Origin of the sequence: Providencia sp. PROV252, assembly GCF_033676005.1 — a bacterium.
In the GTDB taxonomy this organism is placed as follows: domain Bacteria; phylum Pseudomonadota; class Gammaproteobacteria; order Enterobacterales; family Enterobacteriaceae; genus Providencia; species Providencia vermicola.
Window position 1 is genome coordinate 57,672 of sequence record NZ_CP096295.1, and the last position, 109,646, is coordinate 167,317.

Genomic DNA, 109,646 nt, shown 5'->3' on the forward strand with positions numbered 1-109,646 from the left:
TCCGCTGCGTCGAGCGCACGGCACAGCCGCGCCAGGGCATCCAGGCCGATACCCGCCTCGAAGGCCGCGCGCACGAAGCACAGCCGTTGCAAGGCCGCATCGTCGAACACGCCGTAGCCGCCCGTGGTGCAGGCCACCGGCCGTAACAAGCCGCGCACCAGGTAGTCGCGCACGATATGTACGCTCACCCCAGCGTTATGGGCCAGTTGCGATACCGTGTAGGCGCTCATCGCACACCTCCTTGTCCTCACCCGGCGCAGCAGGAAAGCTGCTTCACATCCTTGTTGAAGGTCTGCGCCGCGAGCTTCAACCCTTCGACCATCGTCAGGTAGGGGAACAACTGGTCGGCCAGTTCCTGCACCGTCATCCGGTTGCGAATCGCCAGTGCGGCCGTCTGGATCAGTTCGCCCGCTTCCGGGGCCACTGCCTGCACGCCGATCAGTCGTCCGCTGCCTTCTTCAACCACCAGTTTGATGAAGCCGCGCGTGTCGAAGTTGGCGAGCGCGCGCGGCACGTTGTCCAGCGTTAGCGTGCGACTATCAGTTTTGATGCCGTCATGGTGCGCTTCCGCCTCGCTGTAGCCTACGGTCGCCACTTGCGGGTCGGTGAACACCACGGCCGGCATCGCGGTCAGGTTCAGGGCCGCGTCACCGCCGGTCATGTTGATCGCGGCGCGAGTGCCGGCCGCTGCCGCCACATAGACGAACTGCGGCTGGTCGGTGCAGTCGCCTGCGGCGTAGATGTGTTCCACGCTTGTACGCATGCCGGGGTCGATGACGATAGCGCCTTGCGGGGTGAGCGTGACGCCCGTCGCATCCAGTGCCAGCTTGCGTGTGTTGGGCGCGCGGCCGGTGGCGACCAGCAGCTTGTCGGCGCGCAGTTCGCCGTGCGCCGTGGTGAGCACGAATTCGCCGTCCCCTTCACCATTGATATACGCGACCTGGCTGGCCTGGGTGTGTTCCCTCACCTCGATGCCCTCCATGCGGAATGCGGCCGTGACGGCTTCGCCTATAGCTGGGTCTTCGCGGAAGAACAGCGTGCTGCGAGCCAGGATCGTCACCTTCGCTCCGAGTCGGGCGAACGCCTGCGCCAGCTCCAGCGCCACCACTGATGAGCCAATCACGGCCAGGCGCTTAGGAATCGTCTCGCTGACCAGCGCTTCAGTGGAAGTCCAGTACGGAGTGTCTTTCAGGCCGGGAATCGGCGGCACGGCCGGGCTCGCGCCGGTGGCGATCAGGCAGCGGTCGAATGCCACCACGCGCTCGCCGCCGTCGTTGAGTTGCACGATCAGGTTGCGATTGTCCTTAAAGCGGGCGGAGCCGTGCAGCACAGTGATCGCCGGATTGCCCTCCAAGATGCCTTCGTACTTGGCGTGGCGCAGTTCATCGACGCGGGCCTGCTGCTGGGCCAGCAGCGCCGTGCGCTGGATGGTCGGCGTGGTAGCGGCGATGCCGCCATCGAACGGGCTTTCCCGGCGCAGATGGGCGATATGGGCGGCGCGGATCATGATCTTGGACGGCACACAACCGACATTGACGCAGGTGCCGCCGATGGTGCCGCGCTCGATCAGCGTGACACGTGCGCCTTGCTCGACGGCCTTCAGCGCCGCTGCCATCGCGGCCCCGCCGCTGCCGATGACGGCGATATGCAATGCGCCGCTGCTACCCGTCTTGTCGTTTCTGCCCAGCAGATCGCGCATCTTGTCGAGCAATCCGCCCGGCGTCGAAACTGAGGGGGCATCGGCCAGCGTGGCCCGATAACCGAGTCCAGCTACAGCGGCCGTCAGCGCGTCGGGTGACGTGCCGACCTCAATGGCGAGCTTGGCGCTGCCCTTGGCGTAGGAGACATCCGCTGATTGCACGCCGGGCACTTTCTCCAGGGCGTCCTTGACATGCACTGCGCACGAGTCGCAAGTCATGCCGGTGATTTTGAGAGTGCTCATACCATCGTTCCTTATTCGTGTGGGCCGCCGTGTCGCACGGTCAGCCGTCTTTCACAAGCGCTTGGCGGGGAGTTCGCAGCCGTCCGGTCCGCAACGGCGATGCGCCGGCGACACGAAGTCCCAGATCGACACCCCAATCATCAAGGCCAGGCCGACGTACATCAGGTTCGCCGTCCACCAGTTGCCGAGCAGCCAGACCGTGGCCGCAAACACGATGGCCGGGCCGATCATGCCGAGCAGACTGCGCAGCCATTGCCGATGACTGAACCAACCCAGCGCGTTCGCCAGGAAGGCCAGCGCGGCAAACAGCGGCAGCAGGCGGCTGATGAACAGTCCCTCGTACTGGCTCAAGAAGCCCAGCCCGATGGCCGCGCCGAAGCTGGCGAGGGCTGGAAAGCAGGCGGCGCAGCCCATCGCGGAAACGACGCTGCCGAGCGCGCCGGTTTTATCGGCAATGCGTGTCATCAGTCCCATGAAGCGGCTCTCGCTGTTGTCGTTGGCTTGCTGGCTCACTGCTTGACGCTGGACGGATAGCCGGCGTCTGCGGTGGCCTTGGTCAGCTTCTGTACGCTGGCCTTGGTGTCGTCAAAAGTGACGACGGCCTCGCGCTTCTCGAAGCCCACATCGACCTTGCTCACGCCTTCGACCTTGGAGAGCGCTTTCTTGACTGTGATCGGGCAGGCGGCGCAAGTCATGCCGGGAACCGCTAGCGTGACGGTCTGGGTAGCGGCCCACACCGGGGCAACAGCGGCGGCGAGGGCAAGGGAGGCAAACAGTTTCTTCATGATGAACTCCTGGTTAATAGAAAAATGGAACGACATAGGGAAATCCAAGCGCGACCAGGACCAGCACGGCCACGATCCAGAAAATCAGCTTGTAGGTGGCGCGCACCTGCGGAATCGCGCAGACCTCACCTGGCTTGCATGCCTGCACGGGCCGGTAAATCCGCTTCCAGGCGAAGAACAGCGCCACTAGCGCCGCGCCGATGAACAACGGTCGATAGGGTTCCAGCACCGTCAGGTTGCCGATCCAAGCACCGGAGAAGCCCAGGGCGACCAGTACTAGCGGCCCCAGGCAGCAGGTCGATGCAAGAATGGCGGCCAGCCCGCCGGCGAAGAGCGCACCGCGCCCGTTTTGTGGTTCAGACATACGTTGGCCCTTTTGAATTTGGATTGGATAGCGTAACCTTACTTCCGTACTCATGTACGGAGTCAAGCGATATGGAAAATAATTTGGAAAACCTGACCATTGGCGTTTTTGCCAAGGCGGCCGGGGTCAACGTGGAGACAATCCGCTTCTATCAGCGCAAGGGCCTGTTGCGGGAACCGGACAAGCCTTACGGCAGCATCCGCCGCTATGGGGAGGCGGACGTGGTTCGGGTGAAATTCGTGAAATCGGCACAGCGGCTGGGGTTCAGTCTGGACGAGATTGCCGAGCTGTTGCGGCTCGACGATGGCACCCACTGCGAGGAGGCCAGCAGCCTGGCCGAACACAAGCTCAAGGACGTGCGCGAGAAGATGGCCGACTTGGCGCGCATGGAAACCGTGCTGTCTGAACTCGTGTGCGCCTGCCATGCACGAAAGGGGAATGTTTCCTGCCCGTTGATCGCGTCACTACAGGGCGAAGCAGGCCTGGCAAGGTCAGCTATGCCTTAGCGTGCTTTATTTTCCGTTTTCTGAGGTGCCCCCTAATAGTGTTCTTCCATTTCGGTAAAAATCCCTACCATGGATTCCCACTCGTCCGGGGGGTAATGACTCCAACTTATTGATAGTGTTTTATGTTCAGATAATGCCCGATGACTTTGTCATGCAGCTCCACCGATTTTGAGAACGACAGCGACTTCCGTCCCAGCCGTGCCAGGTGCTGCCTCAGATTCAGGTTATGCCGCTCAATTCGCTGCGTATATCGCTTGCTGATTACGTGCAGCTTTCCCTTCAGGCGGGATTCATACAGCGGCCAGCCATCCGTCATCCATATCACCACGTCAAAGGGTGACAGCAGGCTCATAAGACGCCCCAGCGTCGCCATAGTGCGTTCACCGAATACGTGCGCAACAACCGTCTTCCGGAGCCTGTCATACGCGTAAAACAGCCAGCGCTGGCGCGATTTAGCCCCGACGTATCCCCACTGTTCGTCCATTTCCGCGCAGACGATGACGTCACTGCCCGGCTGTATGCGCGAGGTTACCGACTGCGGCCTGAGTTTTTTAAATGGCGGAAAATCGTGTTGAGGCCAACGCCCATAATGCGGGCGGTTGCCCGGCATCCAACGCCATTCATGGCCATATCAATGATTTTCTGGTGCGTACCGGGTTGAGAAGCGGTGTAAGTGAACTGCAGTTGCCATGTTTTACGGCAGTGAGAGCAGAGATAGCGCTGATGTCCGGCGGTGCTTTTGCCGTTACGCACCACCCCGTCAGTAGCTGAACAGGAGGGACAGCTGATAGAAACAGAAGCCACTGGAGCACCTCAAAAACACCATCATACACTAAATCAGTAAGTTGGCAGCATCACCTTGATTATATTATTGATAATAATAAAAACCTTATCCCTATCCAAGAAGTGATGCCTATCATTGGTTGGAATGAACTTGAAAAAATTAGCCTTGAATACATTACTGGTAAGGTAAACGCCATTGTCAGCAAATTGATCCAAGAGAAACAACTTAAAGCTTATGATGATGATGTGCTTAAAAACTTACTCAATGGCTGGTTTATGCATATCGCAATACATGCGAAAAACCTAAAAGAGCTTGCCGATAAAAAAGGCCAATTTATTGCTATTTACCGCGGCTTTTTATTGAGCTTGAAAGATAAATAAAATAGATAGGTTTTATTTGAAGCTAAATCTTCTTTATCGTAAAAAATGCCCTCTTGGGTTATCAAGAGGGTCATTATATTTCGCGGAATAACATCATTTGGTGACGAAATAACTAAGCACTTGTCTCCTGTTTACTCCCCTGAGCTTGAGGGGTTAACATGAAGGTCATCGATAGCAGGATAATAATACAGTAAAACGCTAAACCAATAATCCAAATCCAGCCATCCCAAATTGGTAGTGAATGATTATAAATAACAGCAAACAGTAATGGGCCAATAACACCGGTTGCATTGGTAAGGCTCACCAATAATCCCTGTAAAGCACCTTGCTGATGACTCTTTGTTTGGATAGACATCACTCCCTGTAATGCAGGTAAAGCGATCCCACCACCAGCCAATAAAATTAAAACAGGGAAAACTAACCAACCTTCAGATATAAACGCTAAAAAGGCAAATGCACTACTATCTGCAATAAATCCGAGCAGTACTGCCGTTTTTTCGCCCCATTTAGTGGCTATTCTTCCTGCCACAAAGGCTTGGAATACTGAGTGTAAAAGACCAAGACCCGCTAATGAAAAGCCAACCATCATGCTATTCCATCCAAAACGATTTTCGGTAAATAGCACCCACACCGTTGCGGGAATTTGGCCTATCAATTGCGCTGAAAAATAAATAATCAACAAAATGGGCATCGTTTTAAATAAAGTGATGTATACCGAATTCGATTGCGTCTCAACCCCTACTTCGGTATCTGTATTATCACGTGTATTTTTGGTTTCACGGAACCAAAACATAACCACAAGGAAAGTGACAATATTTAGCAACGCAGCGATAAAAAAGGGACTATGCGGTGAAATCTCTCCTGCAAAACCACCAATAATAGGCCCCGCTATTAAACCAAGCCCAAAACTTGCCCCTAACCAACCGAACCACTTCACGCGTTGAGAAGCTGAGGTGGTATCGGCAATGACCGATGCCGCGACAGCCCCAGTAGCTCCTGTGATCCCTGAAAGCAAACGGCCTAAATACAGCATCCAAAGCGCACTTGAAAAAGCCAGCAATAAGTAATCCAGCGATGCGCCTATTAATGACAACAACAGCACTGGGCGCCGACCAAATCGGTCAGACATTTTTCCAAGCCAAGGAGCAAAGATAACCTGCATTAACGCATAAAGTGCAAGCAATACGCCAAAGTGGTTAGCGATATCTTCCGAAGCAATAAATTCACGTAATAACGTTGGCAAGACTGGCATGATAAGGCCAATCCCCATGGCATCGAGTAACGTAATTACCAATGCGATCTTTGTCGAACTATTCATTTCACTTTTCTCTATCACTGATAGGGAGTGGTAAAATAACTCTATCAATGATAGAGTGTCAACAAAAATTAGGAATTAATGATGTCTAGATTAGATAAAAGATTAGTGTTGGGTGGTTTAGTTGGCGGCCCTGTTGCCCGTCATCTTTTGAAAAAGGTCTCTATTCCTAAAACAACCGAGCAAGAGCGCGACACTATCGTTGAAGCTTTTGAGCAACCAAGCGTCAAAAGAAAAATCAATGCAAATAACGTTATTGAAACCATTTCAATGCTGATTATCTGTATTGTTGTTGGTGGCTATATCAGTGCATTGTTTAAAGATACTTTTCTGCAACTGCCTACTTTTGTCTGGTGTTTATTTGTCGGTATTATTATCCGTAATACACTGACTCATGTATTTAAACACGAAGTGTTTGAGCCGACCGTCGATGTATTAGGTAGCGTTGCTTTATCGCTTTTCTTGGCAATGGCGTTAATGTCATTAAAATTTGGTCAATTGGCAAGCATGGCAGGGCCAGTATTAATTATCATTGCTGTACAAACTGTTGTCATGGTGCTATTTGCCTGCTTTGTCACCTTCAAAATGATGGGCAAAGATTATGATGCTGTCGTGATCAGCGCGGGTCACTGTGGCTTTGGTATGGGAGCAACACCAACAGCAATTGCGAATATGCAAACAGTCACAAAAGCATTTGGACCATCACATAAAGCTTTCCTTGTCGTTCCTATGGTCGGTGCCTTTATTGTTGATATTTCAAACAGTATCTTAATTAAAATATTTATTGAAATTGGTACATACTTTACCTAATAGCTACACACTACTCGGCGTACTTCTCCTAACAATTTATTATAGGGCAGTATGCCGAGCCGCTTTCTTACCCCGTATATTCCCCTAGTCAATCTATTTAGCTTGCACGTTTACGAATTAATTCTCGTGACAACTAAACCAAAATTTGAATTATGACGAGTATATCTGATTATTTATACTTTATTCGTTAGAATAGTCCGTAGAAATAAATAATCAGTAGGCTACATGGAATGAAATTAAGACATCTCGATATCTTTTATGCTGTAATGACTTGTGGTTCCTTAACGCGTGCGGCTGAAGTTTTACATATTTCTCAACCCGCGGCGAGTAAAGCACTCAAACATGCTGAGCACTGAGAGATCCCCTCATAATTTCCCCAAAACGTAACCATGTGTGAATAGATTTTGAGTAAGCAGGGTTGCAGCCACGAGTGAGTCTTCCCTTGTTATTGTGTAGCCAGAATGCCGCAAAACTTCCATGCCTAAGCGAACTGTTGAGAGTACGTTTCGATTTCTGACTGTGTTAGCCTGGAAGTGCTTGTCCCAACCTTGTTTCTGAGCATGAACGCCCGCAAGCCAACATGTTAGTTGAAGCATCAGGGCGATTAGCAGCATGATATCAAAACGCTCTGAGCTGCTCGTTCGGCTATGGCGTAGGCCTAGTCCGTAGGCAGGACTTTTCAAGTCTCGGAAGGTTTCTTCAATCTGCATTCGCTTCGAATAGATATTAACAAGTTGTTTGGGTGTTCGAATTTCAACAGGTAAGTTAGTTGCTAGAATCCATGGCTCCTTTGCCGACGCTGAGTAGATTTTAGGTGACGGGTGGTGACAATGAGTCCGTGTCGAGCGCTGATTTTTTCGGCCTTTAGAGCGAGATTTATACAATAGAATTTGGCATGAGATTGGATTGCTTTTAGTCAGCCTCTTATAGCCTAAAGTCTTTGAGTGACTAGATGACATATCATGTAAGTTGCTGATAGGTTTCCAGTTTTCCGCTCCTAGGTCTGCATATTGTACTTTTCCTCTTACTCGACTTAACCAGTACCAACCCAGCTTCTCAACGGATTTATACCATGGCACTTTAAAGCCAGCATCACTGACAATGAGCGGTGTGGTGTTACTCGGTAGAATGCTCGCAAGGTCGGCTAGAAATTGGTCATGAGCTTTCTTTGAACATTGCTCTGAAAGCGGGAACGCTTTCTCATAAAGAGTAACAGAACGACCGTGTAGTGCGACTGAAGCTCGCAATACCATAAGCCGTTTTTGCTCACGGATATCAGACCAGTCAACAAGTACAATGGGCATCGTATTGCCCGAACAGATAAAGCTAGCATGCCAACGGTATACAGCGAGTCGCTCTTTGTGGAGGTGACGATTACCTAACAATCGGTCGATTCGTTTGATGTTATGTTTTGTTCTCGCTTTGGTTGGCAGGTTACGGCCAAGTTCGGTAAGAGTGAGAGTTTTACAGTCAAGTAAGGCGTGGCAAGCCAACGTTAAGCTGTTGAGTCGTTTTAAGTGTAATTCGGGGCAGAATTGGTAAAGAGAGTCGTGTAAAATATCGAGTTCGCACATTTTGTTGTCTGATTATTGATTTTTGGCGAAACCATTTGATCATATGACAAGATGTGTATCTACCTTAACTTAATGATTTTGATAAAAATCATTAGGGGATTCATCAGGACAAAGCGCCGAGCTATGGTGCAGCGATCACCGAATTGAAGCGCGAAGGAAAGCTGGACCGGGAGACGGCCCACCGGCAGGTGAAGTATCTCAATAACGTGATCGAGGCCGATCACGGAAAGCTCAAGATACTGATCAAGCCGGTGCGCGGTTTCAAATCGATCCCCACGGCCTATGCCACGATCAAGGGATTCGAAGTCATGCGAGCCCTGCGCAAAGGACAGGCTCGCCCCTGGTGCCTGCAGCCCGGCATCAGGGGCGAGGTGCGCCTTGTGGAGAGAGCTTTTGGCATTGGGCCCTCGGCGCTGACGGAGACCATGGGCATGCTCAACCACCATTTCGCAGCAGCCGCCTGATCGGCGCAGAGCGACAGCCTACCTCTGACTGCCGCCAATCTTTGCAACAGAGCCTCCGTCGCCATGCTCACCTCGCTTTGGTGCACACGAGTATTGAGCATAGTCGAGATTGGTGCAGATCACTTCTGATATTGAACTGTCAGGAGCTGGCTGCACAACAGCCATTACGCCCAATCAACTGGTGCAGTCGTCTTCTGAAAATGACACATGGCATCTGACATCAAGTTAGGGTATGCCTCAATCTGACGGCTGCGAACCGCCAGGGACAGGCGCAATGTCAGATTCTGTCGCGGCCTTGGCGCGTGCCTGGAAGCGTTCATAGCAATCCAGCCCGCAGAAATGTTCGACGTATTCCGCGCCTTCCGGGGTGAAGGCGGCATCGAGCGGAATTTCTTTGCAGCATACGCAGCAGGTGGTGCAACTGGCAGTGTTCGGGGCGTTTGCGTTCATGGTGGTACTCCTCCAGATTGGTAGCGAAGCTCAAAGCTGCCCACTCTCGGCTGGCTGGGAAGCGGTCATGATCTTCCCTTGAAGGCCCGCAGCAGCCGCGTCACAGACAGGACAAACAAGCCGGTCAGCGTGAGGGCTGCAATACCCCAGTGCTCCCCGATGAACGCGCCGGCCGTCGTGCCGGCTAGCACAATGGCGAGAATCGGCAAATGGCAGGGACAGGTGAGCACGGCCAGCGCGCCCCACAAGTAGCCGGTGATCGGTTTGTGCGTCTCAGACGGCAAGTGCTCTGGGCTGTTCATGGCAGACTCTCCGCGTGCTGTGCCGGTTCGGTTGGCATGGCGGCCAGTTGCATTTCGAGGCTGGCCAGGGCCTCGCGCCGACGCTCGACGAGTTGCCGCAACACGGCAAGCTGCGCAGACGCACCGTCACCGTCCGCAGCATCCAGCGCCCGGCACAGCCGCGCCAGTGCGTCCAGGCCGATACCCGCTTCGAAGGCAGCCCGTACAAAGCGCAGCCGTTGCAACGCGGTGTCATCGAACAAGCCGTAGCCGCCCGTGGTGTACGCGACCGGCCGTAGCAATCCGCGCAGCAGGTAGTCGCGCACGATATGCACGCTCACCCCGGCATCAAGGGCCAGCCGGGACACTGTGTAGGCGCTCATTGAACACCTCCTTTTCCTCATCCGGCGCAGCACGAAAGCTGCTTCACGTCCTTGCTGAAGGTCTGCGCCGCGAGCTTCAGCCCTTCGACCATGGTCAGGTAGGGGAACAATTGGTCGGCCAGTTCCTGCACGGTCATACGGTTGCGAATGGCGAGCACCGCCGTCTGGATCAGTTCACCCGCTTCCGGGGCCACCGCTTGCACGCCGATGAGCCGTCCGCTACCTTCCTCGATGACCAGCTTGATGAAGCCGCGTGTGTCGAAGTTGGCAAGCGCACGCGGCACGTTATCCAGTGTTAGCAGGCGACTGTCGGTCTCGATCCCGTCGTGATGTGCTTCCGCCTCGCTGTAGCCCACGGTGGCGACCTGCGGGTCGGTGAACACCACGGCCGGCATTGCGGTCAGGTCCAGGGCCGCATCGCCGCCAGTCATGTTGATCGCCGCACGAGTGCCGGCCGCTGCCGCCACATAGACGAACTGCGGCTGGTCGGTGCAGTCGCCGGCCGCGTAGATGTTCGGGCTACTGGTGCGCATGCCCTTGTCGATGACGATGGCCCCCTGCGCATTGACGGCTACCCCCGCCGCTTCCAATGCCAGGCTGCGCGTGTTCGGTGTCCGGCCGGTGGCGACCAGCAGCTTGTCGGCGCGCAATTCACCGTGCGTGGTGGTCAGCACGAATTCACCGTCCATATGGGCGACCTGGCTGGCTTGCGTGTGCTCCAGCACCTCGATGCCTTCGGCACGGAAAGCGGCTGTCACCGCCTCGCCGATGGCCGGGTCTTCACGGAAGAACAAGGTATTGCGCGCCAGGGCCGTGACCTTGCTGCCCAGCCGGGCAAAGGCTTGCGCCAGCTCCAGCGCCACCACCGACGAGCCGATTACGGCAAGGCGTTCGGGAATGGTGTCGCTCGCCAGGGCCTCGGTGGAAGTCCAGTAGGGTGACTCTTTCAAGCCCGGAATCGGCGGGACCGCCGGGCTGGCACCCGTGGCGACCAGGCAGCGGTCGAACATCACGACGCGCTCGCCACCCTCGTTCAAACTAACGATAAGGCTCTGGTCGTCCTTGAAACGCGCTTCACCGTGCAGAACGGTGATGGCTGAATTGCCGTCCAGGATGCCTTCGTACTTGGCATGACGGAGTTCTTCGACACGGGCCTGCTGCTGGGCCAGCAGCCGCTCGCGCAAGATCGTCGGCGGTGTGGGTGGCATGCCGCCGTCGAATGGGCTTTCCCGGCGCAGATGGGCGATGTGGGCGGCGCGGATCATGATCTTGGACGGCACACAACCGACGTTGACGCAGGTGCCGCCGATGGTGCCGCGCTCAATCAGCGTGACCTGCGCGCCTTGCTCGACGGCCTTCAGTGCTGCCGCCATCGCGGCTCCACCGCTACCAATGACGACGACCTGCAACGGGCGTTCGTTGCCACTGGGCTTATCAGCGGCCCCTATCCAGCCGCGCATCTTGTCGAGCAGGCCGGCGCGGTTGTCCGTCGGTGGCGCATCGGCAAGCGTTGCCTCGTAGCCCAGTCCGGCCACGGCGGTAGTCAGCGCATCCGATGACGTGCCCGCCTCAATGGCGAGTTGCGCTGTGCCCTTCGGATAGGACACCAGCGCCGATTGCACGCCGGGCACTTTCTCCAAGGCTTCCTTGACGTGAGCCGCGCACGAGTCGCAGGTCATCCCGGTGATTTTCAGGGTGGTCATGTATTTTTCCTTTTCTGTGGTGGCTACGGCTGTTGCCGTCAGCCACGTTGTTCTGGCAATTCACAGCTGTCCGGCCCGCAGCGGCGATGTGCTGGCGAGATGAAATCCCAGACCGACACCCCAACCATCAAGGCCAGGCCGACATAGAGCAGTCCACCGCTCTGCCAGCCGTAAGCCCGCATTAAAAACACCGCTGCCAGCACCAAGATCGGGCCTATCGTGCCGAGCGCCGTGCGTCGCCACTGTCGATGATTGAGCCAAGCGATAGCATTGGCGAGTAACGCGATGCCGGCGAACATCGGCAGCAGGATGCCAATGAATAGCCCCTCGTACTGGCTCAAGAAGCCCAGTCCGATGGCCGCGCCAAAGCTGGCGATGGCAGGAAAACAGGCGGCGCAGCCCATCGCGGAAACGACGCTGCCGAGCGCGCCGGTTTTGCCAGCGATGCGCGTGATGAGTCCCATGTGTCGCTCCCGAGTTCGGTTAACGGATCAGCGTTTGAGGCTGGACGGATAGCCCGCGTCCTCGGTCGCCTTGGTCAACTTCTGGACGTTGGTCTTGGCATCGTCGAAGGTGACGACGGCCTGGCGCTTGTCGAAACTTACGTCGGTCTTGCTCACGCCCTCAACCTTGGAAAGCGCGTGCTTGACAGTGATCGGGCAAGAGGCGCAGGTCATGCCAGGCACGGACAGCGTGACGGTCTGGGTGGCGGCCCACACGGGGGCAACAACGGCAGCGAGGGCGAGGGCGGCAAACAGTTTTTTCATGATGAACTCCTGTGATTAATAGAAAAATGGCATGACGTAGGGAAATCCGAGCGAGACCAGGACCAGCGCGGCCACGATCCAGAAAATGAGCTTGTAAGTAGCTCGCACTTGGGGAATCGCGCAGACCTCACCCGGTTTGCAGGCTTGCGCCGGGCGGTAGATGCGCCGCCAGGCGAAAAACAGCGCGACCAGCGCTGCGCCGATGAAGATCGGGCGATAGGGTTCCAGCACCGTCAGGTTGCCGATCCATGCCCCGCTGAACCCCAAGGCGATCAAAACCAGCGGCCCCAGGCAGCAGGCCGACGCAAGAATGGCGGCCAGCCCACCGGCGAAGAGCGCGCCGCGCCCGTTTTGTGGTTCAGACTTTTGTGGTTCAGACATACGCTTGTCCTTTCAAATTTGGTTTGGATAGCTTAAGCTTACTTCCGTAGTTATGTACGGAGTCAAGCGATATGCAAATTAATTTTGAGAATCTGACCATTGGCGTTTTTGCCAAGGCGGCCGGGGTCAATGTGGAGACCATCCGGTTCTACCAGCGCAAGGGCCTGCTGCCGGAGCCAGACAAGCCCTATGGCAGCATTCGCCGCTATGGCGAGGCGGATGTAACACGAGTGCGGTTCGTGAAATCGGCCCAGCGGCTGGGCTTTAGCCTGGACGAAATCGCCGAGCTACTGCGGCTGGAGGATGGCACCCATTGCGAGGAAGCCAGCGGCCTGGCCGAGCACAAGCTCAAGGATGTGCGCGAGAAGATGGCCGACTTGGCACGCATGGAGGCCGTGCTGTCTGAACTGGTGTGCGCCTGCCATGCGCGGAAAGGGAACGTTTCCTGCCCGCTGATTGCGTCACTGCAAGACGGAACGAAGCTCGCTGCATCGGCGCGGGGGAGTCACGGGGTGACTACGCCTTAGCGTGCTTTATTTTCCGAATTCTGAGACGACCCCAAGTAGCTTTAGTGACGGGAGGCTCAAGGGGGATAGGGCGTGAGATAGTGCTGACGTTAGCTAAAATGGGCGTGTCCTACGTAGGGATCCATTGCGGTAAAGACCAGGAGGCGGCAAAATCTGTCATTCACGAGGTCCACCAGCTGGGTGCCGATGCCGATGTCTTTACTGCGGACTTTGCAAGTCATGCAGGGCAGGAAGCATCCCAGCTTTGGCAGAAATTCTTCCAGCGCATTCAGGAAAAAGGTTATCAAGGGATTGATATTCTGGTTAACTGTGCCGGTGTCGCGCCTTCTGCTTCAATTACTGAAACTGAGCCTGCTATTTATAATACAGTCATGTCTATCAACGTTGAAGCGCCGTTTTTCTTACTAAAAGCAGCGATACCACACATTAATGTAGCAGGGCGCATCATCAACGTATCGACGGTTTTAACCCGAGTTGCCGATCCCCAACGAGCTATTTATGCGGCATCTAAGGGTGCGATAAATACGCTCACGTTATCGCTGGCACGCGAATTGGGCTCTCGTGGTATTACGGTGAATGCTGTTGCCCCTGGTGTTGTTGATACTGACATGAACAGCGGTTGGCTACACGAAGCACAGGCTCAAAAGATGGCGTCTGAATTCTCGGTATTTTCACGCGTGGGTAAACCTAACGACATTGCCGAGGTTGTGTCATTTTTGGCTTCAGAACGAAGTCGTTGGATTACAGGGCAGGTCATCGATACGTCCGGTGGTTCTTGTATTTAATACGTTATTCAACCAGCCGTTTGGCTGGTTGTTTTCTTATAGGCCAGGTGAAACCGATGCTTGAGCGTCTTTCTCTTCTGCGGCTGTATCGCCATCTTTTTCAACGGGCAATTGCTTAAGGCGTTTTATCAGAGTTGGATCCACTGCATCTAAAATGCCAATGCTGCTGACCGTGTAGGTATCAATCTGCATCCATGCGGCGCGCATATCGCACTCACTCTTCACATCACTTTTCGCGGCGCACCAGATAAACTTACCATTAGATTTAGTGCTGGGGTCACCGTATTTTTCGATCGCGCCAGCGACCAGACTGTCAGGGTTATTGAAGGTGTACCGAATAGCCTTTACAAGGCTTTTATCTGGCGCTGCTTCAGTGTCATCAATCAGCTGCACAATGACCTCTTCATTACTGTTTGCCCAGGCCATTCCCGTAACTTTGCCATCACGGCTTTGCGTTCGTACACCATTGATGTTTCGTTGCTCTGCGTGTTTATTCGCAGCTTCAAGCGCGTCATTCAAATCCATTCCCAGGCGGATGCCCGCGACGCTAAATTGACCAACATCAACAGAGTGGATCGGTTCCGGTTCTGGCTTTTCTTCAGTGGCAGGCGGCTTCGGAAGATTATCCTGTACGTTGGATCCATAGAGGCCGCCATCATAATTGGGTGATTCATAGGCTTGCGTGTCGGCATCCTCAAGGATCGTGAAACTGGCTTGTGCCATCGTTGAATTAGCTAAGCCAACCAGCAAAACCAGCATTGTTTTCTTCATCAAAGCAGTCCTCATTATGAATTTTGAAAACCATAACATTGACGTGAAAACCGGAGTACAGAAAAGGGCATCAAAACGAGGACCTTAAATATTCGCTATACCCAGTGCGGCCACTACCATGAGGAACTTCATACCACCGATAGGCATAGCTCCATGAACTACGAAAACGCAATCAATCATCTCAAAAACACCCTTTATCAGGCAGGTTTATTGCCAAAAGCCGAGTCAACCGCAACGGAGTCCTTGATGCGTCAGGCTGCGAGGTTGTTTGATCAGGCCGCTGATATGCTTGTGAAGGTGGCCGAAGAGCACCTGAAAGCCAGTCAAGCCCATAATGGCGATCTGAACAAGGCACTAAGCGATGTGCTAAATTTCGAAGCCATTGCCGAGATGCTGGATCAATACCAACTCGAAAGCGATGCCCGTGACGCGCTGGAATCGCCCAAAAAGAGTCAACTCGTTCCCTCTGGGTTTACCTTCACCGATACAGGGCTTCATGGCATTGCAGGAAAGATAGTGGCCTATGTCCGTGAACAGGCCAAAGGTCAGGCGCTCACCGCGCATGTTTGGCCTTACCGTCATGATGATAGCCACATGCTCAGCTGCGATTTTCACTCGAAAGAAAGCGACCTGGTCATTCCTTTGTGCATCACGGCAGGACAAGAGCAATGCGGTGACCCCATTGACGAACCGACGGTTTATGATCTGCCCGAGGCGTTGCACTTAGCCGGTATCATCATTCGTGCCGTGAAAGCGGATATTGAAATTGGCCGGTATTTCAACGAGACAAACCCTGCGGTATTGACCCGACCGCTACAGCATCGTCAAACCAATGGCCCCATCCATCTCTGGGAGGAAAATCATGCTTAAGCCTCAGATCCCGCTATGGGTTCGTGCAACCGCCTTTGTTCGTGAGCACCTTTCCTTCATCGCATTGGCCGGGCTCCTCCTCTGGTCCCTCTGGGGATGGCCTGCACCCGATACTGCGACAGGAGCAACAAAAATAATCGTTAACCTATTAGGTCTGGCGATGCCTTTGGCTGTGGTCTGGTTAGTGATCAGCACTTTTATGCGCACTACGACTTTCGATTATCTCGGCTACTTCGGTAAGCTCGTCTACGATATCGTTTTGCTGGTGATCGTTTTTCAGCTGGTCTGCCGTTTTTTCGCTCAGGTCCAAGGTGAGATTAATGGCGTTATTGACGGGGCACTACGTGACCCGGAATTGGCGATTAGTGCAGTGGTAAGTTTTTATCTTGTCACCTTTGTTTACCGGTTATGCATACGCAATTCAAAAATTCAAACGCAACATATCGAATATGGGCGTTTTTCTGCCCCCCTTCGCCGATCAGAGGCCTCGCTGAAACTGACAGCAATCCATGAATGCGGCCATGCCCTGGTCTATGCCCTTCAGAATACTCATCCGGAATTCATGCGGGTTGCCATTACGCGTGAAACACGCGGAACTGTACTACGTCTGGGCTATATGGAAAGCAACGTTGCGCTTGATGGCCGAGCATCACGCGATCAGCTTTATTGGCGAATGTTGTTGGCACTCGGAGGCTCCGCTGCGGAATTGGCCGTCTATGGCAAGCAATTCGAAGGGTCGCAGGAGGACATGCGTTCATGGGGTGAGCAAGCGGACCGTTACCTTCAGAACGGCTTTGGCAATGTGCTACTGATCGATGACGGTAAAGACGAATCTCTGCGACATAACATCGCCGCCTTTAATACCCTTCATGCCGAACAGATCACTATCATAAACCAGTTCATGCGTGACAACGTCACGTTATTAACGGACATGGCTGCTGAATTACGTCATACCGGGGTCTTGGATAAGCCCGCGATAGAAGCGTACTTGCAGCGCGTGACGATAGGGGCAGGGGTGCCTACTTTTGTGATCACGAACTGATGGTGAAATACGGTCGCTGACTGGTGACCATTTTGCCTAAAAATCACGACATCATTTTGAAAACTGTTATTTTGCGAGGGGGATTATGCGCCTGAATGTTTGAATCAGCATCGCAAACTTACATCATTTCGTTCCCTGAATGTGCTGTGCCACACTATGGGAGCCACAACTAACAGGAACAACTCATGACCCAATCACTTCAACGCAAAAGCCGAGATTTACGGCGACTTCAGATTGAGCCAGGTCGGTATGAGCTGGTGGAGTCAGGAAAAGAATCGATCTTCGATCGAGTGCGCGCAGTGGTCGCTGTCGATGAAGAAGGCATTATGCAGATTAATGCCAGTGACGTGGCCGTTGGGATGTGCGGACTGACAGGTAGAATTGACGACCTGATCGCACGCTATAACAACGGTCATCGTTTTATTTAACCAAGCCCGGAAATGAATAAAAAAGCACTTTTTTCGGTATTGCTAGTATTGGCGCTAGGCGCTGGCTTTCTTGGCTCTTCAGTCGCCCACTGCGGTGAGCCAGTCAGTATAGACAAACCGTCTTTACCCCAGTGCTGGGTAAGCTATCAAGGCCTCACTTTTCTGGCCGGGTGTTAACCCGGCTTTTCTTTAATACCACCTATTAATAGGACTACTAATCGACATGAAAGGCCAAGCAAAGAAAGGCGGCGAAGTTGGTGTAAACGGTGAACACTATAAAGGTGGTCAGTTCATGCCAGGTAGCTCAAAGACAAAGAAAGGTGATCGGGCATCGAATGGCGGGCCTTCTTCCAGACCTAAACGACAACTCATTGAGCCTGGTGTGTTCGTCGAAGTTTATGAGGGAGAAAAAACTATCTTTAGCGGAATTACGGCTTTTGTCGTCGTTGAAAATGGGGTTATTCGTCAATCTGCCAGCGATAAAGCGGTCGCTAATTATGGTCTTACTGATACTTTGCCGGTGTTAATCGAACGATTCAATGCGGGTGAACGGTACCGGTGAGGGGAGTCCCTCACCGACTTCGTCATAACAGTTACTATCTTATTTTTTTATGAATGACAAATAACAGCGCCAGCAAAACTGGGGTGCCCAGATATACATAAGCCAACGTGTTTTGGTGGTAGGCGCGTAAATCCTCCACGAAAGCACGCCAAACGGTAATAGGTTCATTATCTCCCATCACCATGTAGTTGTATGTAAAGCTTGAACTAAACCCGAAATCAAAGACGGCCAAGCCTAAATAAAATAATAAAACCAACAGGATGGTCAAAAACCATCTTAAAAACGTTCTATTTATCATAAGTGCTACCTAATACCCCTCCACCCATTTCTCCACCATCAAAGCTTGTTGCTTCTCCACCAATTTGAGCTGACGATGTGGCAAATTCAAAAATTTGAATCATTGTCCCTTTATCTGATGGCGTAAGATTGTCAATATTTGGGTACTGTTCATGAAAGACATTTGTTACTTCAATTACATCAAGCTTATTAAAGTTATTTTTCTTACCATTCAAATAACTCTGGAATGAAACAGGCACCGTGAACGCCTCTTCTCGCTCGACCGGATACTGCGTTCGTATTGGAGTGTAACTCTCTTCAAATATACGTGTGCCAGATTGCTTCAACCCTTTCACTGTATGAGTTGTGCAATTATTACCTGAGACATCATAAACATCTATAGACCTTCCGTTTCTACGAGTCAACTCACCTGCTTTTTCAGGTAGGTTAGGTATGCTGCCTGATTTCCAAAGGTTATTAAAATAAGTTTCTGTTTTGTCTGTGTCCGCATCTGTTATTTTAAAAACCCTTGCATTCGTTATATATAACTCATCTCTGATGTATTTTCGAGCATCCTCACCGGTCATATATAAAAGTATTCCATCACCCGTTAAAGTTAATGGTCCTGGCGTTCCGTAGCGACCGTATGAATATAATGAGACTTTATTATTTTTGTGGATTGTTATAAATGAATGGCCTGAACCAAATGTTTCCGTCCACACAAAAACGCCATCATAGAGCAAGTTATCTGAAACCCTGCATTCACCATTTAAAGGTGCTGGCGCTACGGGGTTGATCCGACTGCCAAAGCTGGTTCCCTGTGAAGGTGTTGATGGTGCTGGGGCTTGAGTTGCAAAACGACTTGGCTGGGCTTGTGCTGCTACACTATGAGCAATAACCTTGTTAGAACCTGCCGGACAGCCGCATTGTACAATTGAGTCATGTACGGCTTGAAGTTTCCCATGATTTAGAAAACCTTGCTGCCCAGAAACAACGGTGCCTGTCTGTCCACATTTCGGGCATTTTGTTGTCGGGTCACCCACTCTTAATGCTTTTTTATTAAAGCACGTTACAGTTTCTATGGTTGCAATACATGTTGCACCGGTAGTTGTTTTGTCGCCATTTAAAGCCATTGCCTTACCCATAATGATGGGTCTTACTCCAGACATAACACCTCCAATGTGTGATATGGTAGTGATATATAATTAATTAACGAAAATAATATATTAATACCAGACATTGATCTAACTATAAATAATCTAATCATTACAATACACCAACTTCCCATTTCCATTCCTGCCAGGAATTTCGCCGAGCGTACACCTCATGCTTTACTTGTGTAGGTAACCATTCATAACCGATCTAATTATTATCAGAGAGATTTATGAGCACTAAAGCAAACAACCTTGAATTACTGTACAACGCCTGGCTGTCCCGTTCGGTATCCTGGGAGTTCGGTAGTGAGGATGAGCGGAAGGCCCAATGCCGTGATTGGGCTGAGTCGTCTTTAGAAAGCATCTCTGATGCCGAAGAGTTTGAGCAGGATGAAGCTGATTACATCGTGGATGACGAGCTCACGCACTGGACTGAATAACTTCGCCTAACCCCTTCGTCACCGGACGGTCTGATGTGACAATGAAGGGGTAAACAAATCAAACAGGCAAATCGTTATGACCAGCACGCCCCAAGACGAACTGAGCGCTATCGCACTGTTCAATGACATTGGCCGAGATGAAGTCACTGCTCGTTTCAATGCGCTCAGCGCAGCAGCGCAAGCGCGCTTCGATGAGAGCTACCGTATCCACGGCACCATGCCCGTCGGTTTTACTGCTCTCAATTTTATGACCGCTGATGAACGGAAGCAGCGCCACCAGCTCTTACTTGCGATTCAATTATGCACCGATCCCCAAGCCGAAGCGCACGCCCGCATTAAAGCCCGGCGAGCCGCATTGAAAAGGAAAAACCATGTCGTCACCACTGGGTAAACTTCAGCACGCGTTGCTGCACGATATCGTTAACCAGCAGGATGGAGAATGGTGGCCGGGTTGCCCACTAACCGTTCAGACACTGAGCCGGAGCCGGATCATTCTTGACGCATTGGTGGCCCGGCAACTCCTGAAGCATAAAGGCAGCTGTCATTATGAGGTCACAAGTCTGGGTCTGGAAATTGTCTCTCAGAGCAGGCATGAGAAAGCGCGTTAAACATCTGGATTTGAGCGCTGTTTTACAATAGAGTAAACATAACGAATAGGTGGTATATGTCTCATCTTACTGGTGTCATTTCGAGTGTGATTCAGGAGCTCGATACAGTCGGCGAAAGGATTAATTCAGCCATTAGTGAAGCCTCTTCCGACGCAGAAATTCAATTGCTGGAGGATGCGTTAATCTCACTGTCTGAAACCAGAACTCTCCTGCAAGGCAAAACGCCGGTAAGCCAGGTTAACGCCAGTGTGACCCGGATCCGCCCATTACCATAACCAGCCTAATATTGCTTGAGGTGACCAAAGATCATGTCAGACCAACTACCTGCAAACGAAACTGAGCCACTGGTGACGAAAGCTAAAGTCCCTTCAGCCCATCTGGAGACGCTATTTAACTACCTGGTTAAATGCATCAAAGAAGAGGGCGCTCCACCAACTTACGATGATATCGGTAAGGCCCTGGGTTATTCAAAGGGGCTGGTTGCCCGGCGTGTGAAGCAGCTGCATGAGCAAGGCCGTATCATTATAGATGGAGAGAAAACCACGGCCAGAACGATGCGTATTGCTAAAGGGCAGGGCTATGATGAACTGACTGATAAGGTGTACCTGACAGAAGATCGTAAAGCCATTATCAAAGCGGTGAAAAGCATGATGAAGCGCACCGGCATCGGTCCTTCTATCAATATGCTGGCGCATGAGCTCGGCTTCTCGAACAGCAAAACAAAACGCCACGTTGAGTACCTGGATAAAAACGAATTACTCCGGTACAGCCCCGAACTGGGTGAAGTTATTGCCACTGAACCAGGTGACTACGAGCCAAAGCCGAATGCGTAGTGGTGGGCTCTACTTTCGATTTTTCCACTATGCTCTGCTGATCAGTCTGTTGTTTGGATGCATTCTTTTTGGCAAGGCGCTCATCTCTATCTACTGGCCGAGGTATTGGGTTCCAGCTGATGCCTGGTATGCCTTCGGGATAGCGCCGGGTGTTTGGCTCGCGACTCTGATTGGGCTGATTATCTTCATATTCCTCTCATCGCTTTATCGCTATTTCGGGGTATTGGTGATGACTACCTGCATTGCCTGTGCAGGGATCGCCTTTTTCGTCCTCAATTCGTAGCGCTTTCCCTCCGCTCGTATTGAAAAAACGCCTTTTCTCCTGAATTATGGAGCTCTTTATACGGGCCATTCACATGCCGTGGGGGTGTGAGATTGTGCTGATAATCTGCGCCTAAAGCGGTATAGGGCGCATCCAACGAGGGTATCCGATGAAATCTAAAATCCTGGCGCTGGTGGGGGCGCTAATCATTTTAACCGGCAGCGCATTTGCTGCGCCACAGTTTGACCCAAACACGGTCTACGCCGGGAAGGCTGGGCAGGCAACCAAAGAATCAGTGCAGCAAGCCGAGCCTGGTGAAAAGGGCAGTATTACGGTTCTGCGGCTGAACAGCTACGCGCACCTGGGTGAGTTTAACATTCCAGAAGGCACGCCAAAAGCAAGCGTAGAGCGATTCAACAATAAGGTCTATGTACTGTCCGAAAAGCCAGACAAGCGCCTGGCTGGATTGTGGATCGGCCGTGACGCTAATGGCAGAGAAGGTCTTTGCGGTTACATCAACAACAGCATGCGCATTCAAAAATGTTATTTTATTTTTTATAGAGAAAAGTGACATCACGCCCCTCTTGGGGCGGTTTATGAATAGAAAAACAGTTACTTATATCAAATACTGTCTTTTAACGTTCTGGCTTTTTGATGTAGCTCGTTAAATGATTTGTCTTCATTCAAAAGATAGATCACAATATTTCTTAAATATTTCACTTTAACATATTCGGAGTAATCATATAATGACTTAATAAAAACACAATCCTTCATTGTTGTTTTATATTTCAATTCATTTTTTTCTATAACCAAATTAGATCCACAAAAATAATATGATAAAAAACCATGAAACAATAAATTAAAGTTACTGAAAGAATCAGGCTTATTAACGGAGGAAGTAAATTCACGAAATGTATTCTCTTGTCTTTTGATAATCTTTTTGTATTCTTCCTTTTCATTAACTTCGCTCTCTGGCAAAGAAAGCATTAATTTATTAAAATAAGTAGCCCCTGTACAAGTTTCTTTATTTACCATATTCACTAGCTTATCTTTTATTAGTTGAATATCAGGGGCGCAGAATTCAGTTATAGCTTTTTGAAAAGTTTCAGCAATATCCTGGTTCTTATAAACTTTAATTTCATTTCTTAATTCGAATGGATGTGCAAATGAGCCGTCACGCAAATTTTGAAATTCACGTATTGATTTTATGCGTTTTATAAATTCAAAAATCTTCAACTCACTCTCTTCTTTAGAAATTCTTGTTTTCTCGTCTTTGACTACTTTTGTATATTTTATATGTGTTTCTGCTAATTTTTGAAATTGGATAATCAACAAACCAACGAAAGGCTCTAGCTTCATTCTTGAAACACCCTTTGGGTTAGATGATGGGCTTTTAATTCCGCCATCATTGTCAAGTAGCGCTAGGCTAGCATAAATCGAAGATATGTTAATTATGGTGTGATAAATAGAAGTTAAAGATAGGTAATAATTTAATCTGTTTTCATATTTACTAAACTCCATCAATAAGTCATTGCCTTTGTTAGACATCCTTAACAGCTCAGTTATTTGAGAAAACTTAGAGTTTGAATAATTCGCAATCATTAACTCTAATATTTCTTGTTCATCAATATTTTGCATCACTAAAATTCACCTTATTGAATTGACATGCATAATTTCACCTTAATTTGCAACAGCGCCACCATTTTTTTTATGTACTCCTCCTTGACATGCTTAATAAAGATATTTTTATTTATAAATGAACTTGAGAGGCTTTATGCTCAAAGATGCAATCCAATTCTCTTACCATTCGGTAACGTTACATCGATAGAAAGTTCACCGCCTAAAGCTTTAATGTAGCGCTTCAGAGTTGAAAGCTTCGGATCGTTATCAACATTTTCAAGCTTAGCAATAGAAGGTTGCGAAACGCCCAGTGATTGAGCTAGCTCAGTTTGAGAAAGTTTCAGTTCCTCACGAATTTTAGCTAGTGTGATTTCACGCCGGATTTCTTCTGCTCGGTCTTCAATTTTTGCCAGCGTTTCGGGGGATTGTTTTGCAAGTAGTTCATTTAAAGTGGACATGTTATTTCTCCTGCTCTAATAAGTGCGCTGCATATTCCGCATCGGCCATCTTGATTAATTTCTTGTAGAAACGGGTTTCATCTTTTCCTTTCTTATCACCGGCACATAACACAATGCCACGACGAATTGGGTCAAATGCGAAACACGCTCTAATCGGATGACCACCAACCTGAATTCGCAGTTCCTTCATGTTGGGAAACTGTGAGCCCTTCAGGGTGTCAACTTGAGGGCGTCCAAGATTGGGGCCATCCTCACGTAAAATCATTAACACTGCCAACACTTCAATCTGAGTTTCCTCATTTTGCTCTTCGAACCAAGAATCAAAGAGATCTCTCGTTAATATTTCCCACATAAATATATATAACCTCCGAGTTATAATGAATGATATAACCTGGAAGGTATATTGTCAATTTAATTAATGTCCGATATGTTATAATATTTCGGACACTTGAAATTAATAATAAAATAGTGTCTATTAAGTCGATTATTTTAATTAATAGACACTATATGTCCGATAATGAATTAGGAGACACATTTTGCGTCTTTTTGGTTACGCTAGGGTATCCACCAGCCAACAATCGCTTGACATTCAGAAAAAAGCGTTAATTGATGCTGGGGTTGCAAAGCACCGTTTATTTACCGATAAAGAATCGGGAAGCCATATTAATCGCGAAGGATTACAGTTACTCAAAGTTAAAGTTGAGATGGGTGATATTATCCTAGTGAAAAAGTTAGACCGGCTCGGCCGAGACACCGCAGACATGATCCAACTAATAAAAGAATTTGACTCAATGGGTGTCGCTGTTCGATTTTTGGATGATGGCATAAGCACGGAAGGTTCAATGGGAAAGATGGTGGTCACCATTTTATCAGCAGTTGCTGAAGCGGAAAGACAACGAATCCTTGAACGAACAAACGAGGGGCGGCAAGAAGCATTACTCAAAGGTGTTAAATTTGGACGCAAACGGTCGGTTGACCGTGAACGAGTTTTAGAACTGAAGGCAAGCGGGTTAGGCGGTACTGTCATTGCCAAAGAAATGCAGATTGCGCGTTCAACCGTTTACAAAATTATCAATGAGAAAAGGAGTGGGATAACATAGAGAAATAGATAGCTAAATGACACAAAATAATTTTCCCCACATGAAAACATGTTATAAATGTGTAATATATGGGATTTGATTCTTATCCAATGGGTATTCAATTATCACTAATTACTTTGGAGGTTGTTTTATGGCGTTTCCCCCAAGAGCTGTTCGTCTTAATTTGTTTTTCGAAAAACTTCTAGCTCACCCCCCTGTTGCTGATCGTAAAGAGGCGCTCTCTCTGCTGGTTCGTATAATGGCAGAGGTTGAAGATTTTTATGGTCTTCCTAAAAATGATTTCACTACTCGCATGGGGGTTTTTCGTCCACAAGAAAACAATCCAAATGATTGGAAAGATCTTGATTCCGACCCTTGTTATTGGGATGACTCTCTAACAAAAACTCATCGTACTATAGTGTATAACAACGGCAGAATCATTATTAAAAATATAAAGAGTAATCCAGCTGTTGTGGTGCTAGATAAATCCGGGGCATAGAACGCTTTATATGAATATTTAGTACAGGCCAATATTTAAAATTGATTTGTGATTTGCCGTAGCATCGAGCACAAGTCAGTGCTAGTACAATTTAGATTCTACAAAGAATCTTTTGAATTGCCCCTTAAGTTTTTAATATCCAAGCTAGCGACGTCGTAAAACGAGACGCAATAAAAGGCGCTCGTTTTGTCCTGCTTTTCTCTTCGTCAACTTCCCAACCGATCGTACCATCCTCTCAATTCCGTACAATATTTCAACTATCCGTAGGAGTTGGTCTGATGGCACGCAGGAAGGTTTTATCGAATATCGTTGACCGCCTGGGTAAACAGTATTTGCCCGAGGTGGATGCAGTCAAAATCGCACTTGAGCTTGAGGCAAAACACTTGTACTTACGTGCTGCTAAGCAGTGGGGCGTTGCGATGCAGGAAAACCCCAGTCATGCCGAGTACATCGCGGCTCAACGTTTTCGCTGCATAGAACTATCCAACGCCTACCATGCCAGGCGGATCGAACTTAGCAACATTCACAACGACATTACGTCAATCCATCAGAAAGTCGAAGCGGCGTATGTACGCCTCTGTGTGAAAAGCAACTCTTGCCTGTAACAGATCTGATTTATTTCGTCACCGGGATCACTGCCCGTAAAATTTTTTTATCGCCCAAGGGCGCAACTAACACAACCAGAGAGGTTCTATGTCCACTTTACTAAAAGACTTCGTACTCATGGCGCTGCCGCACCGTGAATGGTCCTGCGAGGCCATTCATTTTCGCGTCAAGCTGTGCCCTGAGCCGGGGAAGTTGGGAAATAAAAATCACACTTACTTCATCCTGGAAGACCTATATGGATTTGACACCAATGAAACGTCGTTTGTCGTGTTCACAAAAATCCTTTTGCAGCGGTTCCCGCACCTGCCACCCAATCGTGTTCACATCCTTATCCATTGCCGAGACATGTCAAAATCTCTGGGCACCAAGGTGTTGCGGTACGATTTAATGCGCGACGAAGATCGCCAAGTCAAGTTGGATAAAAAGCCGGAAGACGTATCGGAGAAGTCGGGCTACGTCTCGATGTGTACCTTCTAACTTTCAACGTTGTATCGGAGGACCTACCTTGGCCGCACCTTATCATCGTTCTGTAGGCTCACCACTATTGATGGGCGCAAAAACCATTCAATTCGGGTCGCATAAAAAAGTGTTTTTCCCTGATTACGATCAGGCATTGATTGTTGCCACCAGCATGACGGCTGAACACCGGTTCCCGATGTGGATTTACAAGGCGCTGCACAATCACCATGCCGGATATTTAATCGCGGGTCACGGGTCGCATACACTGGAAAAACCAGATTCGGCATTACAGTCGAAGCAAATTGACCAGATGCAGTACCGAGATAAATTACCGACACTTTTGGAAAGCAATGCTGTTCGGCCAAGTGCGGTGTCGCGTATTGCCATCCGAAATAACGAGTTTTTGCAGTGCCATGCACGAGTCTCTGAAGCAGACATTATCACCTGGAGCATGATGCAGGCAGATCCGGCGCTGATTTTCAACGTCAACCCAACGAGCAGTCCCGCTGAGGCAAAAAAAATCAGCAATCGCATTAAAGCAATGCTGCAAAATGCCTTGTACTGTCAAACAGCTGTCCGCTGGCTTAACAATTATAACTTCGTGGTAGCAATGCGTTGGGCGGATGATGACGGGTTGAGCCCAAGGCATAAAGTCGAAAATGGCTGGTGGATCCTGAGTGCGCAAGAGCAGGGCTCGCACGGGGTTTCGCCCAAATGTGAAGATGTACAGAAAAAAGCAAACGACCGTTAACCGAAGAGGACAACATGAAAACTGAACAAATTGACATCAAATTGTACCTACAACGTCAAAGCTCCTGTGGGTTGTTGAAGTTCACACGTCTGATGGACTGCATCCTCACACCACCGCTTATCTCCTTCCTTATCATGGCGTTGCTGTTTTCTATCGCTCACCTGATCATCATGCCGAAAATTGTGGATGAGCTCTTATTCATCCCGTTGTGCTTCTTTACCGGGGGCTGTGTCTGCTTGCTGGCCTTTGTGCATTTGTACTATTCGTGTGTGTTTCCACGCCTGTGCCCGCTGCTGGAAGTAAGTGAAATCGAGGCGCTTTGTTCCAAAACGTTCAGCGTATACCAAGAAATGGGGTGTTCAGAGTCAATACAAAAGTCGGGTATTGATTACCTCGACACTCTGATCAGGGAAGGGATCCCAATGAATTATCGCCACCGGCGAAAAATTAACGCATTGGTCGAGGCGGATGAACGTGATTCCAAGCTGAACGCCTTGAGCCAGACATTCGAATCTGCCATTGAAAAAACAAAACGGTCGTATAGCCGCCCCTAAATATCGTAACGCTCAGACCGTCTAACACGAACGGTTTGAGCGCTCAAAGAGAGCATGATGAATATGGATAAGACAGACATTCAACTGTACCTGCAACGGCAGAGTAATAGCCGTATGCTGAAGGTCACTGTGTTTATTGAAAATATCCTCTTGTCGGCTGTGCTGACGCCAATGTTATTTTTTGTGGTCTTGTATGGCTTTACTTATTTATGTACCCATCTGGTCGGTTTCGGTGACTCAGAATTTCACCGTGTAATGGATCTGGCGGGGTACTACGCGCTGGGTTGTGGTAGCATCCTGGTCTTAACTCGTCTGTTCTTCTATGGGGCTTTGCCTAAGTTCAAGGCTCTGTTAACAGTCAGTGAAATTGAATTGCTTTATACGGTGTCTAAGGATGCCTACGACAAATTGGGCTATGGGCCAGAGGACGAGCGTCCCGCCATTGACTATCTCAATGCAGTTGTCATGTCCGGCGTGCCGATGAGCGCGGTGCATACCCGAGCCGTGGATGCCATGCTTTTCCGGGCAAAAAAAGAAAAAGACAATCACGATGCTCGCCTTAAGATGGAAAAAAATATTAATTCGCTGACTGACAGTATTGCAAAAACGGGTCTGACTCAGGATACACCTTCGTTAGAACACCCAGACCACTAACATTGCGAAAAAGGTGCTAACGTAGTCAGTGTGCTTTTAAAGACTTCGCATTTGACTAACGTCTTAACTCAGCCCCAGGGCAACTGTGTCATGAATATCAGTGAGATTTCGGGTAAAATAGCGCTGTAAACAAAAGAGAAATATAGGCAATACTTGACGTTATGAACCAAACAAAGACGACCTTAAACCAAATGAGCGCGCACCTTGCCTGGTGTGCGCTTACCGCATTGGGTATTGCCAAAAGAGATGGCCGTGCTAACGGAAATATACAAGAGCACCTTTTTCTCTTCGAATGGTTGAAGCAGGCAATGCGTCAAAAGCGTTTTCACAAGGACGTTGCCCCTGACTTGCGCTGGCTTATCAGCCAAGGTGAGAATCACCCCACCAATGCCAAGCTGAAGGAAAAGCTTCAATACTTGTACGACAGCGGGACTGGCAAGCTGACCACTCAAAACGACTTGTATCGGCTGACAACGATCTTGGGTACCCTGTCTCAAATGGGCTGGCCGTACTCACTGTTAACGGAAGTGGAATGGCTGAAGATGGACGCGGCACGATTAAATGCAAATACGGACTACCTACGGATCAGAAAAGCCTCATTAGACTCCGGTTTCAATAACGACGGCACACAAACCGACCCAGTCGAAGTGGTGTTAACAGGGAGGGTGGACAAAGTGGAGTCGCTGCTGGCTTCTTGCTGTTGGGGCCTATCCAATACGGAATTGGCGCAAAAGCCGTTTTATCACCTGCTCGCGTTACCGGATTAGCGCTAAGCGCTGCACCATTTTCACAAAAGAGAGCCTCAATAAAAGGCTCTTTTTTTGTCTTAAAACCCCCTCATTCTGCTGCCCTTTTAATTTCGTCAGTCAGTGCCTCAGGGTTAACCTGTCAGTAATACAAGCACAGGGGGCACTATGTCCAAATTTAGAGGCAGTATTACACCCGGCACCGAGTACAACGAGTCCCTTTCGCATTTCCTTGAACAGGAAGCGAGAGCGGGTCATATCTCGTTAGAGGGCATGCGCCGCGTTACCATGAAGCGTAATTTGGCCGGAACAACTGCACTGATCACGGGAATGACGATGGTGAGCGCTGGGGCCAGTTTTATAGCGATGGGTGGTGTAATGCCATTGTTGACACTGATAGGCGCAGCTTCCGCTGTGATGGTCTCAATGATCGCATTAGCGCGTTATCCTGGTGGACTGTTTTACCAAATCTCCGCGATTGAAACCCCGTTTACGCATGCAGCTTTGCTTCGGTTCGCGGCCAGTGGTGCGCCAGAAGACGTCATTCGTGAACTCATTGTACTGCTGAACAAGCAAGAACACGTCTCTTATGCACAAGTTCATGATGTGACTTGGTTCTGTAGTCGCCAGGCCAGTGGAATTGCAGAAAGCCACCTTTTCCATGACCGTTACACACTGATCCGGAATCGACTGGCTTTGGAAAGCCGGAGGGCAGGCTGATGCGGAGCTTGTTTATTCTTCCGTTTGCTGAGCTTCAACACATTGCGGCATGCGCACTGCGTTACCCGCTCATCTCTCGACGTAGTCTTTTGTGCTGCCTTAGCGTGATGTGCGTTTTCTGCCTTTGCTGGTTCTCTCTGGCCGGGTTTGAGGAAACCTCGTTGACACAGTCAACGCTATTGGGTGTCGGCTATATTTGTGGGGCTACATCCGCTATCGGTTGGGGCTTGAAAACCTCTGAAATGTCACACAATGCTCTGCGTATTGGCTTCGGTGTTTTCGCGATCATTGTTCTCTTGCTGAACATTGCGGATAACGGGTTTATTCGTGCCGTACACCTGCTTGCGGAAGGGCAATTATATTCACAGACCAACCGAGCTTCAGTGATGATGGCGCTGCGGGATATGTTACTGATTAACGCCGCTGCCAGTCTTAGCCCGTATGTCTTTTGGATCGGGTTGATGTGGATTGAGTTTCGCAACTTCCGCCATAATGCAACCTTTCGGACACATGCGCTATTGCGTATGGTCGCCAACTACAAGCTGGTGCTTTATCAGATTTTCATTGTGGCAGGGGCATCGTTGAGCCTGCTCCTATTGACCACCTGGACAGTGTTGCCGTTCATGCTTTCGCCGCTTATGACTGTCTGGGTTGCGCTATTTGTCTTCTTATCCATCTATCGCATTGAAAACGGATCCCCTCCAGAGTTTATCTTGCACGGCATTGCCACTGTAGGGCAGGTGCGCCGATGAAACTACCCTCGTCATTCTGCGCGCGCCTGCGTGTTTTCATTCAACTCGGTAAAGCGATCTGCACGAAAGGAGTGCTGAATATCATGTTTGACTCTCAATCATTTTCACCAATGGCGGATGACGCCAACCACAATCCAATTCCTACTGCGAACGTTTGTTGGCATCCCGTGGGCACCAAGGGGGAAGGGTTACCAAGCACTCCCGGCGTGTATCGCTTCCGTGTCCCGATGGAATCCAAGCCGGAGGAAACAGTTGAATTTCTGGCGCAGTTACGCTGGCGTAAACACGGTGTGCATCACGTCTTGATGCCAACCTTTGAATACGTACTGGACGATGAATTCATCACCTTGCCAGAAGGCACCCACTGGCGTCATCGCATGCCGGGTGATCCGGAAATGTTAGGTGCTACACAATTCCCGATCGCGCCAGAAATGGCAGACGGTGCAGCGGCATGCCCGTTCTGCCACCAACACCCCGTCATTGCCGGTGAAAAAATCAAAGAAGATGACGGCGATCGGTATTACACCCACATCCCCTACAAATTTAACCGATTCTGGTTCACCTGCTGCGAGTGGATAGGCAAAGCCCCGCGCCCAAGCATATCTGCACTGAAGCACGACTGGAGCCAACGTTAAGATGAAATACGCCAACCAGTATCTGGAGAAGAGCGTGCGTCCTCACTGGGCTAACGCCACTTTCACACAAAAAGTCTATCTGACGCTCTTCATGTTGTGGTTCAAAATCATGATGGCGCGAAATGGTGCGAAGCAGCAATATCGAAAACGTGGGTTACTGTCTGTTGCACTCTGGGCCAGTGCCGTCGGGTTTGTTGTGCGGGTCATCACCACTGATGTAGACAGCTGGCATTCACTGGCCGCGTTGTTCCTGTCGTGCATGATGTTATGCCTGATTGCGTTTGCAACACTTTGGACGCTATTCACAGCATTTATTCTACTGTTCAATTACACGTTAAGCTGGTGGGCTGGCTGGGTATATCCCACCAGCCATACCGAAGCTTTCATAACTATAGCGCAGGTGGAAGACGAGAACGCTCGTGCCGCTGCGCAGGCATATATCATGGCGTTTAGCCATCGCACAGTCACCCAGGTCACTATCGCGTTATCAATGATGTTTGCGGCAGATCAGGAGGTCAATGCCCAATGAGTCACTATGCTGACCACATGATTAAACACAACCGACGTTTCGGTACGCATGATGGTGTGGAATGTAGCTTTACCACTTACCTGCCTCACCAGCCTGAGTTCGCTTCGCCTGACAGCAACGATATGACGGAAGCTGAAATTGCCGCGTGCGTTGAAGCCTGGATGAAGTGGCTGCATTGGGAGGTCTATCCCGAAGTACATTTAAAACACCACGGAAAGCGTCCTGATTTTGTTGCCACGAAAGGTCCTTTTGTACAGGTCATTGAGTGCAAAAAAGCGATCGGTTTGCCGGTACTGGAACAAGCTATGGCCTGGTTCTATCCATATCGCAATAACAAGGTAGGCCTTCCCCATCTCATCTATGTGGCCTGTAAGAAGTCGTCTGCCCGCCGAGACTTTCCATTGTTACTCATGCGTCAGTGGGGTATCGGTTTGCTGGAAGTTGAGAAGTCGCCTTCACGAAAACTGCGTTATGACGGAGTCACCGAAAAGATCAGTGAAGCCCATTACTCTCTCAGGGTTCAGCTTGAACCTCGCATGGTTCCTGGCTCTCGTCATCAAGGGAAAATCTTGCGGGCTCAGCTTCACGACGATATGCGGATCGCCGTTGCGGGCACCACAGGCACGGGACAATTTATGACCGACTGGAAACGCACCATGATCCGTATTGAAACGTTGATGGGGGATGGTAAACAAAGGCATGTTGCTGAGATTGTTGACTGGTTAAACGTCAACGGTGGCTATCACTGGGCGAGCCGGAGTAGTGCGGTCAGCGGCATAAACACGTCATTGATGCGCCAAGGCTACGAATGTGAAGCCTATGGTTTTGAAGGTCGCGGCCATCGGTGGAAATTCGTTGAAGGAGTAACCCAAAAGGTCCTGAAAACTTCGTCACCCGAATGACTCGTGATTAACTCTCTACATACGAACTAACACTATCGTTGAGGTATCTCATGACATTTTGGCTGCTCAGTATTATCACACTACTGGTGCAACTCAGTTGGATTGCCATTTCTCCAGACAGCTATCATTCCTGGGCTTATATCCCTTGGATTGCTGCTGATTTGGGCATTGTCGCCTGGTACTTTTTTCGTCCCCATTCTGCGGACGTTTAATGCTGAGCGTCCTGCGTAATTTTTGTATCCTTCATCCGACCACCTGAGAGGTTGCTCATTTGCTAACGTTCATTGCTGCATTGCTGAGCATTACCTGCCTGACATTTTTGGGGCTGTCACTTATGCCTTATTTGTGCAGTCGGGCAGATGGCCTTGTCATGCGCAGGCGTGAAAAAGAGTGGTCATTTCTCTGTGGCTTAATTGCTCTGCTATCCGGCACCGGGGCCTACAAGTTGGCCGCTTACGTTTTTATGATCGGTTAGATGTTTTAAGGGGGTTACAGTGGTTTGGATTTGGGTGGGACTGGGCGCACTTTTTGGCATTATTGAGCTGTTCACATTGACTTTTTTTGGCCTATGGATGGCGCTGGCCGCGATAATTCCAGCAGCTATCACGCTGATTGCTCCTGATGTGAGTTTGCAGTGGCAGATTAGCATTTGGTGCATTGCAACGGTGTGTTGTGCGTTTTTCTGGGTGAAGTTCTCACGCAATAAGCCGAAGCGATACGTGGAAGAACCATTGATCGGCGAGGTCGGTCAATTGGCATTTGCGTTACCGGAAGGTGGGGAAAGTGTGATTTTGCTGACAAAGCCGGTTCAGGGTAACCAGCAATGGCCGTGTAAATCACAAGAGGTGCTGCCACGCGACGCTCGTGTCAGAATTGTGAGTGTTGGTAGTGGTGTTGTTTTAGTCGCCGCAGTGACTGCGGAATAACGTTGATTGGATAGGAAAAAAACATGATTGGACTTATCAGTCTTGCTGTTGTTGTTGTGTTTCTCGGTATCACGCTGTACCAGTGTGTGCGCATCGTGCCTCAGGCGGACCAATGGGTGGTCGAGCGCCTGGGTAAATACCATACGACGTTAAATCCCGGACTGAACATCCTGATCCCGTTTTTGGATAACATCGCCTACCGTATGTCGGCGAAAGATCAGATGATCGAAGTGAAAGGCATTGAAGCCATCACAAAAGATAACGCCATGACGCAGGTTAATGCGATTTGTTTCATTCGCGTCGCAGATCCGAAAAAAGCTGCCTACGGGGTTGATAACTTCAACACCGCCGTGCGTAATCTGGTCATGACCACGATCCGCAACGCCGTTGGTGGGATGGAGCTCGATGAGACGCTGACCAACCGTGACGAACTGGCCGCACGTTTACGTCAGAGTATGGACGTGCAGATGGTTGATTGGGGCCTAAGCCTGCGTACTGTGGATATTCAGGATATTACACCTTCCGACTCAATGCTGAAGTCAATGGAAAAGCAAGCTGCTGCGGTTCGTGAACGCAAAGCGACCGAAGAGCTCGCGGCCGGTAATAAAAATGCTGCCATTATGGAGGCGCAAGGCAAGAAGGAAGCCATGATCCTGGATGCAGAGGCGAAGCAGCAATCGGCTGTTCGCGAAGCTACTGCGCTGGAAACGCTGGCTAATGGGCAATTCAAAGCTTCGTCGAAATTGGCTGAAGCACTCACGATTGAGGGGGGGCGCGAAGCAATGAGTTTCCAGTTAGCGAACAACTATATTGAGACTCTCTCTGTGCTGGCAACCAGCCCTAACGCGAAAGTGGTGGCTATGCCCGCTGATTTGGCGCAAAGCGTTGGTGGTCTCATCAATGCAGGTTCCCTGATGTCTGTCGGTTCTGCTGTGTCCAAATAACCTCAATCGGCCATCACTTTGGTGGCCTTATCAGAAACGAAAGCCCGAGTCTGGTTCTCAAAATCTGTAAAACGAAACACAGACTCTGGCTCTGAAAATGGCGTAACCACATGAATAAATTAATCATTTTACCTCTGGCTTTTTTTCTGGCAGGATGTTCAACCACGTTTGGGTTATCACTGGATGAACGCTACCAATCTGCCTATGAAGAGGTGGTTACGGATCCCAGTTCTGACAACATGACTCGATATATGCAGCTGAGCAAAGAGGTCGCCGAGCGTGACATGCGAAAAGCAACTGCGGCCGCTGAATCTGCAACGCGTGAAAGCGATAAAGGCTTCACTGAATATTTCAAACAATATGGAAGCGAAAGCTTCAAGCGACAAAAAAGATAAGGACTCCCATGACTACACTAACTTCAAATGAATTCAACGCTGGCGCTCTGTGGGCTGCTTATATTTTGATGTCCACGACCCGCGACACCGCCAGTGCGGCTGAAATTTTAAGCCGCATCCCAAACCTTCATTATCTGGCAACACAAACCGCTGAGAAAGAACTCGTGTCGCTACGTGAGTTTGTCCTTAACGAATTGCCTCTGGGAACAGGGCACGGCTTTATCCGCATTGCTTACGGTGCCGAAGGTATCGGTAACGAAATCATTGATCTTCCGGCGAGCGGCGATGTCGATGAGCTGGTTGCAGCGCCTGGCGATACGCTACGATGGGTGGTGTACGGAGTCAGTGCTGACGGCGCTAAGCATGCGCTTATCTCTGCCATCGATATTCCTGATATTGCTCAAAAACATGCTGCGGAATTGGCATCACAACTCCTATAGCAATTGCGCCTCACCAGTGAATGCAATACAGTTAGCCAGCACCACTATTAAATATAAAAAAAGTGTTTTACCTCGTTAGACATAACGATCACCATGCCCGGCTTCCGGGCTTTTTTTATTTTCCTTTCCCTAAGAATGTTTCTGGAAAAGCACCCCATTTTGTCCCCCTTAAAGGTTTGTCATCTGACGCACATCCGTAAAATAAAGATGGTAATTCAGTCAACCATCAATACCAGAAGGATAGTCGTATGGCACAACGTGGTGTTAACAAAGTCATCATTGTCGGGAATCTCGGCCAAGATCCCGAACTCCGTGCAATGCAAAATGGTGGCTCTGTAGCCAATATTTCAATCGCAACATCTGAAACCTGGCGTGACAAGCAGACGGGTGAGCAACGAGAAAAAACAGAGTGGCATCGCGTTGTTTTCTTTGGAAAATTAGCCGATGTTGTTGGTGAGTACCTGCACAAAGGCTCGCAAATATATATCGAAGGACAACTTTCCACGCGTAAGTGGCAAGACCAAAGCGGCACGGATCGCTACACGACTGAGATCGTAGTCAATCCGGCTTCTGGTGGCACTATGCAAATGCTCGGTTCAGCCCCTGCCAGCGGGCAGCAACAGAACCAGCAAAACCCCCGCCAGGCAAATAATCAACCGAATAATGCACCTGGCGGCCAGCAAGGAGGATGGGGTGCTCCGCAACAAAATTCGCAACAGCACAGCCAAGGCGGTTGGGGTGCGCCAAATACCGACGACCCACCATTCTAACATCCACCATCGTTCCGTTATGCAGCCTTCCGGGCTGCATTACTGTTTCTATCTCTCGGAGTCTGACATGAACGAAATACAGGCATCACTGAATGCCATTCTCAACAACGGTAGTATCGGCCAGGCACTCAGTTACGCGGGGATTGCTGTGGCAGGCTTTGCTGTTGCGTCATTGCTGTTTCGTAGTGTGATGATGGTCATGCTGGGGGCGGTTGCTACATTCTATGTATTCTTCCTGAATACCCCTGAAGCGGCACTGGATAAGGCTACCGCAGCATCTTCCCAGCTGGTTACGCAAATGGCGCAGGCCAGTGAATGTGCGGCAGGCAAGATTGAGCATATCCGTAACATTGGTGTTGTGATCCGCAATGGTGACGTTTTAACCATTGCCGGAGATTGTGGATTGTTGCCGAGATAAGGTGTTTCGACAGCGGTTAAACCGGTGGTAGCATTCTTGTGTTACCACTTTTCACTCGCAGATATCACTGATTAAGAAATAAATTCTGCCGTAAATCAGAGAGGCTAAATTGAAAGCGTTCTTCAAAAAATTAATTTCATCGTTGTCTTGGGGAAACAAAAACAATAACACGATGGATGCCAAACAGCACCGCGATACCCTGTACCACATGCGACATGGCCGCGCGCCAGTGCATACGCATCCCGCTGATATGGAAAATCAGCATGATTGACCCAAAAACAACTAAAGCCCTGAATGAACTCGCGATGGGCGCTCAACACCATGAACATACCCTCCTGGCTGAAAATAGCCATTTAATGGAGGTTTTTATCTCGGATCCCCTGGAGAGAGGCTTTACCAAGTTCTTTTGGCGTCCCGAGTTTGGAAGCGACCGAACAAGAAGGGGAACGCTTCTTGGCTTGCGTGAGTGAGGCTTGGGCAACTCGGTATAACGCGAAAGCCCAAGAAACACTGTCAAAAAAAATCGCCGATAACAGTTCGACTGAGAATGACAACCTGTATCTGCTGACAATGTTCTATGCGCTACGCGGCCTGCTGGATAACCTGCTGCCGTTCATTGACTTACACAACTACCAACAATTTGAGCCAGAAGGCGCATTGGCACTTAACGAAATCGTTAATGGATTTGAGGCTGTCACCAATGGTGTTATCACCACTGAAAAGGTGAAGACTGACGTGTTTAGTGCTGGTGTTGAAAATGCCATCATGGCGCTGAATGAGCAAAAGCACATCCTTGCCAATAAAGGGCAAGATACCCGTGGCATTGAGCAATCCATAGGGATTATCAAAGCCTCACTACGTGGAGACAGATCGAATCCAATGCCAGGCCAACGTATCAATTAGCCCCTTGGGCGTAACAAGTGGAGAAATAACGTGAAAAACGGACAGTCTACGCACTCAATGACGACTAAAAAGCTACGCCGGAAGCTGTCCGGATACGGCCTTCGTGGTCAGTTTCTGAAACAACGGGTCCGCGATATCATCGCTGGGCCTCAATCTGGTAGTGGTGGTGATCGTGAATTTGCCTTCGGCTGGTCGCGTGACCAAATGGACAGACACATGCGGCGAGCGCTGATAGGGAAGGGCTACCGCGTGAAGTTTCAAGTCGATAATGCCGAGCGTGTAATTGATAAGCAAGCAGCTTTATTACCAGCTCGTCGTCGCAGTGTTATTTCCATTAGCCGTCGTTATTTAGGTTAGCCTTTGAACCGGCACGCCCTGTGCCGGTCTTCTTTTCCTCATTCGTCCTCGCACCCTTTGCGGATAGTCTCTGCCAATTCAATGCCAATCTCGCTTAATGTGTACGCGACTTTTAGTGAGCGTGGGTCACGGTACTTGAGCAACAGCCTTCGCTCCACCAACGTTCTACAAGATATGCGCAAATTGGGGCGTTCTACCTCACGGGAACGGCCTTTGTTAAGGATCGAGAAGATGGCTGTGAAAGGAATTGGATTGCTGTTACGCGCCCTAATTTTAAGCAATACGTACATTACGTCTTGTTGTAACGATGAGTTCCGGTGTTGCGTGGTGTTTTCCATGTTTACGCCTAATCATATACGATATGAATAAGCTATCTTTAGCCTGGCTCCATGTCATCGTTTTTAGTCCTCGTTTTGTTGGCCTTTTCGGGCGAGTGGAAATCATGTCCGTAGTAGGATCGAGCTACCCGTCTGGGTGAACATTAACAAGGTGAAAAAACATGTTTAAACGTATCCGTGGCGTACCATTTCTGGCCGGAGCCATTGCCGCATTGTGTATGACCAGTGCCTTTGCTGAAATTCCTACCAATGCGAGTGGGCGACCTGTTGCCGGAAAATCAATGGCAGAATTCCAATCCTACAAAGCCAGCTGCCCTGAGTGCTTACAGGTTGCTCAGGACATTATTAAAATGCGCACCCAGCATTGTCAGCAAGCTGGTGATGTGGATCAGACTATCTTGCAGGACCCGATTTATCCCTACCTCAACGGCATCCGCGTCATGCTTGCCAATCGTGGGGGGTACAACAGCCCCATGTACACATCCGCACGCCAGGTATTCGAAGCCAACGTTAACTGTGAAAACAGCAGCGACTGGGTTGAACGCAGTCAGAAAGTTATCGAAAACACCTTTAGTGGCCCCAAGTAACCCAGCCAGATCATCAACCCGCTAAACCAGCGGGTTTTCTACGCAAAAATTTCGTGAGCCATATCACCCACGTTATGCTATCTCAAATTATCCAGAAGGACACACCATGAAAGACCCATGCTTATTGAACCTGCGGCAGTTGTTCATACAGGATCTGCAATCGCGCTTAAACATCAACCACGCCACGGCCGCTGAGCTAGTAGCCGCAGGCTTTGTCGATGATGATGATGACTCTGAACGTATCGACCTCAACGTGGAATGGAATGCCTGGGTCCGCTGCCACCATGCTCGCCTGAAACAACCGGCATCGCAATTGCTGACACCCGAAACGCATTCCGCTATCGCTACGATGCGTGCGTTGGCTGACGAATTTCGCGAGCACTTCGAAGAGCATGGCGAACATCACCATGCCGTCATCGCCCTGTATGACCGGGCAGACAGTGATTTTGGCTATGAGAATGTCACGCACCTAATTGCGGCGCTGGATCGTCTGGTGGAGCACATCAACCAACCCGTCGATTTATCTTCTGACAGGGTCTATACCGCACAGGTCGCGGGGGCAGTTGCCGCCTATCGTCAAACCGTTATCGCCGCATTAGATGCGGTGGGTAAACCTTGGTCAGCATAATGCTCGCGTAGGTGAGTGAACTTTTTTCAACATCAGCAACCGGAGTAATTCATCATGAACATGAAGTCGATTTTGAACCAAACACTTGAGACGCTGAAAGAGAAAGGGGTCTGTGCTGACAATCTGCGAAAAGTCACGGCCCCCTCAGAGCTCATCACACAGCTGATCTCAACGCTGGCTAACCTGTCCGGTGATTACAAAGGCAGCTATTCCCCGGCTCCTGACTATCAAGGTTTGTTGCGCCAATTTAATGCCCTCCAGCAACTGAACGTCTCATTCGGCAAGCAACTGACTTTCTACCGTGAAAAAGCCAAGCAAGACAGAGACAATCCGGCTGAACTCAAGCGACTTCAAGATGAAGTTAACCCTGAGCGTGGGGCTAACGAGCAGTTGACAGCTGAAAATGAGCGCCTTCGTGCTGAACGACTGGAAGCGGATGCGGAAACGGAAAGACTCAAGGCGTTGGTGCTGACGCTGGGAGGGAACCCAGAGGCATGGGAAAGGAATGCACTATGACCGTTAATTCAGCGGCTGATCTGGCAATTACATTGAACGTCAGTGAAGCCGAAGCAACTCAGTTTGCACTCACTACTTGCCATCTTATGTTACAGCAGCCTGAATTACTGGCCGGGGATATTCTGCATTTTGCACAGCACGGAGCCTGGCTGGAGAATACAGATAAGCCCCTGCTCAAAGGTGAACCCGATACAGAAAGTGTGTTGATGGGGATGCGCGTTCTGATCTACAAATTGGGTAAGCACGAAGGTCCTAACGGTAAAGCCCGCCAGATGTACGACATGATGCGGCGGCTCGGATATTTTACTATGGCGGATTGTCTGCGTTAACAGAAGGCGATGGGGTCAAGTGACCCCATTTATTTTGTGAAGCCATAATACTTCACTTATCCTAAATAACTCGCTGTTTTGCTATTCGTCACCAGTTTGGGTCGAGGTAGTCTAATTATGACTACTTACTAAATTATAGGGATCCGACATGACCACAACTCTGAATCAGCAAGCGGCACCAAAGAAGCGTACCTTCAAAGATCTGCCAGGCTTCGACATCTCTGCAAATGACATGCTGCGTATCATCGATGCGCCTTGCATGATCATTAAGCGTGGTAACGTTCAGTTCAAAGTATTGGAAATGTTGACCCTGACCCTGGTAGGGGACAACCTGAGCGCGCTCGGTGTTGATTACAATACCGGGCAAGTGATCTCCCGTGGAGTGGTCCATAAAGCCAACGGTGATATGGTGGCCTCTGTACCTGCAACCCATATCAGCACCTTGTTCCGTAACATGAAAGGTGAAGAAACCGTGAATGTACGATGCGACCAAGACCGAAATCGCCTCATCATTCGTACCGGCAAAAATGCTTACAACATTCCTCTGTGTATGGACACAATCCCGGTTGTAGACGAGTCCGATTTGACAGCCAAGTACAGCATCACTTTCCCTGCCAATATGCTGCATCGAACCTTGCAACGTGTCATGCACTCTGCGGGTAAGAATGACGTTCGCCATTACATGAATGGGGTTTTCCTGAGTCTGGATAAAAATACCTTCAACGCCGTCGCGACCGATGGGCACCGAATGTCTGTAATGACTCAAGACGTACTGTTTACGAACGAACCACAAGAAGAGATCGTGACACCAGTAGCCCCTGCATCTCTGTCTGGGACTTCTTCTGGGGTCATCCTGCCGATCGAAGTATGTCCTATCCTCATGAAGTTGCTGGGTGCAAACCAAGGAAATTTCCGTATTGACTACAGCGAAAGTTACCTGACCTTTAACCTGGGTGATGTCACCTTGGTCTCCAATCTGATTAATGGCAGCTATCCCGATTGGCATCGTGTTGCAGGTGTTGTTAAGCACAATACAGAGAAGTTCAGCATAAATGCCTTGGTGCTCCGTGACGCATTAAGCCGTGCGCTGCCGCTCATCAATGCAGGCGCAGTCAGTAAGAATGCGAACAGTACAGGCGTATTCGTTTTCAAAAGTAATGCGCTGATGATTAAGTCCCCTAATCAAAACCTGATCGAGTGCAAGGAAGTGCTGGATATCGAAAAAGTGGCAGGGGAGCAGGAAGACAAAATTGAAATCGGCATCAACTGCGAATACCTGCTTCGCGCACTGAATAGCTTGATCTCACATTCAGACGAAGAAACAGAAATAACTGTTGCCCTGAAAGACACGGTAACAGGGTTGGAAATCGGCTTCGGCGATGACTGCTGCGACATCATCATGCCAGTCAGATTCTAACAAGTCGCACTAACTGTTTGTTTTGTTAACCAAAAGCAATCGCACGTCAATCGTGCAAAGCTGCTGGCATTTCCCACTGAAAAACAACGACAAATTGACCGCCTTTTCGAAGGGAATGGGAAACGTCAACGGTTATGATGAGAGCACTTTCTCCCGCATGGGTAACATTTATTTTTCAAAAGTTACCTCTTGCTCCACCAGCAATAAAGAAACTTGAGGATTTTACGTGGAACTGAAGCAATACCATGAAGAAGCCCTTCGCACCGAATCGGTGATCCCTAACATCAGCGGCGTGAGTGTGCCTCACCTGTATCTGTTGTTGTCAGCGGCTCACTCACTGGGTGAAATGCTGGACCAGTTTAAAAAAGGTATTTTTTACCGTAAACCGATTGACATTAATCGCTTTAAAAAAGGCCTGGCCGACCTGCAAGACCTGATCGGCACGCTTTCGCCGGAGTCCATTTCCGCTGATGAGCTGCATGACGACACCAACACCATGATGATGACTGGTTTTGACGGCAAAGCACACAATATCGGCCTCGGTTCCCTGGGTGCAATCGACTCGCGCATTCTGCATGCCTCTCTGGGTGTGTTTACTGAATCCGCAGAAATCTGCAAAGCGCTGGTGAACACGATTGAAGGACAGTCGCTGGACCTGGTTAACCTGTCTGAAGAGTTCGGCGACCTGAACTGGTATAGCCTGGGTGTTTTCCCATCGGCCTCCGGTATCCATTATGGCCGTATTCTGGAAACCAATATCGTCAAGCTGGCCGTCCGTTATCCAGAGAAGTTTGAAGCGTTCCTGGCACACGATGAGAACCGTAATCTCGTCGAAGAGCGCAAAGCGTTGGTAAACGGCATCAAGTAAGCCTTATCCATTCATGTGGGCAACGTGGGGTTGCCCGCTTTCTATGGTGAAATAATGAATACAGTTCTGAAGTGGGTTGGGGGTAAGCAAGGCGTCATGGCTCAGCTGAAGTTGGCGCTGCCAAAGGGTGCCCGTCTGATCGAACCTTTCTGTGGTTCGGGTGCAGTGATGATGAATACCGCGTATTCAAACTACGTACTGGCTGACATCAACGCCGACGTAATCAACACTTACGACACCATCCGCAACGCTGCTGAAAGCGTTATTGCTGCACTGTCTGAACTCTATGCTACGTGCCGTACTCGCGAACACTACGATGCGATCCGTAAAGAATTTAACGAACGTACAGCTGAGCCAGTCCGTATGGCCGCGATGTTCATCTACATGAACCGCCACGGGTATCGTGGTCTGTGCCGGTACAACAAGCGTAAAGGGGAGTTTAACGTACCCTGGGGCGATTACCGCAAACCCTATCTGCCAGAGAAAGAAATCCGCTACATGGCTGACCGCCTTGCAAATGTGGATCTGCTTTGCGCAGGCTATGAAGAAACGCTGAAACTGGCCGGTGAAGGTGACGTGGTCTACTGTGACCCGCCTTATGTCAATCCGGGCAAATTTACAGGTTATCACGCAAGCGGATTCTCTGAAGCCCAACAACGCGAGCTGGTGGGCATTTTGAATACTCTGCCGGAGAAAGGGGTGCATGTGGTGGCTTCCAGCCATGATGCCGAGAACATCCGCGAGATGTATGCCGGATTCGCAGTTAAAGGGTTTTCTGCCCCACGCAGTGTTTATAACGGAACGGGGGAAGGGAAAAAGGCGAATGAAATTATCGCTATCCGTCGGGCTGTATCTTCCGGCAAGACCTCAGCATGACCGTGCCGGTGTTTGAAATTCCACCGCTCAAGGATCCTCTAACTGAGCGATTCTGCGATGAAATTGCCATCATTCACCGGTATGACCCTGCTGAAGCTAGTCGCCAATACCTTGAATTTATCAAAGACAACAATGTGGTGTATTGGGTGCAATTGGCTATTCGTGACCGCATCCAGTACCTGTCAAAACAAAAATCAAAGGGCAAGCCCCTTCTGATTAAAAATCATAGTGAGGGAGCTATGCCTCTTTTTCGTCCCAAAAGTGTCGTGGTGTACCGCATCACCCGCCAGATTGACTTCAGTAACATCACAGAACAACTGAAACCCTTCATGTTTCAGCCGTGCGGCCCGCAGGATATGGCGCGCACTGGTTGGGTCAGCCCGCTGGGTGAAGAGTACGAAGAGCTTACTCACCAGGCGAATGGCCTCATTCTGCTGACTCAGCGTAACGAGAGCAAAATCATTCCTCCGGCCACGGTAAAAGAGCTCGTGCGCCAGCGTGTGACCAAGCTGGAAAAAGAGCAAAATCGTCGTCTGAAACGCACAGAAATTTCAGCGCTGAACGACCTGGTGCTAGGGGAATTGCTACCCAAAGCACTGAGTAAATACGCCAACATGAACATGTGGATTGATCCCAAATCCCGGCTGATCATAGTGGATACCACCAGCTTTAAACGCGCTGAAGACGCGGCAGCGCTCCTGCGTAAAACACTGGGCACTCTGCCTATCATACCTTTCACGTTAGAAACTCCGGTTGAGCTGAAGCTGACCGAGTGGGTTCGCTCTTCCGAGCTGCCTCCAGGCCTGGCGTTGTGCGATGAAGCGACCCTGGAAGCTATTCTGGAAGACGGTGGCGTTGTGACGACAAAACGACAAGATCTGGTTTGCGATGAGATTGCTAACCACATCGAAGCTGGCAAGTTGGTCACTAAGCTGGCGATGAGCTGGATGGAGCAACTTAATTTCGTCATCAACGACAGCTTTGTCATCTCAAGGCTGAACTTTGCTGACGCCCTCATTGAGCAAAACGATGATATTGATCGTGAAGATGAAGTGCAGAGGTTTGATGCAGACTTCGTTTTGTTTACCGGAGTCATTATGGAGCTCCTTGATCAGTTAATTGCTGCGTTCGGCGGGGAAGCTAAGTCCTCAACTGAAGCTGACGGGGGTGACAAAGAGGAAGGCGATGAAAGTGGTGAGGCGGCCGATAACAGCGAGCTGGATGACGACGAATAACGTGTAACCATACCGGGTATGAATTAGGTAATCGAAACCGAAGGTAACGTCTAATGCTTCGTTGGACTGAAGAACAGCAACGCGAATACGAACAGAGAATGGGCCGGAGCGCGAGTTCAAAATCGGTACCAAAGAAAGACGTGCAGCCTGTAACGCCCATCCAGCAAAGCCTTGAGTCTGCACCCGCAGAGTTGACAGCAAAGCTACGGACCCAAGCGCTGGGGCGGTTGCGAACGGGCACAATGAATAAAACAGAAGCACGCTACGCCGAACATCTGAAATGGCGTATGCATGCTGGTGAAGTCGCCTGGTTCAAGTTCGAATCAATCAAACTGCGCCTTGCCGACAAAACAACGTATACAGCGGACTTTTTCGTCATGCTGACCTCGGGTGATCTGGAGGTGCATGAAGTGAAAGGGCATTGGGAAGAGGACGCGAGAGTCAAGATAAAGCTTGCAGCAGAACACTATCCCTTCCGTTTTCTGGCCGTGAAATGGCTCAAAGATGAGGGAGGTTGGAATTTTGAAGACTGATCTCCGTGGTACAACAAGGAAAATCCATGAGCGTAACTGATAGCGTGGTAAAGCAATTTTTCGAAACCTGGTTCTTATCCACGGAGCGCAAGAAGCGCAATGACGATACTTGGCAACCGCCCGTCGAGGGGCAAATGGATCCCTCCATGTATCACGTTCGCAAGGATGCGGCCTATGAAGCGTGGTTTGCCCGCAGCGATTACCCGCTGTTGAGTGCCAAAGCCATGACTTTGCCGGAAGAGATGTATCGATATTTGCAGAATGTCCGCAAAGCGCGTGAAGCCGAAATTAATAAAGAGCGCCCGCCTGCGGTACTGCGGGACTTGGGCGTTTCTTCACTTAGGGACCTGGCTGACTACCTGATCCGCAACGACATTGCGGACAGGCCGGTATAACAGGAATTACTCACCAAGACAGGCACGGGGGTGCGTCATGTCTTTCAAGATGATTGGATTGGCCGTATTTATTGCAGGTGTATTAGGGTTGGCCTACTTACTGTTTTTTACCGGGAAGTCGGAAAAAAAACCGGGCGGCGAAAAGGGGAGCCGGAAGCCAACGCTCGACGAGTTGTTTCCCATTGATGCCGAAACGGGTGAGCGAATTTATCAAAGGGAAGATCACGAAGGCGTGATATCCAGTGATGACGAACTGACTCCGGCCATTTACGTTGGGTACAAACGCCATAAATTTATTCTCCCGCGCGATGCCAGCAATCTGTACTCTCGCCTGATTGAGATGTTTGCCGACCAATATGCGGTTGCACCACGCGTCAGAGTGACCGACATTATTCAGGCCGAAGAAAAGGATTTTGAGAGCCAAAGTCTGGACGTCAAAAGTGCCATGCAGTTTATGTCGCGAATGAACTTTAACTTTGTTCTAAGCGATGTGCATAGCGGCGAAATTGTACTGGTCATGCTGACTGAAGAGCGACTGGCCGAATCTGAGAACAGTGCATTTCTGATTGGCCTGCTCAGCCACCTGAATATCCCGCTCTACCGCTACGAGCGCCTGGCAGATATCAGCGATAACGATCTCGCGATAGATATATCGGAGACCATCTCCGACGGTCAATTCGAATAAACCAAATGAAAGCCCGACTTGTTCGGGCTTTGTCGATTCTGAACTACTGATATCATGTATTTGTGAGATCACTTAAAGGGGGCGTGGAATGTCTCAATCCTATAGATATTGGACAGGTAACCTGTATACCGGATCCACGGTATTCATTCAGCACCAGGACGGTCATCTTTCCAAAGGTGAGGTCGTTAATGTTGCCGAACAACGGTTCATTGTTGCTGGCATTTCCTCTCCCTTTGATAAATTCACAGCAACCAGCATAGAAGGCGTTGTTGCACTACCTGATGAGTATGATGTCCGCGAACGCTATAGCATTCAGCGGCAGCGGGATTATCTGACACACCTGGATATATCGGCGCTTTCTTCTCATCAGATCAAACATCTCTATGCAGGTTTGCATCTCGCAAAGCGTGCTGGTGGAGGTGTATTGCCTGGCATGCCGATCGTTGAAACCCCGGAAGGGATATGTAGATATATACAAGAATTAAACCTAAGCACCTTGAGTGAAATTCAAGTGATGTACATGTTGGCTGGCTTAAAAATTGCCACGAAAAGTTAAAAAGAGGTTTTTATGACTACTCCTGAGCGGCCTCCTAAAAGAGCTCCGCGCCGTAAAAAAAACACGCGCAAAAAGCAAAAACACTGGTCGTACACAATTACGTCAAGGGAGTTCCTGATTGCATTTCTTTTGGTCTTGCTTGTGGCCGGGCTTTCCGTGATTTATTACTTGCGTTCGACAACCTTGATCACCACCTGGGATGTTGGCACGGTCACGCAGCCTGTTGTTCGAGCCTCAAATGAAACGGGCACTGGTTTGAAGACTGATTTCCAGACCACAAAAGGCCAATTTACTGTTCAGCTACAGATCTTCCCCAATCCGGGTCTGCCGCTTGAATTGCGCCAGTACCATCGCGGGAATTTCAAACTTTGCTATTTGATGGGTGACTACGAATATCAGTCTGGAAATGCCCTGTGCTTTGACATCCCGACAAGTGATGGCCTAACCATGAGCAGCAAATTGTAGTACCTGGAAAATTCAGTCAGCGGCACAAGCCGAAGTAAAATCGGCATTACAACCATTCCTGAGGAAGTGAAAATGAGCCAGTCACTGATAGCGCAACGCATTCATACCCAATTACCACCGAACTCGGTTGAGGGAGCTATTCAGGCGCTTGAAAATGTAGCCTTGCGATCGGGCGCGGACGTGTTAACTGTGACCATAATGCGCAACACGACCTACGCGAAGTTGGAAGAATACAGCGATGTGTTATCTCTTTCGCCAGAGCGGATCCTTCAGTCACTGGAGGGTATTCGAGGTCATGATGCACCGGCTCAGTTCTATAACGAGCAGCGTCTGCCGGAAATTTGCGATGCTTATATCTGGCCGACCGCTGAAGACTTTCGCGAGGCCCTCATGGAAGGCGGCTCTACGCCGGTATTCCTTTGCCCGAACTGCAATCAAGAGTCCGATCATGAAAGTGAATGCACCGCGCTGATCACGAATAAACGTGGTATACGCGTAAAATGTGGCTGGATCTTAAACCCGACCTCAGATACTCTACGTAACAGTATAAAAATACTCATACAAGCAGAGTTTTTGAACAACCTCCAGCTCCATCATACGTTTCGCCCCAAAGGAGTCGCTCTCCCGACGCGGGTTTGTTTCGATGAGTTCGGTGAGGATGTTGAAGACGACGTGTGTTGAGAGATAATAAGTAGTACCTCATTTTAATAGATGCCTCGTTAGGACGAGGCTTTTTTTTTGACTTTTTCCCTTCGTCAGCGGTTAGTCCCACCGGATAATAATTCTATTTCCAGTGAGGTACCCCATGACAAGTTTAGCCATCTACGAACCCAACCCCGCCACTGAATTTCAGCCGATACTTCCTCTGTATCAAGCTATAGATGGTCATCATGCCGGTATAACCCCACACGAAGGGTTTCGTCTGTTCAACGCACTTACGCAACTACTCGCAGAATACCACGATGCACGTAGCGAAATTGACTCATTGCACCTCGTCGTTATGGGTAAACGTCATAGCCAGGCATTTCGTTATTTTACTGACGGATGTAACAACTCGATAGGGACAACATTGGCCGTTGATTGTCTGTTTGATCTCCAGCGAGCTACCTGCGCATTGGATGAGTCCTTCTGGCAAAAAGTATTGGATCTCACTGGTGTACGTAATTTTATGCCAACCGCCCGGAAAGACGAGTGGTACAACACGCTTAGGCAGTGGCGCAAAGCATCTCCAGATCGACTTGCCGCCCTACGGCCTGTTGCCTTCACAGAAGAGAATGTGCTCGCCACTGCAAAAAGCCTGACCACTGAGAAAAAAGATTATTTCGCAGAAATGGTCGAAGGCGTATTCAAAAAACTGTCAGTGTTTCACAAAACTAACAAGGCTCAAGGTTTTAGTCCGAAGATGGTGATCACCAATTGCCTGCCATGCCGCGACTATAAACGCGGTTATGACAATATGGATTACCTCAGCGATCTGCGTAAAATCATCGGCCTCATGCAAGGCCGTCCTGGCGCTGAAATCGTGAATAAGTGGGCGTTGGAGCAATCCCTCAGCAGTAACGTGGGAGAATGGATATCGGTAGACGGTGGCGCGCTGACCTGTAAAGGCTTCCTTAACGGCAATGTACATATTCAGGTCTCCGAGACTGTTTGCGATGACCTCAATACGGTACTGGCTTACCGTATGCCAGGCCTCATCCCTCAATTCAAAGAGAGAGGAAAAACCAACAAGGCACCTCGAAACACGCAATACACGGGCGATTTAATTGATTACCGGATTGCGTTCCCAACCTGCACAGAATTGGCTGAAATGGCCCGAAACAACCAACACAGTGCGAAGCAATATGGTGCGGCTCCATTTACTATCGTGATGCCCCGACCATACCAATACACCGACTTGGTAAAAAAGGAACTTGATAGTATCTTCCGTATCCTTGGCGCGGTGGAGGTAAAGCCTGAAGTCTACGAGTTTGAATTCTGGCCGATGGACGCGTTTAAAGCGATCGCAATCAGTGGTACCTTGCCCGACCAAAAAACACATCAGTTCTACCCTACAACGGGGGACCTCCAGAAAGCGGCTATGGACGAATGCGACCCGCGTGAGGGTGATACTTTACTTGAACCCAGCATCGGCTTTGGTGCGCTACTTCGCAATTTGCCAGAAGGTGTTAAGGTGATCGGGGTCGAGGCAAACAATGTCGCAGCCATGTGCTCTCGCTTGCGCTGGGATACCCACCAGCAAGATTTCCTCAGTACCACGGTAACGCAACTGGGCCTATTTGAGCGTGTGTTAATGAATCCTCCATACTCCGACAATCGTTGGAAATTGCACCTACAGCATGCGCAGCAGTTTGTTAAGAGTGAAGGGCGTATTGTGGTTATCTTACCTGGAAGCGCTACTGACGAAAGTATTCAGGCGTTGATAGATCGTGAGTGTGATGTACATCAGGTCGGCCAATATGAAAATGCCTTTGAAGGAACTGGAGTGCAAGTTAGACTATTTACTATTGATTTCCATTAATATTCTCGGCCGTTAATGGGATTTGCCATAACGGCCGCACTGGTAAACCTATGAGTAAAACCGACTACGTTCTCCGAGCATTATCAAAAATTTCACACAAGCGCTGGGAGCACTACATCATTAATAGAATCTTTCACAAGTTGGATGATCCGCAGCTTGAGTTCGTTTGCCAGCAGTGCATCCGTAAGGAAGGAGAATCTGGAAAGATTTACCTTGCTGATCTGCTTTTCCCTCAACTTAAGCTGTATCTTGAGATAGACGAAGCACACCATGACAGCGATGATGCAAAAAAGGCTGACGGTATTCGTCGGTTAGATATTTTGGAAGCGACCGGATTTATTGAAAAACGCATTCCGACCAATAACCTAACCCTGGATGCCATCAATCAACTCGTTGACGAATTTATCCAGTTCGTCAGGGATAGAAAAGCCCAGCTGGAAATGCAAGGTTTGTTCCTCTCCTGGGACTATGAAGAACGCTATACTGCTCAAAAACATATTGATGCAGGTTTCCTGGAGGCGGGACCTTACGCTGTATTCAGATATCATCGTGATGCTTTACAGTGCTTTGGCTATGGAGATAAAGGCCACCATCAATCAGGAGGCTGGCGATTACCCAAAGCCGCTGTAGAAGCAATAGGGTTGACCGGGGATGTGATGGTTTGGTTTCCACGTTTATACAAGGCAGGAGAATGGGATAATTCACTTTCCATTAATGGCGATCTGATAAGGGAAGAAAGCCTTAATCCTGAGCGTAACTATAAGGAAACATGGTGTTACCGCATCGTAATGGCTCATTCGCGCGATGAACTGAATCGAACGCTATATCGATTTCTGGGGGTTTTCACCCAAGACGAGTCTGAATCAACTGAAGGCGTTAATGTTTTCAAGCGGGTAGATACACGCGTGAAGGTTTTTTCAGGGCAAAAATAGCACCGCGTTTTGTCGCCCATTTTACTTCGTCACAGGTTCACCTCATCTTAAAATGACGTCACACATAGGCAGGCATGTGGGTTCCAATGCCTGCCTTTTTTTATCTGCTGTTCATTTTTCTTCAGGACAATAGCGTGACTCAGTTTGTAAATTTGCGTGGAAAGCGACTGGCTTTCTCAGCCAATGAATCAACTTGCATTCCTCCTGGTGCTTCAGGCCTTATCTACCCGCAAGGGGCAGGGTTTATCATCACCGATGAGCAGGGGGCTGAAAGACTCTTCATCGAACATGACAAAGCCACAGGTATCTCCTGGTTCTTGAAAGTTGGCCGTCGTGGCGTTCGTCGCTGGTTTGAGCCGACTAACGATGAAACGCTCTATCATTTTGGGTTAGATGTTCTCGACTATAGCGCCTCGATCATTCTTGCCGGTCGTGTCCACCAGCAGTGTAAAAAGTACCTATCAATGACAGCCTCGAAATAAATCATCCTCCATTCTGCGTTGAAATTCTGAAAGAAAAGGAGGTCATTTCGATCTCCTTTGCATTCTTTGTCAGCAGTAGTTGCATGAGACAATTAACCCATTCGAAACCATTTAGGAAGAGTCATGGGTAACTTTAAATATTGGTTAAAGCTGGTGGTATACCGCTTCACATTGAGCAACGAAGATCTGGCCCAGTGCCTGGCTGACCGTCAGAGCATGGACGAGTTTCGCCGTAAAGCCTCGGATGTGAAGCAGCGTATGAAACTGCATGAACTCGCCGGGGGGCGTTGCAATGAAGATGGTGGGGAGGGAGTCCCGTTAACATTCCAGGGCGTTACTCTTAAGGCCTATCGTCCTGCCGAACGGACCGCCTTGCTCTCAACAACCTCTAACTCCAACGTTGTTGACCTCAATACCCGCCGAAAGCGCCGTGACCTCACCAATGTTATTTCCCACGCTTCGCCTCAAAAGCGTTGCGGCCAATAACCAACCTTCAAATAAGGGATGTCCAATGTCCAAAATGCGACACGCGAAAGTTAGCACCCGTTCGATCAAATCCATTTTCACCGAAACGTGTAAATCCTTTTTGAGCCCTTACGGTTTGCTCATGTTGATAGTCCCGACCTTTATCGGCGGAGGATTGCTTTCTTTGCTAATGCAGCGGCTTTCTATGGCCGATATCGGCTTTTTTATCCTCCAACCTGTTTTCATCACCTCGCTGGTGATGATGACCCTGACACAACAGAAAATCACGGGCAAAAGACTGCCATTTAAAAATCACATTCGGAACCTGATTGTGACTTTGTTTACTGGCCTTATTGCCACACTCTTGCTGGTATTTGTGCTTTGGTGCCTCAGCCTCTACATGCCGACAGCCAGCGCTGCCGCAAGTAATGCTCAAGTACCAGTACCGTTATCAACCCCTCCAGCCGTTCAGTCCCAGGGGTTCTTTTCATTGTTCCCAGTCTACTTCAACATGTACAGTCTGGTGACGTTCACGACCTTGCTCGTCCTGCCAATGATGATCATGTTCGTGGGGGCTGTAGTGTGTTGTGAAGGGGCGTTGTTCAGCAACTTCAAGGCCGTCGTCTTGGCCGTGTTCCGCAATGTCAGCATCATGATTGCCACTTCCATGCTATCCCTTGCCATGTTCGCACTGTGGTCGTACACGTCACTTAATAGTGACTGGCTGGTTTACACTGCGATCGTGCCCATTGCGCTAATCACTGCGGCTATCCATCGCATTGCCGTGCTGGCTTTACCCGTCGAAATGAAACCGTGAGGTTAACAATGAAAAGTTCTATCGCTATATTCATCGCGGTGCTCTCTCTGGGGTCTATTCCGGCTCAATCTGCACCTTTGCCGAAAGAATCCATAGGCGAAATTGCAGGCTCGCATGGCGCTGTACTCGCCGCAATCGCACAGTGCCGAGCCTACATTGAAAGCCCCAGTTCGCGCGGCAAAGAAATTGCCCGACAAATGCAGCGGGCGTTATCTAAAGCGCTAGGTGCTGAACAGGATTCTGATGAAAGGGCGCAGGCAATGACCGACTATATGCAGGAAACCGTTGAGAAATACACCGGCCAGCTAAAAACTCAGTTCGATGAGATCGGCGCAAGTTCAGATTTTCGTCGCGAGAAATGCGAGCAACTGATTGCCGGGAGCATTGCGCGTGCTGAACAAATAGACATCAAGCACGGGGTTAAATGATGATGTATGTGCTGATCGCGGCTGTCCTGATCTTGGTCCGTTTACTGTATGTTCAGGACAATAAAAACCGCGATTATCAATGGAAAATCACCAATGAAATGATAGTTAAGAGTGACGCTCTTAGTATCGTGATATCACCACATCACATTGGTGCGATGCCTGTATTGATCAGGGCATTGGTGAGAAGCCTTGAACACAACCGTGCTGCGGCCACGGCTTATCTACAACTTAATATTCCAATCAGCCCTGAAGCCAATGTCGCCGCATGTGAACTTCGATACGCGCAGGCCAGCGCTAAGCAAGCCCTATGTCGTGTCATCCTGTTGCTTACTGAATTGGAGAGGAAAGGGCAAATAGTTCGTCGGCTGGTGGACGATTTTCGAGCAACGGATTTGGATGCCGATGATGTCTTTACCGCTTTGGATGAACGCTACCCCTCTGATGAGCAACACACACCATTCATGCGTTTAAGCGATGTAATCCCAGGGCACTGGAACATAGGCGGTCAGCAATGAATAAGTTTCGCATTACCCATACATACGCCACCCGAAAAGATGATTTTTACGCAATAGAAACCATGATGAACTTGCACCAGGTGGATCTGGCTGTTGCTTACCTTCAGTTCATGCACTTCAACCTGCCGACCTTCAATTTCCTCAATGACGGGTTATGTGAATTGGATGTCATCGTGTTAATGCACCGTATATACGGCGCAAATATCATTACTGACCGCACTGCAATCAAGGCAGAGGTTGATCTCTATGTGAACTGGGAACATCAGTTAAGTCGCATTCATAAGACACTTCCTGAGTTACACGAGATAGCAAGGCCCGGCGTAAATGAAGGTATCCTGTTCCACCTGTGGGAAATGGGTAATCGGATCTTGCCGATGCTTAAGCAAACCAACCAGGCCTTGTACGATGAAGCCCTTCTTCAACTGCCACGTATTGATAGAGTGCTCAAAGGAACCTCTGTTGACCCCGCATGGGGCTGGGAATCTTTCGATGGCGAACGATGTGATGGTAATCTATATACCAAGCAGTCAACCCCTGACTTCCTTGTGAGGCTTTTTTGATGAATCGCCTAAGTGAGTTACCAAAAGGCGCTTTTTGGCCGCACTTGCTTGATGCTATTCGGCGCGATGTCTATGCCCAATTTGGTGGTGTTCTGGCCGTCCGGCAAGATGAAGTCAAGCGCGGCGTATCAACACCAGAGCTGGCTGCTACGCTGTTGAACGAGTACGCTTCCGGCCTTTGTATGTCTCTCGACATTGTCGGTGTGGAGCACGATTTACCACGAATGATGGCCGAGGCGGTCCGCAGTATCGACCCTAACTTCATGCTCAACACTACTCGCCGCTGGAAAGGTGCATCGATTATTTATACGGAACAGAAATGAACATTAAAAAATTGTTTGCCGTTAAAAAACCTTGCGCAAATTGTCCGTTCAGAACGACGGGAGGGATCCCGTTGACAGAGGGCCGTCTGGATGACATTAAGCGCACATTGCTTTCTTCTGATCAGGAGGTTTTTTTCTGCCACAAGACAACCTACCAGGGCGGTGCTGAAGACAGAGAGGAAGGGCAGTATCAGTCTTCAGGCCGTGAATCCTATTGTATGGGAGCAATGGCTTGGCTGTATGCAAATAACCAATTAAATCTTACAACCCGATTAGGTCTCCTTCTAGGCAACGTTGCCATTGACGAACTGGAAGTCGCCACAAAGGTCATTAATACCACTGCCCCATAAAAACTACCCTGTTGTGTAGGTTAAACCTGTAAGAATTGGCTATATGCTTTGAGCGTCCTAGCCAAAACAACCATCTCACAGGTTTAACGATGAATTTCTTACATCATGCATCTTCCGCACCGCTATGTAACAGCACTCAGCACGTCTTAGATAAACTAAACATGCATCACAGGGTTGTTCAAATGAGCGATTCCGATGGTGTAATGTCTCTATTCAGTGAACATCCCATTTCTAACAATGTCATCTATCACTCCCTGGGGGAGTGCTCAGACCCAGAGGCTGCATTTTTAAAACTCACGACTCAATTTCTTGAGCTTGAGCAGGCAGGAAAAACTGTTCTGAGCCTAATTCACTCAGACAATCTACCAGCAGTAGCCGCAGCGCTGAATGCCGGACTCAGTCCCAGTGGATTGATAGCGTTTAAAGATCCCAGGGGCGCTGATATCGATATTGTTGAACTGCATTATTCCAGCGCTAAATCTGGTCACGAATCCTTCACTCCATTCCCGCAAGAAGGCCTTACCGATGGCGTGGTAACGCTACGCATTTCAGCCCGACCCGATGGGCATCGTATGTTCCAAGACCACTACGACTCTGTCACTCGTTTTTGGTCTATCTATCCTGACATCCCATTCTCTCAGTTTGATAAAGACTGCCGTCTGGCAGGCCTATATTGGCTACTGGGGGAAAAAATGATGCTGTCTATTTTCGAAAATGAGACACAAGAATTAATTGGTCGGATCAGCCTTCGGCCTGTAGTGCCACCCAAGGTTGGTGATGTTGGCTACGGCGTTTTTTCAGGGTTCAGAGGAAAGGGGTATGCATCTCAGGCCCTGAAATTGCTTTCTGAGTGGCTGATGACTGATGGAGGATTTAATCGCCTTGAATTAGGAGTTAAACCCGAAAATGTGGCCTCCAAAAAAGTCGCGCTCAAGGCAGGCTATGTACATGAAGGAGTCAGTAAACACAGACTAATTAATCAAGATGGCACTTTCAGTGACCAACTAAGTTACGTCAAAACCAAACTCTGAAACACCAACCTTTCAACATAAGAGAATACCATGAAAGAAGATTTCCTTAGCTATATTGCATCGCGTGTAGATGGTGAGTGCGTTGTCAGGGCAAAACGGCTACCAGATAACGTCAGTGCTTTTCGACGTAGAAAAATTAAAGGCATTTTACGTCCAAACTCACTCATAGACCTCCAGCAAATAGTGATAGGTGCAAGTGAGTTTCCTAACACCCGGCTGCATCCTGTCAGCATTGGGTACAACTGGGGCCTGGGCTCTAGGGAGGATGTTGCGGACGGTAGCTACCTTGTTGAGTTACAAAAATTAAATGCAGTACGGAAAATTGATACAGACCAAGGCTGGGCAATTATTGAGCCTGGCGTGACCCAAGGCGAACTGTCTGAGCTGTTAATCGGCACCCAAAAAATGTTGAACATTACAGCATCTTCCGCTCACTCCAGCTTCCTCGGCAATGCCTTGGACAGAGGGGTGGGACTTCGTCATCAACGAACTGAAGACCTTGTCGGCATTGAAGTCCTGTTGCCGACGGGAAAAATCATCCGTGTTGGCTGGTGGCCCGGAAGTGTTGAAACGCCTATATACCCGCATGGTGTAGGCCCCTCATTAGTGCAGTTTTTTACGCAATCTAGTTTTGGTGTTGTTACGGCAGGGGTAATAAAACTACATACCCGCCCTGAAAGTACACATGTAGTCCGATTTAACTTCAGCCGAAAGTTGCTTTCACCAGCAATACAAACATTGAAGAAATGGGTGGCTAACGGCCTGAGTAGCGGCGTATTGAAGATCTATGACACCACGGCCAACTCAACCTATGGCGGTAGTGACGGATTATATACCGTTCACTTGTGTGTGGACGGTCTATCTGACGATGTCTCGCAACGAATCGGTTTGATTAAAAAATTGTGCGAATCTTCGCAGGTATTTACAAATGTGACATCGAATTCGGTAACTGAAGGTAATTATCCTGGGCCTGATGTGATCGCTAATTTGGTTGAAGCTGCCCATGTTGGCGATTCATCCCTAAATGACACTCTGCTTAGAAAAACGCTGGGAGCTAGACACGACAAAGTTGATACAGGTGGCACTGGCTGGATCTTTTTCCTTCCGTTGATTCCTTTCACTGCTGATGCGCTGGAAATGGCCTATCAGCTAATTGATGAAGTTCACAACGAAACCGGAGTTCTTTGCGGGGCTACGATCAACGCCCTTAGTGGTGATGTCATAGACCTGGTTGTCTCAATCGCTTTTAAGAAAAGCGAAAAAGAGTCGGCAGATTCATTGACCGCTTTAAGTAAATTACATGAAAAATTTACGGCGCAAGGATTTATCCCTTACCGGCTAGGTGTTGAACATGCCAAGTGGGCGGATCCAATTACTCCTGGTGTGGGTGAAAGAAGCTTTGTTCGTGAATTAAAGCAATTCATTGACCCCAATAACATTATCAGTAATGACAGATATTTATAGGTGATCGCAATGCACGCAATCTCATTCGAATCATTGTTACTTAATGCAAAAAAGCTGGCAAAGGAAGTTTCAGCTGAAGGTGGTGTACTTGAAGAACAGCGCCGACTACCTCCCCATATTGTTAACAAACTCAGGGAGATTGGCGTATTCAGGATGAATTTCCCATTAGGATGGGGAGGGCTGGAATTAACCTCACCTCAGCAAACCCAGGTTATCGAGCAACTGGCTATTGGTGATGCTGCTGTGGCTTGGTGTGCAATGATCGGCAGTGACTCAGGTATTTACTCAGGCTTTATAGATGAGCCTGTGGCGCGTGATATGTTCACCGTTGACTCGATTACGGCAGGCTGGATACATCCTCAAGGTAAAGCAGAGATAGTGCCTGGTGGATATCGTGTTTCCGGCCGCTGGCGGTTTGGCAGTGGCTTAAGTCATTGCGATATACTCAGCGCAGGGTGTTTCGTTTATCAGGATGGTAATCAGGTCGTTGATCGCCACGGAGCGCCAATTTGGCGGGTTATGATGGCAAAACCTGATGAGTACGAATTACACGATAACTGGCACACGACTGGTCTTGCCGGAAGTGGAAGTCGTGATTATGGTGCCAATAACATGTTCGTTCCCTACGAGCACAGTTTTAGTTTCAATGAGCCTTATCGCAAAGGGCCTTTACACGATGTTCCTGATGCTATCCTGCGCAACATGGCAGGAATACCACTCGGGATGGCGCGTGCTGCTCTGGACTATGCGATCAGCCTTGCTGAGCACAAATACGACCGCTCACTGTCGGTTTCGTGGAAAAAAAGTCCACGAGTGCAGGCGGTTCTTGCACGGTGTGAAATTGAGCTCTATAGCGCACGATGTGCCGTTTATTCATCACTGAATGAGCAATGGGATGGCCTTGTAGGTAAAGAGCCGCTGAGCAACGCTCACCGCATTACAGTTGCCCTGGCAAGGCAACAAGCATTCAAGGTTTCCCGTCAAATCATCTCAACCATTTATGACTTGGTGGGCGGTGCTTCGATATATAAAAACGAAACACCGATGGATAAATGGTTGCGCGACAGTTACACCATGAATCAGCACGCTGTTGCCAGTGAGTCTATTGTTCAGCAGTGTGGACAATTTCTACTAAACAACCATTCAAACAACCTGTTCATTTGATGTTTATTGGCTGGGTCATCCCCAGCCTTTAACGTGAGGCAAAAATGGTAACGGCAACTGTATCAAGCATGAGAGCTCTAAACTCTTACATCTATCGTGTAGTGATTCGACTTGAATCTGAACTAAATTATCAGCCCGGTCAATATGTTCAGGTTATTCTAAATTGCGGCCGATCTGGGTATTTTTCGATAGCTTCTCCCGAAAACTCAGGTGAGGTGATCGAGTTACATATCGCCGACACAAGGAAGCATGATAGTTTTCTCAAAAAACTAAAGGTCGGTGATGACGTTGTTGTTGCCGGGCCTATGGGGAACGCCTGGCTTCGTTCAGACAGCGGTAGGCCTGTCATCGTTCTGGCCTTTGGTTCTGGTTATTCTTATGCTCGCTCTATTTTACTCACTGAAGCAAATAAAGATTCGGAACGAAAGATAAGTTTTTACTGGGGTGTTCAGAATGAAAATGATTTTTATGAAAGAGATATTCTGGAGTCTCTACCTACGCGATTTACAGTGAATTTTCACCTGTTGAATCAAGCGCCAGGCTTCCCGGACATTATGAGTGCTTTGCTTGTGAAGTTATCAAATGCACATGCTTGCCTGGTGGATTACGATGTGTATTTGGTTGGTAAGCGGGATTACTGCTTGTTTGTTAGGGGCGAGATTTGTGAAAAACTCAGCGCGCTGCCCGAGCGGGTGTATGGTGACTCTTTCTGAAGCTATTTCTCCACTTAAAAATAGCCAGAAGTCTTTTTTAACGTAGTTATGGCTTGTCTCATATTGCTAGAATTCAATTTGGTTAGGATATTCTTAACGTGAAATTTTATAGTGTTCTCAGAAATTGATAGAGTCTGAGCGATCTCTTTGTAGGTTTTTCCATGTCCGGACAGTTGCAGCACCTGTAGTTCCCTGCTGCTAAGGATGTGTTGTTCTATTTCAGCCACTTCATTTTTTTTGGTTAACATCATCTCATGTAGGGTTATGATTTTTCTATATATATTATCATTTATTGGATGATGAGGTCGCTGGAGTTCGCTGGATGAATTGTCATTCCAAACACTAAAGGCCACTACGTTATCCATGTGGTCATGCAAAGGTATTGTGTATCCATTCAGTACACCAGGAATGGCATGGTCGGATATCTGAATATTTCTGACATCCTGATATGGTTTGCTACCAGCATCAGCCCAGTGAAAAGGCTGTATACTTTTTTTAGCACATGTCATGATAGGGTCTATGTGATGATATGATAGTTTTTCGTATCTAACCTGCCAGTGTGGTGGAAAGTTCGAGACGATTACGGAACCACCTTTTTTGCTTTTAGGCTGGACCGCATAGGAGAAGCCTTTGCATCCTAGCGCATCTGAAACCTTCAAAATTTGTTCAATAATATCAACGTCATCCAAGCTAAATAACCGTTTCACCGTAACCTCAGAGTACACAGCTATGACTACTCTTAGGATACCCGTCGTTCATTCAAAAATCATCATGATCTATGATAATGAAAGAATTCGTTACTTCTGAAAATTGATTTTTTTAGAATATTCAATTCTAATAAAATGTTCCTAAAAATATTTTGTTAGGTTAAAGTTCCGCGAGAATTTCAATTATGAATAAAAATAAATTTCAACTATGTGACATTTCAGACCAGATCCTATTGTCATTAAATGCAAAACCTCCGCGTAGAATCAGTCTAACCCAACAAGTTGAAAATCGTCTAAAATGCGCCTTAATTCTGGGGTTTCTTGCTCCAGGCCAAAAGATGATCACCAAGGAAATTGCAGAATCTTTAAACATGAGCATTACTCCTGTAAGAGAAGCACTGGTAAGGCTTTCTTCGTATGGAGCGTTACATGTTTCACCTTCCCACGCTTTTTTGGTTCCGGATATTCATCCTGATCGACTTATTGAATTGATGGGCATACGGAAGATGCTAGAACTACCCGCCATCACTCGTTCAATAAATATCATGTCTGACGAAGCGCTTAATTCACTGGTGGAATTGACGCTCGAACTCGAAGCGGCACACTTGTCGGGGGACATTAAAACCGCCGTTCAATTGCATTGGGCGTTGAGACTGCGGATGTTTACGCTTTCTGATTCCCCTGAGCTTATGGCGTTGATTACACAGCTTTGGGTAAGTGTGGGGCCTAGCTTCCACTTCCTCTATGAAACAACTTCCTTAGAGGAATGGCCTAAATATTATTATCCTTTGCGCGATGCTCTTATCAACAGAAATGCAGATCTTATAATTAAGATATTTACGAACTCCATCGACAGTGGTATGAAATTGTATATGGATATTCACGGGGAAGGTTGAGGTGATGCGGTTACTTGAATTCATTCATTACATGTACCGCAACCAAAAAAATAAGCTGCTCATCGCAATATTTATAATCGCCTTAATCATAGTCCGACTTGTTAGTCTGGGTGTTGATGCTACGACATTGCTTGGCTTCATACTTGGCCTTGCCTTTTTAATGTTAATGGGCAGGCAAAAGGCCGTAAGGACAATCGTTATATTGGTTGGTATGCCTTGTATTTTACTCGCTACCATCGCAGGCTATCACCCCCCAGAAGGATATCAGAGCAGCATTTCAGGCTTTGTCGCGGGTGGGTTTATCATGCTTCTGTATCGCGAGTATATTCTTTACCGGAATACCATCACAAAATAGCAACTAGACAATCATTCGCACCTGAATAATAATACTGTATATATTTACAGTTATTCAAAAGGTGGCGTTATGCAATTTTCATTATGTGAATTACCAGCGGGGATAAAACTGCCTTTTTTCGAGGCGCTCATTCCCGCAGGCTTTCCCTCCCCAGCCGCTGATTACGCCAAAAAAAACATAGACTTAAACGAATTATTAATAACACACCCGGCGGGAACCTATTTTTTGAGGGTATCAGGTACATCAATGATCGACGCCAATATTAGCGATGGTGACATTGTTATCGTAGACAGTAGCCTACAGGCGCATGACGGAAACATTATCATCGCTTCCATAGATGGCGAATTTACTATCAAAAAACTCCAAAAAACGCCGTATCCAGCACTTATCCCGATGAACCCAAGTTTTTCTCCAATTCCTATAGCTGATTGGGCTGAGTTCACCGTCTTTGGGGTTGTGACCTACGTTATTCACAAAACGTTATGATGTTTGCTCACTGCGACATTAACAGTTTTTATTGTTCGTGCGAGTCTGCTTTTAACCCGCGCCTCCAGGGCTTACCTATTGTTGTTCTGGCAAATAATGACCATATCGTAATCTCACGTTCAAAGGAGGCAAAGGCGCTGGGTATTAAAATGGGGGCTCTGTACTTTGAAAATGCAAATTTCTTTAAAAAAAACAATGTTCAAGTCTTCTCTTCAAATTACACCTTGTACCAGGATGTATCAGACAGAACTATGTCTGTGTTATCCACTTTTGCAGATGTCATGGAAGTATACTCAATAGACGAGGCCTTTCTGATCGTGCCAGAAAGTAAAAGGTTAGGGGGGTACGAGGAATTTGGCCGGGCCATCCAAAAAGACATTTTGCAAATTGCACATGTTCCTATTGGCGTTGGTTTTGGTCCGACAAAAACACTCGCCAAGCTGGCTAATCATGCGGCAAAGCGCTGGAGCAAAACCGGGGGCGTAGTCGAATTAAGCCAAAAAACCAGACAAAGAAAATTGATGTCATTATTACCGGTTGATGAGATTTGGGGGGTGGGTCGTCGCATTTCTGCCAAGCTGCGTATGATGGGCATTAATACCGCGTTAGAGTTGGCTGATGCTAATATCGCTACGATCCGAAAAACCTTCGGCGTTGTCGTTGAAAGGACGGTTCGTGAGCTCAACGGTGAGTCCTGTATTGAAATAGAAGAAGTGCGAAAAGTTAAAGAGCAAATTATTTCCTCGAAATCTTTTGGCAAAAAAGTTCAATGCTATGACGAAATGCACCAGGCAATTTGTTCCTATGCAGAGAGAGCGAGTGAGAAATTGAGGGCTGAAAAGCAACTGTGTGGCGTCGTCAGTGTATTCCTTGGCACAAGCCATTATTCGCCAGGCCCTTTGTATAGCAATCGGGCTACTGAGCGTCTGGTGTACGCTAGCGCAGACACAAGAGATATCATTAATGCCGCAGTTAAAGCTCTGGGGGCAATTTGGAGGGAAGGGTATCAATACCACCGAGCAGGCGTGATGCTGTCTGATTTTTCCGGTTCAAATGTTACTCAGTTCGACCTTTTTTCCACCGCCAAACCTTTTAAAAGAAGTGAAGAGTTGATGGCTCTATTGGATAACATGAATCGATCTGGAAAATTCAATATTGGCTTTGCTGGAAAAGGATGTGACCCATCCTGGGGAATGACGCGCGGCATGCTGTCTCCGGAATATACAACAAACGTCAATGACCTCCCGATTGCGAAGGTGCGTTGATCGTCAGGAAGGCATTGAAAAGGGTGCTTGCATCACCGAACATGGCAAAAGAAAGAGAAATGTGGGGGAGATAACTCCCCCACAAGACTACTCGTTACAGGAAAGAGTAGCTTGAACCACTGTATTTCCGCTGCTTACACTCAAAGAGCAAAGCCTATCTCGCATTAGCAGAGAGAAACACAAAACCGTAATACATACGGCAATCAGCCTAATAAGGGCAAACTTGGTCATTCCTCTTGACTCCTTTTGTTAAAGGAGGCAGAATCAAATTGCTACGTTTGGAGACTGCCTCGAATTATTGTCATATATAATTCGGGGCTTTCGTCTTTTTGGAACTTGCAAATGCTCGAACCAAAATGATTCAAGCACCCAAATCCATAATAACAGACTTTTACTTCCCACAAACATCTGATCTCATTAATCATCAGTATGACGAATGACCTCACCATCTGCATCTTCACCAGACGGGATATATAAATTTGGAATAATAAAACGGCGGTCCAGTTCTGGCTCTATCTCTGGCGCTTTACTTGTGGTTGCAATGACTATATTTGCAGGTAACAATGGATGCTTTTGAGATATGTATTCCTTTGCGTAACCGACGACTGCGGGATGGTAATCTAAACCAAATCCAGAGAAATTATCAGCCAAAAAATTTGCCCACGGCTTGCCTAAGCCTGGTAATTCTTTGGATTGATTGGAAGTAAATCTGCTAGTGCCTTTTAGGAGGGAATAAACAAAAGCAGCTGGTAAAGCAAACGAACCAACTGAGTGTTCCGGGTCTCCTCCATTAGCACTTGAAGTAAGGCTTACGTCGTATAGTAATATGTTGCTTCCCCATGAGTGGTGTACTATCCTGCCCAATTGATTGAAGTCAAAAGCTGAGTATCCTGTAGGTTCTTGTCTTTCATTTAAATACATTTTTTTTGCTTCGTAGTAAATTACCCCCTCGATGGTCACCTCATTAGATAAGATTACTTTAATAAAAAAAAGTACGTCCCCTGAAGCTGTCTCAGCCTTGCCTTTTTGCTTATATGACTCCCAAACAGTAGATTGGTTTTGCGATTTCCATTTCAATTGCTTCCCTAAGCTACCAATGGCATTCAATGCGTTCGTTGTTATCTGATTTTCATCCCAAGAACCATTTTTATCGGTTCGTAGTGCATTAGCTAAGACATCCTTAATAGATTTATCAGCTTCAATGATCCAGTCGTTTTTGTTTAATTCCGTCATTTAATATCCATATAAAAGTAGGTTAAAAGTGTAAGCTCATTGCTGTGCTTTGCTGTCTAGCGTTGCGTAATAGCCCGCGCCAGGCAGTGTCTCGGAAAGCTTGCGGTAATGAGCTAATCTCTCACGGAAATATTCTCTCAGGTGCTCTGGCTGCTCCTGTTCAACTTGAACATCAAGCACTTGCTTATTTAGTCGCTCTTTATAAGCAACGGCTGAAGCAGCAAGGTCAACATTAACCTTGTCCATTTCTTCTTTAGATAATTCCGCTAAGTTGTGTCCCATGTCGTGCCTTTAATTTAACGTCTAATCCATCGATCATAATATGGTTAAAGTATAAGTCTATGCACATTGAAAGATAACAAGATGCGTTGGCTCTCATTTTCATCTTTCAATTCCATTTCTGACACTTTGAGGTTCGAAATCTCCTCAGGAAACCCAATTGTTAAAATTGTTAACGCGATACATATAATGAGGATTATGTTAAATAAGCCATTGATTTATAAAGGCATTTCGCGATTATAATTTTATGCGTTCCTGCCCTACTCGTCTACTTGCAGGTTAATGCAAAATTACACAATGTTGAGTCACTTCAAAAAAAAGAGAGCAAACGCTCTCTTCTTTTCTTATTATCGAGTAGATATCAGATTAGTTAAACCACTCTGGATTCCTGGCTTTATCCATCACAAAAATCTGTTCAGTGCTCTGCATGACATCGTTCGGTGTCAGCATTAACTCATCGTGGCGCACGATAAATGGCCGAAGTCTCACTAGGCCATTTTTCTGGCTATAGATATTCATGACTGCGTGCATGCGTTCGCCGGGTGAAATCAAAGTGAGCCATTGGCGATAAGCGCCAGTGTTTTTGATGTAATTCACTAACGCAAAGCTGAGCGCGCCAGCATGCTTTTGCGATAATGCTTTTTTCCTACTTTTTTTAATGAGCTGAGCTATTGCCTCCACATGAGCCCCAATGGGCACATCAAGGTTTGTGCGCGCTGAATCAAAGTCCCGCTGTCCAATGGTCACCAAATGCACCTGATCATCTCGGTAGTCCCGCAGATAAAAAACATGGGAGGTAAACGGTGTTGAGTGAATGTGGTCTCCCAACTGCCAGCCAAATGCATTTAAGTTCGCGGCGGAAATCTGTTTATCAATTATTGCAGTCATTCTGAGCTCCTTCTGTACGTTAATACAGAAATGGTAAGCCCGCCCAGTCGCCTGACGAAATCACTTAACCGAGATCATGCGTAATAATTCAAGAAACAATGTCTGGCTTTTGAAATGCCCAATTAGCCAAGAAAGGCATTTATCCAAAGAGGATAAACCAATTTTGTCACAAAGGTTGGATGAAACGGCTAGTTTTATCGGCGCTTTTCAGTTGTGCGCACCATCGAGTGATTTGTTAAATTCTGGTTAATTTGTGCCCACATTGCACATAGGTCATTCATGCTGCATAAACGCGACCCACGGTGGTAAAAATGCAAATTATACTGAGCAAATATATACTTGCTGTAAGCAATGGAAAAATCGTGACAATTTTATCACGCATTTTCGCTTCAAATGTTCATTCGTGGTTTATGCATTTTTTGACCAAAAAAAGACTTCCATCTAATTCTGAAGAATGTATGATTTAAATCAATGCAAACGAATGTGAAGCATTGTATGTCTGGGTGGGGATCCAGTGTGGGGGGTGACTTTTAACGAGTCACCCCCTTTTTTACGGCTTAAACCTCACTCATATTCCATTAGTTTTTATGCATAAATATGCAATTACTAACACGCTGTTAATTGTACCGAAAAGGACAGCAAAACAGGGTGCTTTTCCGTTGACCCTTATTTGGCAAAATCTATACCCTACAGGGAAAAGGTAAGGATTTGATTGACTGGAAAAACAATGAGCGAGAGCAACGAAGCAAAAAGTTACAAGCACATACAATTAATGCAGCGCATTACGAAAATGTCCACGGCTGAAGATTGGGAAAGTGCCCGTACTGAATGGTCATTACAGCAAGTTTTTCGGGCGCAGATAGCTGACCAGTGCTTGTGCGGCCATCAGCCAATCATAAAAATCTGCGTTATCAAAAATAAAACGAACAACAAGGCTGCAAGAGTTGGGAACTGCTGCGTCAATAAATTCATGGCTCTGGGTTCGGATGGCATTTTCAATGCAATTGATCGGATATCAAAAGACGGTACGAAAGCAGCCAGTCGAAAATTGCTTGAAATGGCATTGGCTCAATCCGTGATTACCCCCTGGGAATTTGAGTTTTACCTGAGCAACATCGACAAGCGGAAGCTAACGCAGAAACAACTGAAAACGCGTGAGTCTATCAATGCCAAATTAGCAGACATGGGTGAAGAAAGTCGTGCGCTGGTCTACGGTGCAAGTCACATCCAAACCGCATTCAATCAGAATGTCATCAACCAGTGGGAAAAGGACTTCGCATTGCGGACCTTTCCTATGAAAAAATTAACGGTCAAACAGCACGCGATACGAGCTAACATCCAAACCAAAATGATGCAGGCCGGGATTTCCAAAGCGCTACCGGAAACCACCGCAGAAGCGCAGGCCCTCGCAAAGGTTAGTGCCACCCCCTTCTGTGTCATTTCAGATCCTGAACAACTGGTAGTCAAATTGGCCGAGGCACGGGAAAAGGGCTATATCTCCGCCTGGGAAAAAGACATTTTTGAACGCAAGCATAACACTAAGGGATTCAGCACAATCGCTGAGCGTGCGGCAATCCTGCGTGTCAGAGCGGCTATACAGCGTCTGTTGAATGAGGGCTAATCCGTGAGCCCACATCACCTAACCATTCCACCAGCCCGACCTTCATTAACCGAGATTGCCCAGAAGGCAAGAATTATACTCGACGGGTTACTAGCACACTGCAATGTTTCCTCAACCAAGGGAACCTGTCTATATGCCAGTTTGATGCTGGCCGCAATGTTAACCCGAGGCGGCTATCCGACACGGATCCGTGGAGGTGATGGGTACGCTGACGGAGGGTTATACACATCATCATCTCAGCACGGCCATTATTGGTGTGAAGCAACTGCGGATAATGCTGACTTTATTGTTGACCTGACTGCGGATCAGTTTGGATTTGAGGTCGTGGTTATAAAGCGAGCAAATGCAACTGATTGGCCGAGATACATCCCCGGCTGCCAGGCAACCGTTGACCTGCACGTTAGCTTAAATCTAGAGGGCTAATCCAATGATGCCTTTGAAATTTAAATCAAGCTTTTTGATCGCCATTTTATCCACAAATTCTGTACATAACCCTGTGCAAAATAGGTCACAAAATTTCGATAGTGACTTGCCCTCGGTTAAAATATCAGCACTGTAGTAATCAAATAGGACCTCAACATGACTCAAGAGAACATCGCGTGGTCGATTACTGACGAACTCAAGCTTGTGAAGGGGCTGAAGGATAACTACTCTTTTACAGCCTTATCGTCAGTCATCGGTAAGGATGTGGAAGAAATTCAACGCAAGTGTATCGCGATGGATTTGTACATTGCCACTTGTGAAAACATTGATGACCTCAGCCAGATAACCCTGGTGCCAAATCACCAGGTCGGTATTGCTTGCTTGGGTAAAACTATGTCCGGCATTTATCGCAATCTGACCGAGATGGGATGGGCTCCACAGGTATGGCGTGGAGAGCAATCACTGCGGTCGCCTGAGTGGTGGACATCACGCCCTGCTCTTGCGTTTCGTTATAACGACGATGCTGACGCGCCTGCTCGCCGAACAGTTCACTTGCTCAATAACGGTAAGCCTTGGACTCCAGAGGATGTGGGCATGATGCTGACAGCTCTGTCTCAGCGCCCCAGTAAGGATGCACTAACGCAGGTACTGATGCGCAGCATGTCTAATATTATTCAACAGCTCTCTATCATGGGTTTGGTTCGTGTCGGAACTGCTGAAGACTCAGGGGAGGCCAAGGTCTGGATGTGCGCAACTATCCAGCCACGAGTGCTGTCGAAAATGCGTTATTTTGACGTGCTACCTATGTTGCACAATGGCTGGCTCATTGATGGTTTGCAATTAACAGCCCCAACCTGGTGGTCTGACGCAACCCAGATCACCGACCTGATTCCAGGCTCCTGGCCGCTGAAAGCTTCAGTCACAGAAGCCGATACACCAGTTCGGTGTAATGAGCACATGATGGCCGCTGCAACCTTGTTGAAAGCAGTGAATGCCAAACGACAGGCTATTGATACCGCAGCACCTCAACCCCCTCCTCTGGCTGAAAAAAACGCCACCCCCGCAGCTTCGACACCACCTACATCCACTGAAAAGCGCCAGCCAGCACCTGCTCGTGAAAAAACGCGCAACGGTAAATTATGGTTCGCTGGCAACTATAAATTCCTATTCACTTTACTTGGGGAGCATCATTCGCCAGACGTGATAGCCAAAAAAATGGATCGGACAGCAGGTGCAATCAGCTCACGCATTCAACTCATCGGCCTGACACGTTACATTAAAAGTGAGATTGAAGGTGAGAAAGGAACGGTCTGTATTGTCGATGAAGTTTCCATTGACACGCTACGCAAACAACCTGACTTTGTTAAAGATCAGCTGATAGGTGCTGGCTGGAAAGAGAAAGGAAACTTCCTATACTCACCTGACTGGTGGCTCAAATACCCCCACCAGCTGGGATGATCCAACAAGAAAAGGCAACCACATGGTTGCCTTTTTATTACCGACGTGTCAGTAAAGCTCTCCTGACGTTAGCAACAACACATCACCGACGATCGGCCCTTCCAGGCAAACATGTTCCTCCAGCAAAGTGGTGGCTCGTTGATTCAAACCCAGCTCGCTGTGTTTCGCGTCTTCATTCATGAGAACACGATCATAGACCACACCATTCAACGTGATGCCCTGACTTAGCTGAGAAAACTCAGGGTACCCTTTCAGAACGCTTTGAACGAATACAGGGTCAAGAAGCCCTTGCTCATCAGCCTTGGTGACTGTGGTATCACTCTGGCCGGTTCCTGCTCGGATAATCAATGCCATTAAAACCTCTGCGTTGGTAAGAGCCTTAATTATCTCATGGCACTGTATGGAGCCAGATTTTTTTCCCCCTCGTTTCGCTCTCCTTTTCTGTGTTTTTGTCAGAATGCCCGTGTTTAAATTGGGAACTGCCTACGCTGCCCGAAAGCGTTAAACGCCAGCCGGGTATGGACCCATTTTGACTGGAGAAGAAAAATGCCTAAGCTCGACTTGTTTGATGTGCTGATGATTGGTGGTGGAGTTGCCTTACTGGCTGGTCACTACATTTGGTCAAAATTCTTTAAGAAGCCGGATGATGAGGGAAAGGATTACGCCGAACCTCCGGCTATTATGTCAGCGGCCTCTCAAGCAGAAGAGGAAAACGATCACAACAAGCACTACCATTAATCAAAAGCCCCGGCAAAACCGGGGCTCTTCGTTTCTATGAATTGTGGTTCACGGCTGCGTTCTCAGTTGCTTCAGCAAACGCAGATTTCTATTTGCGAATCCAGACAACGTGATGAGTATCATTGTCATCACAAGTAAAGCACAGTTCAGTATTCGTGATATTCCTGCGATTTCAGCCGACTCCTGATACTTCACTTCAATGCTTGGTTTGGCATCATTAACAATGCTTGGCTCAAGTCGCTGGGCCAATTCATATAATCGATATGCCAACTCGCTATCCACAAAATAATTATCCCTCAAAATGCGAACACTGAGGGCTGCGACTCGGCTCGCTTTATCCAGAAGCTTGTTAGCTTCCTTCTCGTCAGAAGTGTTCTGCGCGGCCACAGCCAGAGCCTGAACCAATGCCACGCTTATGGACATCGCACGACGAGCGTCACCCGCAGCATAGCCTGAACGTATTTCACCTTCAAAAGCGGTAACCGCATTTGTATCATTGCTCCCCTTTTCCATCGCATCCTTCAGGATAAGGCCAACCCCTGGGTATTCTGTCGTGATCGCGCTCAGTAATTCATTAACCTCACCGGCAGGAATAAGTATTTCAGTCCGTACCGAAGTGGCGCTAGGTAACGATTTTGGTTCATCATGCGTCAGGATTATTGTTGAAAAAATGACACCGGCGACAGGCGCAATGATGATGAGGTACGATGCTTCTGACTGCATTATCGCAATCCCTACCACGACAACGGCCAATGCAACTAAAAATGGAATACTATACGAAAGGTATTTTTCAATAACCCCGCCGATTGTGACAAATCCCCCTTCTATCGACGCCCCTGAACCGAGAGACAAATTAACAGGTTTATTGATCGCCATAGCATGGAGTGTATCCAGTTCAAACTGTTGCATCCAACTGAATATCCAGACGAAACCCGCAAGCAGCAACAGGATGCAACCCGTCAAAAACAATCGATTTCGCTTGTGTTGAATACGTTTTTCAGTCGAGACAATATCTGGTTCTGTCTTAACCATTCCCCCCTCCGGACACTAAACGTTAAATGAGATGGCCGAATAACTCGGCCTATGATGTAACTGCTAAATTATTCCGCCAGTTCCAAAAGCAGTTCACGGCGGTGCTTCTGCCAGGCGTCTGTACGTTCAGATAGGCGAGCGTAGTGGCCTTCGCTTTCACGTTGGATCCGTTTAATCTCGCGCGCGGCACCGCCGATGGTGTTTGAAATGTGCTCCAATGTTGACTCATCATACACCGGGCGATGTCCTTCCCGTGCAATTCGGATGGAGCTCTCGCTGACCAAGTCTGCCTGGTGTCTCGCCTGCGCATTAACGACATCGCCCACTGCCTGAACCAGCTTTGAACGGTTGTTACTTTGTGTGGCCTGATCCACCAGCAAGTGAGCGCGTTTGGCAGATGGGAGTGTTACACGCTTGATGGTTTCAAACTGGTCAAGCATGTTGAGGTTATTTCGCTGCATCATTCGGATCATGGTCAAATCCTCAAAGCATTTCTGCTGCGTCATGATGATATCTACTTTGCGTTTTTTCAGTACGGCCAGCTGGTGGTCGATATTACTGACTTCCAAAGCAAGCAAATTGTTTTCTGGGTCGCTCTTCAATGCCTTGCGGCGCTGTTTCAGGGTGGCTTCAATATGCTCTATCGCGAAACCTGCGGCCACAATATTAATGCCCGACTCATGCACTTCGGCCAGCACTTCCTCATACAAAATGTCGAGGTTATTGTTGTGACCAATGAGATCAGTCGAGATGCTGGTGATGTCTTCCGTCAGTAAGCTGACTTGGTTTTTAACGTTGTCAAAACGGTCATTCGCCCGATGAGCGAGTCGAAGTGCGCGCGTCGCGTAGTACCCGAGCACTGGGATTTTCAGTAACAGCTGCTGCACCTTGCCAGGCTGTACAGACGTACTGATATCGCGAGCAAGTTCAACGATTTCATTCAGCCGCTTGCCGTCCTTGCCTTGGTTATAGACATGAACGTTTTCCAACAGCTTATCCAGATAGGCACCATCGGGTGATTTGCTGCGGCCAAAGTTATGTGCGCTCCTTGGATCGCCCAGCACAAGGGTGTTTGCGACGGCAGCGACCTGATCGCGCTGAGCTGGGGTGACGGCAAACTTTTCAGACTCTTTGTTCAAAATAATCTGATCAGCGGTGACAGTGATTGTGTTGGTCATATCAGCTACCCTTTTTAACGTTATCGTTGCGTTTGTTTACCAACGTTCGAAAACGCTGTTCGACTTGCGGATCTATCTCGATATTGGCCGCTCCACTTCGCAGTTGTTTTATTTGGTGATGCCAGATAGGGATTGCACTTTTCACAACCGCATCCAGAAGGTCTACCTCTGTTGCGGCAGAGTGCAGCAACATCCCTACCTGAACCTTATTCATTTCTGAAGAGGCTTTGGTGACTTCCAGATTAAGGATGCGTTGAGCTAAGCGGGTCAGTCCGTACTCCAACTGATCTGATAGCCCCTCCCCACTTTCACGATATTGGGCTATAAATGCCCGGCCTTCTTGGATGTAAGCGTCCAAAGCTTCAATGTCACGCGTATAGATTTGCTCAAGCGCCAACAAGATATGCACGCCTTTTTGCGCCTGCTCCAGTATCAATGGGGCTTGTGCCACCAGCCGATCGACACGACGACAATTCATGGTGAACTCAATCATGCGTGTTTCTTTTGACCCCGTCAGGGCATCCCAGATGCGGGACAGGAATCCCGTCTTGCGCTTGAAGTACACCGCAGGGTCACAAGCCTCAAGGTGCTTTACCAAGAGTGCGCTTGTTTCGCTGATTTTCGTATCTTCAGATCCCGATTTCATGGCTTCTTCCAGCGTCATTTTGTTACCGTTGAAATCAAGGATGTCATCGGAATGGGACAGTAATTTGGGACCAAAGCTAACAACGCCTATCGCGTCATTGACGAACGCGGGTAATTGCCGAGCAATCAGGCTGGTGGACATGCGCACTCCTAAAGAACAATAGAATCTACCTTCAAGCTATCACGACAAATTTGCTGACAAAGAAAATGAGGTCAATTTTTATCAGTAATAAGCCCCCTTTTTTTCGTCTTCGTTTTGTCGATGAAAAAACTCAGTCACCGGTTAGGTGTTCGGTATCCTGTCCGCATCCATAAACAGGAGGAAGCTATGCTCCGATTCGTACCATTGATGATCTTGACTGGCCGCCTACGGCTCAACCGCGTATTCACGTTACTGACTGACGGTGCTGTTTCTGTTGCCTTTTGGTTCTGTTTATCGGGGGAATTAACTTGGATTGTCCCAGTCGGTTTGCTGGCTCTTTTCTTACTGGTTTTTGCGGTGATCGGGTATCGCTGTTATTACCTGCCGGTAAAAACGAATCGGGTAATCCGTGTACGCTTTAGTCGTGATGACCAATTCGTCAACTTGTCCCTCATAATCATGGAAGGAGGCGAAGAAATAGAGTATCCATTGGCCGTAAAAATGGCGCAAGGTAGCGCATATCACTTCTACCTGTTGTCAATTTACATACGCCTGGCTGATTCACTCACTCGTTACGCGCGTTCTTTGAAGGCGGTGCATTCATGAATGGGCTCGGTATTTTATTTGTCGGGCTGGTGGCAGTTTTGGGCCGAGATGTCATCAAACGCCGAAAACCGCAACCCTGGCTTGTGATCGCCCTTGCCTTGTCCGTGACGTTGTTTGTCAGTGATCGGTGGATAGGCTCAATCTACAGCGTCCCTACGGGCTCCATGCAGCCCACCTATAAAGTAGGTGACTATGTTACGGCGGTCAGGCTGGGGGAATTGCTGGACGATGGCCGATTAATGCGCGGCGATGTAGCTGTGTTCAAGGCTCCTTCAGTACCTCGCACGCTTTATACAAAGCGCATTATCGGCATTCCCGGTGATGTGGTTGAATTTGACACAGACAAAACGTATCGAGTCAATGGTAGGGTACTGGGGCAAAAAACCGAAGAAAAAGGTGGTTTCCTTGTGTTCTCGGCCTGTGATGAGCGCACTGGTAAACCGTACAGATTTGTGATCGATACACACGCTGCTTATGTACCAACAAAAGGTCGCTGGGTTATTCCTGAAGGCTATTACTTTATGGCCGGGGACAACCGTGATCACTCATGGGATAGTCGTTACTGGGAAAACCCACCTGGCACACCAAAGCCTTTGCGAGGATTGGTCCCGCATGACCGGATTCATGCCCGTGTCATACACACATTGTTCAATTTTAATCCGTTCAACAATTACGATGCGCTCGACGTACAAATGGCAGTGATCCGCCAAGGTGCAGATGGTGCGCGAAAATGATGATTGAAATCTTCTACCAGACAAAATCACCTGAAATGGTGGCTGAATTCGCTCGTGCCGTAGAAGCCTACAATGAGTGGAGAGCTCAGACTCTGGCTGTCTGTGAACGGCTTGGGTTCATCAACTTTTCAGGACCAGACTTCTGCGTACCTGAATATTTTTTCCGCTCACGTTATGAACACATCCAAAAAGTGACCGGCTTTAAGTTGGCCGGGGATGATTCCCTTTTGGCTGAGACTGATCACATTCCCTATGCCTTGCGTCATGACAACCCTGCTGGTGAGGCTGTCTCTCGTGAGCTAATGCAATTAGCTGTAAATGCTTTGACTGCGCTAGGTGTTGATTGTGCGCTATACGGTGAGCCTGGTGCAATGGGATATCAACGCGCTATCTGCATGATGCTGGGCATTAATCAGCGCGTCACGGCAGGGGCTGTCATTGGTTTTTCCCAAATATGGGCAATATCTGACGAGCAAGGAAACTTCTCTCTCGTTTGCTCCATTCCCGTGAATGCCCGTGAAGATACCATGACCTATGAACTACCGGATATGCCTGAAGGCTGGGAGGATATATCGGCTCAGCAGGTAATCCACTTATTCAATAACCACAATTCCATCGTCATGAAGGAGTAATGCAATGAAATATCTGTCAGTTTTGATGGTTCTAATCCTTGGGGGGTGCGCTAACGTCGGGCCGGGAAAGCCGATGCCTGTGACACCTCTGTCAGCCCCAGCGCAACAGAAAGCGCCGAGCAAAGAGGTGACGACGGATCCAGTGACGGAGCTGGATGCACTACAAGTCTTATTTAACGAAGGGCTCGCTGAGGATGCTCAGTATGAAAGCGCCCGATTTATTGAGGGGAGCAACCAAACCATGATTATCGCGTCTGTCCTAAATGTCCCCTGCCAAATGGTTTTTCGGTTTGTTGAAGCAACGAACGGGGATTTTTGGATCCCCAACCAAATCGCATGCGATAACCAGGATGCTATGGCTGGGTACGTGCCTGCGGCCGAAACTGGAGTGATTTCGTCAGCGGATCTGCCGATGATAAACTCGGCACATTCAAATGACTAAGCTACTTTGTTGAGGTTTATATGGTTTTGCGTGTGGTGAACTACGTTTTAATGTTAATGATAGCTGGTGTTTATGCCCTGGCTGTATATGCCAGTAAGAATGAGGCCGAGCTCTTCCACATTATCGGTGTTGGAAACATGGCTTTGTTCTGTGCCGCTGTATTTTTGCTGGCCCGCAAAGAAATTTACTACATCTGGGCAACGTATGTCTTATCACTAGTGGTTTACTATGCTGTCATTTCACCATACCTACCTCTCATCCCTGAAATTGTCGTTTACGGCACGCCATCCGTAGTGGGGTTGATTGCCGTTTACGACATCGTGATTCTAAATTCCAATGAGCTGTCGGTGAGGGCCAAGGCTCGCCGGGCTTGGCCTAAAAAACGAAAATAGGTGCAGTAAATGTCGAAAGGAAAGAAACGTCAGGTTACACCCGAAAAGGCAATGCGGATCCGCTTCTATGGTATGTCGGGCCTGATTATAGTGCTCAATACGATTTTTGCGGGGAGCTCGAAAATTCAGCTGATTTCCTTTCTGCTGACGTTGTCCATTTTCCTGTTTTTCACGTTCTCTGGGCGGGTTGTTGTCGGAACGTGGTTCAGAAAAGAAAATTGGCGCACTTTAAATGCCCCTCAGACCACATTGCTATTTCGTGTCTATATCGGGCTTCCAATCGCGGCAATCACGGTCCTTCTCTATGCTTATGGGTATCAAGGTGCCATCAGCCAGGCGATTGTCGATGTGTTGTTCCCGCCCGGTGAGAAGGTTGAAGACAAAATGGTCTCTGTCATGAACCTGCTCCATGCCAAACTACCGCTGCTAGTGGGTGCTTTCCTTTTCTATATCGGCTTGTGTTTCTTTGTTGGGACGGTCGTTAAATATCTTCAGTTATCGGCTTCAGGGCGTGCGCTTGGCAAGCTAAAAGGAGTCGTCAATGCACGTCAGGTCTTAGAGCGAATGACGTGGGATCAGTTCGAAAAAGTGGTTTGCAAGTTCTTCGAAACTAAAGGCTATCGCGCCCGTGTTACTCAGGCTGGCGCTGACGGTGGTGTGGATGTTGAGCTTCAGGGTTTCGGCCACCGGGAAATGGTGCAATGCAAACACTGGAAAACAAACCGTGTCGGTGTTGCTATTGTCCGCGAAATTTACGGTGTGGTGCTCGCAGACGGCTTTCACCGTGGATTCATTATTACGTCAGGCCTGTTTACCGATGAAGCATGGAAGTTCGCTCAACGCGAAAATGTGAAAGGAAAGGTTATTTTACTCGACGGTACACAACTGATCGAAATGATTAAAGGGAATGGAGAGTTAGAACAGAATCCCCCTAAGTCCCAAGCAACCACTCAATCCATTGATGCGAAAGAGCCGTTGTGCCCGGTATGCGGCGGAAAGATGGTTCTTCGAAAATCTGGCAAGTCAGCATTCTTTGGTTGCTCCCTATTCCCAGACTGTCGTGGTACCCGCGAACTGTAGTCGTTCACCTTTTCTTTCATGGAGCGCCGTTTAGTCGGCGTTCTTTTTTTATATCCACTCCATCTGAAAAGGGAAGCAAAACGCAGACCTTTTCGCCCTTCTGAATTTCGGCAGCGGAAGCAATGCCGTTATAATCACCAAGCAATCCAACCAGGCAGTGAGGGTAACACTGTTGGTCATGGGCTCCGTTCTGCGGGGTTTGTTAAATAGGCTGAACTGCGACGGGGTAAACATAACGAACGTTGCAGTGATCGGTAATGTGCATGAATGAATTTGAGGGGAAATAGATGACTGAGAAACGCGGCACTGGCGCTGAATACGGTCAGGAAATTTTGCGTGAACGCTCTGCGGAAGCGGACACGCCTGAACCAACGAAGAAAGTATCGAAGAAGACGGTGCTTTCCGTGATCGTAGCGGCCATTATCGCAGGGGGTGCGATGACGGCTGTTATTTTAACGAGCGATAAAACTCCGGCTGAGAAAGTCGAAGCTATGTCGGTTAATATCGGTAACGACGGTGTTGCGCTGACTGATAAAGTCAAAGAGGACATTGAGAACAGCGGCACTCAAGCTCATGAGTCTGAACTGACTAATGCCGAAGCCGTAACAACTGATAGCAAAAACGAGCCGCAAACGCCCGCGTTGGAAATTGCCGAACTGAAGAAGAACAGTTTGCCTGAAACTAAAACTCCGGTTGAAGCCGAAGTGGTTGAGCCTGTTATGCCTACGGCAGAAATCCTTCCGGCTGAAGATGTCGTTAAGGCAGAGCAATCTGCTCCAATTGCGGCCAGCAATGAGCGGGAGTATGACCCGGCCAAGTTTGGGATCGCTGAGGAAAATTCACCTGAAGCCGACGTTTCCCCTTCACTGGGCGGTGACGTAAAAGCGGCCCCAGTGGCTGAAGAGCAAGCGAAGGCTGAACTGCCAGCGCCTGAGCCAGTACCAACTCCTGTACCAACTCAGGCGGCTGAGCCTGCACCAGCAGGCTCACCAGAACCTATCCGACCGGAGCGCGTTGAGCTCCCCGCTACTAATCAGTTCGCTCAACCTATGACGATGACGGGTTCGGATCTGAACTACACAGGTTCGGCGTTGAAAGTTGAGTATAAAGCTCAACAACAGGATACCGTTTATCTCTACAGCACGTTTGCTGCCAAAATCTTCCTGCTACCAACGGATAAGGGTGAGAACATAAGTGCCTACCTGTCAGACGAGAAAGGTTGGCAACTGAAATTGCTGCCTGGCGGTATTCTCCGTGTCCAGCGCAGTGAAAATAAGGCCTCCTGGTCGCAAGCAACGGATCTGTTTATCGTTGCAGGCAAGCGAACCTATTCACTGATTCTCCAAGGTGTTGGTGAGCCGGGCCAGCGGACTGACTCCCTTCGTTACATTTCGGCGGAGCCTGAACAAAAGCCGAAATCAAAAAAGTAAGATCAATGGGACAGGCGTATCCTTGATACGCCTTTTTTATCGGAGTAAATATGATAAGCCCTCTTATTGATGGAATCCGTCTCATTGCGACAAGCTACTGTATCAGCATTCCTCACGCCGAATGGACACCACAACATTCATACCTAGTTTGTCGTGCGCTTCTTCAGCGGGGTGTTTTCGGTGGTAAGGCAATGTTGGGAACTCGGCTAACGCGACATAAAGAGGCGGTTAACGATGGTGATCACGGCGTTTTTTCAATATCTCATACGCAGTATGGCTGGTTAGTCCTGGAGGATGGCACCATTCTTGACCCGGTTGGTTGCCTGCAAAATACCGATGACAGTGGTGAGCCACAGTACCGTATTGAGTATGATTCGGCCTGCTATATTGACGGCATCGACCCTATGACCTGCGATCGAAGTGAGTTACCAAAGCACTTCAGTGAAGATGAAATTTATCGAGTTAAGCGCGGCGTAATGCGTGAGATTTGTTCCCGCGCGCTGGGCTATACGTTGCAGGTTGAAGGCTTAACAATGGCAGAGGTGGTGTTTCTTCTGAATCAGCCGCTAAGTGTGTTTGGTGGGCACTCCCGCATGCTCTATGAGCACTTTATGGGGTTGGGTCTGAGTCGTGTGATGCCTATTTCCAAGGTGAATGTCATCAACCCTACCCTGGCGAAAAAGCTATGGGAGGTGTTCTTTGTCGATACTAACGAGAGCGAGCTCACCGCCATTTTGCGTTGAACAAAAAAACCACTCGATATATAGAGTGGTTTTCAGTTCGCTAACTTGACACTTCCAACTTAATAGCTCATCTCCGGCTCGGTCCCGCCTGCCCAACGGCGTTCCCAATGCTCCAGATAAACCTCAGCCACTTCTGGTAAATTATACAACACGATCGCATTTTCACTGTTTCGCTTATTCGCACTATCGCTGTAGTTGAAAGATCCAGTTTCCACCGTTTGCCGGTCAACCACGATGAACTTGTCGTGCATGATGGCATATCGCCCGTTGGTTCGGATTGGGATCTTAGCCAGTCTTACCGTATTCATCGCTGATATAGAGTGCTTGCTCTTATTGCCTTTCTCATCCACCACAATCTTGACATCAATACCACGCTTCTTTGCTGCCACCAGCTCTTTCACGATATCTCTCGATGTAAAGGAATATGCGGCCAGGCGGAGCTCTGACTTTGCCGAGCGGATAGCATTGATGATCGCCTTCTGGGCTGACCCTTCTGGCGAGAAGCCAATTACGATTTGCGTTTGGTGGTTTATCTGCGCGCCTTTCTGTGCGCGTGGAGGGATTTGTTCGCTTTGTTCTTGGCTACTACCCAGACCGTTAAGCAGATCGTCAAATTTAAACGCGAATGCGTTTTGGGCTGATAACGAGAGAGTGAAAGCCAAGGAACTGACCAAAAGCTTTTTCTTGAGATCCATGAGTCACCATTTTAGAAGTTTGTAATTGCACTAACCATTACAACACAGGGAAAACAAGCAACAAAACGTTTAGCCATGCGATTTGTTCACCTTTTTTCTACATGCAGAAAACTCAATAAATCAGATTTTTATCCATTACATCTAACCATTTCCCTTTTTGCATCAAAAAGTCACCTTATTTCTCATGTTTCAAGGTATTTCTGTCAGGCTTTTTTAATGAATCAGGTATTCGGTATCTGTATATTTATCTGCGTTCCCTGCTGAAACCCGTTAAATAGTCAGGTGAACATCCAAAAACTGAAATTTAACTCAAGAAAGGATGTTAACGATGAAAACTATCTCCGCCCGTAACCTGAAATCTGTTCTGGCTGCTTCCGCTGTTCTGGCTCTGGGCGTGACCGCCGTTTACGCGAAAGGTACCGAGCAAACTGGTTTTAGCGAAGTGTGGGCCACAATCACTTCCTACATGCAGGGTTCTCTGGGCCGCGTGCTGGTGGGTCTGATCGTCATCGTCGGCGTTGCTGCTGCGGTTGTTCGCCAGTCCCTGATGACCTTCGCGGTCGCTGTTGGTGCGGCCATCGGCCTGTACTACGCGCCGGATATCATCAACGGCATGATGACTTCCACCAGCGCCGTAACGACCGCCCTGCCAGCTGGCATCTAATTCAGCGGCTACGGCCAGCATCAAGAAAACCCGACTTCGGTCGGGTTTTTGCTTTGTAGCGCAAATTACAGCGAGCTTTGTAGGTCTGCGACAAATGGCTTAATATCACGTTCAAACACTTCAGAAATGACTTCTGATACTGCTTTTACCCTAGCGAGTTCAGCGGCATCTTTATGTACGACTTTCCACACTTCATATTTTTTCTTTCTGGCCTTATCCGGCCATATTCGAATTAACTCAGGATACCGTTGCTCTTGGTAGCATGGCAGTTCCCCTAAAGCCATTCCCGAACGCACAAAGGTTGTGAGTAAGAAGCTTGATGTCAGCCTGGCTACAACCCGCGCATCTCGGCGAGATTCACCTACCATCGTATCAGGTACAGGGCTGCTGAATTTATTGTCGTATAAAGCGATATCATGGTTAGCAAGGTGCTGGCCGAGTTCTGGTGGGCCAAACTTATCAAGGTATGTCTGGGTTGCGTATAGGCCGACATCCCAGCTCCCTAGCCTTTTAGCAATTAGATCTGGTGCCGCAGGTCTTTGGATTCGCACGGCAATTTCAGCTTCACCACGCGACATATCTGCCATCTGTGCGCCAAGTTTCATGGTGACATTAATATTGGGGTAGCGATCTCTCAATATCTTAACTGCTGACATTAGGAATTCGACTGCAAGCCTGTCTGTAGTAGCTATTGATACGTCACCGGAGAATTCACCATTAGATCCTTCACTCAAGCGCAGAAAGGAAACAGAGTTACGCTCCATTTCCTGGGCGATACCTAACACTCTTTCTGCCACTTCAGTAGGAACTAATCCATCTGGCGTGCGGTAAAACAGTTTAGCACCGAGTTGTTTTTCTAAATTTGTTAGCCTTCGACTTACCGTGGTCTGATCCATCGACAAACGAATCGATGCCCCCCTCAAGGAATTGGTTCGAAAAGCAGCAAGGAAAACTTTGACGTCGTCCCATCCCGATAAATACATGCATCCTCCCCATGCAAAATTGCAGCCTAGGATTGTATTTTTGCAATTTACTTTTTTGAAGTAAACAAAAAGGGAGGCGCATTAAAAATGCAACCTCCCTTTTTGGTCTGAAATGCTGGTGATTAGATAATTTGACCAACCCACAAAAAATACCACAAAGAAGCATAGCCAAGCACCCAGGCCCCTACTAAAGCACGAAATCGGCGCTGATATGCACTACGTGTTTTATGCTTGAACATCTGCTGGGCGATGATGCAACCCGGCCAACCACCGAGAAAGGCCAGCGCATCAAGCGTTAATTCCTCTACTCGCGGGCCTCTCTCGATAGCCTGTTGCTTGTCCTTACGATACACGTAAATCGAAATGAGGCTCCAGGCAATCATCCACAGCACCGAGTATGCGTAAAACATCATTTATTCCTCTCATCAATATTCGTGGAGAGATAATCCCGAAGGTTTGTCATCGCAAGCGTAGTGCGATCTTCCACTTCCTCAGCTGTATCAAAGAACTTCGCCAGTTTACGATTGGCCTTTCTTAGTGCTTTTGTTGCTATATCCTGCTGCACCAGAAACGCCTCACTGCGCTGCTCATCCAGACTTTGAATGGTTAGTTCGTTTAACTGCATTGTGGCATCCTGCACGGCCTTTTGCAGTTGCTTTTTCTTTTGTGCCTGCCGGTCAGACTCACGAAGGGCGCGCGTGCTCTTCATATACAGCGTGCGTAACGTTTTAACAAGGCTATCTGGGCTAATGGGCTCGCTATTTAAGGGTTCTTCATCGGGATTCTTCATGCACTTATGGCCTGTTGTTGTGGGGATTTCTAAACCGGTAACCACTACCGAGTTTTACGATAATACCTCCCCAAATTTATCGTCTCTATGAGACACCGAATGAATCCACTAGTCAGCCTTTTTTGTCCCCGATCCGCTCTCCTTTTTTGTGCCAACTCGGTTGTATAAATCGTACCATTTATGTCCATTTCAACCGACAGGAAGGCTCATGGCAGCAACTGACGAGCAACAGAGGATTATCGACTACAAGGCTGAGCCCGGATCGATGGTTTGCGTGCAGGCCTATGCAGGCTCGGGCAAAACATTCACACTAAAGGTCTATGCCGACACGCATAAAGACAAGAAGATGCTTTACTTGGTCTTCAATAAGTCTATCCGTGAAGAGGCGGAGAAAAAATTCCCTAAAAACGTGGAGTGCAAAACCTCTCATGCGCTGGCCGCTGCACGCTTTAAGCATTATCGCCATAAAACAAAGTTGAATATTCAGGTTAAAGAGTACCGCGATCTGATGGAGGAAGAGGATTGGCGCGTGGTCAAACTGGCTATCAATGGCCTTTCACACTTTATGAACTCAGCTGACTATGAAATTAACACGACCCACGTATTAAAAGATCTCGGCAACATTGACAAAATCCCACCTTCACGCGTGGATTCGGCATTGCGCGCAGCGCGTCGGATCTGGAAGCAACAAATCGATCAGGAATCTGACGTGCCTTGCACGAATAACACGTTACTGAAGCTTTATCAGATGTCTAACCCTGCATTGGATTCGGTCTATGACATTATCCTGTTCGATGAAGCTCAGGACGCCAACCCCGTGACACTCGATATTGTGCTCAATAACAAGTGTACGAAGTTATTTGTCGGCGATAAGCATCAAATGATTAACCGCTGGCGTGGTGCAGAGAATGCGCTGGACGTTGTTGAAGAAAAAGGCGCGTCAGTCCTCAGGCTGACAAAGTCTTTCCGCTTTGGCCCAATGGTTGCAGCTCTTGCCAATGTGGTCTTATCCATGATTGGCGAAACCCACCCACTTGTAGGGTTGGGTAAGCTGGATGAAGTTTGTCAGCCTCATGAAATCGCCGAACATGGCTTCCATGCTGTTATCTCACGAACGTACATGGGAGTCATTTCTTCTGCCTATGAGGCTATCCTGATGGGGAAGCGTGTCATGTGGAATGGTGGTATCGGTAAGTACAATCTGGGGGAGTTGCTTGATCTTCACGCCATGAAAACAAGTAACTATGAAGCTATTAAAAACCCTCGGGTGCTGACAGATTACGGTAACTGGGCCAACTTCCAGGAGATTGCCGAAACGACCAAAGACACGAACATGATGCGGGCTATCAGGTTGATGGAAAACTACGTTGATATCCCCGGCATGGTCGATACGATGCGCCTGAATGAGGCTCGTACCCACAAAGATGCTGATCTTATTATCACCACGGCTCACACATCCAAGGGCATGGAATGGGATAACGTTATCCTCAATGATGATTACCCAAGCATTATTGAAGCTTTGATGATGAAGAAATCGAAACAAAGCATTATTGATGAGATGAACCTGCTTTATGTCGCGATTACCCGCACACAGAGCCGCATCAACATTAATGGCTCAATGATGGAGCTGCTGGAACAATATAACCATAGGCGAGAACGAAACGAATCCATCATTATCGTGTAAAGAAAAGGCCCGTAATGGGCCTTTATTCAATAAGACTAAGGTCTTGATCGGATGATATCTTTTCTGCCTTCACTATTGGTTTTATTAATATCTATCTCTGGGAATTTATTTTTTAAATTCTCTATTAAAGAAGCCAATTCCATTTGCAATGACATTGAAAGCGAGCCAATAACATCCCAAGCCATCTGAGCATCGCTGCTTTCGTACCTTTTTCTCCCTGGAAATATATAATCAAGTCCATTCTGGTGATGATCATAAAAAAACTGACCAGCTTCAACTAATTGACTCCAGTTTTCATAAATATTGTTCAGTATTTTGAAAGTTGTAGTGTCATACAAATAAAATGCACTTGACTTGAATATCGCTCTAAATGATTCCCAGCAGGTTGAGCCATCAAAATACATTATGTTAGGCAATGCCTCAAAATAATAATCAAGTATATTTGTATCGAGATAATTCATTAAACCGGTCAGGGTATTAATATCACTCTGGCGCTTGATTTTTTCTGTTATGGCTGGGTCAGATTCATTAGGGTATGCAGGGTTATTAGAGGTGATCAATTCAATGGCGAATATAAGTAACTTTTCTAGGTTTTTCTTTCCGTCATCTCTATTCGAATTATATAGTGAAACCCTCTGCTTATTGATGTCAAATGGTAGGTCTTTGGGGCCATGCCCTTCGCTACTATTCAACAAAGTAATTATTCGCCCCCAACCTATTTTTGCAACTGCAAAACCCAGTTCAAACATAACGTTAGGATTTGGAAATTCATTTTTAGGTGTCCCATTTTGAGGTATCACTGTCACATCGCTAATCACGATTTGTGATGCCGATATTTTAGCCAATATAGTTGCTAAAATGTCAGGACTTCCTGATGAGTAATCCGTGGCTTGATCCCATTCATATATGAATGTTGATTGTTTTTCATTCAGATGCGTCACTGCTTTTGTTAAAGCATCACGAATATAGAACCTATTTTTGCGTTCGTCATAGCTTGATTGCCAAGAATAGAAAATCTTGACTTTTTCCTTTTCGCCTTCCATTCATTCCACTTATAATTAATGTTTTAATGACTAATTATATCAACATTTAAGACGATTTGAGACGGAAGATTTTAATAACCTTTAGAATAAATCAATGGCTTTTCTGGGATACTCAATGAACATTAAAAAATGCCCGGCGAAACCGGGCATCAACATTTATTTTTTGGCCTGTGCCGGTGCGGGAGCTTTCTCTAAACCACCTTTCACCATTCGCTCAATGACGTCAACGAAGCCTGCGAATGGTCTCGCGCCGACAATGCTTTCACGTTCACCGGTTTTGTTGTCGATCACGATGGTAGTTGGCGTCCCGTTTACGCCGTCTTTGGTACCGGCATCCATATCACGCTTGATGCGCTGGATGATTTTCGGATCCTGCATACAGGTGTCAAACGCTGCTTTATCCAGCTCAAACAATGCAGGGATGCCTGCGCTGTCTTCAAAGCCTTTGCCATTGCCCTGCGTGTGCTCAAACCAGTAGTTGGTCGCACCCCAGAAGCCTTTCGGTCCTTTTTGCTCTGCCACGCACTCTGCTGTCATTGCCGCTTTGGTTGCCATTGGCTCATGAAAAGCCAGGTTGAAGTGACGCCATTCCCAGTTCACCGCGCCATTATTGGCCGTATCGACCAGATATTTCGGCGTCTTATGGAACTGCTTACAGAACGGACATTCCAGGTCTTCATAATTCACCAGCGTGAATCGTGCGTCCGGATTACCGTAGATGTAGCGCCCGTCTTTGTTGACACTGACCTGTTCCCAGCCTTTGTATAGTTCAGCGCGTTTCTCTGCCAGCTTATCTTCCTCCAAACCGGCTAACGCAGCTTGTACCGCCGACTTAACATCACCGTTAGCACCAACGCCACCACCACCGGATTTAGCCAACTGCGCAAAGTGCCCCTCAACACTTGCGGATATGCTTTTGCTAAAGTTTTCGACTTCAACCACCTGCGATTGAAGCGCGTTAAGTTTGGTCTTGATGGCGCTCGTTTGCACGGCAGTGTAAAGACTTGCGCCCATTGACACAGCAATCATCACGCCAATTGCAATTGGCCCAACGACTTGAATTTTATTGACTTGCTTGGACATTATTTTCTTACCCCACTTAAGAATTAATTAGTCACTTAAAATTTGGTGAACTGGTTATCGACATACATCTTGAGTCGATACTGACGCAGTTCTTCCGGTTCGCCACGGGTCAGCACGTCAATTTCATGCTGGCTCAGACGGTAACCTGGTGTAGAGCAATAACGCTCTTTAATTTGCAGGTACTCGCCACGTTTGGCAGTTTGCTTATTGTTCGGCAGCATGAACGAATTTTCATCGCAGAACCTGGGTGACTGAGTAAATGTCCCGCGCGGGCCGTTAGCATAGGCACTGCTGGATACACTGGTCAGTAAAATCTGGGTGTCCAGATCGTGTGCAACATACCGCTTACCCGTTTGGTCATGAACGGCATATGGGCTCACAAGCGTATGCTCATAGCCTGGGTGGCGCAGTGCAGCACCGCCACGTTCAGTGCTGTAGTAAGACTCTGAAAACTCATAGCCTTCAGGGTAAGTCGCCTTGACCACCGTCACCTGCGTTTCATCAACATAGGTGCGTTCAGGGGCCTTTGGTTCATCCGCTGCACACCCGGTCAAGGTGGCTATGACTAAGGTTGCCAACAATGGCAATGCGAAACGTTTACGGGTTTTCATCACTTCTTCTCCGGTTAGAAAGCACAGACATTATCCTTTTTTTTAAAATTGCCAGTTACCGTTTTAGCCGACAAAACGATGGCCTTTTCGTTCCTGCACACCCCCAGTCATGGGTTATCGTACTTGCACTACAACGGAGAGCTTTAAATGCTGAAGATCATCAAAACGCTGTTTGGCAAAAAAAATGAGGAACAGAGCGAGATTAACATCCCCCTGGAGACCCTCGAAGAAATCGACTCTATGCGCGACGGTGTGGATTCAATGGTTGTACGGGGTGACATTTTGCGCTACCCGCCTGCCGAAATTGGTTTTCCAGCACTGATACCGGGAAGCTACATTCTGCGTGAAAAGCAGACCGATATGATCCAGGCCATTAAACGCGAACTGAATATCCGAGATAGCGAATTTGAGCAGCTGATGATGCCGATGCTTGATAGCTTTGCGAACTTCGTGCAGCTGTTCCCTGCATCGGAACACCACCACCACCGAGCGCAGAGTGGACTGATGCGCCATTCTCTTGAAGTATGTTTCCAGAGCATCCGTAAAGCCAAAAACATTGAATTCGATTCGATGGAAATGCCCGTGGTGAAATCCAGCCGCATGTTGGCCTGGCGTCTTGCGATTGCGACAGCGGGCCTTCTGCATGACATTGGCAAGCCGTTTACCGATTACGAAGTCTGGGACAAATCCGGCACCTATCACTGGCCTCCGGGGCGCACCCCGATCCATGAATGGGCAAAAGCCAATAAAATTGAACGTTACTTCCTCGTTTGGAAGAGCTCGCGCCACCAGCAGCACCACTCCAGCACCACCGCCATGATGATGATGATCATGCCGCAAATCCTGCATGAGTTCCTGCTGAGCGAAGGCAACGACATCTATAACGAGCTGACTCGGGCAATGGCCGTGAGTACCGTTCGCCTGGATGCCACTGAAGAAAACGCCCCTGAAATGAAAAACAAGATCCTTAAAATTGTGAAGGAATCTGACGTTATTTCTGTCCGCCACGACCTGCAACGCTACGGCGGTGATGCGGTACGTGCAACGCAATCGGGTGTGCCTGCGGTCCAACGCATCGTAGATGCCATGCGCCACCTACTTAAGAAAGGAGTGTGGCAACCCAACAAACCCGGCAACCCGATTTGGGTCACCACCTATGGCGTGTTTATCGTTTGGGGTACTGCGGTCAAAGACATCACCAACACCGTGAAGAAGTCCGGTGCAGTGATCCCGCAGTCGGCCAACAGTCTGGCTGATCTGATGATGAGCTACAAATTGTGCATTCCGAACGTAAATAAAAACGAAGATACCGCATATTGGCGAATTGCCCCACACATCATGAATGACCGCGATTCGCGTAACAGTAAAGAGCCGAAAGTAGCGCTGAGTTGCCTGCGTCTAATCTCTCCGGACGTTCTGTTTGTGGACACAATGGAGCCGCTGCCTATTTCCTCCCGTATCCGAATTGAGAGCGAATGGCGTGAATTCCAGACCAGTAAAGGGAAAAACATCCCTGTGCTGAAAGAAAGTCGTCCTTTCGTGGGGAATAAAGAGCCGCGTGAAAACAGCATTCCGGCTGACGTCGATCCTGAAATCCTGAAAGGTGGCACTCTGCTGCCGGATGAGAATGACAATCCGCTGGATAATATGTTTGGAGCCTCGAATCCGGTGACCTCTGATAACGCCCACGAGCTACTGCATCACTTGAATCTTCTGTCTGATGCTGACTACGAAAAAGTGAATGCCCGTCAGGACGCGAAAGCCAAAGCACAAGCGGAATTGGCTAATCAAAAACCAGGGGTAGCATTCCAGACTCCAATTGAACAAAGTCAGCCTGTTAAAACCTCTTCGCCCGAAGCAAAAATAGCCAAAGTTGGGCCACAACAACGGAGCCTGAAAGACGTTTTGAGCAAGCAAGATACCTCTGCCGAAATGCCCCCTCCAATCATGTCGGAGCCAGAGCATTATCAGGAGCCAGAGTTTGACCGTGAAACCTTATCTTTGTGGGAGACTCTCAAAAACCACGCTGTCGCTGATGGGTATCAAAATGACGAACAGAATCTGGTTGAGAAAAAACCGGCTATCGACCCTATGTCTGATGCAAGAGCAAAAATCCAACGCGTACAGGACGAAGTGGACAATGGGAATTTTACGCCAGTGACCCCGGAAAATGATTTTGGCTACAACAAGAATAACGAGGTGGCATTTGGTACCGAACAACTGACTGCACTGCACCAAGACCAAAGCCCATTGTTCCGCAATGCCTCAGATCTTGCCAAGGACAAACTCGCGTCCTACGTGGCCGCGAATCAGTCTGCCCTTTTCCATGAAAGCGGCCACTGCTGCATCATCCTGGAGAACGGGGTTGAGGACTCACTCTTCGAACCGATGCGGGATGCAGATTGGATCTGGTATCCGTTTATGGAGGCTCCTTGCGAGTATTACACCCATCGTTCGCAAATGTGTTTCTACTTGCGTAAAGAGCTCAATACTGACATCGACCAGCTTTCAGGTCACCGTTATCGTGCCAGCCTAAGTCCGTTTGACCTGACCGACATCAGTGTGGATATGACCGAAGTCTATCGCGCCATTGCCACCAAAGGGGCAAATAAAACTGCGTTCAATGGCGACCCAGTGATCGCCTTGTCCTCGCTGCAAAAACGCCGTATTGCACAAGATCTGAACATCAACGCAAATCAGTTCCAACAGGTACTGATCGATAATTTCGACTACGTGACCCGTACTGGTGTCGATTACATCCTCGTTAACAGCAATATTCAAAATTTCATGGTGAATGATAATGAGTGAGTGGAGTTATAACATGCGCTGGCGTCCCAACTTTGAGGCGCTGGAAATTGCAGGCTGGGGTGTGGGGATTGCTGCCTCACTGGCGGTCAATGCCGCATTCAATATGCCTGCGGTTCCTTGTTATTTGGCTGTTGCGGTACAAGCGGCCTATGCGGCTCGTTCCGTACCTTCCGCATGGGATATTTACAAGCATAAGAGCCGGTTAAAGCGAAAGCCTAACGTTCTGAAAATGGAGTTGGAATCCGTTATTGATGTCATGATGAAATTCCCCGACAGCTACCTGCTGGGGTATGGTTTTGAATGGGGTCAACCTGAAGGTCAGTTAGCCTCCGAACTCATCAAGCGCGACATCAAAAAGTTCGTTAGCAAGGTGCCAGAAAACTTCATGGGTTTGGGTTGGATCCATGCGCTTGGTGAAAAGCAACAATGGATACGAGTCGCTGAAGATCTGCTGTCATTGCATACCCTGGTGACCGGTACAACCGGTTCAGGTAAAACAACATACTATAAGTTGCTCATCCTTCAGGCAGCACTGAAGAAACAACCGCTCATTCTCATCGACCCGAAAAACGATGAAGAGTTGGCTGACTGGATGGAAATGTGTCTGCGTTTGGTGAACCGCGAAGATAAATTCAACTACATGTCGCTGGCGCACCCGGAGAAATCCGCGCGCATTTCTCCGATCACCAACTACACTCGTGCAGGTGAAGTAGCTAACCGTATTACATCCGTTATCCAGCGTGCCGATGGCACCAGTGACCCGTTCGTATCGTTCGGTATCATGTCCTTAACCACAGTCGTAGAACTGATGAAAATCTGCGAATTGAAACCCACGCTCAAGAACGTGAAAACCCAGTTGGGGTCGGATGTATCATCTCTGGCTGATCTCATCATCAAATCAGTGACCAAAATTGGCCGTCAGGTGCTCGGTGAAGATGACTTTGACCGTATTTTCGCCATGCGCATGGATCGTTATGCAAACAAAGCGAAGGGGCCAAAGGAAATCGCTGATATTTGCGCCGAAATTTACCGCAACGACATCAAAGCAAACCGCAGCTTCCCAAGCATTGAAGCAGGGCTGGATATGCTCGGCCACCAGCGTGAGCACTTCCAGAAGATGATCCTCAACGTGATGCCTATCCTCAGCCAGCTGACTCAGGGTTTCATGGCTGAATTACTATCCCCGGACAGTGACGATGAATCCCAGTTGAATGACTTCCGCCCTATCTCCAACGTGCGCGACATCATCACAACCGGAGGCATGCTGTACATGGGGCTAGACTCCTTAGCGGATGCAGAAACTGGTTCGGCGGTGGGCTCTATCTTCTTGTCAGACATCACCAGTGTGTCAGCGGACGTGTACAACTTTATGAAACCACGCGGGGATGACCTGGCCCCAGTGATGGTTCTTATCGACGAAGCTGCTGAGGTCATTAACGATCAAGTGATCAAGATGTTGAACAAAACCCGTGGCGCGGGCTTCCGCCTATTTATTTCATCTCAGTCCACCAGCGACTTTGAGGCGCGCCTGGGGTCTGAAGCCAAGATGAAACAAATCGTCACCAACACCAACCACTTTACTGCGTTGCGTACCCCCGATCCTGATGCGCAAGAGGCCGTCATGAAGCGTGTACCAATGACCAAGTTCAAGTATGTCATGCGCGGGCATGGCTCCAGTGCTGGTGCTGACCCTGAAATGATCTCTGGTTCGGTCAGTGAACGCATTATGGAAGAAGAAGGCGAGTTGTTCCCTTCTCCGTTGCTGGGCTGGTTACCAAACCTTGAATTTATGGCAATTAACCAGGCGAACAAAATCGTCAAAGGTAAAGTGCCCATCATTATGTCACCGAAGGGAGATAAGGCCTTCAACCAGGCCAGTAAGAAAGCCCTGAAGTTCCTCAAACTGTACGAGAAGAAAGTTCGGGGTGAGAAGTCGCGTATTCGTGTTGGGGGTAAAAAGTCATGATCAAAATGAAAACCTATTTTTTACGTAAAGAAGATTGCAACGCGTATGACAGCTTAACGCTGGTGTGGCCGTGTGTTGAGCCTATTACGCAATCACTCATCTCCTTACTGCCTAGCACCCTGACTAAGGGGCTGGTGGCCGATGCGGTGCAGTCCTCGGTGATGGCATATAACCAACAGGTTGATTGCCCTCTAAATGACTGGGAACGCCTGGCGGTTTATTTCATTACGTTGGCTAATTTCGTCACCGAGCACCTTGGCGGAAAAATAGGGTTCAACGAGCTGGCAACTACAAGTCAGTTACCCCGCAGGCTGAATAGCGAGCTCATTAATGCGGTGGCGGATAAACTCGCATTAAGGATCTTACATGCTTGACCAATTAACCGAAGAGAAATGGCCCCAGACGATAAAGATGATTATCATCTTCAGTACGGCAATACTGTTCGTCATTTCCATGTTTTTCCCGGCCTCGTATTTTTACGAGAACGTGAAAAAAGAAGTTGCCTGGGGCCAGCGATTGATCGGCGATACGGATTTCACACCAGTGATCTCGGACGTCAACAAAAACTACCGTTCATTCTTTGTAAATACTGGAGTGGATGGCTTCTTGCGTGACTTCTATGAGCTCGATTCATCCGATATGGCAAATCAAGGTGGTCCACTTTTCCTTTTCGCTTCCATCTTCCGAAACATGGCCGAAAACCTGAATTACTGGTTTTATATGATCGTGTATCGATTGACCCTGAATATATACTGGCTTCCGTACATGCTTGTGGTCACACTTCCCTCTCTCTTTGCTGGGATCATGCGCTGGAACGCTAAGCGATACACGTTTGCCTATTCGTCACCGTTTCTTAACCGCCGCAGCATGGTGCTGATTGGTTGGGGGATTTACAGTATTTTGCTGTCACTGTTTGTCCCTCTGCCAGTACCGCCGATGATTGGTGCCCTCATCATGATTGTGATGATCCCAATAGGCAGTTCGTTGCTCATCAGTAACCTTCCAAAACGCATCTAAATTCCTCCCCCGAAAAGCACCGCGTTTTGCGGTGCTTTTCATTATCAGCGCCAAAACCGGAATGGTAAATTATCCCCCGAGGTGAACTATGAATGAACTGAAGCACGTCTATCTGTCCGGACTCTTGTGTATTGCCTTTTCAGTCTGTCTGGGCGCGGGTGTTCTGCTTACTGATAAGTCTGAGCAGATCCACGAGTTGAATACGGTCCTCCACAAGTCCAGCTACTTAACCGACCGGGACAAGATGGACCGTGAAATGGCTGAAGTATTGTTGCCACGGCTACAAGCCCAGCAGGAAGAAATGAAAAAACGCGGGGCAATAAAGAAACCTGACATGGTTTACGTCCCTGAACAATTACAGCAATCCCGAGGTTATTAATGGCTAAGCGTACAGGTTTGAAAAGCGTCATTTATGGCATTCCATTGGCTGTCATGATCGCCACTTCGGGGTTCGTCGCCTACACGTTGGATAAACAAACGCGCCTGCTTAACGACTTGGCCGTTGTCGCTGATATGCAGCGCAATGTCATCAGTAATCGGGGGGATTTGGAAGCAGCGTTCGACCGTTATATTGCGGCCTCTGGGCTAAAAGTCAACGAACAGTCTAAAGGGGCAAATTCGATTGGCTTCAGTACCGGTAAAAAACCGTCTGAGTCTTACGCGCCGTCTACAGATAGTGAGCGTATTTACGGCAATCCTGACGCACAGTTTTACGTCATTGAGTATTCCGATTTTGAATGCCCGTACTGCAAAACCCATTTCCCGCAAATGATGGATCTGGTGGATTCCTCGTCCGGCAATATCGCGATGGTGTTCAAGCACGTTCCGGTACACGGCCAGGCATCACGCACCGAATCTCTCGCCTCTGAATGTGCCGCAGAGCAAGGTGGAAATCCGGCATTTTATAAGATGGCACGGGCTATTTTTGCGGATACCCGCTCCGACGGTCACGGTATGGCAACGCCATTGGACAAATTGGCTGAAAACAATGGGCTGGATGGGCAGCGCATTATTGAGTGCGTTAACGCCGCTCGCCCAAGCGCAAAAATTGCGGAAGATGTGAAAGAGGCCGCGCGACTCAATATTCAACAAACGCCTGCAAACATCGTGGTGTACGGCGATAAATCGGCAATGGTGCAAGGCTCGGTCAACGGGACAGGCCTGATGCAAATGATGGCGCAATTGGCCCAAGGGGGTGAGAAGTAAAAGAGTCCGGGCATTGTGTTAAAGCACCCGAAGGGGTTCGGGTATTTCGATTCATAATTGGGGGTAAGAATGAGTGAGCCAGTCCACATCTCGCATTCTGTCGATGATCCGCCGAAGTTCTTCTTCTGGAGCGTTGATGAAGCGATGCCATTTTTCGTTTTCCTGGGTATCGGGGTCTTTACGGGCCGTATCTTTACGATGTCACTCATCGGCATCGTGATCACTCGGTTCTATGGCAGCTTTCTGCAAAAGGCGTCAGAAAAATACTTTCTGCATCTGTGTTACTGGAAGTTCGGTGTTTCTGTCGGGAAAAGCACCATTGTACCTAACGCATTCGACCGGGAATTTATTGTATGAAGAGCAAAGATTTTAAAAAGGGTTTGCTGAACATGAAAGGCGAAAACACCACGCTGAAACTGGTGTTGGTTGTTTCGATTATCTGCATCGGCATTCTCTCCAGCACATTAATGAACCGTTCACAGATCGTGACCATTGTTCCACCCAACCTGACCGAAACCACTTGGTTAGATGAAAAGACGGCCGGACAGCCTTACATGCAGGCATGGGCTATCTATTTGGCTAACTCTATGGGTAACGCAACACCTGAGTCAGTGGACATGCTGAAGAAATCTATCGGCCCATTCCTGGATGCGGGTATTTACACGCAAGTCATGAAGCGCATTGATGACCAGATTGACCAGATTAAGCGTGATCGTATCAGTCTGAGCTTTACACCGACTCGCGTATACCACGACCCCAAAGCCCCTGGCACCTACTTCGTAGAAGGCAGTCAAGGTCTTGAAGGGATCGCCGGTAACCCTATCGTGAAGCCCGTTACGTTCCAAATGACAATTGATGTGAAAGGTTACCGACCTGTGCTGACCTTTATCAACATCAAGCAAGGTAAAGCCGAATTGCCGAGCGACAAAAAAGGCGACAAATAAATCCAGGGAACACTGTCCCGTAAATTTCGTCACCCGCCTCGTGCGGGTTATAACCACATTGAGCGCTTTTACGATGACGTAAAAGCTAGGTAAACAAAGTGAGCAGCATTAACAAAACCGTCGCGGTAACTTCCTGTGTATTGCGTCTGTCACTGTTCGGGGGAACAAATGTTGAATAGTAAACACGTTAAAATATTGGCGCTGATGATTGCGTCAATCACCGCCGGGCCATCCATTGCGAATGGCCTTGACGTTAATAGCAATACACTGTCAGTCGATAACGGCGTCGTACTCCAGCGTTCTGGGGACTATGCATCTGAAGAGCCTGTTGTCGTTGCATCGAAAAAAGGTAATCACACAGCAACTGCGGGCGCATCAACCAATGCCAGTTCCAGTGATAATCCTGCCGTAGACGGCATTAACGTCCAACCGGTCCCTAACGCCATTGTTCAGCCTGTCCGATTAACTGATGATGTCATCCCTTCTCGCCAGGATCTGATTGTAGAGCCCGGCGTAAATACCCTGATCCCGATTTCTCTCGGCCAGCTTAACCGTATCGTGACGCCGTTCGAGAGACCAACAGTGCAGCGCTTGCAACTGACTGACGTAAAAGTCAGCGTACAAGGCAATGTGATCTATGTTTCAACGACCTCAACCAATCCGGTCGCACTGTATATCAGCGAAAAAGGTGACGAAAGTGTCGCGCTGTCTTTGTCTCTGGTTCCGCAAAAGATTGCACCAGTACAAGCTTCGTTAATGCTTTCGCGTAAAGTCGGTAATGCTCCGGCCGGAGCGGGGCATGCGCAGTCAGCAGGGGTGATGTACGGCGGTAACGAAGCCAAAGCTCGTAAATGGGAGCAGAAAGACAACTACGTCGAAACGATCCGAAACATTCTTCGGGCTGTTGCGTTGGGCGATATTCCTCCTGGCTATGCAATGGGCAATTTAGGCTCTGGTCATAGCATTCCAAACTGTAACTTCAGCACAGGTACAGCGCAGGACAATATCAAATACAGCTTTGCTGGCGGCCAATATATTCAGGGCAGTCAGTTCAGTGTCATCGTGGGCGTTGCGCAGAATACCGGCGCTTCTACCATCACGGTAGACGAGTCACTTTGCACTCACCCTAACCTCGCCGCGCGCGCACTCTGGAGCCGGAACACGCTCCAGCCGGGCCAAAAGACTGAAGCCTACTTTGTCATTCGCAATCAGTCACAGCAGGCACAGGTTGATGATTCTGTACGTCCTAAATTAGCGGAGTAATAAAAAGATGAGTAAATTGAAAGAACGCTGGGACACGCTGGACGCCAAGAAAAAACGTCTTTTTGTGTTGGGGGGTACGTTTGTTGTACTGATCCCAGCTATCCTCCTGCTGATGCCTGAATCGCGCACACCTGCGGCGCGCGGGCCATCAGAGCAAGTTATTTCCAGTGTATTGACTGACACTGACACCCAGGGGGTTAGCCAGAACGCGATCGCTGCTCGCCTGCGCGCTTTAGGGGAAGCGATTGAAAAGCAAAACTCAAACATCACGGATTTGAAAAAATCCATTAACGTTGACGAAATCAACAAGCGCCTGATCGCCATTGAGCAACAACAACGCACCGACCGTATTGAACAAGAAAAGCTGAAAAAACGTGTTGCTGAAGGCTCTACCGTATTGCCTTACTCCAAATCAGTTCGGTCAAAAGACGTCTACAGCGGCGATAATAATGCTAAGCAAGGTGTAGAGAAGTTAACGTCGGACAGTGTTCACGAAAACCTGAATAACGACGGCACGCTCCAACGAGTGTACGAAAACACCCAGCAGCCGAACCCCGCTGATTTTGCTGCGGATAAAGACGCCAAAGGTAAAGACGGTAAGGCGGCACCACAAGCAACGCCGGATATTATCTCTGTGCATGAGGACATAAAAGAGGTCGCTGCCGCTGATCCTGATGATGATCCAGCATTCCAAACCTACCTCCCAGCGACCTCAATCCTGAGTGGTGTCTTCATTTCAGGTATGGATGCACCGACGTCACAGAACGCTCGCAAAGACCCCTACCCAGCGCTTATCCGCATCAAGAAAGACGCCATCCTGCCGAACCGCTTCCGTGCGGACGTGCGTGAGTGTGGCATGTTGGCCGCTGGATTTGGCGAGCTGTCGTCCGAACGCGGCTACTTCCGCTCTGAGGTGATCACCTGCATTCGTGATGATGGTGCTGTATTTGAATCTCCACTCGATGCGTATGCAGTGGGGGAAGATGGTAAGGCTGGTGTACGTGGTCGTCTGGTTACCAAGCAAGGTCAATACCTGGCGAAAGCCTTGACCGCAGGCTTTTTACAGGCTGCGTCATCGTTGTTTAGCGTCCAGAACATTCCGACTATCAACGTTACCCGCGATAACAACAGCGGTAAGAAAAACAACACGCCTTATGAGCAAGTGATGAGCAGCGAAGCCCTTCAAGGTGCTGCTATCGCTGGTGTTGGTGGAGCATTAGAACGCTTGGCCGATTTCTACATGAACATGGCCGGTGATCTGTTCCCTGTTATCGAAATCGATCCGGGTCGCAGTGTCGATTTTATCGTTCAAAAAGGTGTAACGCTGAAATTTACCCGCGTCAAGCCTAATGGCAAAGCAACGCCTACCACTTTCAATTCTAACGGGACTCACTAATTATGTGGAAAAAACGTCTTTTAGCAATCTGTGTCGCAGTAACTGGTCTGGCCGCATTGTCTGGTTGTTCGCTGGTGGATGGGAATTCAGAATACGGCTGTAAAGGTATGCCCAATGCTGTCACTTGTATGAACATCCGCGACATCCACCAGCTGACCGATGGTGATGACTACCAAGATCGCATTGATGCGGTGTCGGAACAACAGCTGTCTGGTAAACCAGTAGATCTGAAGCGAAACAGTGTTGCAGGTACCGCCGGGGCTGGTGGTGTGGCAACTGGTGGTCGTTATGTACCTGTCCCTGCTGCTACCGCAAACCCTCAGCCAATCCGTACTCAGGCACAGGTAATGCGTGTGTTGGTTGACCCTTATGAATCCGCAGACGGTGATCTGAACGTCCCTGGCTATGTGTACACCGAAATTGAACCTCGCCGCTGGGAAGTTGGCGCGTCACATGCATCGACCCGGAGTGCTGTTATTCGACCAATGAGCACGCCTCCAGTGGCGGCACAAGCCCCTCAAACACCGAGCAAATAATGCTCCAATTGAAATTAATGCAAACTGAATGATTTGATATTCCCCCTCAAATACAGTCAGTTGTGTTATAAAAGCCGCCTAGTGCGGCTTTCTTTCATTTAGGGTCTCATTGCTATTTATAAGGATTGTGATTAAAATTACAGACGCATGGTAACCATACCGCATTTTGCCAATGCTGACATTCGATGTGTGACTTACCCCTCGCATTGGATAAACCCCACTCAGACATATTGGTAAATGGATTCATGCGCAAGGCCGTTCCCCCTCGAACGGCCTTACCTTTTTCTAATCCTGCAAAAATCCCCCTTAAAGAGAACGCTGTTTTTTGACCTCGTTTTGCTGGCCTTTTCGCTGTTAATCCGCCTTTTCACCATTGAAAATGTAGCCTCATTCACAGGAGCACTCCAATGACGCTACGCAAGAAAGTATTATCCCTGATTCTGTCCGCCAGCTTCGCCGCTTCCGCTTTTGCCGGTGCAGATGTGAACGCTGATACTGTGTTTAACAACAAAGCCTTCATGAACGCGCCGAAGGAAAGCAAAGACGTCAAGCGCTTCGTTGTGCCAACCAACGGCATTATCGCGCTGGAAGTTGACGGCAAAGTCAACCTGCTGTCGTCAAATGGCCGGTACCTGTTCAAAGGCACCATGTACGACACTTGGGCCAAGAAAGACCTGACCACACTTGATGAGATCACCAAGTATGCCAGCATCATTCCGATCAAAGAGCTGAAACTGAACATCGCTGATCTTCAACCTGCCGTTTGGGGCGACGGACCTAAAAAAGTCATTCTATTCACTGACCCGAACTGCGTGCATTGTGCCGCAGCCCTTAATCAGCTGGCTGACCTAGACCCGCACGAATACACCGTTAACGTTCTGTCCCTGGGTGCCCTCGGCGAGCCAAGCCAAATCCGTAACAAAGAGCTGTACTGTGCTTCAGATCGCTACCGTGCCGACCGCGCTATTATCGCGCATGAAAAAACCAAATTTGACCAGGTTAAAGACTGTGATATGCAGGCATTGGCACGCCGCACAATCACCGCTCAGGTGTTAGGCGTCAGTATGGTGCCATTCATCATTCGAGACGACGGTGCTTTCAGCATCGGCGCACCAAAACAAGGTCTGAAAGCCTTCCTGGCTGGTCAATAAGTTCTTCTTTCTGTGGGGTTAGAATGAGCGAATCAATCATCATACAGCGTTTGAAGTCTATCAAACGCTTCTCAGATGTGTGCCCGGTTCGGGCATACGATGAGAAAAACCACATTTTCCTATGTGACAATAAATATATCGGTTTCGGCTTCCTTTGCCGTCCCTTATCCGGTACCAGCGGTAAAGAGATGCAGCAATTACAAACATTGCTGTCCTCAAATTTCCCGGCGAAAACCATTGTGCAGTTCGACCTGATTGCCAGCCCGAATATCGTTGGCAAAATTAACCAGATGGACGTTCTGCGCATGGACTGTGATGACGAAGTATTGCGCGATGCAATCTACAACCGTTCTAAGTTTCTGCTTCACAGCACCGACTATCCTATGAAGGGTACGGGTACCCGTGTCCGCAACTGTTTGTTGCTGATCACGGTGAAGGTGCCGGTGAAAAACGAATACGACATGCGAGAAGAAGAATTCAACCTGATTTCTGAATTCCGCAACACGTTTGACACCACGCTGGGGATCATGGGCTTGTGCCCTGCTACACTGACGCGCGACCGTTACATCGATGTGCTTTCTTCCATTTTAAATCAGGGGGAAACTGCTTCGTGGCGTGACCGTAATCCGCTACAAGTGCAAGACGATTTGATGATCTCTGAGCAACTGGTTGACCCTGACCGAGAGTTCTTCATTCGCAATAAATACTGTGCCTTCGGCAATCCAGAAGACGAAGACCAGCGAGGTGAGCGTCACACAGGCACAACATTTGTGCGCACATTAAGCGCCAAAAAACTACCTAAGCGGTTTTTCCCTGGGCAAGCTCAATATTTCCTCGGCGATATGATGAGCGGCGCTACTGGTATTAAATCGTCCTGCATTATCTCCATGAGCATGATCTTCTTCGACCAGCAAAACGCGAAGACCAAGTTCACGCAAAAGCGTAACTGGATCGTGCAGCAAACCGATGGGCCAATGGTGAAATGGATCCCATCGTTGAAAACTATCCGAGAAGGTTACGACCTGCTGAGTGACAAGCTGGACAACGGCGAGCCAATTTGTAAAGCCAAATTCACAGTGACTATCTTCTCAAACTCCAAAGACGGTGTATTCCGTGCTAGCCAGGAAGCGGCCAGCTACCTCAACACCTATCAATTCAAAATGATCCCGGATAGCTACTTTGTTGCGCCTATTTTCCTCTCGTCCCTGCCTATGTTCAACGAGGCTGGTGCTGAGAAATCAATGGGCCGTTACCGCACGCTGGCACTGAGTGAAGCTTTGGTTATCTCACCACTTTACGCTGACTGGCAAGGTACCAGTAACCCGGCGTTAATGCTGACTTCCCGATCGGGGCAGGTGCAGATGCTCGACCTGTTCGACTCTGATACAAACTACAACGCCTGTATTGCGGCAGAGTCCGGTTCTGGTAAGTCGTTCTTAACCAACTACATTATTACCGCTTATCGCAGTCTGGGAGCGAAGGTGTGGTGTATCGACGTAGGGGACTCGTACAAAAACATTTGTGAGACCTACAACGGGGACTACCTGGACTTCCATCCGGATAAGAAGCCATGTCTCAACTTCTTTGAACTGATTGAAGACTACTTCGGTGAAAACCCGGATAACGAAGACGGCGGTGAAGAAGACCTGATTATCGGTCTCCTATCTGTGATGGCTGCGCCTAAGGCTGGTCTGAACGACTTCGAAGAAGCTCGTATGAAAGAACACGTTGCCAATCTCGTTCGCAAGCACGGTAAAGAGACTACCGTTGATATGGTTGCGGAATCACTTCTGGCGGATGAAGAGAACGACATTAAACGTTTGGGGCACCAATTGTACCCATTCACCAGCCGGGGTCAGTACGGCAAGTTCTTCGTAGGCAAAAACAACATTGACTTCCGTAACCCGTTTACGGTTCTGGAACTGTCGCGCCTGGAAAGCTCTGAGCACCTGAAGCAGGTTGTGCTGTTACAGCTGATTTACCAAATCCAGCAAGACATGTTTATGGGCGATCGCGGCCAGATGAAAATCGTGGTTATCGATGAAGCCTGGGCTTTACTCAAAGGAAACATCGGCGCGTTCATTGAAAAAGGTTACCGCCGCTTCCGTAAATACAACGGCGCTGCCATTACGATCACGCAATCCATTAACGATATTTACAAAGATAGCGTCGGAAAATCTATCGCCGACAACTCTGCGTTTATGCTGTTACTGGGTCAGAGTGAATCTGCGATCAACGAAGCTCAGCACCACCAGCGCTTAGCACTGGATGATGCAGGGTACCGTTTCTTGAAAACGGTGCGTTCAAGCCGAGGGGTTTACTCCGAAATTTACGTTATCTCCAAATCCGGTCAGGGGATTAGCCGGTTGATTGTGGATCCGTTCTCCATGCTGCTGTACTCGACAGCGCCGGATGACGTGGCAGCTATCAGAAAACGTAAAGCACAGGGCATGTCCACCCAGGATGCCATCAATTCAATTCTTGAAGAACGACAACGAGGTATAGCCGCATGATTAAGACCGCAGCTGTTTCATTACTCTGCGGGTTTCTGGGAGCCGCCCTTTATGGGCGGTTCGTCCCTCCCGCTGCACCAACTGACTACATTGCTGTGGTTAGTTATACCGGGGCAAATGGAAAGGTTCTCAGCGACCCTCAAATCAAACTGGTTCATGCGCGCGCCGAGGCAATGGCGAAAGCTGGCTACATGGTCCTCAATGAGTCCGCTCTATACAAATATCCTGCCTATATGCAGATCCCGCAAACAGTTTCTTCGTCAGGCAACTAACCGGGGGTATCGTGGTCATGGCCGCAGCGAACTCACTTTGGAAGAAGATTTATAAGCAAAAGCGACCGTGGAAAAAACATGCTTTGCTGATGTTGCTGGTGGGGGCGATCTCTGCGCCATCAAGTTATTACGTGTTGCATCGTTTCGAAATTGGTATTGACCCTCAAAATAACCAGTGCTTACCCCCTTACCGTATTTATCTGGTAGATAAGCACGACACTACCCCCGTTAAAGGCACTACCTTTGCTTTCAGTTCGAAATACATGGGTGAGTCAGGGAAAGGCATCAAAATGGTGGACGGGGTCGGTGGGGATGCCATCTCTGTGAATGATGAAGAGACCACAGTAAATGGTTCGATGGTCGGTGAAGGCCTAGCGCTTGCCACAGAATCAGGTCACACCCCTCAAGAACTTACTCGCAATGGAGTTATCCCTGAGGGTCGGATCTGGCTTATGGGCCGAACAAAACTCAGCTTCGACTCTCGCTACTGGGGATCGGTGCCGGAAACACAAATCATAGGAAGGGCCTACCCGATATGGTAATCCAACTAAAAGTCACGAAGTTTCGCAAAGCTCTCATCGCATTGGCCGTGTTTAGTAGCATGGCCTATTCTGTCAGTGCGGCATCACTGCCTTTGACGGATTTACCCTCTCGCCCTGCTGAGGTAACGGATAATGAGAAGGCCGATATTGATAGCCTCATCCGTGTAGCAAGAGAGCAACAAAAAAATGAAGAAGCTAATGCAAAGTCAGCGCGTGAAAATAACCGCGAAATGCTTCGAAAAATGCCAGAAACGCGTACTGACAATGAAATGATAAGTGACACTGTCACTGGCGCAATTGCAGATGCTGACGTTGCGGACGGTAAACAAAACAAAATGGCCGGTGATTTTTACTATGTGCTAGTTTCTGCATCACTGTCTGATAAGGAAATTAAAGACATGATGACCGACTACGATGGCCGCAGGGATGTCTCGTTGGTTATTCGTGGCGTTACTGATAAAGCAAAATTAATGGACGAACTCACTCGCTGGCAACAGCTGGTGCTCGACTCCGGTGCAGAAGTGACAGTTAATCTGGATCCGGTCATCTTCAAAGATAATGCCGTTACCGCAGTTCCAACCATCATCCATGAGAAAGATGGTGAGTTTGTAGCCAGCGTATCTGGCATCTCGAATATCGACTTCCTGAAGGGTAAAACCGGTAAGCTGGGTACCGCAGGCCCTACGAAAGAAGTCGTGGAGCGCAGCCTGCTGGACATGATTGAAGAAGGGGTTAAAAATCTCGACTTTGAGCAAATGAAAAAAGACGCTTTGAACAACTATTGGCCTCGCCAGCGCCAGGAATTTGAAGTGTTCCCGACAGTTAAGAAGCGCGCAACCCACACCATCGATCCTACGGTAATCATTCCCCAAGATATTGTCACGCCTGAAGGGGTTGTCGTCGCTAAAAAAGGAAAGGTGAATCCGTTAGATGTGATTCCGTTCGGCCAGAAGCTGATAGTGTTTGATGCCAGCGTGCCGTGGCAGCGTGACTTTGCGCGCCATGAGTACGAAAACACGGAGCCAGGCATCAATCCCATTCTGATCACAACGAACGTATACGGTGATGGCTGGGATACGTTCAAAGATGCAGCGCAGCATTACGGTGAGAAAGCCCGACTCTACATGATCCAGCCAGGTATGTCTGAGCGCTTTGGTATTGAAGCGGTACCCAGTATCGTCACTGCTGACAGAAAAGTATTCATCATCAATGAGTACCCTGAAGCCAACTATGCTAATAAGGTGGCAAAATGAAATCCTTACACAAAAAATTAAAATCATTCAGTTTGCACCTAATCGCTGCCACGGCTGTTTCCTTATGCTTTGCAGGCAATGCAATGGCTGATAAAACAGCCGAGACTGCGCCTGCGGTGAATGAGGTATGCCGTGATAATCAACTTCTTTCCTTCAAGCTTTTTACCGACGTATGCTGGGGGTGTATTTTCCCAATCAAGGTTGCAGGAATTACAATGGGCCCCTCCGGTAAAGTGCCAGACAATGCCGCTAGTGGTATGGCGTGTGCTTGCCAAGACGGTCTTGGGGTGTATCACCCAGGCGTGCTGACAGCTATGTGGGAGCCCCGCAAAATCATCGAACTGACACGCACGCCAGGCTGCATGTCTTCGCTGGGAGGGGTTAACCTTAACCTCGGCAATAACCTTCAGTACGGCATCCAAACCGACGGCGGTGATGAAGAGCGACGTAATAAGTTTTCAATCAGCTTCTATAACGCCCACATGTACGCTCTTCCTCTGTTGCGTATGCTTGACCTGTATTTGCCGGGGCAATGTACTGCTGACCCGTACAGTGACTTTGATGTGGTTAGTTTCTCTGAGATTGACCCAACCTGGAACAACACAGCTTTGGCTTTCTTCCAGAACCCGGAATCGGCTGCGGTTGCAAACGTCGTGGCACAGCAAGCTTGTGCATTAGAGGCAGCGGCTCAATTCGCGGGGAAACAACCAATGGACTCGCTTTGGTGGTGTGCGGGCTCTTGGGGAGGGCAATACCCATTGACGGGATCGGTGCGCAGTATGGACACGACTCGAACAACCAGCTTGGCCGGTATTCGCGAGCTTGCTGTTGAACACCGTCGTGGTTTGGCTTACCGGACTATGGGGAATGATACAGTCTGCCGGTCAAAGATCTACCCGACCTTACCTAAGCAGCAATACAAACTGAATATGTTCAGTCCGACACCTGAAACCAAAGAAGGCCATGAAGTCGGTGAATCCCCATATCAGTGGCAAGGTGGAATGTATCGCTACCCCACAGGAAAAGGCCAAGATTCAACATACATGATCTATCAATGGATGGATTGCTGCCGAACTATTTAACTCGCAGTTTTGATTGAATCAGACCCTTGTATATCTACAAGGGTTTTTTATTACCACCCTATTTGTGGAGTTACCGTAATATCACATTCTTTTGAAGAACTTTGTCTGCATGAATCTTTCAATTTTTCAAAAGCGATTATGTATTCTTCAGCTGGCTTATACCCTTTAACCTTTGCTTTATTAATCAGAAAAATACCGAAATCAACATCTTTGGGAAATCCAGCACCATCTATATACATTGTTCCTAATGTAAATTCCGCCCTGGCAGAGCCTTGACCTGCGGCCTGGTGAAACCAATATCCTGCTAACCGATAGTTAACCTTACCGTTTTTTCCGAAGTAATAATGTAACGCAAGGGATTCCTGGGATTTAAGATGGTTTTGTTTGGCAGCTTTAAGAAATGATTGTTCTGCGAGGTCGAACTTACCCTCGTTCGAATACCGCCAACCTTCTTGATACAGATTTTCAAGATCGTTCGTGATTTGCGTGTGGGGGGGATTTGTATTTTGTTGCTGTGTATTTGCACCTAGGGCAGGAAGGCACAAGGAAAAAGTTAGCAGAGCAATGGCTGTCTTCTTCATAGAAACCTATTTGTTATTTTATTAATTAAATCAAACAGAGGATGCGAAGAACGTTAACAAATATTTCACTAATTGCAAGCAAGCGCATACAGAAAAGGCAGGTGGGTGGCCTGCCTTGGTGAGGGGGCTTGATGAGAGGGTAATTACGCTTCGGTATGGCTTTCGGTTTGCGTGGCTTCAGCTTCGCTTTGCTCTTTGTTCGCTGGGCTCGCAACATCTGCATTCTTGCCATTATTGTCGTTCAGTTCTTCGACAGTGGCCGATGCGTGCCGGTCAAGGGTGTTAACCATGTTGCGAATACTGTCGCGCAAGCGGGTTTTATAGTCATCCACTTCATCCTGATTAAACAGGTTGTTCAACCACAAGCGATCAAGCAGCGTTATCAGCTCATCGAAGCTACGGAACAAACGCACTACACGCATGGCATCAGGAGTACGTACTCGAATGCTGTAGTCGCGCGGGGCCGTATACGAAACCTCTTCAATACGACTCGTTCCAGAAGCCTCGGCCTCTTCAAGAACTTTAGTCAGCGTTGAAATGCCGAAGCTAATTTCTTTTTCTGGTCCCGCCAGGATTTCACTCACGGCTTTTTTGGTGCGGTCAATCGCCCCTTTTACACCGAGGCGTTCCAGTCCGGTGCTGTTAATGGTCAGATTAAACAGCGCCTTTGACATCAAATTGTAGTGGCGTTGCTGCATGCGAATACCTTCTTGCGTTTGCAGCTGGAACGGTACGGTGATCTCCGGGTTAGAGTATTCGCGGCGTTCGCGTGTAGGTGCCTGCCCTTTGTTTTGCGTAGGCTCCGGCGAACGTGTACGGTTGCCACGGTTGTTACGTTTGATTTGACCCTGCTTTGCGTTATCAGTCACTTTAGCCTTCTCTGTAGTTGCCATGATTTATCCTCACATTTAGTCGCATTTAAGCCTGACTATTTAGTCATACGAAAACGGTCAAGTCATGGGAAAAGGCCAGCATTTCGCGGAAGAAAAACAGTTCTTGATTTGACTGGTTATCTGAAGTAGGCTTTTGTAACAGCCTAGCTGATGGCCTACTCTCTTCTCAGCATAACTTCAAACGCGAACCCGTAACTTCGGTGTGAATATACCACCGCCCCCTGGTAGCCTAACTGGCTTTCCTCACGGGTTTCGCACGCCTAAATCAGGCCAGAGCATCTCTGACGTGTTCTTGTTCTTTGAACAAAACATGTCACCTTGCCGCCCTAGCAAAGGGTATTTTTGGATCTCAATCCAAACCAAAAAAATTGTTAACTTCCTCTTATCTCAACTCCTGCGTTTTGTCTGTGTCCGGACTTCGTTTTTACGATGTCTGTCGCTTTGTTTACATCCATTGAATCCTCACATTTCAGGGTGTTTCTCTGTGGCCGGACTTCGCATATAAATTTATGGTGAATATTATGTCTTCTTTCGAATTGCAAGGCTTTGTTTATATTGGCATGTTCCTCTCGTTGTTCTGGCGTCCTAAGAACGCTTCGTTCGTAGTGCCAGCTGGCATTGCTTTTTATATTTTCACGGCTGGATTTGTGCAATCCACTATTCCTTTAATCATTGCCTGTGGCTGTCTGACTCTGTCAGCTGTTGTTCTGGCTGTTCAAATCATGTCTCGTTTCTCTACTGAAGATGACGAACTTGATGAGTCTGACGATTCTGATGATTCCACCACTTCAAGCGCCAAGCGTCCTTCTCGCACTGTTATCACTGAGCACGAAGGTAAGTTGGTTTCTTTTGGTATGGCTCATTGGAAAAATGACCGTTCAAACGATATGTCCTTCTATGTTGAAATCGAAGGGCAAAATAAAGTTTGGGCTATTGGTCTTAAAAAAGCTGTCGAGAATTCTGGTGCTAAAATTGGTGACACTGTTGTTTTCTGGAAAGACTCCGAAGTGCGCACCAGTAAAGCTCAGGTTCTTGATCGCAAGGGTAATGTGACTGGTTATCGCGACCTTGAAACTGACAAACGTCGTGGTCTCTGGATCATGGAAGTTGTTAGCTGATATTCACTAATCTCTCTTAAACAAGCCCAGATTCCTGGGCTTTTAACTATTTTAAATCTATTAATTTCAAGGTGATTTATGATTATCATTAATGCTTCCACGTTCGAAAACTGTATTCGTTGTGGTAGTCCTTGTCAGTTGGAAGGCTTTGATGCTTCCCGCAATACCTATACCCTCAATTGTAATGATTGTGGATGGCATTGCTGTCACCATGAAGGTGCTGATGATTGCCCTCTTTGTATCAGTCAAAATGATGATATTGCACTTCGTGAATGCGGCGTTAAAAACCGGACTGAAGCTATCAAGTTGATGGCCAAAGTTAAATTCATGTTGGCTTCAGTAGCATGCAATATTGGTAAGAATCGATTGAGAAAAAAAGATCGTTCACGTCTAGAAGACGCATTCATGATCTTTGTCCATCTGGATGGAACGAGCTACTCCAATAGCTTTACCTATCGCGCCACCCTGGACTTCATTCATCGTCGATACCTTCAATTAGCTGCTGCGTATCATTGAGTTTCGAATGTTCTTCTATCATTTTTCATCTTAACCTCCCAAGAAACCCAGCCTATGCTGGGTTTTTTTTGCCTTTCGATTGACCCTTACGCTCCTATCGCTTACTCTGTTCTGGCGATTACATCGCATAACTTCCGGCAATAGCCCTTAACCAAAACACCTAATTTCGGCCACCAGCGCCTCTACGAATGAATCCCGCATTCATTCTCACGGCTTTTTCATGCCTACAAAACAGAATTCGACAGCCCGGTGCCCTATAAGGCTCCGGGCTTTTTGCTGCTCGTCGAACCGGTGTTTTTCCTCACGCTGAGGAATATCAGTGCGTCCAGTCACTCTACTGGCCATTGCAATACCCTTAACTTCCCTTCCTAAACAGACTGTACCTGAGATTTAACCTCAGGCTAGTCAGGCCTTTCCAGGCATAAACTTTCTAAATATTTTAAATCTATTAATTGAGGTATTAACTATGTTCTCCAAAGCTAAAGGTAAAGTAGCGATCGACCCTCGTTATACTCCCGCTAAAAACGGTAATGACTCTGTCATTTTTTTCCGTTTGGGTTGTGAAATGAAGATCAACTCGCAAAAAGTGATTGAGTTTTTCCCTATCAAGGCTTTCGGTAAAGTTGCTGATTTTCTCCACAATACCATCAAGAAAGACTCTGAGATCTCTATCGAAGCTATCGCTCGCACAGCTCGCTATGTGAAAGATGGTTCCGATGTTCAGCGTACTGAGTTCCATGCATTCTCCGTTCACGATATTGCGACCAACCTGGTCGTTGATACGCGAATTAATGATGCTAATCCTCAGTCTTACGTTGCTCCAATCACTGCTTCGACACCAACTCAACAACCACTGCGTTCGCCTGAATTACAGGCGCGTCTGGATGCTGAGTTAGTTGTTCAGAAGATGAGTTATGACGAAGTGAAAACGATCGGTAACAAGTTCCGTGCAGCACTCCAGCAAGCACAGAAAAGTGCCGCAGCCAAGAGAGAAGCCAAACAACAGCCGCCCGCTCAACAACCTACCGTTAAGCAAACTGTGACAGCTCGTAGCAGTGCGATCTTCGTACCTTCTACAAAGCCTACCGTCACAGACCAACTCATTGCAGCTCGTGCAATGGTTAGTAATGGCAGTTATTCCGATATGCGCGGTTAATACTCCGCAGTAAACGCCACTCGTTGAGTGGCGTTTTCATATCTGTTTGGTCAATTTTTAAATCTATTAAATATGAGGTACTACCATGTCTTATTCGAACAATGCCCGTCGCGCTTATGACAACAATAACGCGAAAAGAGCCAACACTGACATCACGGTCAGAGTTGACACAGTGACCCGTCACATGATGACTCTAGGTAGTCAGTTTGAAAAGGCTGCAATGCACCCACATATCTCTTTCCAGAGAGAGTGTGTGTTTGCCAAGCACATCATTAACAACAGTGACTATCTCACTGGTATTGCGTTAACTAACCCGCGTTCTTTCGAGACTGCGTTTTTACAGTTAGCGAGTTCCGGTTTGACACTCGACCCTGCACAGAAACAGGCATATCTGGTTCCACGCAATAATCGGGTGATCTTGGATGTCTCTTATCTCGGCCTGATCAAAATGGCTACAGATGAAGGACTCTGCCAAGACATTGTTGCTGAATTGGTGTTTGAGAATGATGCAGTATTTAAGCCACAAGGTCGTCGTAATAGTCCGATCCATGAGTTTGACCCATTTGCTAGCAAAGGGGATTTGATTCTGACGGTGACGGATAAAGGTACCTTAGGCGCTCGCGGTAACTTCCGTGGTGTCTATGTGGACTTTCTCATGCGAGATGGCCGCAACCTCGTTTACTTTGTAACTGTTGAAGATTTAGCCGCTGCTCGCGCAGTTTCTGAATCTTGGAAAAAAGTTGATAAAAGAGCATTATCTCCGTGGACAACATTCCCGTGGAAAATGGTTCTGAAATCCGCCCTTAAACAAACCGTTCATTTAATCCCAGGCAACCGAACTCGAATCAGCGCAGTGATTGATTATCTCAATACCTACGGTGAAGAAGGGTTCAAGTCTTCCGCTCATGTCCCTGTTGAAGCTGCTGCTGCTGAAATGGCTCAACGTCAAGCTGCTCAGGCTGCTAACAATGATGTTGCTTCATCTCAGCCTATTGTTGCTGACGACAGTGTTATTGAGGGTGAAATTGTTGCTCATGATGACGTCGCTCCCCCTGCGCAATCGGCCCAACCCGTTGAGAAGGCATCTCAGCCTGCGTCACAGGAAGCTCAGTCAGCTCCAGTTGATGTTCAACCCAAGTCTGATGCGGGTGGATCTCAGCCAGAAGAACTTCAAGTTCCGATGTCTGAAATTCCAGGTGTTCGTCAAAGCAGTTTCAAACGAATTGCGAAACTCGTTACCCGCGCAGAAAAAACGCTGGCTTACGAAACCATGATCGCCGAACTGAAAGACGCATTTTCTTTCAACGACAGCGAATTGGCTTACGCAAAACGTCAATTGGAACAATCGCGCCGTGACCTGCTCAGTACGAAAGTTTCTGAGTCAGTTCACATGTGTGATTTTGGGATCGCAAATGACTTTGTTAATCGTCTTGCTGACGGGGAGTTTAAAGCCAGTGCAGCCCAGTGGGTTTCTTCTGTTGAAGCTGAAACTAACTCCATGCAAGTGCTCTACTCTCAAGCTCTTCAGTCCGGTCAATTCGACGAACTTGAATCTGCCTTGAATTCAGTCAAACACAAAGGTCTCAAAGAGATGTTGTGCAACCTGATTTCAACAGCTAAAGCAGCATAAAACATAACCGGCATTTATTGCCGGTTTTTTAATTTTATAAATTTATTAATGGTGATCGTATGTCTGATTCAATCTGTGAAATTGTCGA

The 109,646-nt window shown here is 48.3% G+C and carries 141 protein-coding genes and 5 pseudogenes (2 of these 146 cut by a window edge); 106 read left to right on the forward strand and 40 right to left on the reverse strand.

Going from position 1 to position 109,646, the window contains the following annotated elements; translation table 11 throughout:
- The 5 genes in view from merD (M1F05_RS21435) to M1F05_RS21455 are tightly spaced (at most 51 nt apart) and all read right to left on the reverse strand, a layout consistent with a single transcriptional unit that may run on beyond the window.
- A protein-coding gene (gene merD / locus M1F05_RS21435) for a mercury resistance co-regulator MerD (protein WP_001277456.1) crosses the window boundary here: on the reverse strand, nt 1-230 show its 5' portion. The gene continues 133 nt to the left of window position 1, outside the view; only the first 230 of its 363 coding nucleotides appear in the window; its start codon is at nt 228-230; the stop codon falls past the left edge of the window.
- A gap of 17 nt (nt 231-247) precedes the next feature.
- Complete coding sequence (gene merA / locus M1F05_RS21440; protein WP_000105636.1) at nt 248-1,942, reverse strand: mercury(II) reductase; 1,695 nt, start codon at nt 1,940-1,942, stop codon at nt 248-250.
- A 51-nt stretch (nt 1,943-1,993) separates the two neighbouring features.
- Nucleotides 1,994-2,416 (reverse strand): organomercurial transporter MerC, encoded by a 423-nt coding sequence (gene merC, locus M1F05_RS21445; protein ID WP_001340589.1) that lies wholly within the window; start codon nt 2,414-2,416, stop codon nt 1,994-1,996.
- A 35-nt stretch (nt 2,417-2,451) separates the two neighbouring features.
- A complete protein-coding gene (gene merP, locus M1F05_RS21450) occupies nt 2,452-2,727 on the reverse strand; it encodes a mercury resistance system periplasmic binding protein MerP (RefSeq protein WP_000732292.1) in 276 nt (91 codons plus the stop codon).
- A gap of 13 nt (nt 2,728-2,740) precedes the next feature.
- Nucleotides 2,741-3,091 carry a mercuric transport protein MerT gene (locus M1F05_RS21455; RefSeq protein WP_001294663.1) on the reverse strand — a complete coding sequence of 117 codons (351 nt, stop codon included), beginning with the start codon at nt 3,089-3,091 and terminating at the stop codon, nt 2,741-2,743.
- Between the two features lie 71 nt (nt 3,092-3,162).
- Here M1F05_RS21455 and merR (M1F05_RS21460) point away from each other — a divergent pair, with 71 nt between their 5' ends.
- Nucleotides 3,163-3,597, forward strand: coding sequence for an Hg(II)-responsive transcriptional regulator (gene merR / locus M1F05_RS21460; RefSeq protein WP_000429836.1), 435 nt, complete (start codon nt 3,163-3,165; stop codon nt 3,595-3,597).
- A gap of 106 nt (nt 3,598-3,703) precedes the next feature.
- Here merR (M1F05_RS21460) and M1F05_RS21465 read toward each other — a convergent pair.
- Nucleotides 3,704-4,401, reverse strand: a protein-coding gene (locus M1F05_RS21465; protein ID WP_095033700.1) for an IS1-like element IS1B family transposase whose coding sequence is annotated in 2 segments (ribosomal slippage) — nt 3,704-4,152 and nt 4,152-4,401 — 699 coding nt in all. Because the reading frame shifts where the segments join, the coding sequence is not laid out codon by codon here.
- 42 nt (nt 4,402-4,443) lie between these two features.
- On the opposite strand from M1F05_RS21465, the pseudogene M1F05_RS21470 reads away from it, so the two are divergent.
- Nucleotides 4,444-4,761 (forward strand): annotated as a pseudogene (locus tag M1F05_RS21470) (tetracyline resistance-associated transcriptional repressor TetC); the annotation flags it as partial.
- Nucleotides 4,762-4,873: 112 nt separating this feature from the next.
- Here M1F05_RS21470 and tet(B) read toward each other — a convergent pair.
- Complete coding sequence (gene tet(B), locus M1F05_RS21475) at nt 4,874-6,079, reverse strand: tetracycline efflux MFS transporter Tet(B) (protein ID WP_001089072.1); 1,206 nt, start codon at nt 6,077-6,079, stop codon at nt 4,874-4,876.
- A gap of 99 nt (nt 6,080-6,178) precedes the next feature.
- On the opposite strand from tet(B), the pseudogene gltS reads away from it, so the two are divergent.
- Both gltS and M1F05_RS21485 read left to right on the forward strand, forming a co-directional pair.
- Nucleotides 6,179-6,886 (forward strand): annotated as a pseudogene (gltS, locus tag M1F05_RS21480) (sodium/glutamate symporter); the annotation flags it as partial.
- A gap of 230 nt (nt 6,887-7,116) precedes the next feature.
- Nucleotides 7,117-7,236: pseudogene (locus M1F05_RS21485) on the forward strand (LysR family transcriptional regulator); the annotation flags it as partial.
- Between the two features lie 15 nt (nt 7,237-7,251).
- Here M1F05_RS21485 and M1F05_RS21490 read toward each other — a convergent pair.
- Entirely contained in the window at nt 7,252-8,460 is a 1,209-nt protein-coding gene (locus M1F05_RS21490) for an IS4-like element ISVsa5 family transposase (RefSeq protein ID WP_001352368.1), read from the reverse strand.
- A gap of 98 nt (nt 8,461-8,558) precedes the next feature.
- On the opposite strand from M1F05_RS21490, the pseudogene M1F05_RS21495 reads away from it, so the two are divergent.
- Nucleotides 8,559-8,924: pseudogene (locus tag M1F05_RS21495) on the forward strand (DDE-type integrase/transposase/recombinase); the annotation flags it as partial.
- A gap of 139 nt (nt 8,925-9,063) precedes the next feature.
- Here the strand turns inward: M1F05_RS21495 and M1F05_RS22785 are convergent.
- From M1F05_RS22785 to merT, 8 genes and pseudogenes are all read right to left on the reverse strand, one after another.
- Nucleotides 9,064-9,129: pseudogene (locus tag M1F05_RS22785) on the reverse strand (EAL domain-containing protein); the annotation flags it as partial.
- Nucleotides 9,130-9,161: 32 nt separating this feature from the next.
- Entirely contained in the window at nt 9,162-9,374 is a 213-nt protein-coding gene (locus M1F05_RS21505) for a DUF3330 domain-containing protein (protein WP_000993245.1), read from the reverse strand.
- A 65-nt stretch (nt 9,375-9,439) separates the two neighbouring features.
- Complete coding sequence (gene merE / locus M1F05_RS21510; RefSeq protein ID WP_001087807.1) at nt 9,440-9,676, reverse strand: broad-spectrum mercury transporter MerE; 237 nt, start codon at nt 9,674-9,676, stop codon at nt 9,440-9,442.
- Complete coding sequence (gene merD, locus M1F05_RS21515) at nt 9,673-10,038, reverse strand: mercury resistance co-regulator MerD (protein WP_001277466.1); 366 nt, start codon at nt 10,036-10,038, stop codon at nt 9,673-9,675. Before merD (M1F05_RS21515) ends, merE begins: the two co-directional genes overlap by 4 nt.
- Before the next feature lie 17 nt (nt 10,039-10,055).
- Nucleotides 10,056-11,741, reverse strand: coding sequence for a mercury(II) reductase (gene merA, locus M1F05_RS21520; RefSeq protein WP_000209296.1), 1,686 nt, complete (start codon nt 11,739-11,741; stop codon nt 10,056-10,058).
- 38 nt (nt 11,742-11,779) lie between these two features.
- Entirely contained in the window at nt 11,780-12,205 is a 426-nt protein-coding gene (gene merC, locus M1F05_RS21525) for an organomercurial transporter MerC (RefSeq protein ID WP_000522996.1), read from the reverse strand.
- A 27-nt stretch (nt 12,206-12,232) separates the two neighbouring features.
- Entirely contained in the window at nt 12,233-12,508 is a 276-nt protein-coding gene (gene merP, locus M1F05_RS21530; protein WP_000732275.1) for a mercury resistance system periplasmic binding protein MerP, read from the reverse strand.
- Nucleotides 12,509-12,523: 15 nt separating this feature from the next.
- Nucleotides 12,524-12,889 carry a mercuric ion transporter MerT gene (gene merT / locus M1F05_RS21535; RefSeq protein ID WP_001294656.1) on the reverse strand — a complete coding sequence of 122 codons (366 nt, stop codon included), beginning with the start codon at nt 12,887-12,889 and terminating at the stop codon, nt 12,524-12,526.
- Nucleotides 12,890-12,960: 71 nt separating this feature from the next.
- Between merT and merR (M1F05_RS21540) the strand changes: the two genes are divergently transcribed.
- Entirely contained in the window at nt 12,961-13,416 is a 456-nt protein-coding gene (merR, locus tag M1F05_RS21540; RefSeq protein ID WP_001166628.1) for an Hg(II)-responsive transcriptional regulator, read from the forward strand.
- A gap of 44 nt (nt 13,417-13,460) precedes the next feature.
- Nucleotides 13,461-14,201 carry an SDR family NAD(P)-dependent oxidoreductase gene (locus M1F05_RS21545; protein WP_241017482.1) on the forward strand — a complete coding sequence of 247 codons (741 nt, stop codon included), beginning with the start codon at nt 13,461-13,463 and terminating at the stop codon, nt 14,199-14,201.
- Between the two features lie 36 nt (nt 14,202-14,237).
- Here M1F05_RS21545 and M1F05_RS21550 read toward each other — a convergent pair whose 3' ends face one another.
- Entirely contained in the window at nt 14,238-14,972 is a 735-nt protein-coding gene (locus M1F05_RS21550; protein WP_042849100.1) for a hypothetical protein, read from the reverse strand.
- 153 nt (nt 14,973-15,125) lie between these two features.
- Here M1F05_RS21550 and M1F05_RS21555 point away from each other — a divergent pair, with 153 nt between their 5' ends.
- The 4 genes from M1F05_RS21555 (at nt 15,126) to M1F05_RS21570 (ending at nt 17,874) form a co-directional block, all read left to right on the forward strand.
- On the forward strand, nt 15,126-15,842 hold the full coding sequence (locus M1F05_RS21555; protein ID WP_094962950.1) for a hypothetical protein: 717 nt from the start codon (nt 15,126-15,128) through the stop codon (nt 15,840-15,842).
- Nucleotides 15,835-16,884 (forward strand): hypothetical protein, encoded by a 1,050-nt coding sequence (locus tag M1F05_RS21560; RefSeq protein WP_042847402.1) that lies wholly within the window; start codon nt 15,835-15,837, stop codon nt 16,882-16,884. Before M1F05_RS21555 ends, M1F05_RS21560 begins: the two co-directional genes overlap by 8 nt.
- 185 nt (nt 16,885-17,069) lie before the next feature.
- Nucleotides 17,070-17,312 (forward strand): hypothetical protein, encoded by a 243-nt coding sequence (locus M1F05_RS21565; RefSeq protein WP_042847400.1) that lies wholly within the window; start codon nt 17,070-17,072, stop codon nt 17,310-17,312.
- 223 nt (nt 17,313-17,535) lie between these two features.
- Nucleotides 17,536-17,874 (forward strand): hypothetical protein, encoded by a 339-nt coding sequence (locus M1F05_RS21570; protein WP_272516343.1) that lies wholly within the window; start codon nt 17,536-17,538, stop codon nt 17,872-17,874.
- Between the two features lie 34 nt (nt 17,875-17,908).
- Here M1F05_RS21570 and M1F05_RS21575 read toward each other — a convergent pair whose 3' ends face one another.
- Together M1F05_RS21575 and M1F05_RS21580 are read right to left on the reverse strand one after the other, a co-directional pair.
- Complete coding sequence (locus M1F05_RS21575; protein WP_042847398.1) at nt 17,909-18,172, reverse strand: hypothetical protein; 264 nt, start codon at nt 18,170-18,172, stop codon at nt 17,909-17,911.
- The gene (locus tag M1F05_RS21580) at nt 18,162-19,319 is read right to left on the reverse strand and encodes a PAAR domain-containing protein (protein WP_094962948.1); all 1,158 of its coding nucleotides are present in this window, start codon (nt 19,317-19,319) and stop codon (nt 18,162-18,164) included. The genes M1F05_RS21575 and M1F05_RS21580 overlap by 11 nt, the downstream gene beginning before the upstream one ends.
- Before the next feature lie 215 nt (nt 19,320-19,534).
- Between M1F05_RS21580 and M1F05_RS21585 the strand changes: the two genes are divergently transcribed.
- The 5 genes from M1F05_RS21585 (at nt 19,535) to M1F05_RS21605 (ending at nt 22,018) form a co-directional block, all read left to right on the forward strand.
- Nucleotides 19,535-19,744 carry a hypothetical protein gene (locus M1F05_RS21585; RefSeq protein ID WP_042847397.1) on the forward strand — a complete coding sequence of 70 codons (210 nt, stop codon included), beginning with the start codon at nt 19,535-19,537 and terminating at the stop codon, nt 19,742-19,744.
- 76 nt (nt 19,745-19,820) lie between these two features.
- Nucleotides 19,821-20,135 (forward strand): hypothetical protein, encoded by a 315-nt coding sequence (locus M1F05_RS21590; protein ID WP_042847396.1) that lies wholly within the window; start codon nt 19,821-19,823, stop codon nt 20,133-20,135.
- 273 nt (nt 20,136-20,408) lie between these two features.
- Nucleotides 20,409-20,627, forward strand: a complete 219-nt coding sequence (locus M1F05_RS21595; protein ID WP_042847394.1) for a hypothetical protein — start codon at nt 20,409-20,411, stop codon at nt 20,625-20,627.
- A gap of 33 nt (nt 20,628-20,660) precedes the next feature.
- A complete protein-coding gene (locus M1F05_RS21600; RefSeq protein WP_052219403.1) occupies nt 20,661-21,185 on the forward strand; it encodes a hypothetical protein in 525 nt (174 codons plus the stop codon).
- A 431-nt stretch (nt 21,186-21,616) separates the two neighbouring features.
- Nucleotides 21,617-22,018, forward strand: coding sequence for a hypothetical protein (locus M1F05_RS21605; RefSeq protein WP_042847392.1), 402 nt, complete (start codon nt 21,617-21,619; stop codon nt 22,016-22,018).
- 50 nt (nt 22,019-22,068) lie between these two features.
- Here the strand turns inward: M1F05_RS21605 and M1F05_RS21610 are convergent, their stop codons facing one another.
- The 3 genes from M1F05_RS21610 to M1F05_RS21620 all read right to left on the reverse strand — a co-directional run bounded on the left by M1F05_RS21610 (nt 22,069) and on the right by M1F05_RS21620 (nt 23,877).
- Complete coding sequence (locus M1F05_RS21610) at nt 22,069-23,085, reverse strand: hypothetical protein (protein WP_042847391.1); 1,017 nt, start codon at nt 23,083-23,085, stop codon at nt 22,069-22,071.
- Between the two features lie 140 nt (nt 23,086-23,225).
- On the reverse strand, nt 23,226-23,525 hold the full coding sequence (locus tag M1F05_RS21615) for a helix-turn-helix domain-containing protein (protein ID WP_042847390.1): 300 nt from the start codon (nt 23,523-23,525) through the stop codon (nt 23,226-23,228).
- 1 nt (nt 23,526) lies between these two features.
- Nucleotides 23,527-23,877 carry a type II toxin-antitoxin system RelE/ParE family toxin gene (locus tag M1F05_RS21620; protein WP_042847389.1) on the reverse strand — a complete coding sequence of 117 codons (351 nt, stop codon included), beginning with the start codon at nt 23,875-23,877 and terminating at the stop codon, nt 23,527-23,529.
- Nucleotides 23,878-24,061: 184 nt separating this feature from the next.
- Between M1F05_RS21620 and M1F05_RS21625 the strand changes: the two genes are divergently transcribed.
- The 50 genes from M1F05_RS21625 (at nt 24,062) to M1F05_RS21870 (ending at nt 58,757) form a co-directional block, all read left to right on the forward strand.
- A complete protein-coding gene (locus M1F05_RS21625; protein ID WP_042847388.1) occupies nt 24,062-24,625 on the forward strand; it encodes a recombinase family protein in 564 nt (187 codons plus the stop codon).
- Between the two features lie 130 nt (nt 24,626-24,755).
- Entirely contained in the window at nt 24,756-25,103 is a 348-nt protein-coding gene (locus M1F05_RS21630) for a hypothetical protein (RefSeq protein ID WP_042847387.1), read from the forward strand.
- A 278-nt stretch (nt 25,104-25,381) separates the two neighbouring features.
- Nucleotides 25,382-25,708, forward strand: coding sequence for a PerC family transcriptional regulator (locus tag M1F05_RS21635; protein WP_042847386.1), 327 nt, complete (start codon nt 25,382-25,384; stop codon nt 25,706-25,708).
- A gap of 88 nt (nt 25,709-25,796) precedes the next feature.
- On the forward strand, nt 25,797-26,186 hold the full coding sequence (locus M1F05_RS21640) for a hypothetical protein (RefSeq protein ID WP_042847385.1): 390 nt from the start codon (nt 25,797-25,799) through the stop codon (nt 26,184-26,186).
- Between the two features lie 28 nt (nt 26,187-26,214).
- Nucleotides 26,215-26,919, forward strand: coding sequence for a hypothetical protein (locus M1F05_RS21645; protein WP_042847384.1), 705 nt, complete (start codon nt 26,215-26,217; stop codon nt 26,917-26,919).
- A gap of 14 nt (nt 26,920-26,933) precedes the next feature.
- Nucleotides 26,934-27,473 carry a hypothetical protein gene (locus tag M1F05_RS21650; RefSeq protein WP_042847383.1) on the forward strand — a complete coding sequence of 180 codons (540 nt, stop codon included), beginning with the start codon at nt 26,934-26,936 and terminating at the stop codon, nt 27,471-27,473.
- A gap of 63 nt (nt 27,474-27,536) precedes the next feature.
- Nucleotides 27,537-28,127 carry a hypothetical protein gene (locus M1F05_RS21655; RefSeq protein ID WP_166268309.1) on the forward strand — a complete coding sequence of 197 codons (591 nt, stop codon included), beginning with the start codon at nt 27,537-27,539 and terminating at the stop codon, nt 28,125-28,127.
- A 161-nt stretch (nt 28,128-28,288) separates the two neighbouring features.
- Nucleotides 28,289-28,894, forward strand: a complete 606-nt coding sequence (locus M1F05_RS21660; RefSeq protein WP_042847377.1) for a DUF2913 family protein — start codon at nt 28,289-28,291, stop codon at nt 28,892-28,894.
- A 147-nt stretch (nt 28,895-29,041) separates the two neighbouring features.
- The gene (locus M1F05_RS21665) at nt 29,042-29,593 is read left to right on the forward strand and encodes a hypothetical protein (protein ID WP_162762212.1); all 552 of its coding nucleotides are present in this window, start codon (nt 29,042-29,044) and stop codon (nt 29,591-29,593) included.
- A gap of 161 nt (nt 29,594-29,754) precedes the next feature.
- Nucleotides 29,755-30,345: a hypothetical protein gene (locus M1F05_RS21670; RefSeq protein WP_042847373.1), complete on the forward strand. Its 591-nt coding sequence runs from the start codon at nt 29,755-29,757 to the stop codon at nt 30,343-30,345.
- The gene (locus M1F05_RS21675; RefSeq protein ID WP_113767330.1) at nt 30,342-30,980 is read left to right on the forward strand and encodes a hypothetical protein; all 639 of its coding nucleotides are present in this window, start codon (nt 30,342-30,344) and stop codon (nt 30,978-30,980) included. The genes M1F05_RS21670 and M1F05_RS21675 overlap by 4 nt, the downstream gene beginning before the upstream one ends.
- A 34-nt stretch (nt 30,981-31,014) precedes the next feature.
- Entirely contained in the window at nt 31,015-31,509 is a 495-nt protein-coding gene (locus tag M1F05_RS21680) for a hypothetical protein (RefSeq protein ID WP_206086756.1), read from the forward strand.
- A complete protein-coding gene (locus tag M1F05_RS21685) occupies nt 31,506-32,411 on the forward strand; it encodes a hypothetical protein (protein ID WP_042847368.1) in 906 nt (301 codons plus the stop codon). The genes M1F05_RS21680 and M1F05_RS21685 overlap by 4 nt, the downstream gene beginning before the upstream one ends.
- Before the next feature lie 50 nt (nt 32,412-32,461).
- Complete coding sequence (locus tag M1F05_RS21690; protein WP_162762211.1) at nt 32,462-32,623, forward strand: hypothetical protein; 162 nt, start codon at nt 32,462-32,464, stop codon at nt 32,621-32,623.
- Nucleotides 32,624-32,905: 282 nt separating this feature from the next.
- Nucleotides 32,906-33,337, forward strand: a complete 432-nt coding sequence (locus tag M1F05_RS21695; protein ID WP_042847366.1) for an NfeD family protein — start codon at nt 32,906-32,908, stop codon at nt 33,335-33,337.
- 23 nt (nt 33,338-33,360) lie between these two features.
- Nucleotides 33,361-34,281: an SPFH domain-containing protein gene (locus tag M1F05_RS21700; protein ID WP_042847363.1), complete on the forward strand. Its 921-nt coding sequence runs from the start codon at nt 33,361-33,363 to the stop codon at nt 34,279-34,281.
- A gap of 110 nt (nt 34,282-34,391) precedes the next feature.
- Nucleotides 34,392-34,676: a hypothetical protein gene (locus M1F05_RS21705; protein WP_042847360.1), complete on the forward strand. Its 285-nt coding sequence runs from the start codon at nt 34,392-34,394 to the stop codon at nt 34,674-34,676.
- Nucleotides 34,677-34,684: 8 nt separating this feature from the next.
- The gene (locus M1F05_RS21710; RefSeq protein WP_042847357.1) at nt 34,685-35,116 is read left to right on the forward strand and encodes a hypothetical protein; all 432 of its coding nucleotides are present in this window, start codon (nt 34,685-34,687) and stop codon (nt 35,114-35,116) included.
- Between the two features lie 248 nt (nt 35,117-35,364).
- The gene (gene ssb / locus M1F05_RS21715; RefSeq protein ID WP_052219401.1) at nt 35,365-35,886 is read left to right on the forward strand and encodes a single-stranded DNA-binding protein; all 522 of its coding nucleotides are present in this window, start codon (nt 35,365-35,367) and stop codon (nt 35,884-35,886) included.
- 67 nt (nt 35,887-35,953) lie between these two features.
- Complete coding sequence (locus M1F05_RS21720) at nt 35,954-36,304, forward strand: hypothetical protein (protein WP_042847355.1); 351 nt, start codon at nt 35,954-35,956, stop codon at nt 36,302-36,304.
- Nucleotides 36,305-36,413: 109 nt separating this feature from the next.
- Nucleotides 36,414-36,575 carry a hypothetical protein gene (locus M1F05_RS21725; protein ID WP_161595381.1) on the forward strand — a complete coding sequence of 54 codons (162 nt, stop codon included), beginning with the start codon at nt 36,414-36,416 and terminating at the stop codon, nt 36,573-36,575.
- A 149-nt stretch (nt 36,576-36,724) separates the two neighbouring features.
- A complete protein-coding gene (locus tag M1F05_RS21730) occupies nt 36,725-37,207 on the forward strand; it encodes a hypothetical protein (protein WP_162762209.1) in 483 nt (160 codons plus the stop codon).
- A gap of 856 nt (nt 37,208-38,063) precedes the next feature.
- The gene (locus tag M1F05_RS21735) at nt 38,064-38,489 is read left to right on the forward strand and encodes a hypothetical protein (RefSeq protein WP_042847343.1); all 426 of its coding nucleotides are present in this window, start codon (nt 38,064-38,066) and stop codon (nt 38,487-38,489) included.
- Nucleotides 38,490-38,595: 106 nt separating this feature from the next.
- Nucleotides 38,596-39,117, forward strand: a complete 522-nt coding sequence (locus M1F05_RS21740; protein ID WP_042847341.1) for a hypothetical protein — start codon at nt 38,596-38,598, stop codon at nt 39,115-39,117.
- 54 nt (nt 39,118-39,171) lie between these two features.
- Nucleotides 39,172-39,633: a hypothetical protein gene (locus tag M1F05_RS21745; protein ID WP_237072354.1), complete on the forward strand. Its 462-nt coding sequence runs from the start codon at nt 39,172-39,174 to the stop codon at nt 39,631-39,633.
- Nucleotides 39,630-39,962, forward strand: a complete 333-nt coding sequence (locus tag M1F05_RS21750) for a hypothetical protein (protein ID WP_166267808.1) — start codon at nt 39,630-39,632, stop codon at nt 39,960-39,962. The genes M1F05_RS21745 and M1F05_RS21750 overlap by 4 nt, the downstream gene beginning before the upstream one ends.
- Nucleotides 39,963-40,110: 148 nt before the next feature.
- Nucleotides 40,111-41,379: a DNA polymerase III subunit beta gene (locus tag M1F05_RS21755; RefSeq protein ID WP_226617165.1), complete on the forward strand. Its 1,269-nt coding sequence runs from the start codon at nt 40,111-40,113 to the stop codon at nt 41,377-41,379.
- 226 nt (nt 41,380-41,605) lie between these two features.
- On the forward strand, nt 41,606-42,247 hold the full coding sequence (locus M1F05_RS21760) for a nucleoside triphosphate pyrophosphohydrolase family protein (RefSeq protein ID WP_052219399.1): 642 nt from the start codon (nt 41,606-41,608) through the stop codon (nt 42,245-42,247).
- Nucleotides 42,248-42,301: 54 nt separating this feature from the next.
- Nucleotides 42,302-43,123, forward strand: coding sequence for a DNA adenine methylase (locus M1F05_RS21765; protein ID WP_042847337.1), 822 nt, complete (start codon nt 42,302-42,304; stop codon nt 43,121-43,123).
- 239 nt (nt 43,124-43,362) lie between these two features.
- The gene (rdgC, locus tag M1F05_RS21770) at nt 43,363-44,358 is read left to right on the forward strand and encodes a recombination-associated protein RdgC (protein WP_042847513.1); all 996 of its coding nucleotides are present in this window, start codon (nt 43,363-43,365) and stop codon (nt 44,356-44,358) included.
- Between the two features lie 242 nt (nt 44,359-44,600).
- Nucleotides 44,601-44,891, forward strand: a complete 291-nt coding sequence (locus M1F05_RS21775; RefSeq protein ID WP_237072387.1) for a DUF1064 domain-containing protein — start codon at nt 44,601-44,603, stop codon at nt 44,889-44,891.
- A gap of 26 nt (nt 44,892-44,917) precedes the next feature.
- A complete protein-coding gene (locus M1F05_RS21780; RefSeq protein WP_042847335.1) occupies nt 44,918-45,286 on the forward strand; it encodes a hypothetical protein in 369 nt (122 codons plus the stop codon).
- 37 nt (nt 45,287-45,323) lie between these two features.
- Nucleotides 45,324-45,971 carry a DUF2726 domain-containing protein gene (locus tag M1F05_RS21785; protein WP_052219397.1) on the forward strand — a complete coding sequence of 216 codons (648 nt, stop codon included), beginning with the start codon at nt 45,324-45,326 and terminating at the stop codon, nt 45,969-45,971.
- An 88-nt stretch (nt 45,972-46,059) separates the two neighbouring features.
- Complete coding sequence (locus M1F05_RS21790) at nt 46,060-46,527, forward strand: hypothetical protein (protein WP_042847333.1); 468 nt, start codon at nt 46,060-46,062, stop codon at nt 46,525-46,527.
- A gap of 12 nt (nt 46,528-46,539) precedes the next feature.
- The gene (locus M1F05_RS21795; protein ID WP_042847331.1) at nt 46,540-46,992 is read left to right on the forward strand and encodes a hypothetical protein; all 453 of its coding nucleotides are present in this window, start codon (nt 46,540-46,542) and stop codon (nt 46,990-46,992) included.
- A 72-nt stretch (nt 46,993-47,064) separates the two neighbouring features.
- Nucleotides 47,065-47,673, forward strand: a complete 609-nt coding sequence (locus M1F05_RS21800) for a hypothetical protein (protein WP_042847330.1) — start codon at nt 47,065-47,067, stop codon at nt 47,671-47,673.
- A 124-nt stretch (nt 47,674-47,797) separates the two neighbouring features.
- Entirely contained in the window at nt 47,798-49,513 is a 1,716-nt protein-coding gene (locus M1F05_RS21805) for a DUF4942 domain-containing protein (protein ID WP_052219395.1), read from the forward strand.
- 50 nt (nt 49,514-49,563) lie between these two features.
- Nucleotides 49,564-50,445 (forward strand): AbaSI family restriction endonuclease, encoded by an 882-nt coding sequence (locus tag M1F05_RS21810; protein WP_042847328.1) that lies wholly within the window; start codon nt 49,564-49,566, stop codon nt 50,443-50,445.
- A gap of 134 nt (nt 50,446-50,579) precedes the next feature.
- Nucleotides 50,580-50,927, forward strand: a complete 348-nt coding sequence (locus M1F05_RS21815; protein ID WP_144139272.1) for a hypothetical protein — start codon at nt 50,580-50,582, stop codon at nt 50,925-50,927.
- A gap of 123 nt (nt 50,928-51,050) precedes the next feature.
- Entirely contained in the window at nt 51,051-51,413 is a 363-nt protein-coding gene (locus M1F05_RS21820) for a hypothetical protein (protein WP_042847325.1), read from the forward strand.
- 25 nt (nt 51,414-51,438) lie between these two features.
- Complete coding sequence (locus M1F05_RS21825) at nt 51,439-52,209, forward strand: hypothetical protein (protein WP_042847323.1); 771 nt, start codon at nt 51,439-51,441, stop codon at nt 52,207-52,209.
- An 8-nt stretch (nt 52,210-52,217) separates the two neighbouring features.
- The gene (locus M1F05_RS21830) at nt 52,218-52,637 is read left to right on the forward strand and encodes a hypothetical protein (protein WP_042847321.1); all 420 of its coding nucleotides are present in this window, start codon (nt 52,218-52,220) and stop codon (nt 52,635-52,637) included.
- A 32-nt stretch (nt 52,638-52,669) separates the two neighbouring features.
- Nucleotides 52,670-53,152: a hypothetical protein gene (locus M1F05_RS21835; protein ID WP_166267802.1), complete on the forward strand. Its 483-nt coding sequence runs from the start codon at nt 52,670-52,672 to the stop codon at nt 53,150-53,152.
- A complete protein-coding gene (locus tag M1F05_RS21840) occupies nt 53,149-53,712 on the forward strand; it encodes a hypothetical protein (protein ID WP_042847318.1) in 564 nt (187 codons plus the stop codon). Before M1F05_RS21835 ends, M1F05_RS21840 begins: the two co-directional genes overlap by 4 nt.
- Nucleotides 53,712-54,035, forward strand: coding sequence for a hypothetical protein (locus M1F05_RS21845; RefSeq protein ID WP_042847315.1), 324 nt, complete (start codon nt 53,712-53,714; stop codon nt 54,033-54,035). Before M1F05_RS21840 ends, M1F05_RS21845 begins: the two co-directional genes overlap by 1 nt.
- A 71-nt stretch (nt 54,036-54,106) precedes the next feature.
- Nucleotides 54,107-54,385 (forward strand): hypothetical protein, encoded by a 279-nt coding sequence (locus tag M1F05_RS21850; RefSeq protein WP_226617167.1) that lies wholly within the window; start codon nt 54,107-54,109, stop codon nt 54,383-54,385.
- 182 nt (nt 54,386-54,567) lie between these two features.
- Complete coding sequence (locus tag M1F05_RS21855; protein ID WP_166267800.1) at nt 54,568-55,416, forward strand: GNAT family N-acetyltransferase; 849 nt, start codon at nt 54,568-54,570, stop codon at nt 55,414-55,416.
- Between the two features lie 30 nt (nt 55,417-55,446).
- Nucleotides 55,447-56,880, forward strand: a complete 1,434-nt coding sequence (locus M1F05_RS21860; protein ID WP_072035188.1) for an FAD-binding oxidoreductase — start codon at nt 55,447-55,449, stop codon at nt 56,878-56,880.
- A 9-nt stretch (nt 56,881-56,889) separates the two neighbouring features.
- Nucleotides 56,890-58,044, forward strand: coding sequence for an acyl-CoA dehydrogenase family protein (locus tag M1F05_RS21865; RefSeq protein ID WP_042847312.1), 1,155 nt, complete (start codon nt 56,890-56,892; stop codon nt 58,042-58,044).
- Nucleotides 58,045-58,088: 44 nt separating this feature from the next.
- On the forward strand, nt 58,089-58,757 hold the full coding sequence (locus tag M1F05_RS21870; RefSeq protein WP_042847309.1) for a hypothetical protein: 669 nt from the start codon (nt 58,089-58,091) through the stop codon (nt 58,755-58,757).
- Nucleotides 58,758-58,771: 14 nt separating this feature from the next.
- Here M1F05_RS21870 and M1F05_RS21875 read toward each other — a convergent pair whose 3' ends face one another.
- Nucleotides 58,772-59,446: a helix-turn-helix transcriptional regulator gene (locus tag M1F05_RS21875; protein ID WP_162762206.1), complete on the reverse strand. Its 675-nt coding sequence runs from the start codon at nt 59,444-59,446 to the stop codon at nt 58,772-58,774.
- 203 nt (nt 59,447-59,649) lie between these two features.
- On the opposite strand from M1F05_RS21875, the gene M1F05_RS21880 reads away from it, so the two are divergent.
- The 4 genes from M1F05_RS21880 to umuC all read left to right on the forward strand — a co-directional run bounded on the left by M1F05_RS21880 (nt 59,650) and on the right by umuC (nt 62,466).
- A complete protein-coding gene (locus M1F05_RS21880; RefSeq protein WP_196053751.1) occupies nt 59,650-60,360 on the forward strand; it encodes a GntR family transcriptional regulator in 711 nt (236 codons plus the stop codon).
- A 4-nt stretch (nt 60,361-60,364) separates the two neighbouring features.
- The gene (locus tag M1F05_RS21885) at nt 60,365-60,715 is read left to right on the forward strand and encodes a hypothetical protein (RefSeq protein WP_042847307.1); all 351 of its coding nucleotides are present in this window, start codon (nt 60,365-60,367) and stop codon (nt 60,713-60,715) included.
- 69 nt (nt 60,716-60,784) lie between these two features.
- A complete protein-coding gene (umuD, locus tag M1F05_RS21890) occupies nt 60,785-61,201 on the forward strand; it encodes a translesion error-prone DNA polymerase V autoproteolytic subunit (protein ID WP_042847304.1) in 417 nt (138 codons plus the stop codon).
- Complete coding sequence (umuC, locus tag M1F05_RS21895; protein ID WP_042847494.1) at nt 61,201-62,466, forward strand: translesion error-prone DNA polymerase V subunit UmuC; 1,266 nt, start codon at nt 61,201-61,203, stop codon at nt 62,464-62,466. The genes umuD and umuC overlap by 1 nt, the downstream gene beginning before the upstream one ends.
- Nucleotides 62,467-62,553: 87 nt before the next feature.
- On the opposite strand, the gene M1F05_RS21900 is transcribed toward umuC, so the two are convergent.
- From M1F05_RS21900 to M1F05_RS21915, 4 genes are all read right to left on the reverse strand, one after another.
- The gene (locus M1F05_RS21900) at nt 62,554-62,697 is read right to left on the reverse strand and encodes a Hok/Gef family protein (RefSeq protein ID WP_072035187.1); all 144 of its coding nucleotides are present in this window, start codon (nt 62,695-62,697) and stop codon (nt 62,554-62,556) included.
- Between the two features lie 186 nt (nt 62,698-62,883).
- Complete coding sequence (locus tag M1F05_RS21905; protein WP_042847303.1) at nt 62,884-63,699, reverse strand: hypothetical protein; 816 nt, start codon at nt 63,697-63,699, stop codon at nt 62,884-62,886.
- A 36-nt stretch (nt 63,700-63,735) separates the two neighbouring features.
- The gene (locus M1F05_RS21910) at nt 63,736-63,981 is read right to left on the reverse strand and encodes a DNA polymerase III subunit theta (protein ID WP_166267796.1); all 246 of its coding nucleotides are present in this window, start codon (nt 63,979-63,981) and stop codon (nt 63,736-63,738) included.
- Between the two features lie 363 nt (nt 63,982-64,344).
- Nucleotides 64,345-64,866 carry a hypothetical protein gene (locus tag M1F05_RS21915; RefSeq protein ID WP_042847299.1) on the reverse strand — a complete coding sequence of 174 codons (522 nt, stop codon included), beginning with the start codon at nt 64,864-64,866 and terminating at the stop codon, nt 64,345-64,347.
- 727 nt (nt 64,867-65,593) lie between these two features.
- On the opposite strand from M1F05_RS21915, the gene M1F05_RS21920 reads away from it, so the two are divergent.
- From M1F05_RS21920 to M1F05_RS21930, 3 genes are all read left to right on the forward strand, one after another.
- Entirely contained in the window at nt 65,594-66,487 is an 894-nt protein-coding gene (locus tag M1F05_RS21920) for a hypothetical protein (RefSeq protein WP_237072356.1), read from the forward strand.
- Between the two features lie 156 nt (nt 66,488-66,643).
- Nucleotides 66,644-66,910, forward strand: coding sequence for a hypothetical protein (locus tag M1F05_RS21925; protein WP_231135576.1), 267 nt, complete (start codon nt 66,644-66,646; stop codon nt 66,908-66,910).
- A gap of 156 nt (nt 66,911-67,066) precedes the next feature.
- Nucleotides 67,067-68,368, forward strand: a complete 1,302-nt coding sequence (locus tag M1F05_RS21930; protein ID WP_042847298.1) for a hypothetical protein — start codon at nt 67,067-67,069, stop codon at nt 68,366-68,368.
- A 48-nt stretch (nt 68,369-68,416) separates the two neighbouring features.
- On the opposite strand, the gene M1F05_RS21935 is transcribed toward M1F05_RS21930, so the two are convergent.
- Nucleotides 68,417-68,722, reverse strand: a complete 306-nt coding sequence (locus tag M1F05_RS21935; protein ID WP_042847295.1) for a hypothetical protein — start codon at nt 68,720-68,722, stop codon at nt 68,417-68,419.
- A gap of 192 nt (nt 68,723-68,914) precedes the next feature.
- On the opposite strand from M1F05_RS21935, the gene M1F05_RS21940 reads away from it, so the two are divergent.
- Nucleotides 68,915-69,106: a hypothetical protein gene (locus M1F05_RS21940; protein WP_042847293.1), complete on the forward strand. Its 192-nt coding sequence runs from the start codon at nt 68,915-68,917 to the stop codon at nt 69,104-69,106.
- Nucleotides 69,107-69,154: 48 nt separating this feature from the next.
- Here M1F05_RS21940 and M1F05_RS21945 read toward each other — a convergent pair whose 3' ends face one another.
- The 3 genes from M1F05_RS21945 to M1F05_RS21955 all read right to left on the reverse strand — a co-directional run bounded on the left by M1F05_RS21945 (nt 69,155) and on the right by M1F05_RS21955 (nt 72,103).
- Nucleotides 69,155-70,138, reverse strand: a complete 984-nt coding sequence (locus tag M1F05_RS21945; RefSeq protein WP_042847290.1) for a hypothetical protein — start codon at nt 70,136-70,138, stop codon at nt 69,155-69,157.
- 68 nt (nt 70,139-70,206) lie between these two features.
- Entirely contained in the window at nt 70,207-71,316 is a 1,110-nt protein-coding gene (locus tag M1F05_RS21950; protein ID WP_042847288.1) for a toxic anion resistance protein, read from the reverse strand.
- A 1-nt stretch (nt 71,317) separates the two neighbouring features.
- Nucleotides 71,318-72,103, reverse strand: a complete 786-nt coding sequence (locus M1F05_RS21955; protein WP_237072357.1) for a hypothetical protein — start codon at nt 72,101-72,103, stop codon at nt 71,318-71,320.
- Between the two features lie 186 nt (nt 72,104-72,289).
- Here M1F05_RS21955 and M1F05_RS21960 point away from each other — a divergent pair, with 186 nt between their 5' ends.
- The 8 genes from M1F05_RS21960 to M1F05_RS21995 all read left to right on the forward strand — a co-directional run bounded on the left by M1F05_RS21960 (nt 72,290) and on the right by M1F05_RS21995 (nt 78,162).
- Nucleotides 72,290-72,709, forward strand: coding sequence for a hypothetical protein (locus M1F05_RS21960; protein ID WP_042847283.1), 420 nt, complete (start codon nt 72,290-72,292; stop codon nt 72,707-72,709).
- Entirely contained in the window at nt 72,706-73,443 is a 738-nt protein-coding gene (gene lepB, locus M1F05_RS21965) for a signal peptidase I (RefSeq protein WP_263057238.1), read from the forward strand. The genes M1F05_RS21960 and lepB (M1F05_RS21965) overlap by 4 nt, the downstream gene beginning before the upstream one ends.
- Nucleotides 73,440-74,075 (forward strand): hypothetical protein, encoded by a 636-nt coding sequence (locus M1F05_RS21970; RefSeq protein ID WP_042847282.1) that lies wholly within the window; start codon nt 73,440-73,442, stop codon nt 74,073-74,075. The genes lepB (M1F05_RS21965) and M1F05_RS21970 overlap by 4 nt, the downstream gene beginning before the upstream one ends.
- Nucleotides 74,076-74,148: 73 nt before the next feature.
- Entirely contained in the window at nt 74,149-74,517 is a 369-nt protein-coding gene (locus M1F05_RS21975) for a hypothetical protein (RefSeq protein WP_162762203.1), read from the forward strand.
- A 20-nt stretch (nt 74,518-74,537) separates the two neighbouring features.
- On the forward strand, nt 74,538-74,909 hold the full coding sequence (locus tag M1F05_RS21980; RefSeq protein WP_042847277.1) for a hypothetical protein: 372 nt from the start codon (nt 74,538-74,540) through the stop codon (nt 74,907-74,909).
- Between the two features lie 348 nt (nt 74,910-75,257).
- Nucleotides 75,258-75,989 (forward strand): restriction endonuclease, encoded by a 732-nt coding sequence (locus tag M1F05_RS21985; RefSeq protein WP_206086759.1) that lies wholly within the window; start codon nt 75,258-75,260, stop codon nt 75,987-75,989.
- 287 nt (nt 75,990-76,276) lie between these two features.
- On the forward strand, nt 76,277-77,419 hold the full coding sequence (locus M1F05_RS21990) for a hypothetical protein (RefSeq protein WP_042847275.1): 1,143 nt from the start codon (nt 76,277-76,279) through the stop codon (nt 77,417-77,419).
- A 191-nt stretch (nt 77,420-77,610) separates the two neighbouring features.
- A complete protein-coding gene (locus M1F05_RS21995; protein ID WP_206086760.1) occupies nt 77,611-78,162 on the forward strand; it encodes a hypothetical protein in 552 nt (183 codons plus the stop codon).
- 59 nt (nt 78,163-78,221) lie between these two features.
- On the opposite strand, the gene M1F05_RS22000 is transcribed toward M1F05_RS21995, so the two are convergent.
- The gene (locus M1F05_RS22000) at nt 78,222-78,857 is read right to left on the reverse strand and encodes a phospholipase D family protein (RefSeq protein WP_080750914.1); all 636 of its coding nucleotides are present in this window, start codon (nt 78,855-78,857) and stop codon (nt 78,222-78,224) included.
- Between the two features lie 328 nt (nt 78,858-79,185).
- Here M1F05_RS22000 and traA point away from each other — a divergent pair, with 328 nt between their 5' ends.
- Entirely contained in the window at nt 79,186-79,521 is a 336-nt protein-coding gene (gene traA, locus M1F05_RS22005) for a TraA family conjugative transfer protein (RefSeq protein ID WP_042847274.1), read from the forward strand.
- A gap of 65 nt (nt 79,522-79,586) precedes the next feature.
- Here traA and M1F05_RS22010 read toward each other — a convergent pair whose 3' ends face one another.
- From M1F05_RS22010 to M1F05_RS22020, 3 genes are all read right to left on the reverse strand, one after another.
- Nucleotides 79,587-80,504 (reverse strand): LysR family transcriptional regulator, encoded by a 918-nt coding sequence (locus M1F05_RS22010; protein WP_042847272.1) that lies wholly within the window; start codon nt 80,502-80,504, stop codon nt 79,587-79,589.
- A 122-nt stretch (nt 80,505-80,626) separates the two neighbouring features.
- Nucleotides 80,627-80,917 carry a DUF1294 domain-containing protein gene (locus tag M1F05_RS22015; RefSeq protein WP_226617172.1) on the reverse strand — a complete coding sequence of 97 codons (291 nt, stop codon included), beginning with the start codon at nt 80,915-80,917 and terminating at the stop codon, nt 80,627-80,629.
- A complete protein-coding gene (locus tag M1F05_RS22020; protein WP_042847269.1) occupies nt 80,914-81,294 on the reverse strand; it encodes a hypothetical protein in 381 nt (126 codons plus the stop codon). The genes M1F05_RS22015 and M1F05_RS22020 overlap by 4 nt, the downstream gene beginning before the upstream one ends.
- Nucleotides 81,295-81,502: 208 nt before the next feature.
- Between M1F05_RS22020 and M1F05_RS22025 the strand changes: the two genes are divergently transcribed.
- Entirely contained in the window at nt 81,503-82,978 is a 1,476-nt protein-coding gene (locus M1F05_RS22025; RefSeq protein ID WP_250690686.1) for a 3'-5' exonuclease, read from the forward strand.
- Nucleotides 82,979-83,013: 35 nt separating this feature from the next.
- On the opposite strand, the gene M1F05_RS22030 is transcribed toward M1F05_RS22025, so the two are convergent.
- The 3 genes from M1F05_RS22030 to M1F05_RS22040 form a co-directional block, all read right to left on the reverse strand.
- Nucleotides 83,014-84,021 carry a hypothetical protein gene (locus M1F05_RS22030; protein ID WP_052219384.1) on the reverse strand — a complete coding sequence of 336 codons (1,008 nt, stop codon included), beginning with the start codon at nt 84,019-84,021 and terminating at the stop codon, nt 83,014-83,016.
- A gap of 156 nt (nt 84,022-84,177) precedes the next feature.
- Nucleotides 84,178-85,104, reverse strand: coding sequence for a thioredoxin domain-containing protein (locus M1F05_RS22035; protein ID WP_052219383.1), 927 nt, complete (start codon nt 85,102-85,104; stop codon nt 84,178-84,180).
- Nucleotides 85,105-85,139: 35 nt separating this feature from the next.
- Nucleotides 85,140-85,715 carry a hypothetical protein gene (locus tag M1F05_RS22040; RefSeq protein WP_042847265.1) on the reverse strand — a complete coding sequence of 192 codons (576 nt, stop codon included), beginning with the start codon at nt 85,713-85,715 and terminating at the stop codon, nt 85,140-85,142.
- A gap of 147 nt (nt 85,716-85,862) precedes the next feature.
- Here M1F05_RS22040 and mobH point away from each other — a divergent pair, with 147 nt between their 5' ends.
- The 17 genes from mobH (at nt 85,863) to M1F05_RS22125 (ending at nt 103,664) form a co-directional block, all read left to right on the forward strand.
- Nucleotides 85,863-88,523: a MobH family relaxase gene (gene mobH / locus M1F05_RS22045; protein ID WP_191901256.1), complete on the forward strand. Its 2,661-nt coding sequence runs from the start codon at nt 85,863-85,865 to the stop codon at nt 88,521-88,523.
- Nucleotides 88,516-90,489, forward strand: coding sequence for a conjugative transfer system coupling protein TraD (gene traD / locus M1F05_RS22050; protein ID WP_042847261.1), 1,974 nt, complete (start codon nt 88,516-88,518; stop codon nt 90,487-90,489). The genes mobH and traD overlap by 8 nt, the downstream gene beginning before the upstream one ends.
- The gene (locus M1F05_RS22055) at nt 90,486-90,863 is read left to right on the forward strand and encodes a hypothetical protein (RefSeq protein WP_052219382.1); all 378 of its coding nucleotides are present in this window, start codon (nt 90,486-90,488) and stop codon (nt 90,861-90,863) included. The genes traD and M1F05_RS22055 overlap by 4 nt, the downstream gene beginning before the upstream one ends.
- Nucleotides 90,856-91,506, forward strand: coding sequence for a DUF4400 domain-containing protein (locus tag M1F05_RS22060; RefSeq protein WP_042847258.1), 651 nt, complete (start codon nt 90,856-90,858; stop codon nt 91,504-91,506). Before M1F05_RS22055 ends, M1F05_RS22060 begins: the two co-directional genes overlap by 8 nt.
- An 88-nt stretch (nt 91,507-91,594) precedes the next feature.
- Entirely contained in the window at nt 91,595-91,885 is a 291-nt protein-coding gene (locus M1F05_RS22065) for a hypothetical protein (RefSeq protein ID WP_042847256.1), read from the forward strand.
- Nucleotides 91,885-92,712 carry a DsbA family protein gene (locus M1F05_RS22070; RefSeq protein WP_042847254.1) on the forward strand — a complete coding sequence of 276 codons (828 nt, stop codon included), beginning with the start codon at nt 91,885-91,887 and terminating at the stop codon, nt 92,710-92,712. The genes M1F05_RS22065 and M1F05_RS22070 overlap by 1 nt, the downstream gene beginning before the upstream one ends.
- A gap of 69 nt (nt 92,713-92,781) precedes the next feature.
- The gene (gene traL, locus M1F05_RS22075) at nt 92,782-93,069 is read left to right on the forward strand and encodes a type IV conjugative transfer system protein TraL (protein WP_237072359.1); all 288 of its coding nucleotides are present in this window, start codon (nt 92,782-92,784) and stop codon (nt 93,067-93,069) included.
- Entirely contained in the window at nt 93,066-93,656 is a 591-nt protein-coding gene (locus M1F05_RS22080; protein WP_052219381.1) for a TraE/TraK family type IV conjugative transfer system protein, read from the forward strand. The genes traL and M1F05_RS22080 overlap by 4 nt, the downstream gene beginning before the upstream one ends.
- Nucleotides 93,657-93,824: 168 nt before the next feature.
- Complete coding sequence (locus M1F05_RS22085) at nt 93,825-94,919, forward strand: type-F conjugative transfer system secretin TraK (RefSeq protein WP_237072360.1); 1,095 nt, start codon at nt 93,825-93,827, stop codon at nt 94,917-94,919.
- A gap of 7 nt (nt 94,920-94,926) precedes the next feature.
- Nucleotides 94,927-96,315, forward strand: a complete 1,389-nt coding sequence (locus M1F05_RS22090; RefSeq protein WP_052219380.1) for a TrbI/VirB10 family protein — start codon at nt 94,927-94,929, stop codon at nt 96,313-96,315.
- 2 nt (nt 96,316-96,317) lie between these two features.
- Nucleotides 96,318-96,851 (forward strand): type IV conjugative transfer system lipoprotein TraV, encoded by a 534-nt coding sequence (gene traV, locus M1F05_RS22095; RefSeq protein ID WP_042847246.1) that lies wholly within the window; start codon nt 96,318-96,320, stop codon nt 96,849-96,851.
- Between the two features lie 407 nt (nt 96,852-97,258).
- On the forward strand, nt 97,259-98,002 hold the full coding sequence (locus M1F05_RS22100; protein WP_042847243.1) for a DsbC family protein: 744 nt from the start codon (nt 97,259-97,261) through the stop codon (nt 98,000-98,002).
- A 23-nt stretch (nt 98,003-98,025) separates the two neighbouring features.
- On the forward strand, nt 98,026-100,515 hold the full coding sequence (gene traC / locus M1F05_RS22105; protein ID WP_042847241.1) for a type IV secretion system protein TraC: 2,490 nt from the start codon (nt 98,026-98,028) through the stop codon (nt 100,513-100,515).
- A complete protein-coding gene (locus tag M1F05_RS22110; protein ID WP_042847240.1) occupies nt 100,512-100,787 on the forward strand; it encodes a hypothetical protein in 276 nt (91 codons plus the stop codon). The genes traC and M1F05_RS22110 overlap by 4 nt, the downstream gene beginning before the upstream one ends.
- Before the next feature lie 89 nt (nt 100,788-100,876).
- Nucleotides 100,877-101,329 carry a signal peptidase I gene (lepB, locus tag M1F05_RS22115; RefSeq protein WP_226617185.1) on the forward strand — a complete coding sequence of 151 codons (453 nt, stop codon included), beginning with the start codon at nt 100,877-100,879 and terminating at the stop codon, nt 101,327-101,329.
- Nucleotides 101,323-102,582: a TrbC family F-type conjugative pilus assembly protein gene (locus M1F05_RS22120; RefSeq protein WP_173424828.1), complete on the forward strand. Its 1,260-nt coding sequence runs from the start codon at nt 101,323-101,325 to the stop codon at nt 102,580-102,582. The genes lepB (M1F05_RS22115) and M1F05_RS22120 overlap by 7 nt, the downstream gene beginning before the upstream one ends.
- Entirely contained in the window at nt 102,579-103,664 is a 1,086-nt protein-coding gene (locus M1F05_RS22125) for a TraU family protein (RefSeq protein ID WP_226617178.1), read from the forward strand. The genes M1F05_RS22120 and M1F05_RS22125 overlap by 4 nt, the downstream gene beginning before the upstream one ends.
- 50 nt (nt 103,665-103,714) lie before the next feature.
- Here M1F05_RS22125 and M1F05_RS22130 read toward each other — a convergent pair whose 3' ends face one another.
- Both M1F05_RS22130 and M1F05_RS22135 read right to left on the reverse strand, forming a co-directional pair.
- The gene (locus M1F05_RS22130) at nt 103,715-104,245 is read right to left on the reverse strand and encodes a tetratricopeptide repeat protein (protein WP_042847238.1); all 531 of its coding nucleotides are present in this window, start codon (nt 104,243-104,245) and stop codon (nt 103,715-103,717) included.
- Between the two features lie 143 nt (nt 104,246-104,388).
- Nucleotides 104,389-105,138 carry an AcaB family transcriptional regulator gene (locus M1F05_RS22135; protein ID WP_052219379.1) on the reverse strand — a complete coding sequence of 250 codons (750 nt, stop codon included), beginning with the start codon at nt 105,136-105,138 and terminating at the stop codon, nt 104,389-104,391.
- 521 nt (nt 105,139-105,659) lie between these two features.
- Here M1F05_RS22135 and M1F05_RS22140 point away from each other — a divergent pair.
- From M1F05_RS22140 to M1F05_RS22160, 5 genes are all read left to right on the forward strand, one after another.
- Nucleotides 105,660-106,256: a hypothetical protein gene (locus M1F05_RS22140; RefSeq protein ID WP_042847237.1), complete on the forward strand. Its 597-nt coding sequence runs from the start codon at nt 105,660-105,662 to the stop codon at nt 106,254-106,256.
- Between the two features lie 78 nt (nt 106,257-106,334).
- Nucleotides 106,335-106,772 (forward strand): hypothetical protein, encoded by a 438-nt coding sequence (locus M1F05_RS22145; protein WP_042847236.1) that lies wholly within the window; start codon nt 106,335-106,337, stop codon nt 106,770-106,772.
- 466 nt (nt 106,773-107,238) lie between these two features.
- Nucleotides 107,239-107,928 carry a single-stranded DNA-binding protein gene (locus M1F05_RS22150; RefSeq protein WP_052219378.1) on the forward strand — a complete coding sequence of 230 codons (690 nt, stop codon included), beginning with the start codon at nt 107,239-107,241 and terminating at the stop codon, nt 107,926-107,928.
- 85 nt (nt 107,929-108,013) lie between these two features.
- Nucleotides 108,014-109,558 (forward strand): recombinase RecT, encoded by a 1,545-nt coding sequence (locus tag M1F05_RS22155; protein ID WP_042847235.1) that lies wholly within the window; start codon nt 108,014-108,016, stop codon nt 109,556-109,558.
- 59 nt (nt 109,559-109,617) lie between these two features.
- Nucleotides 109,618-109,646: the start of a lambda-exonuclease family protein gene (locus M1F05_RS22160; RefSeq protein WP_052219377.1), read on the forward strand. 1,087 nt of this gene lie beyond the right edge of the window; the window shows 29 of its 1,116 coding nt (coding positions 1-29); the start codon lies at nt 109,618-109,620; its stop codon lies off the right edge, out of view.

Coding starts and splice junctions, on each gene's coding strand:
- M1F05_RS21675 (WP_113767330.1), top strand. CDS start 30,342: ATGAAACTACCCTCGTCATTCTGCGCGCGCCTGCGTGTTTTCATTCAA.
- M1F05_RS22040 (WP_042847265.1), bottom strand. CDS start 85,715: ATGAAAACCCGTAAACGTTTCGCATTGCCATTGTTGGCAACCTTAGTC.
- merC (WP_001340589.1), bottom strand. CDS start 2,416: ATGGGACTGATGACACGCATTGCCGATAAAACCGGCGCGCTCGGCAGC.
- M1F05_RS21490 (WP_001352368.1), bottom strand. CDS start 8,460: ATGTGCGAACTCGATATTTTACACGACTCTCTTTACCAATTCTGCCCC.
- merP (WP_000732275.1), bottom strand. CDS start 12,508: ATGAAAAAACTGTTTGCCGCCCTCGCCCTCGCTGCCGTTGTTGCCCCC.
- M1F05_RS21860 (WP_072035188.1), top strand. CDS start 55,447: ATGAAAGAAGATTTCCTTAGCTATATTGCATCGCGTGTAGATGGTGAG.
- M1F05_RS21970 (WP_042847282.1), top strand. CDS start 73,440: ATGATGATTGAAATCTTCTACCAGACAAAATCACCTGAAATGGTGGCT.
- M1F05_RS21945 (WP_042847290.1), bottom strand. CDS start 70,138: ATGGTTAAGACAGAACCAGATATTGTCTCGACTGAAAAACGTATTCAA.
- M1F05_RS21595 (WP_042847394.1), top strand. CDS start 20,409: ATGTCTCATCTTACTGGTGTCATTTCGAGTGTGATTCAGGAGCTCGAT.
- M1F05_RS21885 (WP_042847307.1), top strand. CDS start 60,365: ATGCGGTTACTTGAATTCATTCATTACATGTACCGCAACCAAAAAAAT.
- M1F05_RS21620 (WP_042847389.1), bottom strand. CDS start 23,877: ATGTGGGAAATATTAACGAGAGATCTCTTTGATTCTTGGTTCGAAGAG.
- M1F05_RS21505 (WP_000993245.1), bottom strand. CDS start 9,374: ATGAACGCAAACGCCCCGAACACTGCCAGTTGCACCACCTGCTGCGTA.
- M1F05_RS21720 (WP_042847355.1), top strand. CDS start 35,954: ATGAACGAAATACAGGCATCACTGAATGCCATTCTCAACAACGGTAGT.
- umuC (WP_042847494.1), top strand. CDS start 61,201: ATGTTTGCTCACTGCGACATTAACAGTTTTTATTGTTCGTGCGAGTCT.
- M1F05_RS21570 (WP_272516343.1), top strand. CDS start 17,536: ATGAAAGGCCAAGCAAAGAAAGGCGGCGAAGTTGGTGTAAACGGTGAA.
- M1F05_RS21685 (WP_042847368.1), top strand. CDS start 31,506: ATGAGTCACTATGCTGACCACATGATTAAACACAACCGACGTTTCGGT.
- M1F05_RS21900 (WP_072035187.1), bottom strand. CDS start 62,697: ATGACCAAGTTTGCCCTTATTAGGCTGATTGCCGTATGTATTACGGTT.
- M1F05_RS21870 (WP_042847309.1), top strand. CDS start 58,089: ATGGTAACGGCAACTGTATCAAGCATGAGAGCTCTAAACTCTTACATC.
- M1F05_RS21920 (WP_237072356.1), top strand. CDS start 65,594: ATGAGCGAGAGCAACGAAGCAAAAAGTTACAAGCACATACAATTAATG.
- M1F05_RS21905 (WP_042847303.1), bottom strand. CDS start 63,699: ATGACGGAATTAAACAAAAACGACTGGATCATTGAAGCTGATAAATCT.
- M1F05_RS21880 (WP_196053751.1), top strand. CDS start 59,650: ATGAATAAAAATAAATTTCAACTATGTGACATTTCAGACCAGATCCTA.
- M1F05_RS21705 (WP_042847360.1), top strand. CDS start 34,392: ATGAATAAATTAATCATTTTACCTCTGGCTTTTTTTCTGGCAGGATGT.
- merD (WP_001277466.1), bottom strand. CDS start 10,038: ATGAGCGCCTACACAGTGTCCCGGCTGGCCCTTGATGCCGGGGTGAGC.
- M1F05_RS21755 (WP_226617165.1), top strand. CDS start 40,111: ATGACCACAACTCTGAATCAGCAAGCGGCACCAAAGAAGCGTACCTTC.
- M1F05_RS22135 (WP_052219379.1), bottom strand. CDS start 105,138: ATGGCAACTACAGAGAAGGCTAAAGTGACTGATAACGCAAAGCAGGGT.
- M1F05_RS22140 (WP_042847237.1), top strand. CDS start 105,660: ATGTCTTCTTTCGAATTGCAAGGCTTTGTTTATATTGGCATGTTCCTC.
- M1F05_RS21565 (WP_042847400.1), top strand. CDS start 17,070: ATGACCCAATCACTTCAACGCAAAAGCCGAGATTTACGGCGACTTCAG.
- umuD (WP_042847304.1), top strand. CDS start 60,785: ATGCAATTTTCATTATGTGAATTACCAGCGGGGATAAAACTGCCTTTT.
- mobH (WP_191901256.1), top strand. CDS start 85,863: ATGCTGAAGATCATCAAAACGCTGTTTGGCAAAAAAAATGAGGAACAG.
- M1F05_RS21635 (WP_042847386.1), top strand. CDS start 25,382: ATGGCACGCAGGAAGGTTTTATCGAATATCGTTGACCGCCTGGGTAAA.
- M1F05_RS21550 (WP_042849100.1), bottom strand. CDS start 14,972: ATGAAGAAAACAATGCTGGTTTTGCTGGTTGGCTTAGCTAATTCAACG.
- M1F05_RS21735 (WP_042847343.1), top strand. CDS start 38,064: ATGTTTAAACGTATCCGTGGCGTACCATTTCTGGCCGGAGCCATTGCC.
- M1F05_RS22020 (WP_042847269.1), bottom strand. CDS start 81,294: ATGAAGAATCCCGATGAAGAACCCTTAAATAGCGAGCCCATTAGCCCA.
- merR (WP_000429836.1), top strand. CDS start 3,163: ATGGAAAATAATTTGGAAAACCTGACCATTGGCGTTTTTGCCAAGGCG.
- M1F05_RS22150 (WP_052219378.1), top strand. CDS start 107,239: ATGTTCTCCAAAGCTAAAGGTAAAGTAGCGATCGACCCTCGTTATACT.
- M1F05_RS22100 (WP_042847243.1), top strand. CDS start 97,259: ATGACGCTACGCAAGAAAGTATTATCCCTGATTCTGTCCGCCAGCTTC.
- merP (WP_000732292.1), bottom strand. CDS start 2,727: ATGAAGAAACTGTTTGCCTCCCTTGCCCTCGCCGCCGCTGTTGCCCCG.
- M1F05_RS21940 (WP_042847293.1), top strand. CDS start 68,915: ATGCCTAAGCTCGACTTGTTTGATGTGCTGATGATTGGTGGTGGAGTT.
- M1F05_RS21950 (WP_042847288.1), bottom strand. CDS start 71,316: ATGACCAACACAATCACTGTCACCGCTGATCAGATTATTTTGAACAAA.
- traA (WP_042847274.1), top strand. CDS start 79,186: ATGAAAACTATCTCCGCCCGTAACCTGAAATCTGTTCTGGCTGCTTCC.
- M1F05_RS22065 (WP_042847256.1), top strand. CDS start 91,595: ATGAATGAACTGAAGCACGTCTATCTGTCCGGACTCTTGTGTATTGCC.
- M1F05_RS21700 (WP_042847363.1), top strand. CDS start 33,361: ATGATTGGACTTATCAGTCTTGCTGTTGTTGTTGTGTTTCTCGGTATC.
- M1F05_RS21995 (WP_206086760.1), top strand. CDS start 77,611: ATGTTGGGAACTCGGCTAACGCGACATAAAGAGGCGGTTAACGATGGT.
- traC (WP_042847241.1), top strand. CDS start 98,026: ATGAGCGAATCAATCATCATACAGCGTTTGAAGTCTATCAAACGCTTC.
- M1F05_RS21825 (WP_042847323.1), top strand. CDS start 51,439: ATGTCCAAAATGCGACACGCGAAAGTTAGCACCCGTTCGATCAAATCC.
- M1F05_RS21925 (WP_231135576.1), top strand. CDS start 66,644: ATGTTAACCCGAGGCGGCTATCCGACACGGATCCGTGGAGGTGATGGG.
- M1F05_RS22085 (WP_237072360.1), top strand. CDS start 93,825: ATGTTGAATAGTAAACACGTTAAAATATTGGCGCTGATGATTGCGTCA.
- M1F05_RS21990 (WP_042847275.1), top strand. CDS start 76,277: ATGACTGAGAAACGCGGCACTGGCGCTGAATACGGTCAGGAAATTTTG.
- M1F05_RS21605 (WP_042847392.1), top strand. CDS start 21,617: ATGAAATCTAAAATCCTGGCGCTGGTGGGGGCGCTAATCATTTTAACC.
- M1F05_RS21855 (WP_166267800.1), top strand. CDS start 54,568: ATGAGCGATTCCGATGGTGTAATGTCTCTATTCAGTGAACATCCCATT.
- M1F05_RS21795 (WP_042847331.1), top strand. CDS start 46,540: ATGACTACTCCTGAGCGGCCTCCTAAAAGAGCTCCGCGCCGTAAAAAA.
- M1F05_RS22110 (WP_042847240.1), top strand. CDS start 100,512: ATGATTAAGACCGCAGCTGTTTCATTACTCTGCGGGTTTCTGGGAGCC.
- M1F05_RS21740 (WP_042847341.1), top strand. CDS start 38,596: ATGAAAGACCCATGCTTATTGAACCTGCGGCAGTTGTTCATACAGGAT.
- lepB (WP_226617185.1), top strand. CDS start 100,877: ATGTTGCTGGTGGGGGCGATCTCTGCGCCATCAAGTTATTACGTGTTG.
- M1F05_RS21975 (WP_162762203.1), top strand. CDS start 74,149: ATGCCTGTGACACCTCTGTCAGCCCCAGCGCAACAGAAAGCGCCGAGC.
- M1F05_RS22120 (WP_173424828.1), top strand. CDS start 101,323: ATGGTAATCCAACTAAAAGTCACGAAGTTTCGCAAAGCTCTCATCGCA.
- M1F05_RS21775 (WP_237072387.1), top strand. CDS start 44,601: ATGAATAAAACAGAAGCACGCTACGCCGAACATCTGAAATGGCGTATG.
- M1F05_RS22070 (WP_042847254.1), top strand. CDS start 91,885: ATGGCTAAGCGTACAGGTTTGAAAAGCGTCATTTATGGCATTCCATTG.
- merR (WP_001166628.1), top strand. CDS start 12,961: ATGCAAATTAATTTTGAGAATCTGACCATTGGCGTTTTTGCCAAGGCG.
- M1F05_RS21690 (WP_162762211.1), top strand. CDS start 32,462: ATGACATTTTGGCTGCTCAGTATTATCACACTACTGGTGCAACTCAGT.
- M1F05_RS21640 (WP_042847385.1), top strand. CDS start 25,797: ATGTCCACTTTACTAAAAGACTTCGTACTCATGGCGCTGCCGCACCGT.
- M1F05_RS22010 (WP_042847272.1), bottom strand. CDS start 80,504: ATGTATTTATCGGGATGGGACGACGTCAAAGTTTTCCTTGCTGCTTTT.
- M1F05_RS21580 (WP_094962948.1), bottom strand. CDS start 19,319: ATGTCTGGAGTAAGACCCATCATTATGGGTAAGGCAATGGCTTTAAAT.
- M1F05_RS21845 (WP_042847315.1), top strand. CDS start 53,712: ATGAATCGCCTAAGTGAGTTACCAAAAGGCGCTTTTTGGCCGCACTTG.
- M1F05_RS22055 (WP_052219382.1), top strand. CDS start 90,486: ATGATCAAAATGAAAACCTATTTTTTACGTAAAGAAGATTGCAACGCG.
- M1F05_RS21955 (WP_237072357.1), bottom strand. CDS start 72,103: ATGTCCACCAGCCTGATTGCTCGGCAATTACCCGCGTTCGTCAATGAC.
- M1F05_RS21930 (WP_042847298.1), top strand. CDS start 67,067: ATGACTCAAGAGAACATCGCGTGGTCGATTACTGACGAACTCAAGCTT.
- ssb (WP_052219401.1), top strand. CDS start 35,365: ATGGCACAACGTGGTGTTAACAAAGTCATCATTGTCGGGAATCTCGGC.
- M1F05_RS21650 (WP_042847383.1), top strand. CDS start 26,934: ATGAAAACTGAACAAATTGACATCAAATTGTACCTACAACGTCAAAGC.
- M1F05_RS21660 (WP_042847377.1), top strand. CDS start 28,289: ATGAACCAAACAAAGACGACCTTAAACCAAATGAGCGCGCACCTTGCC.
- M1F05_RS21710 (WP_042847357.1), top strand. CDS start 34,685: ATGACTACACTAACTTCAAATGAATTCAACGCTGGCGCTCTGTGGGCT.
- M1F05_RS21865 (WP_042847312.1), top strand. CDS start 56,890: ATGCACGCAATCTCATTCGAATCATTGTTACTTAATGCAAAAAAGCTG.
- M1F05_RS21615 (WP_042847390.1), bottom strand. CDS start 23,525: ATGTCCACTTTAAATGAACTACTTGCAAAACAATCCCCCGAAACGCTG.
- M1F05_RS22000 (WP_080750914.1), bottom strand. CDS start 78,857: ATGGATCTCAAGAAAAAGCTTTTGGTCAGTTCCTTGGCTTTCACTCTC.
- M1F05_RS21820 (WP_042847325.1), top strand. CDS start 51,051: ATGGGTAACTTTAAATATTGGTTAAAGCTGGTGGTATACCGCTTCACA.
- M1F05_RS21790 (WP_042847333.1), top strand. CDS start 46,060: ATGTCTCAATCCTATAGATATTGGACAGGTAACCTGTATACCGGATCC.
- M1F05_RS22015 (WP_226617172.1), bottom strand. CDS start 80,917: ATGATGTTTTACGCATACTCGGTGCTGTGGATGATTGCCTGGAGCCTC.
- M1F05_RS21980 (WP_042847277.1), top strand. CDS start 74,538: ATGGTTTTGCGTGTGGTGAACTACGTTTTAATGTTAATGATAGCTGGT.
- traV (WP_042847246.1), top strand. CDS start 96,318: ATGTGGAAAAAACGTCTTTTAGCAATCTGTGTCGCAGTAACTGGTCTG.
- M1F05_RS21610 (WP_042847391.1), bottom strand. CDS start 23,085: ATGCAAAATATTGATGAACAAGAAATATTAGAGTTAATGATTGCGAAT.
- traL (WP_237072359.1), top strand. CDS start 92,782: ATGAGTGAGCCAGTCCACATCTCGCATTCTGTCGATGATCCGCCGAAG.
- M1F05_RS21665 (WP_162762212.1), top strand. CDS start 29,042: ATGTCCAAATTTAGAGGCAGTATTACACCCGGCACCGAGTACAACGAG.
- M1F05_RS21630 (WP_042847387.1), top strand. CDS start 24,756: ATGGCGTTTCCCCCAAGAGCTGTTCGTCTTAATTTGTTTTTCGAAAAA.
- M1F05_RS21750 (WP_166267808.1), top strand. CDS start 39,630: ATGACCGTTAATTCAGCGGCTGATCTGGCAATTACATTGAACGTCAGT.
- M1F05_RS21780 (WP_042847335.1), top strand. CDS start 44,918: ATGAGCGTAACTGATAGCGTGGTAAAGCAATTTTTCGAAACCTGGTTC.
- M1F05_RS22035 (WP_052219383.1), bottom strand. CDS start 85,104: ATGTCCAAGCAAGTCAATAAAATTCAAGTCGTTGGGCCAATTGCAATT.
- lepB (WP_263057238.1), top strand. CDS start 72,706: ATGAATGGGCTCGGTATTTTATTTGTCGGGCTGGTGGCAGTTTTGGGC.
- M1F05_RS21810 (WP_042847328.1), top strand. CDS start 49,564: ATGAGTAAAACCGACTACGTTCTCCGAGCATTATCAAAAATTTCACAC.
- M1F05_RS21935 (WP_042847295.1), bottom strand. CDS start 68,722: ATGGCATTGATTATCCGAGCAGGAACCGGCCAGAGTGATACCACAGTC.
- rdgC (WP_042847513.1), top strand. CDS start 43,363: ATGCCTCTTTTTCGTCCCAAAAGTGTCGTGGTGTACCGCATCACCCGC.
- M1F05_RS22145 (WP_042847236.1), top strand. CDS start 106,335: ATGATTATCATTAATGCTTCCACGTTCGAAAACTGTATTCGTTGTGGT.
- merA (WP_000105636.1), bottom strand. CDS start 1,942: ATGAGCACTCTCAAAATCACCGGCATGACTTGCGACTCGTGCGCAGTG.
- M1F05_RS22090 (WP_052219380.1), top strand. CDS start 94,927: ATGAGTAAATTGAAAGAACGCTGGGACACGCTGGACGCCAAGAAAAAA.
- merT (WP_001294656.1), bottom strand. CDS start 12,889: ATGTCTGAACCACAAAAGTCTGAACCACAAAACGGGCGCGGCGCGCTC.
- M1F05_RS21960 (WP_042847283.1), top strand. CDS start 72,290: ATGCTCCGATTCGTACCATTGATGATCTTGACTGGCCGCCTACGGCTC.
- M1F05_RS21785 (WP_052219397.1), top strand. CDS start 45,324: ATGTCTTTCAAGATGATTGGATTGGCCGTATTTATTGCAGGTGTATTA.
- M1F05_RS21745 (WP_237072354.1), top strand. CDS start 39,172: ATGAACATGAAGTCGATTTTGAACCAAACACTTGAGACGCTGAAAGAG.
- M1F05_RS21805 (WP_052219395.1), top strand. CDS start 47,798: ATGACAAGTTTAGCCATCTACGAACCCAACCCCGCCACTGAATTTCAG.
- M1F05_RS21830 (WP_042847321.1), top strand. CDS start 52,218: ATGAAAAGTTCTATCGCTATATTCATCGCGGTGCTCTCTCTGGGGTCT.
- M1F05_RS21800 (WP_042847330.1), top strand. CDS start 47,065: ATGAGCCAGTCACTGATAGCGCAACGCATTCATACCCAATTACCACCG.
- M1F05_RS21600 (WP_052219403.1), top strand. CDS start 20,661: ATGTCAGACCAACTACCTGCAAACGAAACTGAGCCACTGGTGACGAAA.
- M1F05_RS22155 (WP_042847235.1), top strand. CDS start 108,014: ATGTCTTATTCGAACAATGCCCGTCGCGCTTATGACAACAATAACGCG.
- M1F05_RS22130 (WP_042847238.1), bottom strand. CDS start 104,245: ATGAAGAAGACAGCCATTGCTCTGCTAACTTTTTCCTTGTGCCTTCCT.
- M1F05_RS21590 (WP_042847396.1), top strand. CDS start 19,821: ATGACCAGCACGCCCCAAGACGAACTGAGCGCTATCGCACTGTTCAAT.
- M1F05_RS21560 (WP_042847402.1), top strand. CDS start 15,835: ATGCTTAAGCCTCAGATCCCGCTATGGGTTCGTGCAACCGCCTTTGTT.
- M1F05_RS21840 (WP_042847318.1), top strand. CDS start 53,149: ATGAATAAGTTTCGCATTACCCATACATACGCCACCCGAAAAGATGAT.
- M1F05_RS22080 (WP_052219381.1), top strand. CDS start 93,066: ATGAAGAGCAAAGATTTTAAAAAGGGTTTGCTGAACATGAAAGGCGAA.
- M1F05_RS21915 (WP_042847299.1), bottom strand. CDS start 64,866: ATGACTGCAATAATTGATAAACAGATTTCCGCCGCGAACTTAAATGCA.
- merA (WP_000209296.1), bottom strand. CDS start 11,741: ATGACCACCCTGAAAATCACCGGGATGACCTGCGACTCGTGCGCGGCT.
- M1F05_RS22025 (WP_250690686.1), top strand. CDS start 81,503: ATGGCAGCAACTGACGAGCAACAGAGGATTATCGACTACAAGGCTGAG.
- traD (WP_042847261.1), top strand. CDS start 88,516: ATGAGTGAGTGGAGTTATAACATGCGCTGGCGTCCCAACTTTGAGGCG.
- M1F05_RS21455 (WP_001294663.1), bottom strand. CDS start 3,091: ATGTCTGAACCACAAAACGGGCGCGGTGCGCTCTTCGCCGGCGGGCTG.
- merC (WP_000522996.1), bottom strand. CDS start 12,205: ATGGGACTCATCACGCGCATCGCTGGCAAAACCGGCGCGCTCGGCAGC.
- M1F05_RS22060 (WP_042847258.1), top strand. CDS start 90,856: ATGCTTGACCAATTAACCGAAGAGAAATGGCCCCAGACGATAAAGATG.
- M1F05_RS22030 (WP_052219384.1), bottom strand. CDS start 84,021: ATGGAAGGCGAAAAGGAAAAAGTCAAGATTTTCTATTCTTGGCAATCA.
- M1F05_RS21655 (WP_166268309.1), top strand. CDS start 27,537: ATGGATAAGACAGACATTCAACTGTACCTGCAACGGCAGAGTAATAGC.
- M1F05_RS21555 (WP_094962950.1), top strand. CDS start 15,126: ATGAACTACGAAAACGCAATCAATCATCTCAAAAACACCCTTTATCAG.
- M1F05_RS21765 (WP_042847337.1), top strand. CDS start 42,302: ATGAATACAGTTCTGAAGTGGGTTGGGGGTAAGCAAGGCGTCATGGCT.
- M1F05_RS21575 (WP_042847398.1), bottom strand. CDS start 18,172: ATGATAAATAGAACGTTTTTAAGATGGTTTTTGACCATCCTGTTGGTT.
- M1F05_RS22125 (WP_226617178.1), top strand. CDS start 102,579: ATGAAATCCTTACACAAAAAATTAAAATCATTCAGTTTGCACCTAATC.
- merE (WP_001087807.1), bottom strand. CDS start 9,676: ATGAACAGCCCAGAGCACTTGCCGTCTGAGACGCACAAACCGATCACC.
- M1F05_RS21910 (WP_166267796.1), bottom strand. CDS start 63,981: ATGGGACACAACTTAGCGGAATTATCTAAAGAAGAAATGGACAAGGTT.
- M1F05_RS21585 (WP_042847397.1), top strand. CDS start 19,535: ATGAGCACTAAAGCAAACAACCTTGAATTACTGTACAACGCCTGGCTG.